The sequence below is a fragment of the Streptomyces sp. NPDC003032 genome, assembly GCF_053591415.1.
On sequence record NZ_JBSFTT010000002.1, the window covers coordinates 225,653 to 339,367 of the forward strand.

Consider the following 113,715-nt stretch of genomic DNA (forward strand, 5'->3'; position numbering starts at 1 on the left):
CCAGAGGAGTAACGAACCACCATGCCCGCACCACACCTCCCCCTGCCGCCCACCGACCGCGTCCTGTCCCCGCTGACCGGGTGGACCAGGGCGCACTGGGAAGCGCTCGCCGATCGGCAGTTGGAGGCGCTGGTCCCTTATGCGACGCCAGGCTTCGCGCAGTACCGCCTGCCGGGGCGCCAGAGTTGGTCGGGGGTGGTGTCGGACGGCCTTGAAGGGTACGCGCGGTCATTTCTGCTGGCCTCCTTCCGGATCGCGGGGGCGGGCGGTGAGGTGGATCCCCGCCTGACAGAACGCTACGCGCGGGGTCTGACAACGGGCACGGGCACCGACCGCGGAAGCGGCGAGGCCTGGCCCGAACTCACCGACTGCTCACAGCAGATGGTCGAGGCCGCCTCGATCGCGATCGGCCTGCACGAGACCCGCCCCTGGATCTGGGACAGGCTCGACACCCGGGTCCAGGAGCGGGTCGTCGACTGGTTCTCCGGGTTCGTCGGCGGAAAGACGTGGGACAACAACTGGCGCCTCTTCCAGGTGGTCGCCGAGCAGTTCCTCGCCTCGGTCGGCGCCCCGTACAGCCAGTCGGACATCGACGGCGGTCTGGACCGCATCGAGGACTGGTACCGCGGCGACGGCTGGTACAGCGACGGCGACGGACGCAACTTCGACTACTACATCGGCTGGGCGATGCACCTGTACCCGCTGCTGTGGGCGCGGATGGCGGGCCCCGACGGAGACGGCGGGCGCGGCAAGGTCTACCGCGAGCGCCTCACCCGGTTCCTCACCACCTACCCGCACTTCTTCGGCGGCGACGGCGCCCCCGTCCACCAGGGCCGCTCGCTCACCTACCGCTTCGCGGCCGCCGCGCCCGTGTGGATGGGCGCCCTCGCCGACTGCACGCCGCTGGCCCCCGGCCTGACCCGGCGGCTCGCCTCCGGCACGGCCAGGCACTTCGTGGAGCGCGGCGTGCCCGACGAGCGGGGGCTGCTGCCGCTCGGCTGGTACGAGACCTTCCTGCCCGCCACCCAGGCCTACTCGGGGCCCGCGTCGCCGTACTGGGCGAGCAAGGGCTTCCTCGGCCTGCTGCTGCCCGCCGACCACCCGGTGTGGACGGAACGCGAACTGCCGCTCCCCGTGGAGGAGGGCGACCAGTACACGGCGCTCCCCCAGCCGGGCTGGCTCCTGCACGGCACCCGGCACGACGGCATCGTGCGCCTGGTCAACCACGGCAGCGACCACAACCCCCTGGAAGGCGCCGCACAGGACGACCCGCACTACGCCAAGTTCGGCTACTCGACGGCGACGGCCCCCGAGACCGCCCCGCGCGCGTGGGAGCGCGCCGTCGACGGCCACCTGGCGCTGCTCGCCCCGGACGGCACGCCCTCGCGCCGCCTGCGCATCCACCCGCTGAGCTGCGAGGGCCGCGTGGCCTCCTCCCGCCATGACGCCCGACTGCCCGGCGTGGAGGGGCAGTTTCCCGTCGTGACGACGAGCGCTCTGCACGGCCCGTGGGAGATCCGTGTGCACCGGCTGCGGGCCCCGGCGGGCGCGACCGTCCGCGAGGGCGGTTACGCGGTGGCGGACCGGACGCGGCCGCACACCGAACGCGGCCCCGGCTGGGCGCTCGCCCGTACGCCATCGGGGCTGATCAGCGCCGTTGTCGCACTGCACGGCTGGGACGAGGAGACCGGCATCGCCCGTGAGGTCACGGCCAACGCGTACGGACCGCACTCCGCGACGCCGTTCCTGGTCTCCCCGCACCATCCGGGCGAGCACGGCGAGCACGGCGAGCACGGCGAGCACGGCGAGCACGGCAGAGACAGCGTGCACGTCACGCTGGTCGCCCTCGCGCGGGACACGATCCACCCCCGCGCGCTGCGGGAGTCCGTCACCTGCGCCGTGGACGACGACGGCGGCGTCCGCGTCCGCTTCCCCGACGGGACGGAGCTGAGCCTGTGACCCGGTCGGCCGGGTCAGATCCCGCTCTCCTCCCGCCGGTGGATCTGCTCGACCAGCTCCGCGGCCATCGTCTTGATCGTGTCGAGCCCCTCCCTCCCCCAGCGGCGCGGCTCGACGTCGACGACGCAGACCGTGCCGAGCACGGTCTCCGTACGGTCGACCAGGGGCGCGCCCAGATAGGAGCGGATGCCGATCTCGTCCACGACCGGGTTGCCGGCGAACCGCGGATAGTCACGCACGTCCTCCAGGACGAGAGCCTTGCGGCGCACGACGACATGCGGGCAGTAGCCGTGGTCGCGGGCCATGTAGCGGCTCATTCCGCTGCCCGCCTCCGTGTGCAGGCCGGCGAAGAACTGGCGGTCCTCGTCGATGAAGTTGACCATCGCGTACGGGGCGCCGGTCAGCTCCGCGAGGCGGTCCGCGAAGAGGTCGAAGGCCGGTTCGACGCGGTCCCCGATGCCCAGACTACGGAGCCGCCGCACGCGCGCGGGTGCCTCCTTGTCGACGGGGGTGAGCAGCAGGTGCCCGGCCGGGTCGTACCTCACGTGTGGGCTCCGTAGCTCGGCTCCGGGGCGTGGTTGAGGAGGTGTTTGACGAGGATGAGGAGTGTCTGGATGCCGGAGCTGGAGATCCGTGCGTCACAGCGCACGACGGGCACTTGAGGGTCGAGGTCGATGGCGGAACGCACCTCTTCGGGTTCGTAGCGGTGGGCGCCGTCGAATTCGTTGACCGCGACGATGAAGCCCATGCCGCGCTGTTCGAAGAAGTCCACGGCGGCGAAGCAGTCCTCCAGGCGGCGGGTGTCGGCGAGGACGACCGCGCCGAGCGCGCCTTCGGAAAGCTCGTCCCACATGAACCAGAACCGCTCCTGGCCCGGCGTGCCGAAGAGGTACAGCACGTGTTCGGGGTCGAGCGTGATGCGTCCGAAGTCCATCGCGACGGTCGTCGTGGTCTTGTTCTCCACGCCCGACAGGTCGTCGGTGGCCTCGCTGACCGTGGTGAGCAGTTCCTCCGTGCTCAGCGGCGCGATTTCGCTCACGGCGCCCACGAAGGTCGTCTTGCCGACCCCGAAACCACCGGCGACCAGGATCTTCAGGGCGGTGGGGAAGGGGTCAGAGCTGTCGTCGTAATCCATCGAGCACTGCCTCCAACAGGGACCGGTCAGTGGGGTTGTGGTAGAAGTCCGGGGCCTTCGTGGTGAGGGCCCCGGAGTCGAGGAGATCGCAGAGGATCACTTTGGCCACGACCGCGGGGAGCTTCAGCTGGGCCGCGATCTCGGCGACGGAGGTCGGGGCCCCGCACAGGCCGAGGGCCGTGGAGTGCTCGGGCCCGAGGTAGCCGAGTGGGGTCGCTCCGGTGGCCATCACCTGGGAGAGCAGGTTGAGTTGTGTGGTCGGTCTGGTCCGGCCGTTGCTGACGGTGTAAGGACGGACGAGCCGACCCGCGGCGTCGTCGAGCCAGGGCCCGTCGTGCGGGGCCGCCATGCTCAGCGCCTCATCGGCGCGGGTTCCCCGGCGGGCTGCCGGGGCGCGGTGATCAGGTACGGGCGCACGCTCTTGACCAGCATCGCCATCTCGTAGCCGAGGACGGCGGCGTCCGCGTCGCGGCCCGCGAGGACGGCCAGACAGGTGCCGGAGCCCGCGGTGGAGACGAACAGGAGGGTGGAGTCCAGTTCCACGACGACCTGCCGCACGTCTCCGCCGTCCCCGAAGCGGATGCCCGCGCTGCGCCCGAGCGAGTAGAGGCCCGAGGCGAGGGCCGCCATGTGGTCGGCGCTGTCCGGGTCGAGGCCGTGCACCGACTTCACGAGCCCGTCGGAGGAGAGCAGGACGGCACTGCGGGTGTGCGGCACGCGCTGCACGAGGCCGCTCATCAGCCAGTCGAGATCGGATACATGGCCGGTCGGCGCATCGCTCGCCATGGTGGATCGACTCCTTGAGGTACGACGTACGAGGGTCTGCGGACGCAGAGGTGGACGCAGAGGTGGTGGGGGGTGATCGGGCGTCATGGGTGCGGGTCGGGGTGGTCAGTCGCCTTGCTCGCTCCCGTCCCGGGGGGTGGGATCGCGTGCGTCCTGCGCCTGGGCCAGGTAGATGCCGCGCTGGAACGCGGCCATCAGACCCGGGTCGTGGCCGACGAGGTGCTCGCTGTCGGGGCGCGGTGCCGGGGCGTCCCGCAGCTGGGGGGCGATGTGTTCCTGCGCGCGCCGTTTGGGGAGGCGGGGCCTGCCGGCCCGGCCGCCCGCGACGGCGTCGCCCAGAGGGGTCAGCGGCGCGGCGGCGTGTTCGGCGGCGGCCTGCCTGTCCTCCGGGCGGATGCCGGGGACGGCGTCGGCGGGCGTCGGCCGGTCCTGGCGGGCGCCGCGCACGGGCAGGGGTTCCTGGCGGGGCACCGGTGGGGCGGCGGCGTTCGGGGACTTCACGTCCCGTACGGCTTGTGCGGCGCGTGCGTCTCGTACGGCTTGCACGTCCCGTACCTCCCGTACCTCGCGTACCTCCTGTGCGCCTTGTGCGCCTTGTGCGCCTTGTACGTCGTTGGAGGCGCCCAACAGCTCCTGCGGCAGGATCAGCACGGCCTGCACCCCGCCGTAGATGTTCGTGTGCAGCCGGACCGTGACCCCGTGTCTGCGGGCGAGGGCGGAGACGACGAAGAGGCCGATCCGCCCGTCCTGGAGGAGGCTTGCGACGTTCACCTGGTCGGGGTCGGCGAGCAGCCGGTTCATCTTGTTCTGCTCGGCGAGGGGCATGCCGAGGCCGCGGTCCTCGACCTCGACGGCGAGCCCGGCGGTCACGAGGTCGGCGCGGAGCAGGACGTGGGTGTGCGGGGCGGAGAACACGGTGGCGTTCTCGACGAGTTCGGCGAGCAGGTGGACGATGTCGGCCACGGCGTGCCCGCGCAGGGTGCCGTCGACGGGGGGCACCAGTTTGACGCGGGAGTACTGCTCGACCTCGGCGATGGCGGAGCGCATCACCTCGGTCATCGACACGGGGTTGCTCCACTGGCGGCGCGAGACGGCGCCGCCGAGGACGGCGAGGTTCTCGGCGTGCCTGCGGATGCGGGTCGCGAGGTGGTCGACGTGGAAGAGGCCCTTGAGCAGTTCGGGGTCCTCCACCTCGTTCTCCAACTCGTCGAGCAGGGAGATCTCGCGGTGCACCAGCGACTGCAGGCGCCGGGCGAGGTTGACGAAGACCTCGACCTTCTGTTCGCTGCCCGCGTGGCTGGAGAGCTGGGCGGCCTGTACGACGGCGCCGACGGCGACGTCCTGGGCGCGGGTCAGCTCGTCGGCGAGCTGATCGAACTCGTCGCCGCCCGGCCGGGCGTGGGGCGGCGTGCCGCGTGCGGGCGGCTGATCGCCCCGGCGCAACTGCTCCACGAGACCGCGCAGTTCGGCCTGGCCGCGCGCGGTGGCGCGGCGCAGGGCGCCGACCCGGTCGCGTACGGACCTGGCGGCGCGGTCGGCCGCCACGGCGGCGACCACGATGCCGGTGAGGCCGACGAGTGCCGCGGCGGCGAGGACGGCGAGCAGGACGGGTGCGGGCCGGACGCCGGTCGACCGCAGCGTGAACAGGACGGCCGCGCAGGCGCTGAGACCGACGGCGACGGCGGGCAGCACCGCGATGCGCAGGAGCTGGGACCGTATGTGGGTCTCGGGCAGAGCCGTGGCGGCCCGGCTCCCGGGCCTGCCGTGCCGTCCGCCCTCACGGCGGTCTGCGCGGGCGGCCGGTGCGCGTAGGTGCGACATCTGTGTCCTCGGTACGTTGCGACGGGGCTCCAGCGGGCGGCCCGACTCCTGTTGTGCGGCATGGTTTCGGCAGCGCCGTGCCGGCCGGCAGGTCGCGATGGCATGCCTGCGCCGTGATCGCTGCGTCGCCCGACGGCCACTCACGGTAGTCGGCAACGCCGCGCGCGCGGTGGGCAGTTGACAAAGTCGGCGGGGCTGCGTCCCGCTCCGGTATGACGCTTCGTACAGGGGTCCGATTCGGGTCGCACGCGGGTCCGGTCCACCCGAGACGTGAGACGGACGCCGGTCCACCCGAGACGTGAGACGGACGCCGGTGCGCCCCGGGGCCGCGTAACCGCGCGACGGGCCGCACAAGAAAACGCCCCGGCCGAAGACGGCCGGGGCGCGGATGCCGCCCGTGCGGGCGCGAGGGTCAGGCGACGGGCGCCGCTTCCGGCTCCCCGCTGCCCGTCGTCGTGGCCCGCGGCCTGTCCGCCGCGGCTGCCTCCGCCGCGTCCGCCGCCTGCTCGGGCCAGCCGCCGTCCGGCACGATGGCGACGCCGCGCCACCAGGGCGCGGTGGGCACGGTCGCCGCCGCCGGTTCGAAGGGCTCACCGGGACAGGGCAGCGCGATCGCGGCGCCCTCGCGGCGCGCCGCGGCCAGGGTGCCCTCGCCCGGCTCCGACCACGGATGCGGGGCGAGGTTGAACGTCCCCCAGTGGATCGGCAGCATCAGACCTCGCGGCCGCCCGCCCTGAAGGTCCAGGTGGGCCCGCATGCCCTCATCGGGCGTCATGTGGATGTCCGGCCAGAAGTGGCTGTACGCGCCGATCTGGACCATCGTGACGTCGAACGGGCCGTGCTCGGCGCCGATGTCGCGGAAACCGGGGAAGTAGCCGGTGTCGCCGCTGTGGTAGACGCGGTGTTCAGGACCCGCGACCACCCAGGAGGCCCAGAGCGTGTGCTGCTGGTTGCGCAGACCGCGGCCGCAGAAGTGCCGCGCGGGCGTCGCCGTCAGGGTCAGCCCCGCCACCTCCGCCGACTCGTGCCAGTCCAGCTCGCGGAGCCGGCCCGCGGGCACGCCCCAGCGCTCCAGGTGGGCGCCGACGCCGAGCGGCACCGCGAAAACGGCGTCCGTACCGGCCAGCGCCTTGATGGTGGGCATGTCCAGATGGTCGTAGTGGTCGTGTGAGATGACCACGGCGTCGACCGGGCCGAGGGCCTTCAGGGGCACCGGCACGGGATGCAGCCGCTTGGGCCCCGCGAAGGAGAACGGCGAGCACCGCTCGCCCCACACCGGGTCGAAGAGCACGCGCCGCCCGTCGATCTCGGCGAGGACACTGGAGTGGCCCATCCAGGTGACCCGCAGGCCGCCGGCCGGCGGCCTGGCGAGGTCGGCGAGGGTCGTGGCGTGCACCGGGACCGTACCGGCGGGGCCGCGCAGTACGCGCTCCTCCTTGCGGAAGTAGATCTTGGCGAGCTCCATGGTGGACCCCGCCGGCCTGATCCGCGCCCCCACGGGGTTCTGGAAGGACCCGTCGGCCACGGAGAAATTCGGCGACCTGCGGATCCGCGCCAGCCGCGGACCCACAGGATCCGCTCCGAAGGCGGGCGACCGCAGGGAGCGGAGCCCGGGAATCAGGGACCGGGACACGGGACCTCCTGAAGGGGGTGGACAGGCCTCCCATTATGTCCACCGTCCGTGATGCCACATTCCAGGGAGGCCCGATGTGACGTACCGGACGGCCTGATGTCACATTCCCGGTGCCCCGATCCGTCGCGTCAGTGATCCGGTGACCGCCACCGGAGACGACATCGGAGGTGGCCCCATGGCCCGCGTCTCGCTCGCCCCCCGCCGCACGCTCTTCTTCCGCGTAATGGAGTGGTACTCCAAGCGCACCTACGGCAAGGTCCTCGACCCCGGCAAGGCCATGGCCCACAACCCGCGCGCCCTCTGGTCCTACCTCCGCTTCGAGCAGGGCGTGGCGAAGTGGAACAAGCTGGACACCGATCTGAAGGAGCTGGCCGTGATGGCGTCGGCCGCCTCGATCGGCTGCTCCTGGTGCATGGACTTCGGGTACTGGGAGTCGCACAAGCGCGGTATGGACCCCCAGAAGCTGCGGGACGTCCCGGCCTGGCGGGAGAGCGACGCCTACAGCCCGCTGGAGCGCGACGTCATGGAGTACGCGGAGGCGATGACCGCGAACCCGCCCACCGTCGAGGACGATCTCGCCGACCGCCTGCGCACCCGCCTCGGCGAGCCCGCCTTCGTCGAGCTGACCGCGATGGTCGCCGTGGAGAACTACCGGTCCCGCTTCAACTCGGCGCTGGGCCTGACGAGTCAGGGCTTCAAGGACTCCTGTGACCTGCGCGGTCTGCCGCGTACGACCGCCGGGTGAGGCGGCGGCGGTTCGGGGGCGCGGCCGGGCGTGGGTAGGGTGCACGGCGTGACAGGGGTGCGGTTGAGCGTGGCGGAGCGGCGGGCGGAGATGCTCGTCGCCACCGTCGAACAGATCGAGGAGCGAGGCGTCGCCGCCGTGCGGATCGCCGATGTCGCGGCGGCCCTCGGGGTGAGCAACGCGCTGGTGCTCTACCACTTCTCGTCCAAGGAGAAGCTCGTCGCCGCGGCCTTCGAGCACGCCGCGCGGCGCGATCTGACCCGGCTCCGCAAACTTCTGGGCCGCCGCACGTCGGCGGTGCGCCGGCTGCGCGCGGCCGTGCGGTGGTACGCGCCGACCGGCCAGGCCAAGGGCTGGCGGCTGTGGATAGAGGGCTGGTCCGCGGCCCCGCGCGAGCCGACGCTACGCGCGGTGACCCGGGACCTCGACCAACAGTGGAAGGCGGCACTGGCCGAGGTCATAGCGGAGGGTTCCGCCGCGGGCGAGTTCCGCTGCGAGGACCCCATGGGCACGGCCCTGCGCCTCACCGCGCTCCTGGACGGCCTCGCCATCCAGATGACGGCCTACGAGGGATCGCTCCCCCGCGTCCGGGCCCGCAGATGGGCGGACGAGGCCCTGGCCCGCGAACTGGGCCTGGGGCACGGGGAGTTGACGGCGGCGTAGCGCGCCTGGACTCCGCCCGCCGCCCACCCCGCAGAGCGCCGGGTCGTGCCCTAGAGCGGAAGCAGGTCCGGCCGCTTCGCCTCCACATGGTCGCCCGAGCTCTCGCCCCGGATGCGCCGGCCGATCCACGGGACGAGGTACTCCCGCGCCCAGTGGATGTCGTCGCGCCGCAGGTCCAGCGTGCCGCGCGGCGGCAGTGGCGGCCAGGCCTGGTCGGGGTCCGCGGGCACCTCGAGACCGAGGACCTGGGCGGCGCGGAGCGCCACGCGGGTGTGCCCCTCGGCGGAGAGGTGCAGCCGGTCGCCGTCCCAGGCGCGGCGGTCCTGGACGGTCTTGAGGGACCACAGGTCGAGCACGGGGCAGCCGTAGCGGTCGGCGACGGCGCGGACATGCATGTTGTACGTGGCGATCTTGCCGCGCAGATGCTTGAGGACCGCGACGCCGCGGGTGTCGAACCCGGTGGTCACCATGACGGTGCCGACCGCCGACGTGAGGTCGGCGACGGCCCGTTCGAAGCGCTCGGCGACCTCGTCGGGGTCGGTGCCGGGGCGGATGATGTCGTTGCCGCCCGCGCAGAAGGTCACGAGGTCGGGGGCCAGCTCCTTGGCGCGCGGCACCTGGTCCGCGACTATCTGGTCGAGGAGCTTACCGCGCACGGCGAGGTTGGCGTACCGGAAGGTGTGCTCGGGCACCCGGTCGTCCAGCAGGACGGCGAGGCGATCGGCCCACCCGACGAACGTACCGTCAGGTCCCGGGTCACCCACGCCTTCGGTGAAGCTGTCGCCGACCGCTGCGTAGGAGTTGAATACGCCGTTGTTGATGGGGTACTTGCTGAAGGTTGTCGACTCTGCGCTCACGGAACCACATCTTTCACCTCCCTAAGTGACCTACGCCACCGTAGGGAGGGGTTGACGGTGGGTGAGATAAGCCACCGGTCAAGATTCACCCAAAGCCGGAATAAGCACCGCCCACCCGCCGCAGCCGGAACACCCCTGCGTCCAGATCCCCTTTGAGCCCGGTCCGCAGCCCGCGGCGCATGAGCACCGCGCCCCGGTACGTCTCCCCCGTGTCCCAGCACACGTACGACGCCGAGGGGTCGAGGGCGCGCAACCGTACCGGCGCCGGCTCCTCCCCGTACGCCTGTGCCTGGAGCCAGGCGAGGACGACCGCCTCGTCGCCGCGGACGTACTGGACGGCGCTGAGGCCGCCCTCCGGCGGGCGCAGCCGGTAGAGGTCGCCGAGCTGGACGACGGGCCTGATCTCCTTGTAGAGATCCACCCAGTCGCGCGCTTCGGCCAGCTCGCTCCCGCTCCACCGGCCGAGGTCGCCGCCGATGCCGAGAACCCCGGCCATGGCGCTCACGAACCGGAAGCGCAGCGAGCTGACGCGGCCGTTGAGCTGGGTGTTGGGGCTGTCGGTGACCCAGGCGGCCATCACGCGCGCGGGGTGCAGCTGGCTGAAGCCGTGCTGGATGGCGAGCCGGTCCAGCGGGTCGGTGTTGTCGGAGGTCCACACCTGGTCGGTGCGGGAGAGGATGCCGAGGTCGACCCGGCCGCCGCCGCCCGAGCAGGATTCGAAGGCCACGGCGGGGTGCGCCGCGCGCAGCCGGTCCAGCAGGTCGTACAGGTGCTGTCCGTGGGCCCACCACAGCTCGCCGCCGCCCGGCCCGCCCGGTCCGCCGGGTCGCCCGGCGTCGGTGAAGCTGCGGTTGAAGTCCCACTTGACGTAGTCGATGGGGGCGCTGGAGAGGAGTTCGTGGAGGCTGCGCCACAGGTACGCGCGCACCTCCGCGTTCGAGAGGTCGAGCACCAGTTGGTTGCGGAACTCCGTCCGCGTACGGCCCGGTTGGTGCTGCACCCAGTCGGGGTGGGCGCGGTAGAGGTCGCTGTCGGGGTTGACCATCTCCGGCTCCACCCAGATCCCGAACCGCATGCCGAGCCCGTGCACCTCGTCGGCGAGCGGTCCGAGGCCCCGCGGGAAGCGGTCCGGGTTGGGCGTCCAGTCGCCGAGTCCGGACCGGTCGCCGGTCCGGCCGCCGAACCACGCGTCGTCGACGACGAACAGCTCGACGCCGAGCCCCGCGGCCTTGTGGGCGAGCGCCCGCTGCTGCTCCTCGGAGATGTCGAAGCCGGTGGCCTCCCAGGAGTTGTAGAGCACGGGCCGCACCGTGTCCGCGTCGGGGATGACGTGCTCGCGCTGGTAGGCGTGCCAGGTCCGGCTCGCGCCGCCGAAGCCTTCCCCGCTCCACAGGCCGGCGAAGACGGGTGTGACGGTCGCCGTGCCGGGTGCGAGGACGGTGGCGCCGGAGTCGTCGTGGCCCAGCCCGCCGGTGATCTGCACCACGCCGTCGGGCAGTTGCTGCACGGCGATCCGCCACGATCCCGACCAGGCGAGCGCGCAGCTGTAGACCTCGCCGTGCTCCTCGTCCGCCCCTTCCGCGTCGAGCGCGACCCAGGGCAGATGCTGGTGCCCGGTGTGCCCGCGCCTGCTGCCGATGGTCTTCTCGCCATACGTGATGTCCGACCGCACCAGCCTCGACTCCGCCGCCCAGCGGCCGTGCAGCTGGGACAGACGCCAGCGCTCGCGCCGCGGCAGCGTCCAGGTGGCGGAGTCGGCGCGCAGCAGCTCCAACGGCCGGGTGCGGTAGTCGCCCTCGTGGGTGAGGACGGCGAACCGTTCGATCACATCGCCGCGCAGGCGGTAGATGAGGGTGACCCGGAGATGGTGCAGGGGGTCGCGGAAGTGCACCTGGAGTTCGTCGTCGTGCGCCGCCGAGCCGGTGTGGCGCCACTCGGTGCCCCGGACCGTGTCGTCGCGGACGGACAGCGCGGGCCGCACGAAGCGGGGGCCGCCCTCCACCGGGTACTCCTCGCGCCCGTCGAGCGGCGACTCGAAGCCCCGCTCCGGGGGCGGCGGCTCGGCCGCCAGGGCCTCGGCGTCGGGCAGGGCGATCCGCGCGCCCCAGTACAGGTGCAGCAGCTCGTCCCGCTCCGTGAGGCGGAGGGCGTAACTGCTGGTGGGGCCCGACAGGAGCCACGTACGACCGTCGGCACCGACCTCGATCATCAAACCCCCACAGAAGCTGTACCGGGACCCGCACAAGCACGCGCGTGTACGCACATCTTTGTCGGCAATTCGCCGCTCGGGCAACGTCTGCGAAGGGGTGATCGCACCGGGAACCGGTGTCGTATCGTCGAAGGCGCGTCCACCGGCGAGCCGCGCCGGCAGCAGAGCCTTGAGGAGAGCCCGTGACCCAGCAGGTCCCGCCGCCAGAGCTGTCAGAGCCTGAACTCGCCGGAGTGCGCAACTTCCGAGACGTGGGCGGACTGCCGACCGCGGACGGCCGCCGCGTCCGTCCCGGGCGGCTCTTCCGCAGCGGCCACCTGGCGCACGCCACCGAGGCCGACACGGCCTTTCTGACCTCGCTGGGCCTGCACACGATCTTCGACTTCCGCAACGCCGCCGACCAGCGCCTCGAAGGCCCGGACGTCGCGCTGCCGGGCGTGCGCAACATGAACCTGCCGCTGACCGACCCGGCGGACGGCGCGGAGTTCTGGAAGATGGTCCGCGACGGCGATCTCGACCAGCTGCGCACCATCCTGTCCGACGGCAAGGCCGCGGAGCGGATGTCGTCCTCGTACCGCACGATCATCAAGGAGCGCACGGCCGAGCACAGCCGGGTGCTGCACGCGCTCGCCGAGGACAGCGTGCCCGCGCTGATGCACTGCGCGGCGGGCAAGGACCGCGCGGGCCTGTCGATAGCGGTCACGCTGCTCGCCGTCGGCGTCGAGCGCGACGCCATCGAGGCGGACTACCTGGAGTCGAACGCGGCGCACCGCCGCTACAGGGTGCACCGCACCAGCGACTCGCCGAACGCGATGTCCCCCGAGGTGATGGAGCTTCTCAACCCGCTCTTCGACGCCCGCGCCGAGTATCTGGCGGCGGCCTTCGAGACGATCGAGCAGACGTGGGGCGACACGGACACGTACCTCTCGGAGGGTCTCAAGGTGGCCCCCGAGACCCGTGAGCGGCTCCGCGAGCGCCTCCTCGACTGAGGCGGCTCCCTACTTAGTCCCCACTCAGTCCCTACTTGTTCTGTGCGCCCAGTTCGAACAGCATGTAGATGAAGGCCGCGAAGACGTGGCCCACCGCCACATAGATGAACAGCCGGATCCAGAGCGTCCGCGGGAGCTTCTCCTCCATCGTGCTCTCGGCGGGCCGCTTCGGGGCCCGGGGTATCCGGGATTCCTGCGGGTCGGATTCCGTCATGTCGGTTCTCCCTGGGTGGGGCCGCCGAGGCACAGCCCGGTGGCGGGGCTCTGCAGCAAGGTGTGGACGAAGAGGAGATCGGCGCCGCCCCGGTCGGCGGCGGCGATCCGGTGCGGGGTCAGCGAGTCGAAGTGCGCGCTGTCGCCCGGCGCGAGGAGGTGCGCGGTGTCCCCGAGGCGCAGCCGCAGCCGCCCCGTGAGTACGTAGAGCCACTCCTCGCCCGGGTGGACGCGCACGATGTCGCCCTGCGCCCCGTACGGGACGCGCACGCGCAGCGCCTGCATGCCACGGCCCGGGGCGCCCGCCTGCCAGTAGGTCCAGCCGCCCGCCCGGGTCGGCTCCATGTCCGCGGCGCGGACGACCGAGTCCCGGTCGGCGACCGTCTCTCCGAGCAGCTCGGAGACCGTCGTACCGTAGACACGTGCGAGTGTGAGGAGCATCGGCAGCGAGGGCTGGCGCTGCCCGGTCTCCAGGCGGGACAGATGGGCGGGCGAGAGCCCCGCGGTGCGGGCGGCGGCTTCCAGCGTGAGGGAGGCGCGGCGGCGCAGCTCACGCAGCTGGGGCGCTACGGCGGGCAGCGCGTCGGCCGCTTGAGACGGCTCGTCGGGCTCGGCGGTGCTCATACGCCGATTGAGCCAGAGGCTTGCCTCCCGGGCAAACTTTTTGCCCGGGAGGCAAAAGCCGCGGTCGGCCGTTCAGCGGTTGGCGACCGCCTGCTTCACCAGCGTCCTGCCGAAGTCCCACATCAGCCCGCCCCCGCTGTGCGCCTCGTCCATGACGGCGGTGAAGGCCCCGACGAAGCGGTCGACCTCCCGCTCCCCCACAGTCAGCGGCGGGATCAGCTTGATGACCTCCAGATGGTCGCCGGAGACCTGGGTGAGGATGCGGTGCTTCTGCAGCAGCGGTACGACCACCATCTGGGCGAAGAGCCCCTTGCGGGCGGCTTGCAGCATCGTCCAGCGACCGCGCAGCTTCAGCGACCTGGGCCGCCCGAACTCGATACCGACCATGAGGCCGCGGCCGCGCACCTCGCTGAGCAGTTCATAGCGGTCGACGAGCGCGGCGAGCCTGGACTTGAGCAGCTCCCCGGTCACCCGGGCGTTGTCGACGACCTTCTCGTCCTCCATGACGGCGAGGACCGCGAGGCCCGCCGCCATGGCCTGCGCGTTGGACCCGAAGCTCGCCGAGTGGACGAGCACCCGGTCCATGGACGAGTAGACCTTCTTGAAGATCCAGTCCTTGCCGAGGGTGGCGCCGACGGGCACATAGCCGCCCGACAGTGCCTTGGCGACGCAGACCAGGTCCGGCTCGACGCCCTCCTCGTGCTGGTAGGCGTAGAAGTCACCGGTCCTGCCGAGGCCCGTCTGCACCTCGTCGGCGATCAGCAGTGCCTTGTGCCGGTGCAGCAGTTCCTGGGCGGCGCGCAGATATCCGGGCGGTGTCTCGTGCACGCCCTTGCCCTGGATGGGCTCGACGATCAGCCCGGCGACATCGCCCTTCCCCAGCTCCTCGCGCAGCGCGTCCAGATCGCCCAGCGGCACGGCGGTGTCGGGCAGCAGGGGCGCGAAGCCGTCCCGGAAGCCGCTCTCGCCGTTGACGGAGAGCGACCCGGTGGTCAGCCCGTGGAAGGCGTGCGCGCAGTACAGCACCCGTGGCTTGCCCGTCGCGTACCTGGCGAACTTGAGCGCGGTCTCGACGGCTTCCGTGCCGCTGTTGCCGAAGAACACCCGGTCCAGATGCGGGCTGTGCGTGAGCAGCCGCTCGGCGAGGAGACCGGGCAGCGGCTGGCAGTCGAAGCGGGTGAGGTCGGCGAGCGAGGCGTCCAGGACGTCGTGCAGCGCCTTGCGTACGACGGGGTGGTGCCGGCCGATGCCCATCACCCCGAAGCCCGCCAGCATGTCGAGGTAGTCGTTGCCCTCCGCGTCCCAGAAGTACGCTCCCTCGGCCCGCTCGTAGACCTTGTCGAAGCCGATGGTGTGCAGCATGCGCGGCAGCTGGTGGTTGAGGTGCCGCGCGTGCAGTTCGTACCGCTCGGCGCCCCGCTCGGCGAGGAGCCTGCCGAGGTCGAACTCCTGGGTCATACGGTGAACTCCTTGCCTGAGCCCTGCTGCCCCGCGCTGTCCTTGACCGCCAGGGTGGCGCTGATCCGTCCCGCGATCTCGACCGGCGTGAGCCCCAGGTCCGCGAGGACCTCGCCGCGCTTGGCGTGCGCGAGGAACTGCTCGGGGATGCCGAACCGGCGTACGGGTACGTCCACTTCGGCGTCCCCGAGGGCGAGCGCGACCGCGGCGCCGACGCCGGCCGCCCGGCTGTTGTCCTCGACGACCGCCACGACCCGGTGGAGCGCGGCGAGCGCGGGCAGCTCGGCGTCGACCGGCTTCACCCAGCGCGGATCGACGACGGTGCAGCGCAGGCCGCGCGCCTGGAGCAGCTCGGCGGCCCGCAGACACACCGGCGCCATCACCCCGACCGCGACGAGCAGCACCTGCGGGTCCGGCTCCTGGAGGAGCACGTCCATGCCGCCGATCCGGTCCACGGCGGGAAGCGCGGGCCCCACCGACTCCTTGGGGAAGCGGATGAGGGTCGGCGCGTCGTCCACCGCGACCGCCTCCCGGAGCTGCGCCCGCAGCTGGTCGGCGTCGCGCGGCGCGGCGATCCGCAGGCCGGGCACGACCTGGAGGATCGACAGGTCCCACATGCCGTTGTGCGAGGCGCCGTCCGCGCCGGTGACCCCGGCCCGGTCGAGCACGAACGTCACCCCGCAGCGGTGCAGCGCGACGTCCATCAGCAGCTGGTCGAAGGCGCGGTTGAGGAAGGTGGCGTAGACGGCGACGACCGGGTGGAGGCCGCCGGTGGCGAGCCCGGCGGCCGACACCGCCGCGTGCTGCTCGGCGATGCCGACGTCCCACACCCGGTCGGGATAGGCCTCGGCGAACCTCTTCAGGCCGACCGGTTCCAGCATGGCGGCGGTGATGGCGACGACGTCCTCGCGCTCGGCGCCGATGCGGACGATCTCGTCCCCGAACACGGAGGTCCAGGACGGCCCTCCGGGGGGCGCGAGGGGTTCGCAGGTGAGCGGGTCCATGACGCCGACGGTGTGGAAGCGGTCGGCGTCGTCGGCGAGCGCGGGTTCGTAGCCGCGCCCCTTCTCGGTGAGGCAGTGGATCAGGACGGGGCCGTGGAAGCGTTTCGCACGCCGCAGCACCGACTCGACGGCACCGATGTCGTGCCCGTCGATCGGCCCCACGTACTTCAGTCCCAGGTCCTCGAACATGCCCTGCGGCGCGAAAGCGTCCTTGAACCCCTTCTTGGCGCCGTGCAGGGACTCGTAGAGCGGCTGTCCGACGACGGGTGTGTGCTGGAGTATCTCCTTGCCCCAGGCGAGGACCCGCTCGTAGCCGTCGGTCGTGCGCAGCGTCGCGAGGTGGTTGGCGAGGCCGCCGATGGTCGGGGCGTAGGAGCGTTCGTTGTCGTTGACGACGATGATCAGCGGCCGGTCCTTCGCGGCGGCGATGTTGTTCAGCGCCTCCCACGCCATGCCTCCGGTGAGCGCGCCGTCCCCGATGACGGCGACCACATGGCCCCGCTCGCCTAGCACCTGACGCGCCTTGGCGAGGCCGTCCGCCCAGCCGAGCGCGGTGGAGGCGTGGCTGTTCTCGACGATGTCGTGCTCGGACTCGGCGCGTGAGGGATAGCCCGACAGGCCTCCCTTGCCGCGCAGCTTGGAAAAATCCTGACGCCCCGTCAGGAGCTTGTGTACGTAGCTCTGGTGGCCGGTGTCCCACACGATGCGGTCGACGGGCGACTCGAAGACGCGGTGGAGGGCGATGGAGAGTTCCACCACCCCCAGATTGGGCCCGAGGTGACCGCCCGTCCTGGCGACCGCGTGCACCAGGAACTCCCGGATGTCCTCGGACAGTTGGCCGAGCTGCGCCCCGGTCAGCGGCTTCAGGTCGCGCGGCCCTCGAATGGTGTCGAGAATGGTCATGCTCGGGCCCCTCTCTGGATCGTTCGTCAGCCGCGGCTTCCGGCGACGGTCTCGCGGGCGGCGCGGAGGGACTCCTTGAGGGAGCCCATGGTCGCGAGGACGGCGGTCGGTTCGTAGCCGCAGTGCGCCATGCAGTTGGCGCAGCGCGGGTCCTTGCCCCGGCCGTACTTGTTCCAGTCGGTCTCCTCGATGAGCTGCCGGTACGTGGGGACGTAACCGTCGCTCATCAGGTAGCAGGGGCGCTGCCAGCCGAAGAGCGAGTAGTTCGGGATCGCCCAGGCGGTGCACGGGAAGTCCGCCTTGCCCTCCAGGAAGTCCAGGAAGAGCGGCGAATGGTTCAGCCGCCAGCGCCGCCGGTTGCCGCCCGCGAAGGCCTTCTTGAAAAGCTCGCGGGTCTGCTCGACACCCAGGAAGTGTTCCTGGTCGGGCGCCTTCTCATAGGCATAGGCGGGCGAGAGCATCATTTCGTCGACCTGCAGCTCGTCATTGAGGAAATTCAGGACCTCGATGATGGTCTGCGGGGTGTCGGTGTTGAAGAACGTCGAATTGGTGGTGACCCGGAATCCGCGCTTCTTGGCCTCCTTGATGGCCTCCACCGCCTCGTCGAACACACCCTCCTTCGCGACGGACTCGTCGTGCCGCTCCCGCATTCCGTCGATGTGCACGGCGAACGCGAAGTACGGCGAGGGCTGGAACTTCTCCAGCTTCTTGCGCAGCAGCATGGCGTTGGTGCAGAGGAAGACGTACTTCTTCCTGGCCACCAACTGCCGTACGATCTCGTCGATCTGAGGGTGCATCAGCGGCTCACCGCCTGCGATGGACACCATCGGCGCACCGGACTCAAGAACGGCGCCCACGGCCTGGGCCACCGGCATGCGCTGCTTGAGGACACCCGCCGGGTGCTGGATCTTCCCGCATCCCTCGCATTTCAGATTGCACGCGAAGAGCGGTTCCAACTCGACGATCAGTGGGAACTTGTCACGCTTGCGGAGCTTCTGTTCAAAGAGATATGTAGCGACCTTGATGGTCTGGCGCAGCGGCATGGCCATCTGGCTCACCTCCAGGGGAGCAGAGAAGATCGGTGCCATTCGAAGAAAGCGGGAAGCACGGCACGGAGAACGCGGAAAGCTGATATTCCACCGCGCACCGTGCCGATGCGGACGAGTTCGTGCTGTGGGGCGTCCACGACCACCCGGACGGCCGCAACGGGCCGCCGCCCGGCGCGCGCGGCGCAGTGCAGCGTCGCGGCGGACTCCATGTCCGCGGCGATCGCGCCGGTGGCCAGCAGGGCGCCGCGCTCGGGGCCACGGATGACGTGGTCGGAGCCGGTGAGCGGGCCGGTGTGCACGGTGCGTCCGGGCAGGGCCCGCACCAGCTCCTTGACCAGCAGTTCCGTCCCCGTACAGGGGGTGGTGCCGCGCGCGTCCCTGGTCTCATCGGCGACGACGAGGTCGCCGGGGTGCATGCCGGGGGCGAGGCCCGCGCAGAAGCCGGTGGCCAGGACGGCCGCGTCCCGCATGCGCGCGGTGCCGAGCGCCCCGCTGACGGCGCGCTCGGCGTTGGCGCGACCCATGCCGGTGCGCAGCACGGTCATCGCCTCCGGGGCCCCGCCGCGGTCGCCGGTGCGCAGGGCGAGGCGCTCGATGCCGAGCGCGCAGGCGATCAGCAGCGGTGCGGGGCCCGGCCGCCGGGCCGGGACCTCGGCCATCAGCTGCCCTTGGCGGGGTGGCCGGGACCGCCCGCGAACGGCTCGCCGTTGACGTACCTGCCGAGGGCGGTGAGCGGGAACACCTGTCGGTAGAGGTGGTAGTTGATGGAGAAGTCCCAGGGGAACCCGGTGCCGGTGAAGTACGGCTCGTCCCAGGAGCCGTCCGCGCGCTGCGTCGCGGCGAGCCATGTGACGCCGCGCTCCACGGAGTTGGCCTCGCGCTCACCCGCCGAGAGCAGGGCGAGCAGCGCCCAGGCGGTCTGCGAGGCGGTCGATGTGCCGTGGCCGATCCAGCCCCGGTCGCGGTAGGAGCGCAGGTCCTCGCCCCAGCCGCCGTCGTCGTTCTGCACCGACTCCAGCCAGTGCACGGCGCGGCGGATCGCGGGGTGCGAGGCGGGCAGCCCGGCCGTGATCAGCGCGGGCACCACCGACCCCGTGCCGTACAGGTAGTTGACGCCCCAGCGCCCGAACCAGGCACCGCTCGGCTCCTGTTCGGCGAGGAGCCACTCGATGCCGCGCCGGGTGCGCGGGTCGTGGGACATGCCCTCGACGGCGAGCATCTCCACGACATGCCCGGTGACGTCGGCGGACGGCGGGTCGATGACCTCGCCGAAGTCGCAGAACGGCAGCCGGTTGGGGAAGGGGCTGGTGTTGTCGACGTCGAAGGCGGCCCAGGCGCCGTTCTTTGACTGCATGCCGAGGTTCCAGCGCACCCCGCGCCCGATGGCGTTCTCCAGGCGCTCCTTGTCCGGGTGCGCGACCCGGCGCAGCGCGAGGGCGACCTCGGCGGTGTCGTCGATGTCGGGGTAGTTGTCGTTGTGGAACTCGAACGCCCAGCCGCCGGGCGTCAGTCCGGGCCTGCGCACCGACCAGTCGCCGGGCCGCACGATCTGCTCGCCCAGCATCCAGTCCGCCGCCTTGATCAGCTGTGGGTGGTCGGAGGGCAGTCCGGCGTCGGCGAGCGCGATCGTCGCGAGGCAGGTGTCCCAGACGGGTGACTGGCAGGCCTCGATCATCCGGGCGCCGTCCTCGCGCCACACGGCGAACCGGTCGAGCGAGTCGAGCCCGGCCTTGAGGACCGGGTGGTCGAGGTCGTAGCCGAGCAGGTGCAGCGCGATGATCGAGTAGACGGCGGGCGGCTGGATCCCGCCCCAGCAGCCGTCGTTCTCCTGGCGCTCGATGATCCAGCGGGCGGCGCTGTTCATCGCGGCCTTGCGCAGCCGGCGCGGCGCGACCTTGCGGTAGACGTGCAGCGCCTTGTCGAGCCGCTGGAAGACGCCGTCCCAACTCGCCGCGCGGGCCGACGCCTTGGCCGGGTTCGGGTTGCTCGCGTCGGTGTGCAGCTCGTCCAGCGCGAAGGGCGCGGGGCGCACGGGCCGCTGGGCGGAGACGACGGTGAGCGGCACTATCGTCTGCCGCGCCCAGCAGCCGAAGTCGTAGATGTTGAGCGGGACCCACTTGGGGAAGTAGAGGAGTTCCGGCGGTAGTTCGGGCAGGTCGTCCCAGCTCCACCAGCCGAACAGGGCGAGCCAGATGCGGGTGAAGACCCGGCTCGCGGCGATGCCGCCCCGGGCCCGGATCCACGCGGCGGCCTTCGCCATGTGCGCGTCGTCGGGCCGGTCACCGGCCAGGCGCAGGGCGACGTACGCCTCGATGGTGGTGGAGAGTTCGCCGGGTCCGCCGAAGAAGGTGGCCCAAGTGCCGTCGTCGCGCTGTTCGCCGCGGATGAAGAGCGCGGCGGCGCGGGTGGTCCGCTCGTCCCTGATGCCGAGGAACTGCCGCAGGAGGAGGTCCTCGGCGTCCATGGTCACATTGGTTTCGAGGTCGCCCTTCCACCAGCCCTGGGCGTCCTGCCGGGAGAGCAGGAACTCTGTCGAGCGTTGTATGGCGCGCGCGGCGGCGTCCCGTGCGCCGGTTGTCGCGGCGATCGTGTCGATCGGCTGGCTGGCCGAGGCCGCGCGGGGCGTCACCGCTCCGGTGCTTCCGTCGGTCGTCGCTGTCATGGCTTCCCCTTCGTGCAGTCGGTTCCTCTGCTCTGGGTCCGCCGTCGGCTGGCGCGCTGGGCGCCGGCCGGCGACTGCCTGGTGGTCCGGGGGTCACTCCCCGCAGGGCCCGCGTATCCGGGCGGTAGTGATCATCTCTTCCGTACGACGACGAAGTCGGCGAGCGCGACGAGCTGCGCCCGCACCCGGTCCGGCATCCGGACGGTGTCCAGCGCCTCGATGGCGATGGTGTGCTGGCGCCGCGCCTCCTCGGCGGTCCACGCGCGCCCGCCGGCCTCTTCGATCAGGGCGGCGCGCGCGGCGAACTCCTCCTCGGAGAAGCTGTCGAAGTCGCTGCTCTTGGCGTCGGCGGCGAGCAGGTCGCCGAGGCGCTCGGAGGCGGGCCCGCCCGCGGCGAGCGCGGCGACGACCGGCAGGGACTTCTTGCGCTGACGCAGATCGCTCCACGTCTGCTTTCCGGTGGCCTCCGGGTCGCCCCAGATGCCGAGCAGGTCGTCCACGGCCTGGAAGGCGAGGCCGAGGTGGTAGCCGTACTTCTCCAGGATGTCGGCGGTGCGGTCGTCGGCGCCGCCGAGAACGGCGCCGATGGAGACGGCGCAGGCCAGCAGGGCGCCGGTCTTGTTGCCCTCCATCTCCAGGCACTCCTCGACGGTGACCCGCTCGCGGTGCTCGTAGGCGATGTCCTGCGCCTGGCCGTCGATCAGCGCGCGCGTGGCGGTGGTGAGGCGGCGCGTGGCGCGGCCCGCCTCGACGGTGCCGATCTCCAGGAGGATCTCGTTGGCGAGCGCGAAGAGGGCGTCGCCGACGAGGATGGCCTGCGCGGGGCCGTGGACCTTCCACACGGTGTCGCGGTGGCGGCGCTGCTCGTCGCCGTCCATCAGGTCGTCGTGGAGGAGCGAGAAGTTGTGCACGAGCTCGACGGCGACCGCTCCGGGGACGCCGACCTCGGGGGCCGCGCCCGCGGCCTCGGCGGAGAGCAGGGCGAGCGCGGGACGCACGGCCTTGCCGCCGTCGCCGTCGGACGGGTTGCCCGCGGCGTCGATCCACCCGAAGTGGTAGGCGGCGACGGTGTCCATGGGCGGCGCGAGGCGGTCCACGGCGGCCCGCAGCACCGGGGTGGCCAGCGTCCTTCCGCGCTCGAGCAGTGAGGTCACGTCCACCGTGTCGGCAGCCGTTTCGGCCGAGGGCACAGTCGGCACAGTTTCTCCTCTTGTTCCGGTGCTGGTTCCCTGGGGAGCTGACCCCAGGTGGTCGAGCTTCACGCCACCGCCTCCTCGTACGAGAAGAGGTGATCACGGGGGCGGTCGAGTGCGGAGAGGGCGGCGTTCGCCGCGCTGATGCCGCTGCGCACGGCGCTCTCCATGGTCGCGGGCCAGCCGGTGGCGGTCCACGCGCCGGCGAGATAGAGGCCGCGGGCCTTGGTGCGGGCGCCGGGCCTGAGCCTGCCGACGCCGGGGGTGGGGGCGAAGGTCGCCGTGCGCTCGCGGGTGACGAAGAAGTCGCGTACCTCGGCGCCGTGCGCGGCGGGCAGCAGCCGCTCCAGCTCGGGCAGATAGCGCTCGCGCAGCGCGGCGACGGGCGCGTCGATCTCGTCCTGCGCGGCGGACTGCGAGAGCGCGAGGTACTGCCCCTCCGTGAGGCCGGACGCCTCGGTCCGGTCGAAGACCCACTGGACGGGCGTGCCGAGGGCGGCGAAGAACGGCCGCTTCAGCACCTTCCTGTCGTACACGACGTGGACGTTGAGGATCGGCGCGTTGTCGATGTCGAGGAGCCGGTCGGGCCGCTCCAGCGCGCCGTCCGGGAGCAGGTCGTGCGCCTCGTGCTGCGGTACGGCGAGCACCACGGTGTCGGCCTCGATGGCCTCGCCGGGAACCTCCACGCGCCAACCGCCGTTGTCCGTACGGGAGATGGAGGTGACGCGTGCTCTCAGTTCGGTACGGACGCCCGCGGAGTCGAGCGCCTTGCGGGCCAGCTTGTCGTGCAGATCACCGAGGGGCACCCGGGACCAGCCGATGTCGGCGGCGCCCGGGTCGGAGAGCAGCCCGGTCTTGAACACCATCGCGGCGAGCCCGAGCGAGGCGTCGCCCGCGACGGCGTTGAGCGTGGCGACGCCCACGAGGTCCCACAGGGCCTCGATGGCGCGGGCCGACTGGCCGTGCTTGGCCAGCCAGCTGCCGAAGTCCTGGCCGTCGAGCACGGGATCGGTCGGGTCGAGCCCCTTGAGGGCGAGCGCCGCGCGCCCCACGTTGGCGCGCTCGGCGAGCGACAGATGCGGGTACGTGGCGAGGCTCGCCGCCAGATGCAGCGGCACGGGCAGCGCGGTGCGCCGCAGCCGTCCGAGCCGGTGGTGGTCGGCGTCGAGCACGGGCACGTCGAGACGTTCCTGCAGGGGTGCGAGGTGCGCTCCCTCGACGCGGTCGAGGAACCACCGGTAGGCGGTGCAGCAGCGCAGATAGACATGCTGGCCGTTGTCGACGGTCAGCTCGCCGCGCCGGAAGGAGAACGCCAGCCCGCCGAGGCGCGGGCGGCCTTCGAGCAGCGTCACGCGCAGGCCCGCGTCGGCCAGCGAGAGCGCGGCGGTGATGCCGGCGAGTCCGCCGCCGATCACCACGGCGGCCGCCCCACCAGGGCGGCCTTCGGCGTCCGCGGTCAGCCCTTCGGGCCGCACGTCGTGACTGTTCACGCACCCTCCTTTTCGGCCGTCGCAGTCTGGGACGCGACCATGGAGCGGAGGGTTGCCCGCCGCTTGGTGGGGGCCGCCCCAGCTGTCCCGGAGCCACCGCGGATGCGCTTCACGCGCGCCTCCTGACGGTCTGCCGTGACACGTTCCGCGCGTCGAGGCCGGACAGTCCGCGCACGGCGACATACGCCTTCTCGTGGCCCGGCAGCGAGACACGGCCGCGCAGGACGGCCTCCGGCTCCCGCTCGATGCGGTCGAGGAGGCGGCGGTAGATGCCCGCCATGGCGGCGACACAGGCGCCGCTGCGGCGGTCGAGCATGGGCAGCAGGCGGTAGCCCTCGGCGAACAGGGCGCGGGCGCGGCGCACCTCGAAGTGGACGAGGCCCGCGAAGTCGGATCCGGCGGGCGGCTCGGAGCCCGAGAACCCGGCGGAGCAGCCGAATTTGGCGAGGTCCTCGGCGGGCAGATAGGTCCGCCCTCCCATCGCGTCCTCGCGAACGTCCCGGAGAATGTTGGTGAGTTGGAGCGCGAGGCCGAGCGTGTCGGCATACTCAGGCGCGCGCTCGGCATGGAGCGCCCCCCGTTCCGTACCGAACACGCCCAGGGAGAGCCGTCCGATCGCCCCGGCGACACAGCGGCAGTAGGCAGCCAGGTCCTCCCAGGTCTCGTACGTCTCACCGCGTACGTCCATCAGGACGCCGTCGATGAGTTCGTCGAGGCCGCCCATCGGGATGGGGAAGTGCGCCGCGGCGTGCGCGAGGGCGACGGCCACCGGGTCGGTGTCGTCCTCCTCCACCGCGCCCTCGCGGATCCGGGCGAGGAGCAGCCGGGTGTCGTCGAGCCGCTCCGCCTTGACATCGGGGGCGAGCGCGCCGTCACCGATGTCGTCCACGCGCCGCGAGAGGGCGTAGAGCGCGGACATGGCGCGCCGCTTGGGCGCCGGCAGCAGCCTGATGCCGTAGGCGAAGTTCCGTGCCTGCTGCCCGGTGACGGTCTCGCAGTAGCTGTACGCGGCGAGCACCGGCGCGGACACATACGGATCTGACTCCACGGTCCGGCTCACCCCTCTCCTCGCAGAACCGCCCCCGCCTCGCGCAGCAGGCGGGGCTTGGTGGGCTTGGGTGGACCGGGAAGTACGTCGTATCCGGCGGCGACGATCGCCTGGACCGCCGCCTTCCCCCCGGCCACGAAGCCCGCCAGCAGCAGCTTCAGCCTGCCGTGGACGCTACCCACCAAGGGGGTGCCTTCATTCAGGAGGCCGCGGGCGCGTTCCGCCTCGTATGCGACCAGTGCGCGCACCGATGCGCCTGCTGTGGGTGCGGCGAGGTCGGCCTCGCTGACGTGGAAGCGCAACATGTCCTCGATGGGCAGGTAGATGCGGTCGCGCCGCAGGTCCTCGGCGACGTCCTGGATGTGCTCGACGATCTGCAGGCCGGTGCAGACGGCGTCCGACAGGCGCAGGCGTTCGGGTGTCGCGGTGCCGGTGATGGCAAGGACGAGGCGGCCGATGGGGTTGGCCGAGAGCGCGCAGTACGCCACGAGGTCGTCGTACGTCTCATAACGCGAGACGTGCTGATCCTGGCGGTTGGCCGCGATCAGGCCGAGGAAGGGGTCGACCGTCACGGCCCCGCGCTCGGCCGCCGGCCGCAGCGCCCGCACCAGCGGATGCCCGGGGCCGCCGCCGTCGAAGAGCGTGCCGAGGTCGGCCTCGACGGCGTCGAGCAGCCGCAGCGGGTCAGCGCCGTGCGCCGGGTCCACGCCGAGGTAGCGGGCGTGCCCGGCCTCGGGTACGAGGTCGCTGTCGCCGATGTCGTCGATGAGCCGGACGACGCCGTAGACGGCCATGAGGTCCTCGCGCCAGGCCTTGGGCAGGAAGAAAGGGGCCACGGGGAAGTTCTCCGCCGCGGCCTTGTCGAGGACGGCGGATGCATCGCGGAGCTGGAGATCGTCCGTAGCCATTGCCGTCACATCTCCCGTTCTACACTGCCGACCCAATACATCCTATTTCGGACACGCCGCCCGGCCCTCCCCGAGGCGGCCCGTGCCCCGGCCGGGACGCCGCGCGATATCGCCCCACTTGCCGCGAATCAGCACCGGTACAGCTTACGTTGTACAACCCATCCCGCATCGTCGGGGTGTTCGGCACATCACAACAACACACCGATTGGCGTCAACCTTCCCTGTACACGGGTGAGTTGAGAGACGGGTGGGGCGGGACGGGTCCGGGGACGCGGCAGGGCCCCGCCGGGATGATCCCTGCGGGGCCCTGCCGCCGAACGAGTGCGTCCGCGATGGCGCGATCGGGCTACTTGCCCGTGAACTTCTCGTACTCCTTGATGACCTCGTCGGTCGGCCCGTCCATGCGCAGCTCGCCGCGCTCCAGCCAGAGCACGCGGTCGCAGGTGTCGCGGATGGACTTGTTGTTGTGGCTGACCAGGAAGACCGTGCCGGCCTCCTTGCGGAGCTCACGGATACGGGCCTCGGAGCGCTTCTGGAACTTGCGGTCGCCGGTGGCCAGGGCCTCGTCGATCATCAAAACGTCGTGGTCCTTGGCGGCCGCGATGGAGAACCGCAGGCGGGCCGCCATGCCGGAGGAGTAGGTCCGCATCGGCAGGGTGATGAAGTCGCCCTTCTCATTGATGCCGGAGAAGTCGACGATCTCCTCGTAGCGCTCCTTGATCTGCTCGCGTGACATGCCCATCGCGAGCCCGCCGAGGATGACGTTGCGCTCGCCCGTCAGATCGTTCATCAGGGCCGCGTTGACGCCGAGCAGCGAGGGCTGGCCGTCGGTGTAGACCTTGCCCTGCTCGGCCGGGAGCAGGCCCGCGATGGCGCGGAGCAGGGTGGACTTGCCCGAGCCGTTCGAGCCGATCAGGCCGATGGCCTCGCCTCGGTAGGCGGTGAAGCTGACGCCGCGCACGGCGTGCACCTTGCGTACTCCGCGCTCCTCGCCGCCGCGCCTGAGGATGCGGCTCAGCGCGGAGGTGGCGCTGCCCTTGCCCGTCTTCGCGCCGTTCACGCGGTAGACGATGTGCAGCTCGTCGGCGATGACGGTCGGGATGTGGCCCTTGCCGATATTCTGGTCGATCTTGTCGTCAGCCACGGCCGTACCGCTCCTCAGCCTTCCAGAAATACACGAAGCCGCCGACGGCGAGCAGGACGGCCCAGCCGCCCGCGACCGCCCACACGTGCGGCGGCAGGTTCTTGCTGCCGTAGCCGTCGATGAGCGCGAAACGCATCAGGTCCATATAGATGGCGGCCGGGTTCCACTGCAGGATGTCCGCGATCCAGGCGGGCTTGTCCCTGAGCATGACGGGGATGGAGAACATCACGCCGGACGCGTACATCCACGTACGCATCACGAACGGCATCAGCTGCGCGAGGTCGGGGGTCTTGCTGCCCAGCCTTGCCATGATCATGGCGAGACCGGTGTTGAAGAGGAACTGCAGGACCAGGACCGGGACGATCAGCAGCCACGACAGCTTGGGGTAGCTGCCGAAGCCGATCATGATGACGAAGAGCACGATCATCGAGAACAGCAGCTGCTGGAGCTGCTGGAGCGAGAACGAGATCGGCAGCGAGGCGCGCGGGAAGTGCAGCGCGCGCACCAGACCGAGGTTGCCCGCGATCGCCCGGACGCCCGCCATCACCGAGCTCTGCGTAAAGGTGAAGACGAAGACACCGGTGACCAGGAACGGGACGTAGACCTCGCGGGGCATGCCCCGGTCGGCCCCCAGGATCAGACCGAAGATCAAGAAGTAGACGAGCGCGTTCAGGAGCGGCGTCGCCACCTGCCACAGCTGGCCGAGCTTGGCCTGGCTGTACTGGGCGGTGAGCTTGGCCTGGGAGAAGGCGAGGATGAAGTGGCGCCGTCCCCAGAGCTGGCGGACGTACTCGAAAAGTCCGGGCCGTGCGCCGCTGACGGTCAGACCGTACTTGGCGGCGAGATCGGCCCGGGAGAGCCCGTCATCGGGCGGCGGTGTCGACGGGGATGCTGTCACCGCGACTCCGCCGTCATGCGTTGTCTCACTCACGAGTGGAAACTTTCGTCTTCAGATGCGCAGCCGGTCGGGCGTAGGCGTGGGCCAGGGACCGGGGTATGGCCCAGATGCTCTCAGACCCGAGCTTGTCAGATGACAGGAGGTCGGCCCAGTCGCGTCAGCCGCCACACCGTACGCCACTTCATGGGCTTGCGCGGCCCGCAGGGCGTGGTCCAGCCCTCCTTGAAGCCGCCGAACCAGGCCTTCAGAGCCGGGCCCGAGGGGCGCCGGGCGAGGGTGAGGAGCATCCAGACGCCGAGGTAGACCGGGACGAGCGGCGCGGGGAGGTTGCGGCGGGCCAGCCAGACGCGGTTGCGGGCCACCATGCGGTGGTAGACCGCGTGCCGGGAGGGGGCGGTCGTCGGGTGCAGGAGCACCATGTCGGACCGGTAGTCGATCATCCAGCCCGCGTCGAGCGCGCGCCAGGCGAGGTCCGTCTCCTCATGGGCGTAGAAGAACTCGCCGGGAAGCGGGCCCGCCTCTTCGATGACCTTCGTACGGACGGCGTTGGCGCCGCCGAGGAACGTCGTCACGCGCGAGGAGCGCATCGGGTCGGAGGCCCGCAGGCGCGGCACGTGGCGACGCTGGGTCTCCCCCGTGTCCGGGTCCGCGATGCGGAAGCTGATGATGCCGAGCTCCGGGTCGGCGGCGAAGGCCTCACGGCAGAGCCGCGCCGTGTCCGTGTGGGCCAGCAGGCCGTCGTCGTCCAGGAAGAGCAGGATGTCGACGTCGGTGCCGCCGGGGCCGAAGGCCTCGATGCCGACGTTGCGGCCGCCGGGGATGCCGAGGTTCTCGGGCAGTTCGACGGTGCGTACGCCTTCGGGGACCTCGGGCACGGGGGCGCCGTTGCCGACCACGACCACCTCGACCGGGTCGCCGTCCTGCTTGGCGACCGAGTCGAGGAGGGCGCGCAGTTCCTGCGGCCGGTTGCCCATCGTGATGATGACGGCGCCGACCTTCAGCTTCTCTGCCGGAGTGCTCGGGCTGTTCACTTCAGCCTGCTCGATACGAGGATGGACACGAGGTGGAGCAGGGTCTGGAGCATCGCGATGCCCGCGAGGACCGCGACGCCGACGCGCGAGAAGAACAGGTCGCCCCGGGCCTGGTCCACGATCGCGAGGACCAGGATCAGCAAGGACGCCTCGACGCCGAGGATCAACCGGTGGAACTTCAGCGCGGCGGCGGCCCTGCGGGCCAGCGCCATCCCGGAGGAGCGCGGCTCGGACGCCGCTTCCTTGACCGGTTCCTTGCCCGTCTGGTGGCGGGCGACGCCGACGAGGTCGGTCTCGGCCTTGATCAGGATCGCGCCGAGGGCGGCCAGCGTGCCCAGGAAGGCCCACAGCCAGTCGACGCGCCCCGAGCCCCAGAGGTCGGCGGCGCGCAGACCGAAGCCGACCAGGACCGCGGCGTCGCACAGGTAGGCGGCGACCCGGTCCAGGTAGACACCGGCCATCGAGTACTGCTTCTTCCAGCGGGCGATCTCGCCGTCGACGCAGTCGAGCAGCAGGTAGAGCTGGACCGCGACCACGCCGAGCACGGCGCCCGTGATCCCCGGCACCAGCAGGGCCGGGGCGGCGAGGGCGCCGGCGACGGTCATCACGTAGGTCAGCTGGTTGGGCGTGACCCGCGTGTTCACCAGGTGCCGGTCGATGCGCAGGGAGACCTCACGCATGTAGAGCCGGCCGGCCCAGTGTTCGCCGCTGCGCCGGTCCTTCACCCCCGGGGGGTGAACAACCGGGCGGAGCTCAGCTACCGATGGCTTTTGCATAGTCGGCGTATGCGTCCCTGATCTGGTCGTTGGACAGGTCGAGGTGTTCGAGGATCGTGTAGCGGCCGGGGCGGGTCTGCGGAGCGAACTCCACGACCTTCACGAACTCCTCCACGGTGAAGCCGATCTCCTCCGGCAGCACGGGCAGGCCGTGGCGGCGCAGCACCGTGGCCATGTACGCCGACTCCTCGCGGGCACCGCGCAGGTGCATCGCGAAGGCCGCGCCGAGTCCGCACTGCTCGCCGTGGCTCGCGGCGCGCTTGGGGTAGAGGAGGTCGAAGGCGTGGTTGATCTCGTGGCAGGCGCCGGACGCCGGGCGGGAGTCGCCCGACACGGACATCGCGATACCGGTGAGGACCAGACCCTCGGCCAGGACCTGGAGGAAGGCGTCGTCGCCGACGCCGCCGGGGTGGCGGAGCACGGCCTCGCCGGCCTGGCGCGCCATGGCGGCCGCGAGGCCGTCGATGTCCTCACCGCGCTCGCGGGCGGCGAGCTCCCAGTCCCGGATCGCCGAGATGTTGGAGAGGGCGTCGCCGATGCCGGAGCGGACGAAACGGACAGGTGCCTCACGGATCACATCGAGGTCGATGACGACCGCGATGGGGTTGGGCACGCCGTACGAGCCGCGGCCCGCGTCGTTGTCGAGCGTCGCGACGGGCGAGCAGAGGCCGTCGTGCGACAGGTTCGTCGCGACGGCGACCAGCGGCAGGCCGACGCGCGCCGCGGCGAACTTGGCGCAGTCGATGATCTTGCCGCCGCCGAGGCCGACGACCGCGTCGTAGCGGCCCTTCTTCATGGCGTCGGCGAGCTTGATGGCGTCATCGAGGGTGCCGCCGCCCACCTCGAACCACTCGGCGCCGGGCAGCGACGGCATGAGGCGGTCCCGCAGGACCGCACCGGAGCCACCGCTGATGGCGATGGCGAGCTTGCCGGTCGACGAGCAGATCCGCTGGTCGGCGAGGACACCGGCCAGGTCGTTGAGCGCCCCCGGCCGGATGTCGACGACGACCGGCGAGGGGATGAGCCTCGTCAGTACTGGCACGCGATCTCCCGGCCCTTGGCGAGGTCGTCGTGGTTGTCGATCTCGACCCACGTGACGTCGCCGATCGGGGCCACGTCCACCTGGAAGCCGCGGTTGACGAGCTCCTGGTAGCCGTCCTCGTAGTAGAGGTCGGGGTCGCGCTCGAAGGTGGTCTTCAGGGCGTCGGCCAGCTCGTCGGCGGCGGAGCCCTCGATGAGGGTGACGCCGATGTACTCGCCGGTGGCCTCGGAGGGGTCCATCAGCTTGGTGATCCGCTGAACGCCCTTCTCGCCGTCGACGATGACCTTCATCTCCTCGTCGGCGAGCTGCTTCACCGTGTCGAGGGCGAGGATGATCTTCTTGCCGTCGCCACGGACGGCGAGCAGCGTCTTCTCGACGGAGACCGGGTGCACCGTGTCGCCGTTGGCGAGGATCACGTCGTGCTTGATCGCGTCACGGCCGCACCACAGGGAGTAGGCGTTGTTCCACTCCTCCGCCTTGTCGTTGTCGATCAGCGTCAGCTTGAGGCCGTACTTCGCCTCCAGGGCCGCCTTGCGCTCGTAGACGGCCTCCTTCTTGTAGCCGACGATGATCGCGACCTCGGTCAGACCGATCTCGGCGAAGTTGCCGAGCGTCAGGTCGAGGATGGTCGTGTCGCCGTCGACGGGCACCAGGGCCTTGGGCAGGGTGTCCGTGTAAGGGCGAAGACGCCGTCCGGCGCCGGCCGCCAGCACGAGGCCGATCATGCGGGTTCTCCTTCATCGTGTACGGCGGGTGCGCCCTTTTTCTCGGCGGCGACCCAGAAGCGGATGCTCTCGACGAGCACCACGAGTGCCACGGCCACGGCGAGTGCCGTGAGCGCGACGGTGAAATCTGTGGCTGGCAGCAGGGCTGCGGCCAGTGCGACCAGGAGGGTCCTGCCCTCTTGGCCGCCGATCGCGCGCACCAGCCAGGACGGCGGCGCGCCGGTGCCGCCCTTGATGCGGTACACCGTGTCGTAGTGATGGTAGGCGACCGCGGCCACCAGCCCGAAAGCCGCCGGAAGCGCCCCGTTCACATCGGCTTTGGCCGCCAGGACCAGGACCGTGCCGTACTCGGCGGCGCGGAAGAACGGCGGGACCAGCCAGTCGAGGGGGGCCTTGAGGGGCATGACCAGGGCGAGGCCCGACAGGGCGATGTACAGCGCGGCGGCGGCCACGACCACAGGGCTGCCGTAGGGGTTGCTCAGCGCCGTGCCGACGAGCGCGGCGGCGCCGGCGAAGGCGAGCACGGGGGCGGCGCGCAGCCAGGCCCCCGGCTTGAGCGCGGTGAAGGCCGAGGCCAGCGGGCCGTTGTCGGCGAGGTCCGCCAGGGCTCCGGCGGCACGGTCGGTGCGGGTGGCCTTGCGGGTCAGCGAGCGCAGGACACGGCCCGCGGTGGTGTAGCAGGCGGCGAGCGCGCAGCCGATGAGCAGCACGACGAGGGTGACGCGCGGGGTGGTGACCGCGGTGAGCACGGCGATCATGGCCCAGCGCTCGCCGATGGGCAGCACGATCATGCGGCGTACCCAGACCGTCCAGCCGACGCTGTCGAGCTTGTCGGAGAGGGCCGCGGTGGGGCTGGTGTTGGCCGTGGCGTCGTGGTTCGCCTCGTTGAAGGAGAAGTCCACGACGTGCCGGCAGGTCTGGAGGACCATCGCGCCGAGCGCCAGCGCCCATACGTCGTCGCCGCCGCGGGCCGCGCCGAGTGCGAGACCCGCGTAGTAGGCGTACTCCTTGGCGCGGTCGAACGTCGCGTCCAGCCAGGCGCCGAGCGTCGAGTACCGCAGGGAGTAGCGGGCGAGCTGCCCGTCCGTGCAGTCCAGGACGAAGGAGAAGATCAGCAGCAGACCCGCCGCGACGAAGCCGCCGCGGGTGCCGGTGGCCGCGCAGCCCGCCGCGATCAGGGCGGTGAGCAGGGAGGCGGTGGTGACCTGGTTCGGGGTCAGGCCCCGGCGGGCGCACCAGCGGGCGATGTAGCGGGAGTACGGGGAGACGCAGTACGTCGTGAAGAAGCCGTCCCGCGACTTGACCGCGGTGCGCAGGCGTACGGCCTCGTCGTCGACGGCGGCGACGGCCTGCCGCGCTTCGTTGCGCGTCTGGGGGTCGGTGGGGACGGTGGCGACGAGGGTGCCCAGCTCGGGGCGGTGCACGTCCGTGGTCCCGGACTCCGTGGCGTCGGCCTCCATGGCCGCGGCGATGGAGTCCGGGAGCGCGGCGGGGGCCGGTGCGCCGCCGGTGGTCGCGGCGCCGGTCCGCAGCGCGCGCGTCAGGGCCTTGCGGGCCTCCGGCTTGGCGGTGACGGCGCCGGGCACCGCCGAGACGGCGAAGCGGGGGTCGGTGAGGCCCAGGCGCAGCGCGTGGACGTGGCCGACGAAGCGCGCGTCGACGACGGCGACCCGCTGGTCGCCCGGTACGGCGGCGAGCAGCGTCTCGGCGTCCGCCGCGTCGGAGGCGACCCGCACGTCGAAGCCGAGGGACCGCAGATCGCCTTCGAGTGGCGACCCGGGGACCGGCTGACCGGTGAGGATGGCGGTCGACAGACGAACTCACTCCTTGATTCCCGGCGCGGCTCGCGCCGGGCACGTGCGTAAGAGGGGGCGCCCCTGGCCATGGCGGCCGGGCGGCACGTCGGCAGAGGCTATCGGATGATGAGAAGCGGGCGTTCACCACCCGTTCACGCCCCGATAGAGCCTGTGTCATACACCCCGGCCGGGGTGTATGACACAGGCTCTCAGGGCGGCCTGCGAGGGCCTCGGCCTTCGCGATCATCATGGTGGATGGAAGGCCGCCCCTCCAAACCGCGCCCGCGGGTGATCGTCGCGGGGCCCTGACCTGCGCCCCTTGACCCACCTCTCCCCTTGACGGCAATCGTTGCCATTTTCGCAGGTCAGGGAGATGACAACGGTGTTCAGTGCCGCGTTGCCAGATACCCCCCACCCGTAGTTCACTGTGGTCGCGCGACCACCGAACAGCAGACCGATGACCGACACGGGAGGCGGGCTCCATGGGGGCTGGGCACGATCATGGACACACGCACGGGGCACCGGCCACGGGGACGGCGGCCAACGCCTACAAGGGACGGCTCCGCATAGCGCTCGCCATCACGATCACGGTGATGTTCGCCCAGATCGTGGGCGGCGTCATGGCGGATTCGCTCGCGCTCATCGCGGACGCGACGCACATGGCGACGGACGCGCTGGGGCTCGGCATGGCCCTGCTCGCCATCCACTTCGCGAACAGACCGCCCACCGAGAGCCGCACCTTCGGTTACGCCCGCGCCGAGATACTCGCCGCGCTCGCCAACTGTCTGCTGCTGCTCGGTGTGGGCGGCTATGTGCTGTACGAGGCGGTCGAGCGGTTCATCACACCCGCCGAGACACAGGGCGGTCTCGCCGTCTTCTTCGGCGCCTTCGGCCTGGTCGCGAACATGGTCTCGCTGTCGCTGCTGATGCGCGGCCAGAAGGACAGCCTCAATGTGCGCGGCGCGTTTCTGGAGGTCGTGGCGGACACGCTCGGCTCCGTCACGGTCATCGTCTCGGCGACCGTGATCATGCTCACCGGCTGGCAGGCGGCGGACCCGATCGCCTCGCTCGTCATCGGCGTCATGATCGTCCCTCGTACGGTCAAGCTCCTGAAGGAGACCCTGAACGTCCTGCTGGAGTCGGCGCCCAAGGGCGTCGACATGGCGGAGGTGCGGGCCCACATACTCGGCCTGCCGGGCGTCGAGGAGGTCCATGACCTGCACGCCTGGACGATCACCTCGGGCATGCCCGTGCTCTCGGCGCACGTGGTCGTCAGCTCCGACGCCCTCGACTCGATCGGCCACGAGAAGATGCTGCACGAGCTCCAGGGCTGCCTGGGCGACCACTTCGACGTGGAGCACTGCACGTTCCAGCTGGAACCGAGCGGCCACGCGGAGCACGAGGCGAAGCTGTGTCACTGACAGTGCTGGATCACTGACAGTGCTGGATCACTGACAGTGCTGGATCACTGACAGTGCTACATTGGCCCGAGTTCTTGAGTTCCGTAGGAGGTGGGTTGATGACTGTCGCGGCCGACGCTGCTCTGCGCGGCGACACGTGCGTCCCCACTTCCCGGGCTCGCGCCTGACGTTTCTCGTACGTCCGCGGGCCCCTCACTCAAGGGTTTCCCACGTTGACCGACAACTCTTCCGTCACCGACGCCTTCTTCGCCCTGCACCACGGCCTTCCGCGGCAGGGTCCGGGCTCCGACGACACCACCCGCCGGCTGCTCTCCCTCGCGGGCGCGCTGCCCGAGCGGCCGCGCGTGCTCGACCTGGGCTGCGGGCCCGGCCGGGCCGCGCTCCTGCTCGCCGCCGAGGCCGGCGCCGAGGTGGCCGCCGTCGATCTGCACGAGCCGTTCCTGGACGAGCTGCGCGCTTCCGCGAAGGAGCGCGGGCTCACCGGATCGATCACCACAGTCAAGGCCGACATGGCCGAACTCCCCTACCCGGACGGTTCGTTCGACCTCGTCTGGGCCGAGAGTTCGGCCTACAGCATCGGCTTCGACACCGCCCTGCGCGCCTGGCGCCGGCTGCTCGCACCCGGCGGGGCGCTCGTCGTCACCGAGTGCGAGTGGACGACCGCCGAGCCGTCCACCGCGGCGCGCGCCTTCTGGGAGCAGCACTACTCGCTGCGTACGAGCGAGGAGAACGCGCGGGCCGCCACCGGCGCCGGCTACTCCGTGCTGGGCGTGCACCCGCAGCCCGAGTCCGACTGGGACGAGTACTACGGGCCGCTGGCCGCGCGCACGGACGCGGCGGACCCGGGCTCGCCCGGGATGGCCGAGGCGCTCGCCGCCACCCGCGCGGAGCTGGCGATGCGACGCGAGCACGGGGCGGAGTTCGGTTACACGGGCTACGTCCTGCGGCCCGCGGAGTCCTGGCCGACGCGGCCGGAGAGCGCCGTGGACATCGCCGCCGTGCACGCCGTGCACGCCGCCGCCTTCGAGACCGGGGCGGAGGCCGATCTGGTCGAGGCCCTGCGCGCGGACCCGGAGGCCTGGCTTCCCGGTCTGTCGTACGTCGCCGAGGCGCCGGACGGCTCGGTCGCGGCGCACGCGCTGATCACCCGCTGCCGGGTGGACGGGGCGCCCGCGCTGGCTCTCGCGCCCGTCGCCGTGCTGCCGCGCCACCAGCGGACGGGGGCCGGTTCGGCCGTCGTCCGCGCGGTGCTCGACGCGGCACGCGCGCGTGGGGAGCGGCTCGTCCTCGTGCTCGGGCATCCGGCGTACTACCCGAGGTTCGGTTTCCGGCCCGCTTCCGGATACGGGATCCGGCCAGGGTTCGACGTTCCGGACGAGGCCATGATGGCGCTGGTCCTGAACGAGCCGGACGATTCCGCGCCGCTGCCGCAGGGCACGATCAAGTATCCGGCCGCTTTCGGGGTCTGAGGCCCTCCGGACGCTTTCGTCGATGGCGTCCTTCGCGTGTCCCGGCGTGCCTTCCACGCGCCGGGACATGCGGGTCCCGGAGTGCCTGGAGTGTCCGGAACGTACGGCAGACTTGAGGCTCGAAGACCGAAGCGAAGGATGGGTATGCCGATCACACCTGCCACCGCGGCGAACAGTTCGTCGAACGGCACCGGAGAAGCGATCTTGCTGGAACTCGTCGACGAGGACGGCAGGACGATCGGCACAGCGGAGAAACTCTCCGCGCATCAGGCGCCCGGGCAGCTGCACCGGGCGTTCTCCGTTTTCCTCTTCGACGAGCAGGGCCGGCTGCTGCTCCAGCAGCGCGCGCTCGGCAAGTACCACTCCCCCGGCGTCTGGTCGAACACCTGCTGCGGCCACCCCTACCCGGACGAGGCGCCGTTCGCCGCCGCCGCCCGGCGCACCTACGAGGAGCTGGGGGTCTCGCCCTCGCTGCTCGCCGAGGCGGGCACCGTGCGCTACAACCACCCGGACCCGGACTCGGGCCTGGTGGAGCAGGAGTTCAACCACCTCTTCGTGGGGATGGTCCAGTCGCCGCCGCGCCCGGACCCCTCCGAGGTGGGCGAGACGGTGTTCGTGACGGCCGAGGAGCTGGCGGCGCGGCACGAGAAGGGGCCGTTCTCCGCGTGGTTCATGACCGTGCTGGACGCGGCGCGGCCCGCGATCAGGGAGCTGACCGGGCCCTCCGCGGGCTGGTAGCCACCAGGGCGTCAGGGCCGGTCCGTCCGGCCCTGGGTTCCGGCAGCGCCTAGCCTCCGTCGGCTTTCAGGGGCAGGGCCGCCCAGATGACCTTGCCCCCGCTCGCGGTGTGTTCGACGTCGCAGGTGCCGCCCGCCTCCAGCGTGATCTCGCGGACCAGGAGCAGTCCGCGGCCGCCCGTCTGCCCGTGGTCCGCCACCAGCGCCGTCGGACGGTACGGATGGTTGTCCTCGACGGAGACCCGCACCCACTCGGCGCCGACCGCGACCTCCACCGCGAGCATCGGCGAGAGGAGGGCGGCGTGGCGCACCGCGTTGGTGACCAGCTCGGAGACGATGAGCAGCAGGCCCTGGATGAGGTCGTCCGACGCCGGTACGCCCTGCCGGGCCAGCAGATCGCGTACCGCGTGCCGTGCCTGGGGGACGGAGGCGTCCACGGCCGGGGCGGTGAAGCGCCACACCCCTTCGTAGGGCACCCTTCCATCACCCCGGGGGAGTGGGCCGCAGCCCCTCCCGTCGTCCGCCATCGTCCGGTCGCCGCCCTCGCGCTCGATTGTCACCACACAACGAGTGTTGGGAACGTACTGGTCCGGACCGCGCTACTGACCAGAAGTCAGCGGTTATCGACGTGAATTGATCGCAGGCGCATGACGGCGTCAGCCGTACGACTGGTCCTGCCCTCCTTGTTCCCGCTTCACGGTTTCTTCAGGTTGTACGAGGCTGACGATGCGACGGCCGCCGACGCCGGTGGCGATCAGGCCGAGGCCGTCGAAGAGCAGCGCCAGGGAGAAGAAGGTGCCGATGACGTACTGGCTGCTGCTGGGCCACTCGGCGAGGACCAGGACGCCGATCAGCAGGCCGAAGGCGCCCTGCAGCAGCGTCAGGGCGAACGGCGGGCCGCGCACCACCAGGCTGCCGACCAGGCGGAACACCCCGCCGGTCAGGAAGAGGAGCGCCGCGAACATGGTCAGCGCCTCCGCCGCCACGTCGGGTCTGCGGATGATCACGACGCCCGCCGCGAGGTTCAGGGCCGCGACCACCACGCCCAGCCAGAAGAAGCTGCTGCCCCGCGACTGGACGGCGTGCAGCAGGCCGACGCTGCCGCCGATCAGCAGCAGCCAGCCGAACAGCAGCATGGAGGTCAGCGTGGCGACGCCGGTGTAGACGAGGCCGACGATCCCGGCGGCCGCCAGGATCGCGCCCAGCAGCGCCAGCCAGCCGAAACCGCGGTTGAGACGGGCGCCCTCGGCCCCGTCGGTCGCGCTCTGTCGCGTTGGGGGCTTGGCGTCCTTGCGTCGGGCCATCAGCGTCTCCGTATCGCTCGGCGGCCCCCTTCTTGATCGTACGTTCGAGGGGTGCGGATAGCATCCGGCGCATGGAGCCGCAGCTGAGGCACACCGTCACGGACGGCGTCGCCACCGTCGTCATCGATCATCCGGCCAAGCGCAACGCCATGACCGCCGGCATGTGGCGCCAGGTGCCGCCGCTGTTCGCGGGGCTCGCCGCCGACCCGGCCGTGCGCGCCGTCGTGCTCACCGGTGAGGGCTCCACCTTCTGCGCGGGCGCGGACATCTCCTCGCTGCGGGAGTCGGCCGGGACCGCGCAGGATCTGGCGGTGCGGGCGGAGGACGCGCTCGCGGCCTTTCCCAAGCCGACGCTCGCCGCGGTGCGGGGTTACTGCGTGGGCGGCGGCTGTCAGCTGGCGGGGGCGTGCGATCTGCGGTTCGCGGACGAGGACGCCTCGTTCGGGATCACGCCCGCGAAGCTCGGCATCGTCTACTCGGCGTCGTCCACCCGGCGCCTGGTCTCGCTGGTGGGGCCCGCCACCGCCAAGTACCTGCTCTTCTCGGGCGAGTTGATCGGCGCGGAGCGGGCGCTGCGCACCGGTCTGGTGGACGAGGTGCTGCCCGCGGGCGGCCTCGGCAAGCGTGTCGCGGAGTTCGCCCGCGTCCTCGCGTCGCGCTCGCAGCTGACGCAGGCGGCGGCCAAGGAGTTCACCGCGGGGCGCACCGACCGGGACGCGTACTGGGCGGAGCAGGCGCGCGGCAGCGGCGACACCGCCGAGGGTGTCGCCGCCTTCCTGGAGCGCAGGCAGCCGCGCTTCACGTGGAGCGTGCCCGCCGGATGAAACCCGCCGCGGCCGCTACTGATCGAAGCGGCTCTTGTCGCGGAACCTCGCCACGATGTGCGCGGGTGCCTTCTCCGGGGAACCTGCGTCGTAGGGCGGCCGCGGGTCGTACTCGGTCAGGAGCTGTACGGTCTGCGCGTGTTCGTCGCCCGCGATCTTGCCGGCCAGCGTGAGCCCCATGTCGATGCCCGCGGAGACACCGGCTCCGGTGACGTACTTGCCGTCGAAGACGACGCGCTCCCCCGTCGACTTGACGCCGAGCCGGTCGAGTTCGGGCAGGGCGAGCCAGTGCGAGGTGGCGCGGCGGCCCGTGAGGAGCCCGGCGGCGGCGAGGGCCAGCGAGCCGGTGCACACCGAGGTCGTCCAGGTGGTGGTGGCGTCGACGGCGCGGAGCCAGCCGAGGAGTGCCTCGTTCTCCATCTGGTCGCTCTGTCCGGGGCCGCCGGGGACGACCACGATGTCGGGGCGCCGGACCTCGTCGAAGGTCTTGTCGGCGACGAGCGCGAGGGTGCCGCTGTCGTCGCGCACCGGTCCCGCCTGTTCGGCCACGAAGAGGGTCTGGGCGCCGGGGAGGTCCTTCAGCGTCTGGTACGGCCCGATCGCGTCCAGGGCGGTGAAACGCTCGTACAGGGCGATGGCTATCTGCATGGTGTCCCTATCCGTGTCGGTGAGTGGTGGTCGTGCCGGTCTGTGTGGTGGGGGCCTGTGCGGTGGGTGTCGGGGCGGTGGGTGTCAGGGCGGTGGGTGTCAGGGCGGGGCGGAAGCGGCGGCGGTACTCCGCGGGCGCCGCGCCGAGCGTCTTGACGAAGGCGCGGCGCATCGCCTCCGGCGTGCCGTAGCCGCACGCGCGTGACACCTCCTCCACCCCGTCGGACGTGTCCTCAAGGAGCCTGCGGGCGTGTTCGACGCGGACACGCTCGACGTACTTGCCCGGTGTCAGACCGGTCTCGGCCTGGAAGGCGCGGGCGAAGTGGCGGGGCGAGAGGCGGGCGCGGGCGGCGAGCGCGTCGACCGACAGGTCGTCCGCCGGGTGCTCGGTGATCCACTGCTGGACCTCGCGCAGCGGCTCGCGCCGCGCGGTCTGTGCGGAGAGCTGGACGCTGAACTGCGCCTGGTTTCCCGGGCGCCGCAGAAACACGACCAGATAGCGGGCGACGGTCAGCGCCACCGCGCGGCCCAGGTCCTCCTCCACGAGCGCCAGGGCGAGGTCGATGCCGGCGGTTACCCCGGCGGACGTCGCGACATGGCCGTCGCGTACGTAGATCGGGTCCGGGTCGACCTCGATGCCCGGGTGCTCCTTGGCGAGCTTGGCGCAGTACGCCCAGTGCGTCGTCGCCCGGCGGCCCTCCAGGAGGCCCGCCTCGGCGAGGCGGAGGGCGCCGGTGCAGACGGACACCAGGCGCCGGGCACGGGGGCCGTGGGCACGCAGCCAGTCGATCAGCCCCGGGTCGGCGGGCTGCGTGCCCGCGCCGCCCGGGACGAGCAGCGTGTGTGGGTCGGGGGCGTCGGCCAGGGCGGAGTCGGGGACCAGGGTGAGGCCGCTGGACGTCCGTACGGGAGCGCCGTCGAGGGAGGCGGTGCGGATGCGGTACCCGCCGTCGGGGTCGCCGACGCAGTGTCCCGCGCCCGTGAAGACCTCCACGGGGCCGGTGACGTCGAGGCTCTGGACCCCTTCGAAGAGGACGACCAGAACGGTTCGCTGCTCCATGCCCCCGATTCTTGGCCTCGCGCGCGATGGCCGCAATGACGAGTACCCCACTTTTACTGCCATGGGCGGTGACCACTCGCGGCTCCGTACCGACCAGTAGGTACCGTTCCCCCATGACCTTTTCGACGACCTCGCCCTCGGCCGCCGCGCCGCACCCGCGCGCCGGGCGCCGCTGCCACAACGTGCTCAACTCGCTGCACTCGACGCACTACTTCTCGCCGGACGTGACACGGGAGATGGCCGGGCTCGGCGTCACCCATCCGAGCGCCGTGAACTTCGCGGTGCGCGCGGCGGCTCTCGGAGCCGTGAGCGCGGGCACCGTGACCGCCGCCTTCTACAACTACAAGCACGAGCTCGTCGCGGAGCACGTGCCCGCGGTGTGGAGCACCGCCGCGCCCAGGGAGGTGCTCGGGGCCCGCATGCGCGCCGTCGACTCGACGCTGCACAGGCTCCTCGGCGAGGAAGCCGTCGCCTCGCCGGAGATGGCGGAAGCCGCCGGGCTCGCGCTGCGCGCGACCGAGGCCTGTTCGCGCACCGCGCGTCCGCTGTACTCGGCGCACGCGGATCTGCCGGTCCCCGAGGAGCCGCACCTCGCGTACTGGTACGCGGCGACGCTGCTGCGCGAGCACCGCGGCGACGGGCACCTCACCGTGCTGCTCGGCGCCGAACTCGACGGCCTCGAAGCGATGGTGACCCACACCGCCACCGGCAAGGGCATCGCCCCGAAGTGGGTGCTCTCCACTCGCGGCTGGAGCCGGCAGGAGTGGGACGCCGCCGTGGAGCGGCTGCGCGGGCGCGGACTGCTCGACGGCGAGGGCGAGTTGACGGAGGCCGGTGTGGCGCTGCGCCGGGACATCGAGGCGGAGACGGACCGCCTGGACCGGGCGCCCTACGAGCACCTGGGCGCGGCGGGCGTCGAGCGCCTCACCGAGCTCGGCACCGTGTTCCTAGGGGCGGCGCTGGAGGCGGGGGCGTTCCCGGCGGATCTGGTCGCCAAGCGCTGAGGGCGGTTCCGGCATGGCATCGCCGCCGTGAGGTACCCGTTCGTCTCCTGGCCGCCACCCCGGCCGCGCCGGGAGACGAAAGGGGAATCCTTATGTTCCGTGCCATCGCGGACGTTCTGCGTCAGATCGCCGGCGCCATCGCCACCGTTGTCACGCTGCCGTTCCGGGCGCTGGCCCGGCTGTTCGGCGGAGCCTCCAGTTCCGCGGGGCGGGGCGGCCGGAGCACCGGCCGGCGTTCCGGCCGCATGGGCGGCGCCCGCCGGGTCTGATCACCCGCTGTCGGTGCCACCTGCCACAATTGCCCGGCAACCCCAGCGAGAAGGCGGTACCGGAACGTGGCAGCTTTGAAGACGTCCACACCCTCGTCCATCGAAGGCAGGATCGCCGAGGAACTCGGCGTACGGGAGCGGCAGGTGAAGGCCGCCGTCGACCTGCTCGACGGCGGTTCGACGGTGCCCTTCATCGCGCGCTACCGCAAGGAAGCGACCGAGATGCTCGACGACGCGCAGCTGCGCACGCTCGAGGAGCGGCTGCGCTATCTGCGCGAGCTGGAGGAGCGGCGCGCCGCGGTCCTCGACTCGGTCCGTGAGCAGGGCAAGCTCACCGACGATCTTGAGGCGCGGATCCGCGATGCGGACACCAAGGCGCGCTTGGAGGACATCTACCTGCCGTTCAAGCCGAAGCGGCGCACCAAGGCGCAGATCGCCCGCGAGGCAGGCCTGGAACCGCTGGCCGACGGGCTGCTCTCGGACCCGACCGTGGAGCCGCGGGCGGCCGCCGCCGCTTTCGTGGACGCCGACAGGGGCGTCGCGGACCCGCAGGCCGCCCTGGACGGGGCGCGGGCGATCCTCGCCGAGCGGTTCTCGGAGGACGCCGACCTCATCGGCGAGCTGCGCGAGCGCATGTGGGTGCGCGGGCGCCTCGTCGCGAAGGTCCGCGAGGGCAAGGAGGAGGCGGGCGCCAAGTTCGCCGACTACTTCGACTTCGCGGAGCCCTTCAAGGAGCTGCCCTCGCACCGCGTCCTCGCCATGCTGCGCGGCGAGAAGGAGGAGGTCCTCGACCTCGTCCTGGAGCCCGAGGAAGCCACGGAGGGCCCTTCTTCGTACGAGGGGATGGTCGCCCACCGCTTCGGGGTGGCCGATCGGGGGCGTCCCGGCGACAAGTGGCTCCAGGACACGGTGCGTTGGTCCTGGCGGACCCGCATCCTCGTCCATCTCGGCATCGACCTGCGGCTGCGGCTGCGCACGGCCGCCGAGGACGAGGCGGTGCGGGTCTTCGCGTCGAACCTGCGCGACCTGCTGCTCGCGGCGCCCGCGGGCACGCGCGCGACGCTCGGCCTCGACCCCGGTTTCCGTACGGGCGTGAAGGTCGCCGTCGTCGACGCCACGGGCAAGGTCGTCGCGACCGACACGGTCCACCCGCACGTCCCTGCCAACAAGTGGGACCAGTCCCTGGCCACGCTGGCTGCGCTGGCCAAGGAGCACGCGGTCGACCTGATCGCCATCGGGAACGGCACGGCGTCGCGCGAGACCGACAAGCTCGCCGCCGAACTCATCGCCAGGCACCCCGAGTTGAATCTCACCAAGGTGATGGTCTCCGAGGCGGGCGCCTCCGTGTACTCGGCGTCTGCCTTCGCCTCGCAGGAGCTGCCGGACCTCGACGTCTCGATCCGCGGCGCGGTCTCCATCGCGCGGCGCCTCCAGGACCCGCTCGCCGAACTCGTGAAGATCGACCCGAAGTCCATCGGCGTCGGCCAGTACCAGCACGACCTCTCCGAAGTGAAGCTGTCCCGCTCGCTCGACGCGGTCGTCGAGGACTGTGTGAACGGCGTCGGCGTGGACGTGAACACCGCGTCCGCCCCGCTGCTCGCCCGCGTCTCCGGCATCGGCGCGGGCCTCGCGGAGAACATCGTGGCGCACCGCGACGCGAACGGCCCGTTCAAGAGCCGCAAGGGCCTCAAGGACGTGGCCCGGCTCGGCCCGAAGGCGTACGAGCAGTGCGCGGGCTTCCTGCGCATCCGTGGCGACGACCCCCTGGACGCCTCCAGCGTGCACCCGGAGGCGTATCCGGTGGTGCGCAAGATGGTGAAGTCGGCGGGCGGCGCGGTCTCCTCGCTGATCGGCAACACGGCGGCGCTGCGCTCGCTGAAGCCGGAGGAGTTCGTGGACGAGGTCTTCGGGCTGCCCACGGTCACGGACATTCTCAAGGAGCTGGAGAAGCCCGGACGCGACCCGCGTCCCGCCTTCAAGACGGCGACCTTCAAGGACGGCGTCGAGAAACTCTCCGACCTGGCCGCCGGAATGGTGCTCGAAGGTGTCGTCACGAACGTGGCCGCGTTCGGGGCCTTCGTGGATGTCGGGGTTCACCAGGACGGTCTGGTGCACGTGTCCGCCATGTCCAAGACCTTCGTCAAGGACCCGCGGGACGTCGTCAAGCCCGGTGACATCGTCAAGGTGAAGGTCATGGACGTCGACATTCCGCGCAAGCGGGTCTCGCTGACGCTGCGCCTTGACGACGAGGCGAGCCCCTCGGGTGAGGAGCAGCCGAAGCGCGGCGGACGGCCGCCTCAGCAGCGTCGGCAGGGGCAGGGCGGCGGCCAGGGGCAGGGCGGTCAGGAGCAGGGCGCCGGTCAGGGGCAGCGCGGGGGCCAGCGCGGCGGCCAGAGTCAGCGTGGCGGTCAGAGTCAGCGTGGCGGTCAGCGTGGGCAGCAGCAGCGGCAGGGGCCGCCGCCCGCCAATGACGTGATGGCCGAGGCGCTGCGTCGGGCCGGTCTGCTCGACCCGAAGCGGCGCTGAGCCTGGAGCTTTGGAGCGGCGGGGGTCAGAGTGACAGTTCGGTCACTCTGCCCTCCGCCACCTCCAGGCGGCGCGTCACGCTCACCGCGTCCAGCATCCGGCGGTCGTGCGTGACCAGCAGCAGCGTGCCCTCGTAGGACTCCAGGGCCGACTCCAGCTGCTCGATCGCGGGCAGGTCGAGGTGGTTGGTCGGCTCGTCCAGGACGAGGAGGTTGACGCCCCTGCCCTGGAGCAGCGCGAGGGCCGCGCGGGTGCGTTCACCGGGCGAGAGCGTCGCCGCGGAGCGCAGGACGTGCTCGGCCTTGAGGCCGAACTTGGCCAGGAGCGTGCGGACCTCCGCCGGCTCGGTGTCAGGGACGGCCGCGCAGAACGCGTCGAGCAGGGACTCCTTGCCATGGAACAGCGCGCGGGCCTGGTCCACTTCGCCGACGAGGACGCCCGAGCCGAGGGCCGCGTGGCCCGCGTCCAGCGGTACGCGTCCCAGGAGGGCGCCGAGCAGCGTCGACTTGCCCGAGCCGTTCGCGCCGGTGATCGCCACGCGGTCCGCCCAGTCGATCTGGAGCGTGACGGGGCCCAGGGTGAAGGTCCCCCGGTGCACCTCCGCGTCGCGCAGGCTCGCGACGACCGCGCCCGAGCGGGGCGCCGCCGCGATCTCCATGCGCAGCTCCCACTCCTTGCGCGGTTCCTCGACGACGTCCAGGCGCTCGATCATGCGCTGCGTCTGGCGGGCCTTGGCGGCCTGCTTCTCGCTGGCGTCGCTGCGGAAGTTCCGGCCGATCTTGTCGTTGTCGCCGCCGCCTGCCTTGGCGGCCTTGCGGCGGGCGTTCTTGACGCCCTTGTCCGCCCAGGAGCGCTGCATCTGGGCGCGGCCCTGGAGCGCCGACTTCTTGTCCGCGTACTCCTCGTACTCGTCGCGGGCGTGGCGGCGGGCCACGTCCCGCTCCTCCAGATACGCGTCGTAGCCGCCGCCGTACAGGTTGATCTGCTGCTGCGCCACGTCGAGTTCGAGGACCTTGGTGACGGTGCGGCTGAGGAACTCGCGGTCGTGGCTGACCACGACCGTGCCGGCGCGCAGGCCCCGGACGAAGCTCTCCAGACGCTCCAGGCCCGCCAGGTCGAGGTCGTTGGTCGGCTCGTCCAGGAGGAACACGTCGTAGCGGGAGAGGAGGAGCGAGGCGAGGCCCGCGCGGGCCGCCTGGCCTCCGGAGAGCGACGTCATCGCCTGGTCGAGGCCGACGGTGAGGCCGAGGTCGGCCGTGACCTCCTCCGCGCGTTCGTCGAGGTCCGCGCCGCCGAGGGCCAGCCAGCGCTCCAGGCTGTCGGCGTAGGCGTCGTCGGCGCCGGGGGCCCCGTCGACCAGGCCCTGGGTGGCCTCGTCCATGATCCGCTGGGCCTCGGCGACGCCGGTGCGGCGGGCCAGGAACGCGCGGACCGTCTCGCCCGGGCGGCGGTCGGGCTCCTGCGGCAGGTGTCCCACGGAGGCGCTGGGCGGCGACAGCCTCAGCGCGCCTCCCTCGGGGGTGTCCACTCCCGCGAGCAGCCTCAGGAGGGTGGACTTGCCCGCTCCGTTGGCCCCGACCAGGCCGATGACGTCGCCGGGGGCGACGACCAGGTCCAGGGCGGAGAAGAGGGTGCGGTCGCCGTGGCCGGCGGCGAGGTCTTTGGCGACGAGAGTTGCGGTCATCAGGGGGGTCATTCTACGGGCGGGGGGTGGATGTACTGCCGGGGGCGCCTTGAGGTGCCGTCTGCGCCATTTCTCCGTCTGTGGGGCGGGGCCGCGGGGGTATGTGCGTCCTCGCCATCTTGGTGCGGGCGTTGATTCGCTGCTCGGCTAGTTGCTCTGCTGTGCTCCGCTCGCACATACCCCCACGTCCCTCACGCGCGCTCGCGGCCGCGGGTGGAGCCCGCCCCGTTCCGCTACGGCGACCCCGTGGAGGTGACGAGGACGCTCGTGGAGGTTCGGGCCACTACGTAGGAGTCGCCCTTTGTGGCCTTCGCCGCCAGAGGGACCCGATGCTCCCCCGGCTCCAGGACCTCGTCGAAGACCTCGTGGACGTGGGCGCGCGAGAGGCGGTCCACTCGGTATGCGATCAGCTGGACCCGGCACGTCGACGTGACCTGGAGCCGCGCCGCGTCACGGCATGCCGCGAGGCCGGTGAGGCGCCGCTGTTCCTGGGGGCTGCGGTCCAGGGCGTACTCGATCTGGGCGACCAGGAGCGGGACTATCGGCGCGAGGCCGTCGACGTAGGAGACCTCGGCCCCGGCCTGCTCGAAGGCGGAGCGGACGGACCGCCGGGTCTCGTCGGGGACCGCGCGGCCGAAGGCGACGGCTCCGTAGGTGCGTAGTTCGTCCGGTGGGACGCCCGCCGCGTCCGCGGCGATCTCCGCGCCGATGCCGATCGTGCGCAGGGCGGCCGCCAGCTTGGCGAGGAGCGCGACGCGGGCGCCGATGAGCAGGACCCGGCGGCGGGTCTGCGGCGCGTCGGAAGCGAGTAACCGGCCGAGGGCCGCGCGGTATTCGGCGCCCCGGAAGCGGAAGGGCCCTATGCCGTGGTAGCCGTTGAGTTCCAGGTCGGCGGGTTCCGCCGTCTGCCAGGCGAAGTCGCGCCAGATGAAGTCGTCGCTGCTGTCGGGGGCCTTCTCGATCACCGCGGTGACCGCGCCGCACTCCAGGACCTCGCACTCGGGACAGCCGTATATGACGTACCGGCCGTCGCGCAGCGGCGCCCGGGCCTCCAGGAGGAGCCTGCGGACGTGTGCCGTGAAGATGGCGGGCGGGATGTCGGCGGCCAGCGGCGACACCGCGTCGAGGTCGGAGAGCTGGAAGAGCAGGGGGCGCCCGTTCACGATGAAGTCGACGAAATCACGGTGCACTTGGTAGTCACCGTTGGCGAGAACTCCACCGGCTCGCATGGCCGGTGCCAGACCGAAGGTCGCGTACTCGGCAGACATGCTGTGAGTATCCCCATCCCGTGGGTGATGTGAGCACGGCAGGACACATTTCGCTCGGGTCGGCCACCGCCGTCGGCCCCGCGGCGGCCCCGGACGCGTGTCGCTGCGTACGCATGGTCGAGGGCGTACGCGTGCTGAGCCGCCTGGACGCGCGGCGGTGCCCGGAGGCGGCACGCGTGGTGCGCGCCGCCTCCTGGAGGCGGTCAGCGGGTCCGGGGAGTCGGGTCGTTGTCCGCTTCCGGGCCCTCGGCGTCGGCGTCGTCCTGAGGGGAGGGGCCGATGCGGAGTTCGAAGTCACCGTCGTACTGCGCGTGGCCCGCGATCACGGCCTTCTCGACGGCTTCCGTGCCGTGCTCGCCGCGCACGATCAGCGGGTCGTGGCGCAGGTCCCGCATCAGGGACACGCACATGCCGAGCATCACGATCGTGAAGGGTGCGGCGACCAGGATCGTGAGGTTGCGCAGGCCGGTGAGCGCGTCGTCCGAACCGTCGCCGATCAGCAGCATGATCGCCGCCACGGCGCCGGTCACGACGCCCCAGAAGATCACGACGAACCGGCCGGGTTCGAGTGCGCCCTTCTGGGAGAGCGCGCCCATGACGATCGACGCCGCGTCGGCGCCCGACACGAAGAAGATGGCCACGAGGATCATCACGAGGAGGCTGGTGACGGTGGCGATCGGGTACTCGTGCAGCAGGCCGAAGAGCTGCGCCTCCGGCGTCGTCTCGTCCTTGAGGCCGCCCCGGTCGGAGACCGTCATGGCGCTGCCGCCGAACACCGCGAACCAGATGAGGCTGACCGTGCTCGGCACCAGCATGACGCCGCCGACGAACTGACGGATCGTACGGCCGCGGCTGATCCGCGCGATGAACATGCCGACGAAGGGCGTCCAGGAGATCCACCAGGCCCAGTAGAAGACCGTCCAGCTGCTCAGCCAGTCCGCGACGCCCTTGCCGCTGGAGGCCTCGGTGCGGCCGATCAGCTGGGGCAGGTCGTTGAGGTAGGCGCCGATCGACGTCGGCAGCATGTCGAGCATGATGACGGTCGGGCCCGCGATGAAGACGAAGACGACGAGCAGCAGCGCGAGCACCATGTTGATGTTGGAGAGCCACTGGACGCCCTTCTCCACACCGGAGACGGCGGAGGCCACGAAGGCCAGGGTCAGCACGGCGATGATCACGACGAGCAGGCCGGTGCCGGCGTTGTTCATCCAGTCGAGCACCTCGATGCCGCTGCCGATCTGCAGGGCGCCGAGGCCGAGCGAGGCGGCCGAGCCGAAGAGGGTGGCGAAGATGGCGACGATGTCGATGACCCGGCCCCAGGCGCCGCGGGCGTGCCTCTTGCCGATGAGCGGTTCGAAGACGGCGCTGATGGTCTGGCGCCGGTTGCGCCGGAAGGTGCTGTACGCGATGGCGAGACCCACGACCGCGTAGATCGCCCACGGGTGGAGCGTCCAGTGGAAGAGGGTGGTGGCCATCGACGTCTCCATCGCCGCGGCCGAGTCGGCCGGGTCGGTGCCCGGCGGTGGCGCGGTGAAGTGGGCCAGCGGCTCGCTCACCCCGTAGAACATCAGGCCGATGCCCATACCGGCGCTGAACATCATGGCGACCCAGGAGATGGTGCGGAACTCCGGGTCCTCCCCCTCCTTGCCGAGGGTGATCTTTCCGTACCGGCTGACGGCGAGCCAGAGTGCGAAGACGACGAAGCCGGTGGCGGTCAGCATGAAGAACCAGCCGCCGTTGTGCATCAGGCCGTTGAGCATGTCCGTGGAGACGTTCTCCAGCGAGTCCGTCGCCACCGCGCCCCAGACCACGAACGCCAGGGTGAGCGCGGCGGTCACGCCGAACACCACCCGGTCCGTCTTCGGGGACCGGCCGGCGGGGGCGGGCGCCATGATCTCCTGCGACCCTCCCCCGTCGTCCGCTTGTCGCTGTTCCTGCGTCACAGGTGACACCTTTCAAGGGGTCGATTGAGTCGAGACTTTGTTCTCCGTTACCCCCTACCACATGTGACGCACATCTCACCCCTTCAACAGCTCATGTCGGGCCGAGCTGTGACCATGTGATATGGCGCACGCTCGTCGAGCAGCAGCGGCACGAGGGCCCGCGCGGACTGCCGCAGGGGGACGTACGCACCGGACTTCTCGCGCTTCACCGTGACGCCGTGCAGCGCCAGTTCGTCCTTGATGTCGGCGTACTGGTCGGCGTCGAGGCGGTAGCCGCAGGGCGGGTTCTGGATGATCTCCGTCGGCTCGGCGGGGTCGTTGTCCGCGCCGCCGAGGTAGACCGGGCCGCGGTCGCGGTGGCCCTCGGTGCGGGCCGCGTCGGTGGCGCGCTCCAGGCGGGCGCGCCGCTCGTCCGAGTAGTCGAAGAGGCCGTCGAGCGCCGAGACTTGGGACTTCACGCGGCGGCGGTTGTTCAGGGCCTCGTCGTTCTTCTCGGCGTCGGTGACGGGGTCGACGCGGCTCTCTATGAGCAGGCCCGCCGCGTGCTTGATGCCGGACATGTTGCGCAGGATGCGTTCCTGGCCGTCGCCCGCGGTCTGCTTGATGGGGTCGCCGGTGACGGGGTCGGTCCAGATGCCGTACGTGCCCGTCGTGTACCCGTCGGCCTCGGCGGCCGGTCGGACGTACGCCTTCGACAGGGTCCGGGCCTCCTTGTGCACCGCCTCGTCGGTGTTGAGGTTGCGCGGCCAGAGGTCGAAGAGGTCCTTGTCGTAGTACTTGGGCGTCGCGCCGTATTCGTGCAGGTCGTAGATGACGTCGGGCTCTCGGTCCCGGATCACGGCGGCCAGGGCGCGGCCCTCCGCGGTCCGCAGGGCGACGTGGTCGCGGTTGATGTCGACGCCGTCGGAGTTGCCGCGGGTGTCGGCGGCGCGGCCGTCCGGGTTGGCCGTGGGGACGACGAGGAGCGTGGTGCGCTTCAGGAAGTTCCGGGTCTTGCTGTCCTTCGCGTACGCCAGGTCGCGGATCGTCGACAGGCAGGCCTCGCGGCCCGAGGGTTCGTCGCCGTGCTGGCTGCAGATCAGCAACACGGTGCTTCTGGTGGGGCGTTCCGCGATGCGGACCAGTCGCAGGGGGCGGTCCTGCTTGGTAGTGCCGATGCGGGAGACGGAGACCCGGTCGCTCGCCTTGTCGACGGCGGCCAGGAGCCGCTGCTCCTCGGGCTGGGTGGTCCAGCGGGCGCCGGCGGTCTCCTCGAATCCGGTGCGTGGGAGCTTCGGGGCCGCCTGGGCGGGCGCCGTCAGGAGGGGCGCGGTGAGCGCGGCGGTGGCGCAGGCCAGCGCCAGGGTGCGTATGAGGGGTGTCATGAAGTGCTGCCTCCCGGGAGGGGGTTGAGCGGACGCGGCGGGGCCACGCCGTCGAGACGGGGTGCGCGGGGGGTGACGGTCGCGGAGGTGGTGAACGCCTTCGCCCCGCCGACCAGCGGCACCTTCGCGAAGGTGCGGGCCAGGTCGATGGTGAGCGTCGGGGTGTCGGCGGGGGGTTCGATGAGGTCCTTGTCGGTGCCCGCGACGATCAGCGCGAGGCGGTGGCCCTTGGGCACGACGTGGTCGCTCGCGGCGAGGTCGAGGGTGATGGTGTGGGGCCTGCCCGGGGTGAGCGGACGGCCGCGCTCGGCGTCGGCCCAGTTGCCGAGGTCGGCCCAGCCGCGGCTGAAGATCGTGTAGTCGACGGCGGCGGTCTTCGCCTTCGTCTCCTTGAAGCACGAGCTGTCGCCCGCGGTGCTCGCGCCCCAGCAGGTGCGTTCGGGGAGCGTGGTGATGCCCTCGCCCGCGGCGGCGTAGTCCCGGATGGTGTCGGGGCCCAGGTCGACGAGGACCGCGGAGAGGTGGGCGGTGCGGGTGGTCGGGGTCGCGGTGACCGTCACCGTGGAGGAGCCGGACAGACGCAGGTCGCGGGCGAGCGGCTTGCTGACGAAACCGGCCTTGGCGGGCGTGGCGGTGTGGATCCGCTCGGCCCAGTCCGTCTCGCTCAGCTTCGGGTCGTCGGTGAAGGTCTCGGTGCCCTTGCCGGGGCGCGGGCCGAGCGTGCCGACGCCCGGCGAAGTGCCCTTGGCGGGTCGGAGCTCGACGGTGTCGGTGGCGCGCGGGGGCCAGACGCGGTCGGTGGTCCAGCGGTCGGGGGCGCGCTCGATGTCGGCCATCGGCTCGCGGTCGACGCCGTTGTCGTGGCCGAGGAGTTCATGGTCGAACCAGCGGTGCAGGGTGCGCACCCAGTCGGCCCTGCGGAAGTCGAAGGGGTCGACGTGGCCGGCCTGGCTGAGCCAGATCTTGCGGTCGACGCCGTTCTCGGCGAGGGCGTCCCACCACTGGCCGAAGTGCTTGGTGCGGACGTTCAGGTCCTGCATGCCGTGTACGACGAAGACGCTGGCCCGCACCTTGTCGGCGTCCGGGACGTGGTCGCGCTCGCTCCACAGGCGGGTCCAGTCTCCGCTGCGGGGCGCCTCGTCGATCAGGCGCTGGCGCACGGCGCCGCAGCGGGCGCGGGCCTCGGGGCTCTGCACGTACTCCGCGAGGCCGTCGGGGCCGCTGCCGAAGAGCGGGGCGCCCTTGGCGAAGTAGTAGTCGTACCAGGAGGAGATGGCGCCGATCGGCACGATCGTCTTCAGGCCCTTCACACCGGTGGCGGCCACGCCGTTCGCGATGGTGCCGTCGTAACTCTTGCCGATCATCCCGGTTCTGCCGTTGCTCCAGGAGGCCCGTGCGCGTTCGTCGCCGGTGCGGCTGGTGTAGGCGCGGGCGCGGCCGTTCAGCCAGTCGACGACGGCCTTCGCCGACTGGACGTCGGAGCGGCCCCCGATGTCGACACAGCCGTCGGAGCGGCTCGTTCCGGTGAGGTCCACGGCGACGTAGCCGTAGCCGCGGGGCACGAAGTAGTTGTCGTAGTAGAGCGGGAGACGGACGGGGTCGCCGTTCTCGTCGTACGTCTTCTTCTGGCTCTCGTTGCCGCGTCCGCAGCAGGCGTAGTACGGGCTCGCGTCCATGATCACCGGAATGCGGCGGCCGGTGCGGTCGAGTTCGCGGGGCCGGACGATGTCGACGGCGACGCGGTCGGTCCTGCCGTCCGCGTCGCCGTCGATCCTGGTGTCGACCCATACGGATTCGCGGATCGCGTCCTCGTACGAGTACACGGGTCTGCTCTCGCCCGGGGTACGGGGCGCCTCGCCGGGCGCGCGCGGCGCCTTGGCGGCCGACTGCGCCGCGCCCGGGGACATGAGTGTGGCCATCAGGGCGGCCAGGGCCGCCGTCAGCAGCGTTCGCCAGAGGAGGCGGGTGCGTCGCGCGCGTATCGGCATGGCGCGGAAGGTACACCGGTGAACTCCCGTGCGACAGAGGGCGGGACGCACCGCGACAGGTCCGTGGGACATCAAGGCACATGTCGGCCGAATGGCGATCGTGTGACGTACGGGGCCATGGACATGACGTGTGGGGGAAGGGCTGAATAGGCTCTCGACCAAGACGAACCGGTCTTGTGCCCCAACGACTTGGAGCTTGACGTGCACCGCAGACTCATCGCCCCGGGCGCGCTCGCGGCCTCTCTCCTGCTGCTGGCGATCCCGGCATCGGCCGCGGACCACTCCCCCGGGGCGCCGGGCATCGGCGACCCCTACTACCCGGCCAGCGGCAACGGCGGCTACGACGTCTCACACTACGACCTGAGGCTGAAGTACCAGCCCGTGACCGACCTCATCGAAGGCACGGCCACGATCAACGCCCGTACCACGCAGGCGCTTTCGCGCTTCAACCTCGACTTCGGCCTCAAGGTCTCCGAGGTGCGGGTCAACGGCAAGAAGGCGAAGTTCGCGAAGACCGGCGACCAGGAGCTGGAGATCACCCCGCCCGCGGGCCTCGCCAAGGGCACGGCGATCACCGTGGTCGTCCGGTACGCGGGCAAGCCGTCCGAGCTGAAGATCAACGGTTACACGGCCTGGCACCGGACGCCGGACGGCGGCGTCGCGGCGCAGGAGCCGGAGGCCGCCGTGTGGTGGTTCCCCTCCAACGACCACCCGCTGGACAAGGCGACGTACGACGTGTCGGTGTCCGTGCCCGACGGCACCCAGGCGATCTCCAACGGCGTCCTCCAGTCGCAGAGTTCCAAGCTGGGCTGGACCCGCTTCAACTGGCGTTCCAACAAGCCGCAGGCGAGCTATCTCACCACGCTCGCGGTCGGCAAGTTCGACATCACGACCGACAGGACGGAGAGCGGTCTGCCGGTCCTCAACGCCTACAGCAAGGACCTCGGCGACAACGCGGGCGCGGCGCGGGCCAGCATCGAGCGGACGACCGAGGTCGCGGAGTGGCTGGAGACGGTCTTCGGCACGTACCCCTTCAACGCGCTCGGCGGCTACGTCCCGAACGTGAAGTCCAGCTACGCCCTGGAGACCCAGACGCGGCCCTTCTACAGCCCCGCCGCCTTCGCGAACGGCTCCAACGCGTCCCTCGTCGTCCATGAGCTGGCCCACCAGTGGTACGGCGACAGCGTCTCCGTACACGGCTGGAAGGACATCTGGGTCAACGAGGGCTTCGCCCGCTACAGCCAGTGGCTGTGGTCGGAGAAGGAGGGCGAGGGGACGGCGCAGGAGCTCGCGGACTACGTGTACGCGCAGCGGTCCGCCGACGACCCGTTCTGGACGGTGAAGCCGGGCGACCCGGGTCCCGACAACCAGTTCCACATCGCGGTGTACGACCGTGGCGCGCTGGCCCTGCAGGCGCTGCGGAACGAGATAGGCGACGACGCGTTCTTCGCCATACTCAAGGGCTGGCCGCAGCGGTACAAGTACGGCAACGCCAAGGTCGGCGACTTCGTCAAGTACGCCGAGAAGATCTCGGGCAAGCCGCTCGCGGAACTCTTCGACACCTGGCTGTTCCAGCCGTCGCGGCCGGACGCTCCCGCCGCGCGGGACGCCGGGCTCGCCCGGTCGGCCGCCGCGCCGGCCAAGCCGAAGTCGTGGAAGCAGATCGCCGACACGAACGGTGTGCACGACCACTGACACCGTGGGCGGGGCTCAGCCGCGCCGCCCGGCCTCAACGGCCGGCGGCGCGGTGGCGTGCGCGGGCGCGCCGCGCGATGGGCAGGTAGCGCAGCCGCTCCGGCAGCAGCGGGACCACTGTCCGCACCGCCTTGCCGAAGCGGCGCAGGGCGCGCTCCTGCCTCGGGGTCCACGGAAGGCCGAGCGCCTCCCGGGCGTCGGGGGGCATGAGGCCGATCGTGACGAAGCGGCGGAAGCGGGCGAGCGGGGGCAGCAGGACGGGCCACGCGGTCCGCAGCAGGACCCGTACGAGGCGCGGGCCGCGGTCCGGCGGAGGGACGGGCGCGTCGGCGGCGGTCAGCTCCGCCGCCACGGGCGTGAGTTCCAGCTCCTCGGCGAGGACCTCGCGGTAGTACGGCCAGAACTCCTCCAGCGTCTGGGGCATGTCCCGGTCGTGGATGCCGAGGATCCGTCCGACCTGGAGCCACTCCGCGTACAGCTGCCGTTCCTGTGCCTCGGTGAAGGGGCGGCCCAGGTACCGCTGGGCGTGCTGGTAGACGGGGAACCCGGTGGCGTGGACCCAGGCGTAGTTGGCGGGCGTCAGGGCGTGGTAGCGGCGGCCGCGCGTGTCCGTGCCCTGGATGGTGCGGTGCAGCGCGCGGAGCCTGCGGCCCTCCGCGGCGGCCTCGTCCCCGCCGTACACCCAGAGCAGCACCGACCGCACCGACCGCTCACCCCGGCCCCACGGGTCGGTCCGGAACACCGAGTGCTCGTCGACGCCCGCGCCGACCGCCGGGTGCGCGACCTGCATGGTGAGCGCGGGCGGCAGCATCAGGAACATACGGATGTCACCCGCGATGGTCCAGAGGATGCCGCCGGGTGGGGGTGGGGCGGGGTGGTCGTCGTGGTCCGGCTTCATGCGACGTGCTCCTGGGCCGTGCGGGTCCGGGCCTGGGGTGCCCGGGGGCTGCCGGCCCGCGGATCCGTACCCGGTTCATGCGTATTCCAGTATGCGACCGGGAGCGGCGCTGCCGGTCGCGGGGACGGTGGGGCGCCGGAGCCGGGCCGGGTTCCGCCGAGCGAACGGCTGCGGCGGGACGCTGCCCACCCTGCTCGGCGGCGTGGAGCGGCACCCGCCGTTCAAGGACCCGAAAGCAGACGTGGCGCCCCGCGCGGGTCACGCGCCGCCCGACCGTACCTGTCCGGTCACGGCACCCAGCGGGGCCGCGCGGCCCCGCCCCTTCACCGCGCCGCGGCATACGCCTCCAGGATGGCGTCCGCGACCGCGGAGGGTTCCCGTAGCGTCGGGAAGTGGTCGCTGTGGGCTAGGCGTACGAGGCGGCAGTCCGGGATGCGCTCGGCCATCGTCTCGTTCGTGCGGACCACCTCGGGCTGGTCGCGCTCGGCGAGGACGAGGACGCAGGGCACGTCGAGTTCACCGAGGCGGTCGTAGACGGGCGGGTCCGGCACGTGGTGCGGGTAGTTCGCGAACCAGGCCGGGATCACCGACCGGATGTGCGCCTCGACCTCGGAGTCGTCCCCGGTGCCCGCGGCAGCCGACGTGCGCATCACCAGCGCCGCGATCCCGTCCACGTCTCCCGCCTCGGCCAGCCGGCCGACCTCGGCGGTGAACTCCCGTGAGACGAGGTCTTCGGCGCCCGTGACGCCCGGGACCACCAGGGCGAGGCCCGCCACCCGCGCGGGATCGCGGAGCGCGAGGCTGAGGGCCGTCGCGCCGCCCATGCTCGACCCCGCCAGGACCGCCCGGGCGACACCGAAGTGGTCGAGGACCGCGATGAGGTCCTCCACCAGGGAGTACGGCGCGGTCGGCGCCGGCGACCTGCCGTACCCCCGCGCGTCGTAACGGATCACGCGGTGCCGCTCGGTCAGGCGCGGCAGAACAGGATCCCAGATGCGGGAGTCACCGACTCCCGGGTGGATCAGTACCAGGGGCGGGCCTTCGCCGCCCGCGCCGCTCGGCACTCCCGAGTCGTGCGCCCAGACTTCGCCGTCCTTGACCGACACCATGGCGTCCATGCTGCGAGTCTCCGGCGACGGATGCGAAGCCGCCAGAGGGACACCGGACGAGGGCCCAAACGCGTACATACGACGACCGGAACCCGTCGTACGGGCTCGCCCCGAAACCAGGCTCACCCCGAAACGCCGCGGTGGCGTCACCCCGGACATATGTGATCTCCGACATGACGCCACCGTAGGCGCTGCCACTGACAGTGGCGCTGGGCCCGCTCCCCGTGGGGGGGCTACTTCGTGAGGCCGCGGGCCTCGCGGTCGACCTTGCGGCGGATCGCGTACCAGCCGGCGACCAGCGCCGCGGCCACGATCGGGATGAGGTACAGCGTCTTTCGGCCGACCTCCGGGTCCTTCCACATCAGGCAGAGCACGGCCAGCAGGAAGACGATCGTGACGATCTCCGTGACCGGGTTGCCGGGCAGACGGAACTTGGGCCGTTCGAAGGCGCCCTCCTTGGAGCGGCGCACGAACGCCAGGTGGCAGATCATGATGATCACCCAGGTGCTGATGATGCCCAGGGACGCCACGTTGAGGACGATCTCGAAGGCCTTGCCCGGCACGATGCTGTTCAGGCCGACGCCGAGGACGCCCACGCCCGCGGTGAGCAGGATGCCTCCGTAGGGCACCTGGCTCTTGTTCATCTTCGCGGTGAACTTGGGCGCCGAGCCAGCCATGGCCATGGAGCGCAGAATGCGGCCGGTGGAGTAGAGGCCCGAGTTGAGCGACGACATGGCCGCGGTCAGGACGACCAGGTTCATCACGTCACCGGCCGCCGGGACGCCGATCTTGGAGAGCACCGTCACGAAGGGGCTCTCGTCCGCCGAGTACACCGCTCCGGGGAGCAGCAGCGCGAGGAGGACGACGGAACCGACGTAGAAGAGGCCGACGCGCCACATGATGGAGTTCACCGCGCGCGGGACGATCTTGTGCGGCTCGGCGGTCTCGCCCGCCGCGACACCGACCAGCTCCAGCGAGGCGTACGCGAAGACGACGCCCTGCATCACGATCACGACCGGCATGATGCCGTTCGGCAGGAAGCCGCCGTTGTCGGTGATCACGTTCAGACCGGGGGACTCGCCGCCGACCTCGTGCTGGGTCATCAGCAGGAAGACGCCGATGAGCATGAACGCGACCAGCGCCGCGACCTTGATGATCGCGAACCAGAACTCCATCTCGCCGAAGATCTTCACCGAGATCAGGTTGATCCCGAGGACCACCGCGAGGGCTATCAGCGCCAGCACCCACTGGGGGATGTCGGTGAAGAAGCTCCAGTAGTGCGTGTAGAGCGCGATCGCGGTGATGTCGGCGATGCCCGTGGTCGACCAGTTGAGGAAGTACATCCAACCGGCGACGTAGGCGCCCTTCTCGCCGAGGAACTCACGCGCGTAACTCACGAACGAACCGGACGACGGACGGTAGAGCACCATCTCGCCGAGGGCGCGGACGACGAAGAACGCGAAGATTCCGCACACGAGGTACGCGACGGCGAGCGCGGGGCCCGCCGAGTGGAGGCGGCCGCCCGCCCCGAGAAAGAGCCCTGTGCCGATCGCGCCACCAATCGCGATCATGTTGACGTGACGGGCCTTGAGGTCCTTGCTGTAACCGGCGTCGCCCGCGTCCGCGGGGGCCTTGGACGCATCTGTGCGGGATGCGTCCGGGGCGGCCGTGTCTACGGCTTCCTTGCTCACGTGGGGGATCTACTCTCTGGTGCCCGGAAGAGCTCCGGGGTCCGGATGTGCTCCGGCCCACGACACCCCTGACGCGCGCGGACCGACGGGACACCTTCCCCCAGAGATCGCCGCCCACGCGGTGGCACACGTCACATAGCGGGACTTCTCACATGCTGGTCAGGGGGTGTACAGGGCGTCGATGACCTGCTCGTACTTCTTCCGGATCACGCGGCGGCGCAGCTTCAGGGACGGGGTCAGCTCGCCGGTCTCGGGGCCCCACTCCTCGGCGAGGACGCGGTAGCGCTTGATCTGCTCGGTGCGGTTCAGGCGCGCGTTCGCGGCTTCGACGGCGCGAGCGATCTCGTCCCGTACGTCCGGGTGGGAGACCAGGTCGCCCTCGATGCCCCGCGCGGCGGCCCAGGCGGGGGCCACCTCCGCGTCCAGGACGAGCAGCGCCACCAGGTAGGAGCGGCCGTCGCCGTGCACGAGGGCCTGGCCGATCAGCGGGTGCTCCTTGAGCGCGTTCTCCACGAGCGCGGGCGAGACGTTCTTGCCCGTCGAGGTGACGATCATTTCCTTCTTGCGGTCGGTGAGCCAGAGGAAGCCGTCCTCGTCGATCCGCCCGATGTCGCCGGTGGCGAACCAGCCGTCCGCGTCGCAGGCGCTGTCGACACCGCCGTCGGGCCGCAGATAACCGTCGAAGACCGTCGCGCCACGGACCAGGATCTCGCCGTCGTCGGCGGTGCGGATCTCCAGGCCGTCGAGGGGGCGGCCCACCGAGCCGAGGCGGAACGCGTCGGGGCTGTTGGTAGTGACCACGCCGGACGTCTCGGTGAGACCCCACGCGTCCATGATCACCAGGCCGAAGCCGGCCCAGAAGCGGGTGACGTCCAGCGGCATCGGCGCCGACGCGCTCGCGGTCCACACCAGGCGGTCGAAGCCGGCGAGCGCGAGCAGCGGGTCGAGCACCTCCGCCTTGGCCCGCTCGTACGCGGCCCGCAGCTCGGCGGGCGGCTCCTCGCCGCGCTCCCGGCAGTCGACGTACGCGCGTGCCGTGTCGTTCGCCGCCTCGACGGCGCGCCGCCGCTCCTCGGGCAGTCCGGCGAGCGCGGCCTTCACGGACGCGGCGAGCTTCTCCCACACGCGCGGGACGCCGAAGAACTGGAAGGGGTGCAGCTCGCGCGCGGTGGCGGCCACTTGGGCGGGGTCGGCGCACAGGTGGACGTGCGCGGCGCGCTGCACGGGCAGATAGATGCCGAGCAGGCGCTCCGCGATGTGCGCGAAGGGCAGGTAGCAGATGTGCCCGACGTGCTCGGGAAGCTCGATGACGCCGTCCAGGGCGATGCCGCCCAGCATCACATTGCGGTGGGTGAGGCGTACGCCCTTGGGGTCGCCGGTGGTGCCGGAGGTGTAGACGACGGTGAGCGCGTCGGTGGGGCCGCTCTCGCGCCAGGCCTTCTCGAAGGCGTCGGGGTCGAAGAGGCGGCCGCCGGTGGCGTGCAGCGAGCCGTACGTACGGTGCTCCCCCGCCTCGGCGGCCTCCACCACGACGAGGCGCTCCAGCGGCGCCGTGGCGTCGGCCAGCAGGGGCTCCCAGCGCGGCAGTTCGCGGGCGCCCTCGACGATCGCGAGGCGGGCCCCGCTGTGCCGGACGATGTGCGCGACCTGCTCGGGGGCGGAGGTGCCGTACACGGTGACGGGGACGGCGCCGAGGTGCGTCAGGGCGAGGTCGCTCAGCCAGTGCTCGGGGCGGTTGCCCATCATCATCAGGACGTGCTCGCCGCGCTCGACGCCGAGCGCGGCGTAACCGGCGGCGAGGACTGCGATCTTGCGGCGCGCCTGGCGCCAGGTGAGCGTCGACCACTTCTCGCCCGTGCGCCAGGAGAGCGCGGGAAGGTCTCCGTAATCCTCCGCGTTGCGACGCAGCAGGGCGGGGAGCGTGAGGTCGGCTGGGTCTTCGTCTTCGGGGAGTCGCGGGGTCGTGGTCATGACCGCCTCCTGGTGCCGTCGGCTGGGCGTGAGCGGACGCGTGACTGGCCCGGAGGGTTTCACAACACTGGTGTGCCAGCAATACTGTTGCACCGGATTGGTGCAGGGGTCGCCGTACGGACCGAGGCACCCATGGGGAGGGAGGGGCGCTGCCATGACGACGGACACGGAGGGCGTGCGGACCGATGGCGAGGACGTGCGGGCCGATGCCGACGAGCCGACGTTCACGGTGGACGAGCTGGCCGCGCGCGCGGGCGTCACGGTCCGCACGATCCGCTTCTACAGCACCAAGGGTCTGCTGCCGCCGCCGGTGATAGGCCCGCGCCGCGTCGGGCACTACGGCCAGGACCACCTGTCCCGGCTCGCGCTCATCGAGGAGTTGCAGCACCAGGGCATGACGCTCGCCGCGATCGAGCGGTATCTGGAGCAGCTGCCCGCGGACTTGAGCGCGCACGATCTGGCCATCCACCGTGCGCTGGTGGCGAGCTGGGCCCCGGACACCGCGGAGGACGTGTCCCGTGCCGAGCTGGAGCGCAGGGCGGGGCAGCCCCTGTCGGGCGCGGATCTGGACCGGCTCGCCGCGATGAACGTCATCGCGTACGCGGAGGATTCCGACACCTACCGCGTGGACCCCGGTCTGCTGCGGCTCGGGGTGCAGCTGCTCGGCGTGCCGATCGCGCACGAGACGATCCTGGCCGCCCGTACGGTGCTCATGGAGCACACGCGCGAGGCGGCGCACGAGCTGACGCGGCTCTTCCGCGACGAGGTCTGGGGTCCCTACCGGGAGCGCGAGTCCGACCCCGAGCACGTGGCGGCGATGAAGTCCCTCTCCGCCCATATGCAGCCGATGGTCGTGCAGGCCCTCGTCACGGCGTTCCAGCGCTCGCTCAGGGAAGAGCTGGGGGAGGCGTTCCGCGCCGAGCGCTGAACGCCTCCCCCGGGTTCGCCGGGCGGCTCAGCCGTCGCTGAACTTCTCGCCCTTCTCCGCCTTCTCGACCAGCAGCGCGGGCGGCGCGAACCGCTCCCCGTAGCGCTCGGCCAGCTCACGCGCGCGTGCCACGAATCCGGGCAGGCCGCCTTCGTAGCCGTTGATGTACTGGAGCACGCCACCCGTCCAGCCGGGGAACCCGATGCCGAGGATGGAGCCGATGTTGGCGTCGGCGACCGACGTCAGGACGCCCTCCTCCACCAGGCGCACGGTGTCGAGCGCCTCGGAGAAGAGCATCCGCTCCTGCATGTCCTTGAACGGGATCTCGTGTCCGGGCCGGGTGAAGTGCTCGCGCAGGCCCGGCCAGAGACGGGCGCGCTTGCCGTCCACGTACTCGTAGAAGCCCGCTCCTCCGCTCCTGCCGGGCCGCTCGAACTCGTCGACCATGCGGTCGATGACGGTGTCCGACGGGTGACCCGCCCAGCTGCCGCCCGCCTCCTCGACGGCGCGCCTGGTCTCGTCGCGGATCTTGCGGGGCAGCGTCAGCGTCAGCTCGTCCATCAGGGACAGGACCTTCGCCGGGTAGCCCGCCTGCGCCGCCGCCTGCTCGACGGAGGCCGGCTCGATGCCCTCGCCGACCATCGCGACGCCTTCGTTGATGAAGTGCCCGATGACGCGGGAGGTGAAGAAGCCGCGCGAGTCGTTGACGACGATGGGCGTCTTGCTGATCTGGCGTACGAGGTCGAAGGCGCGGGCCAGCGCCTCGTCGCCGGTCCGCTCGCCCTTGATGATCTCGACGAGCGGCATCTTGTCGACGGGCGAGAAGAAGTGCAGGCCGATGAAGTCGACCGGCCTGGTGACACCCTCCGCGAGCGTGGTGATCGGCAGGGTGGAGGTGTTGGAGCAGAGCAGCGCGTCCGGCTCGACGACATCCTGGATCTCCTGGAACACCTTGTGCTTGAGCGCGGTGTCCTCGAAGACCGCCTCGATCACGGCGTCGCAGCCCGCGAGGGCCTGCGGGTCCGCGGTGGGCGTGATGCGGGCGAGCAGCGCGTCCGCCTTCTCCTGGGTCGTACGCCCCCGCTGGACCGCCTTGGCGCAGAGCTTCTCGGAGTAGCCCTTGCCCTTGGCGGCGGCCTCCGCCGAGACGTCCTTCAGGACGACCTCGATGCCCGCTCGGGCGCACGAGTAGGCGATGCCCGCGCCCATCATGCCGGCGCCGAGCACGGCGACCTTGCGGACGGTCTTCGGCTCGAAGCCCTTGGGGCGGTTCGCTCCGGAGTTGACCGCCTGGAGGTCGAAGAAGAACGCCTGGATCATGTTCTTGGCGACCTGGCCGGTGACCAGCTCGGTGAAGTACCGGGCCTCGATGGTCAGCGCGGTCTCGAAGTCGACCTGGGAGCCCTCGACGGCCGCGGCGAGGATGTTGCGCGGGGCGGGGTAGGGGGCGCCTGCCGTCTGCTTCTTGAGGTTGGCGGGGAACGCGGGCAGGTTCGCCGCGAACTTCGGGTTGGCGGGGGTGCCGCCCGGGATGCGGTAGCCCGGCTTGTCCCAGGGCTGCTGCGACTCGGGGTTGGCGTCGATGAAGGCGCGGGCCTTCTCGGTCATCTCCTCGTGGGTGGCGGCCACTTCGTGGACGAGGCCGTTCTCCAGGGCGCGCTTCGGGTTGTACTGGGTGCCCTGGAGGAGGACCTTCAGGAGCGCGTCCGTGATGCCCATGAGACGGACGGTGCGGGTGACGCCGCCGCCCGCGGGCAGCAGGCCGAGGGTGACCTCCGGCAGGCCGATCTTGGAGCCGGGGGCGTCCAGGGCGATGCGGTGGTGGGAGGCGAGGGCGATCTCGTAGCCGCCGCCGAGGGCCGCGCCGTTGATGGCGGCGACGACGGGCTTGCCGAGGGTCTCGATGCGGCGCAGCGAGTTCTTGATGGCGTTCCCCGTCTCGAACGCCTGCTGGGCGTTCTCGGGGCCGACCTTGATCATGTCCTTCAGGTCGCCGCCCGCGAAGAAGGTCTTCTTGGCGGAGGTGTAGACGAACCCGCGGATCGCGTCCTTGTCGGCCGCGACGGCGGCCTCGGCGCGGTCGGCGATCGCCGCGATGGAGTCCTTGAACGCCTGGTTCATGGTGTTCGCGGACTGGTTCGGGTCGTCGAGGACGAGCGTGACGACGCCGGTGTCGTCCTGTTCCCAGCGGATGGTCGTGCTTTCGGTCATGTCCGTGTCTCCGTGAGGTCTGCCGTTGGCGGGCGGGGGCGGAATCTGGGGAGGGTGGCTCATGAGGCGCGGCGGAGCCGCGTGCCTCAGGGGCGCGGGGAACTGCGCGGGCAACCACGACGCACGCGCGGTCGGCGACGCACCCCACACCCCTACGGCGCGGCCCCCTACAGCCGCTCGACGATCGTGGCGATGCCCATCCCCCCGCCCACACACAAGGTGGCCAGGCCGTACCGGAGGTCCTGCCGCTCCAACTCGTCGACAAGCGTGCCGAGGATCATCGCACCGGTCGCACCCAGCGGGTGCCCGAGCGCGATCGCCCCGCCGTTGACGTTGACCTTGTCCAGGGACAGGCCCATGTCCTTGACGAAGCGCAGCACGACGGCGGCGAACGCCTCGTTGATCTCGACGAGGTCGATGTCGTCGATGGTGAGCCCGGCCTTGGCGAGCGCCTTGCGGGTCGCGGGCGCCGGCCCGGTCAGCATGATCAGCGGTTCGGAGCCGGAGACGGCCGCGGAGACGATCCGCGCGCGCGGGGTGAGGCCGTAGCGCTCGCCGACCTCCTTGGTGCCGACGGCGACCAGCGAGGCGCCGTCGACGATGCCGGAGGAGTTGCCCGCGTGGTGGACGTGGTCGATCTGCTCGATCCAGTGGTACTTCTGCAGCGCGACCGCGTCGAAGCCGCCCAGGTCGCCGATGTCCTTGAAGGACGGCTTCAGCTTGGCGAGGGAGTCGGCGGTGGTGCCGGGGCGCATGTGCTCGTCGTGGTCGAGGACGACCAGGCCGTTGCGGTCCTTGACCGGTACGACGGACTTCCCGAAGCGGCCGTCCTTCCAGGCCGCGGCGGCGCGCTCCTGGGAGAGCGCCGCGTACTCGTCGACGTCGCGCCGCGAGAAGCCCTCGATGGTGGCGATCAGGTCGGCGCCGATGCCCTGCGGCGCGAAGCCGGTCTCGAAGTTGGTCATGGGGTCGGCGAACCATGCGCCGCCGTCGGAGGCCATCGGCACCCGCGACATCGACTCGACGCCGCCCGCGAGCACCAGGTCCTCCCAGCCCGAGCGGACCTTCATCGCCGCCAGGTTGACCGCTTCGAGACCCGAGGCGCAGAAGCGGTTCTCCTGGACACCGGCGACCGTGTCGGGCAGTCCCGCGGCGATGGCGGCGATCCGTGCGATGTCGGAACCCTGGTCTCCGACGGGGCCGACCACACCGAGGACGATGTCGTCGATGGCCGCCGGGTCCAGGCCGGGGAAGCGGGCCTGGATCTCGTGGATCAGGCCGACGACGAGGTCGATCGGCTTGGTGCCGTGCAGGGCGCCACTGGCCTTGCCGCGTCCGCGCGGGGTGCGGATCGCGTCGTATACGTACGCTTCGGTGGTCACGCGAGTGCCTTTCGGGGGTGTCCGGGATGGGGTGGGTCTACGGGCCTACGGGCCTACGGGCCTACGGGCCTACGAGGCCGCGGCCGCGGCTCAGCCGAGGACGGAACGGCCGATGATCTCCTTCATGATCTCGGTCGTGCCGCCGTAGATGGTCTGGATGCGTCCGTCGGTGAAGGCCTTCGCGACGCGGTACTCCGTCATGTAGCCGTAGCCGCCGTGCAGTTGCAGACAGCGGTCGGCGACGCGCTTCTGCAGTTCGGTGGCCCACCACTTCGCCATCGACGCGTGGACGGCGTCGAGTTCGCCGTCCGCGTGGTCGACGATGCACCGGTCGAGGAAGGCGCGGGTGACGGCGCACTCGGTGGCCATCTCCGCGATCTCGAAGCGGATGTGCTGGAGCTTGGCCAGGGGCCGCCCGAAGGCCTCGCGCTCCTTGACGTACGTCGTGGTGATGTCCAGGAGGTGCTCGGCGGCGGCGATCCCCGCGACGGCGATGCCCATGCGCTCCTGCGCGAGGTTCGTCATCAGGTGGACGAAGGCGCCGTTCAGCTCGCCGAGGAGGTTCTCCTTCGGGACGCGTACGTCGTTGAAGAACAGCTCGGCGGTGTCCTGGGCCTTCTGGCCGATCTTGTCGAGGTTGCGGCCTCGCTCGAAGCCCGCCATGCCGCGCTCGACGACCAGCAGGGACAGGCCGTGCGCGCCGCCCTCGGGGGACGTCTTGGCGACGACGATGACGAGGTCGGCGAGGATGCCGTTCGAGATGAACGTCTTGGAGCCGTTGAGGACCCAGTGGTCGCCCCGGTCCTCGGCGCCGGTGCGGACGCCCTGGAGGTCGGAGCCCGCGCCGGGCTCGGTCATCGCGATGGCCGTGATGGTCTCGCCGGTGCAGAAGCCGGGCAGCCACCGGCGCTTCTGCTCCTCGGTGGCGAGCGAGGTCAGGTAGGGGCCGATGATGTCGTTGTGCAGGCCGATCGCGAGTCCGGCGGCGCCCGCGCGCGTGAACTCCTCGGCGAGGACCGCGGAGTAGCGGAAGTCGGCGTTCCCGCCCCCGCCGTACTCCTCCGGGACGGCGAGCCCGAGCAGCCCCTGCCTCCCGGCCGCGAGCCAGGCCTCACGGGAGACGATGCCGTCCTTCTCCCACTGCTCGTAGTGCGGGAGCACCTCCTTGGCGAGGAAGGTGCGCACGGTCTCGCGGAACGCGTCGTGCTCGGCGGAGAAGAGATGCCGTTTCATCTGTACATGGCCTCCTGGAGCCCCTGGAGCCCCTGGAGGGGCCGGCCCGTGGCGGTTGCGGTCAACATGTCGCCGTCAACATGTCGTGGTCAGCATGGCTTCGGCTCTCGTGCGAGGGCCGGCACGTCCCAGTCCCGGGCCACCTCGGCGGTGTCGGCGCCGGGCCGCGCGGGGCCGGTGCGCACGCGCGTGGGCGTCGCGGAGAAGCGGGGCGCGGGGGCGGGCTGGGTGATGCCGCCGTGGTCGGTGAAGGTGCCGCGCGCGGCGAGGTGCGGGTGGGAGGGGGCCTCGCGCAGGGACAGCACCGGGGCCACGCAGGCGTCGGAGCCCTCGAAGACGGCCGTCCACTCCTCGCGCGTACGTTCCTTGAAGCGGGCGGCGACGGCCTCGCGCAGCTCGCCCCAGCGGGTCAGGTCCTTGCGGGCCGGGGCCACCTCGGCGAGGCCGAGCAGCGCGATGAACTCGTCGTAGAACTGCTGCTCCAGGGAGCCCACGGCCATGTAGCCGCCATCGGAGGTCTCGTAGGTGCCGTAGAAGGGGCAGCCGCCGTCGAGGAGGTTGGCGCCGCGGCGGTCCTGCCAGCCGCCGGCCGCGAGCATGCCGTGGATCATCGCGGAGAGGTGCGCCGCGCCGTCGACGATCGCGGCGTCCACGACCTGCCCCTCGCCGTGCACGCGCGCGTGGGTGAGCGCGGCGAGGATGCCGACGACGAGATAGAGCGAGCCGCCCGCGTAGTCGCCGACGAGGTTCGCGGGGATCGCGGGCGGCTCCCCGTCGTTGCCGATCATGCCGAGGGTGCCGGTGATCGCGATGTACGCGATGTCGTGCCCGGCGGTCTGCGCGAGCGGCCCCTCCTGGCCCCAGCCGGTCATCCGGCCGTAGACGAGCCGCGGATTGCGCGCGTGGCAGGTCTCGGGGCCGACGCCGAGGCGCTCGGCCACGCCGGGCCGGTAGCCCTCGATGAGGATGTCGGCGCGCTCGGCCAGGTCGAGGACGTGTGCCGCGCCGTCGGCGGCCTTCAGGTCGATGACCACGGAGCGCTTGTTGCGGTTGGTGACGTCGTACGCCGGGTCGACCGCGAGGCCGCCGCCGCCCGGGCGGTCCACGCGTACGACGTCGGCACCGAGATCCGCCAGGAGCATGGCCGCGAACGGGCCGGGCCCGATGCCCGCCAGCTCCACCACGCGCACCCCGGCGAGCGGGCCTTCAAAGCCCTTGCCTGGCACTGCCATTGAGCCCCCAGCGCTATGACACAATTGATGTAACACCAGTGATGCTAAGAACGTGTTCCACTGCGCACAAGCCCCTGGCGAGCAAGCGCTTAGCCAATCTTGGGCCCCCGGGGGCTCGCGGCCTCGCGGCACCTGGCCTGGACGCATGGATTCCGTACTGGTCAGCGCGTGTCTGCGGTGCGGTCCGCTCCGGGGGTGCGGGCGGCGTCGGGGTGTCGGCCCGGCTCCTGGCGGCGCACGCTAGCCTCGGCCACCCAACGACCGCACGGGGCGCACGGCGGAGAGGTGCCATGACCAGTCAGCACAGCGAGAGCGACGGCAACACCGACATCGGCGCGAAGAGGGATCGCGCGTACGACATCGTGCTCTTCGGAGCGACCGGCTTCGTGGGGGTGCTCACCGCGGAGTATCTCGCGGCGCACGCGCCCGAGGGGCTGCGGTGGGCCATCGCGGGGCGCGACACCGCAAAGCTGGAGCGGCTGCGCGAGCGCCTGGCCTCCCTCGACCCGGCCTGCGCCGAACTGCCGGTGGTGCGTGCCGATGTGGCGGACCCGGCCTCCCTGCGGGAGATGGCCGCCCACGCGCGCGTGGTCGCCACGACCGTCGGCCCCTACCTGACGTACGGGCAGGAGCTGGTCGGCGCGTGCGCGGAGGCGGGCACGGACTACGTGGACCTGACGGGTGAGCCGGAGTTCGTCGACCTCATGTATGTGCGGCACGACGCCCGCGCGCGGGAGACCGGTGCGCGGCTCGTGCACTCCTGCGGCTTCGACTCGATCCCGCACGACCTGGGGGCGTACTTCACGGTGGGCCAGCTGCCGGAAGGCGTGCCGCTGCGGGTCGACGGGTTCGTGCGGTCCAACGGGCAGTTCTCCGGCGGCACCTTCGCCTCCGCGCTCAACCAGCTGGGCCGGGGCCCGCAGATGCTGGCCGCCGCGAAGGAACGACGGCGCCACGAGCCCCGCCCGACGGGCCGCAAGGCGTACGCCCCGCCGAGTGCGCCGAGGTACGCGGGCGAGGTCGGCGCCTGGGCGCTGCCGCTGCCGACGATCGACCCGCAGGTGGTGCAGCGCTCGGCGCGGGCCCTTGAGCGGTACGGGCCGGACTTCCGCTACCGGCACTACGCGGCCGTGAAGACGCTGCCGATGGCCATCGGGGGCCCGGTCGCCCTGGGCGGTCTGGTGGCGGCGGCTCAACTGCCGCCCGTGCGCCGGTGGCTGTCCGGTCGGCTCAAGCCCGGTGAGGGGCCGAGCCAGGAGCGGCGGGCCGAGACGTGGTTCTCGGTGCGGTTCGTCGGCGAGGGCGGCGGCAAGCGCGTCTTCACCGAGGTCTCGGGCGGCGACCCCGGGTACGACGAGACGGCGAAGATGCTGGCCGAGTCGGCGCTGTGCCTCGCCCTGGACACCCTGCCGCCGTCCTCGGGGCAGGTCACCACGGCCGTGGCGATGGGCGACGCGCTGCTGGCACGGCTGAACGCCGCGGGGCTCACCTTCCGGGTCGCGGCGGTGCGCTAGGGCGAGCCCGTCGGGTGCCCAGCCCGCGTGGGGCGGGGCACCCGGCGTGGATCAGGCGACCGGTACGGGGTACGTCGGGTACTCGACCCCGGAGACGTACTGGACAACGCGGATGACCTGGCACGAGTAGCCGAACTCGTTGTCGTACCAGAGGTAGAGGATCGCGTTGTCGCCGTCGACCTTGGTCGCGCCGGCGTCGACGATCGAGGCGTGGCGCGAGCCGATGAAGTCGTTCGAGACCGCGTCGGGCGCGCTGGTGAAGTCGATCTGGCGCTTGAGCGGCGAGGTCAGCGACACATTGCGGAGGTAGTCGAGGACCTCCTCGCGGGTGGCCTCGCGGCCGAGCGTGAGGCTGAGGATCGCGATCGAGACATCCGGCACCGGGACACGGATCGAGCTGCCGGTGATGGGCGCCTTGAGGTCGGGCAGCGCCTTGGCGACGGCGGAGGCCGCACCGGTCTCGGTGATCACCATGTTGAGCGGCGCAGAGCGGCCGCGGCGGTCGGCCTTGTGGTAGTTGTCCAGGAGGTTCTGGTCGTTGGTGAACGAGTGGATGGTCTCCACGTGGCCGCGCAGCACGCCGTACTCGTCCGCCATCGCCTTCAGCGGCGGGACGATCGCGTTGGTGGTGCAGGAGGCGCAGGACAGGATCCGCTCGTCCGGCTTGATCATGTCGTGGTTGACGCCGTGCACGATGTTGGGCACGTCGCCCTTGCCCGGGGCGGTCAGGACGACCTTGTCGACGCCGGGGCGCAGGTGCTTGGAGAGGCCCTCGCGGTCGCGCCACTTGCCGGTGTTGTCGATGAGGATGGCGTCCTTGATGCCGTACGCGGTGTAGTCGACCTCCGAGGGGTCGTTCGCGTAGATCACCTTGATCTCGTTGCCGTTGGCGACGATCGTGCTGTTCGCCTCGTCGACGGTGATGGTGCCCTGAAACTGGCCGTGGATGGAGTCGCGGCGCAGCAGCGAGGCCCGCTTGACGATGTCCTCGACGGCCCGCTCCCCTCCCCCGCGTACGACGATGGCGCGCAGTCGCAGGCCGTTGCCGGAGCCTGCCTTCTCGATGAGCAGGCGGGCGACGAGGCGGCCTATGCGGCCGAAGCCGTAGAGGACGACGTCACGGCCGTCGCGGCGCTCGATCTTGTTGGCGCCGGTGGCGCCGGCGACGGCCTCGGCGGTGAACTCGGCCACCGACAGACCGCGGTCGTCGCTCTTGTACGTCGCGGCGAGCATGCCGAGGTCGATCTGCGACGGGCCGAGGTCGAGCGTGGTGAGAGCCTGCAGGAAGGGCAGCGTCTCGGTGACCGACAGCTCCTCGCCGGCGATCTGCCGGGCGAAGCGGTGGGTCTTGAGGATGCTGACCACCGACTTGTTCACCAGGGAGCGGCTGTGCAGCAGGACCGTCACGTCCCGCTCGCGGTGCAGCTTCCCGATGAGCGGGATCATCGACTCCGCGATCTCCTCGCGGTTCTTCCAGTTGGTGAACGAGTCGTCGTTGACAGTCACAGGTTTCTCTTTCGAGCTAGGCGGCGCTCATATGCTAACCCGCTCCTCTTCTGACCTTTCACCGGGCCGCTTCACGGACTTCACCCGGCCGCTGTACGCGCTTTATCCGCCTGCTTCACGCCCTGCATCCGGCCGCCTCCCGCAGGGCGGCCCGGCACAGCGCGTCCGCGCGCCGCGTGGATTCCGGGAGGCGGTAGCGGGGAGTGAGGCGCAGCGCGTGCTCGCACGCGTTGGGCAGCGTCACCCGGTGGCCCGCCGAGACGAAGACCGGTTTCACGCCCTCGCGGGTGCGCAGCGCCCTGCCCACCTCCTCCGCGCCGTCCAGCAGGGGCGACGCGCTCCCCCGCGGCGCGGCCGGAGCCTCGTACGCGAAGGTGAAGGGGTTCTTCGCGACGCCCATCGTCGCCAGTCCCGTCAGGACGCCAAGGTGGCTCGCGAGGCCGAAGCGGCGCGGGTGCGCGACGCCGTAGCCGTCGCAGACGACCAGGCCCGGGTCGGCCGTGAGGCGGGAGAGCGCGGTGAGCACGGTGGGGATCTCCCGGAAGGCCAGCAGGCCCGGCACGTAGGGGAACGCCACGGTGCCGACCGCCGTCGCCTCCTCGATCACGTCCAGCGTCGCCGCGTCCAGCACGACGACGGCCGCCGCGACGACGTCCCGCTCGTCGTCGTACGCGACGTCCACCCCCGTCACGTGTCCGGTGCCGGGCGGCGGGCCCGGTTCGTCGAGGACGACGCGGGCGCGCAGCCTGTCCTGGACGGCGCGCGCGGCCTTCTCGTCGGTGGGCCAGTCGGAGGGCAGTGGGTAGCTGATCATCGTGCGGGCCAGCCTAGTTGGGGGCGCGCGGAGCCGACCGGCATCAAGAACGCGTAAAGACTGCCGGAAGCAGGCAATGTGAGTACTCGTATCGGCATGTCATGATCTCTCCGTACCGAGGTGAACGGCATGACGGGGGAAGTGATCCGATGACGGTCTTTCTGGTTCTCGGCATCGCGGGGATCGTGCTGCTGGTGCTCTCGCTCGTCCTCGACGGAGTGCTCGAAGGGCTCTTCGGGGGAGCGGGCGTGCTGGACGGGCTCTTCGACGGGCTCCTTTCACTGCCGGTCGTCGCCGGGTTCGTGTCGATGCTCGGCTTCGGCGGAGCGATCGTGCTCGGCACGACTGGTCTCGGCGCGGGCCCCGCCACTGTCGCGGGCGCCTGCGCCGGGGCCGGAGCGGGCTGGCTCACCTTGAAGCTGACCCGCGCCCTGATGCGCGACCAGAGCGCGCCCACGCCGCGCGGCGACGACCTCGTCGGTACGGCGGGCTCCGTCGTGACCGCGATCCCGGCCGACGGCTACGGCGAGGTGCTGCTGCGCCTCGCGGGCCAGCCCGTGAAGTTCGCGGCGCGCAGCTCCGCCGCCGTGGCGCGGGGCACCGAGATCTGGGTCGACGCGGCCCTTACGCCGACCTCGGTCGCGGTACGGCCCGTGGAGCGCTGACCCGCGCGGCTCCGCGACCGACCACCATCCTGTAACCGATCTGCCGTCCCCGGGTGGCAGGGGGGAAAGCACTATGAGTCCAGTCCTGACCGCCGTCATCGGAGTCGTCGTACTCCTCGTCCTGTTGGCGCTCGTCGTCATCACCCGCTACAAGGTCGCCGGGCCCAGCGAGGCGTTCATCGTGACCGGGCGGCGCGGCAAGAGGTCCACCGATCCGGACACGGGCCGCGTCATGACCGACAACAGCGGCCAGAAGGTCGTGGTCGGCGGCGGCGTGTTCGTCGTGCCGTTCGTGCAGCAGAAGTTCACCCTCGACCTGTCCTCGCGGCACATCCCGATCGCGGTGCGCGGCGCCGTCACGCTGCGCGGTGTGAAGGCCAACCTCGAAGGCGTCGCCATCGTGAAGGTGGGCGGCACCGAGGACTCCATCCGTGCCGCCGCGCAGCGCTTCCTCATGCAGCAGGACGGCATCGTCGGCTTCACCCAGGAGGTGCTCTCCGGAGCGCTGCGCTCCATCGTGGGGCGGATGTCGGTGGAGGACATCATCCGGGACCGCGCCGCGTTCGCCGGGCAGGTCGCCGAGGAGGCCGAGGCCAGCCTCTCCGGGCAGGGCCTGGTCCTGGACGCCTTCCAGATCCAGGACATCACCACCGAGGGCTCCTACCTGGAGGACCTCGGGCGCCCCGAGGCCGCCCGCGCCAAGCAGGAGGCGGACATCGCCGAGGCCGTGGCGCGCCGCGCCGCCGAGCAGGCCCGTCTGAAGGCCGAGGAGGAGATCGCGATCGCCCAGCGGACGTTCGCGCTCAAGCAGGCCGAGATCAAGGCCGAGACGGACGAGGCCGCGGCGCGCGCCGCCGCCGCGGGTCCGCTCGCCGAGGCCGCACGGCAGCAGGACGTCCTGTCCGAGCAGGAGAAGGTCGCCCAGCACCAGGCCGCCCTGACCGACCGCGAGTTGGACACCAAGGTCCGCAAGCCCGCCGACGCCGCCCGCTACCAGGCCGAGCAGGAGGCGGAGGCCCGCAGGATCGGCCTGGTCAAGCAGGCCGAGGCCGACGCCGAGCGGGCCCGCCTCACCGGTGAGGGCGAGAAGGCGCACCGTGCCGCGCTCGCCGACGCCGTACGTCTGGAGGGCGAGGCCGAGGCCGCCGCGATCGGCGCGAAGGGCGCCGCCGAGGCTCAGGCCATGCACAAGAAGGCCGAGGCGTTCGCGCGGTACGGCGACGCGGCGGTCCTTCAGATGGTCGTCGAGGTCCTGCCGAGCGTGGTCGCCAAGGCGTCCGAGCCGCTCAGCGCGGTGGACAAGATGACGGTCATCTCCACGGACGGGGCGAGCCAGCTGTCCCGCACGGTCGCCGACAACGTCGCCCAGGGCGTCGAACTCCTCAGCTCCACCACGGGAGTCGACCTCGCCGAGCTGCTCAAGGGCCTCACCGGCGGCAAGACGTCGGCCCCCGCCCCGGCCGCGGCTCCCGCCCCTGTGAACGGCCGGATCGACGTGACGGACTAGCGTCGCGCGCACGTAGCGTCGCGCGAACGACAGTGTCAGGCCACGAGCGATACTTCGATCATGAGTCGGACGATCATGAGCTGGACACTGCGTTCCGCGACGACCGCGGACATGGAGCCCATCGCCGAGCTGCGGGCGACGGTGATGCGACCGGATCTGGAGCGGCTCGGCCGGTTCGATCCGCACCGGGTGCGGCAGCGGCTGCGGGACTCCTTCTCCGCCGAGCACACCTCGGTGATCGAGACGGGCGACGCCTTCATCGGATGCGTCACCCTGCGGCCCGCCGAGGGCGGGCGGTGGCTCGAACACTTCTATCTGGCGCCGGGGTCCCAGGGGCGGGGCCTCGGTTCCGCGGTCCTGCGCTCGCTGCTGGAGCGGACCGACGCCGAGGGCGTGACCGTCCGTCTGGACGTGCTGCGGGGCAGCGCCGCCCGGCGTCTTTACGAGCGGCACGGGTTCACGGTGGAGGACGAGGACCCGGTGGACGTGTTCATGGTGCGGACGCCGGGCGCCACCGCCGGACGCCCCGGGTAGCCTCACGATCATGTTCATCCTCGAATTGACCTATACCGCACCCCTCTCCGCCGTCGACGAGCAACTGGCGGCGCACGTGGCCTGGCTCGACGAGCAGTACGAGGCCGGGGTGTTCATCGCCTCCGGGCGCAAGAACCCGCGTGACGGCGGCGTGATCCTCGCGGTCGCGGACGACCGCGCGCGGATCGAGGAGATCACCGCCGCGGACCCGTTCGTGCTGGCCGGGGTCTGCGCGTACCGCGTCACCGAGTTCATCGCGACGAAGACGGCGCCGGCGCTCGCCCCGTACCGCGAGCAGCTGCCCGCCTAGCGGAGGCCCGGCCGACCGAGGCCCGGCCGACCGGGGTCAGCCTCCAGGCGGGCGATCCGCCCCTTCTCACCGGACGCCCAGCAGCCCCGGTCCTCGGCGCAGTCCACGGTGTCGTACGACCCCGGGTCGACCGTCCGCCAGCTCCGGCCGCCGTCCGACGTGACGTCGGTGCCCGTCGGGCCGACCGCGAGGGCCGTGGCGCGGCTGTGCGGCAACCACGTGACGCCCGAGCGGTAGGCGGGCGGCGGCTGCCCGGCCGTCGTCCACGTGCGCCCGCCGTTCCGGGTGAGAGCCGCCGCCTTCGGTGAGGTCTGGTCGGGGCGGTAGTCGCCGCCGACCGCGATGCCGTGCGTACGGTCGCGGAAGGCGAGGCCGAAGACCCCGCGCGCCGGGTCGCCCGCCGGGATCGGCGCGTCGGTGGCCGTCCAGGTCAGGCCCCGGTCGGCGGAGTGCAGGACACGCGCGCGGGAAGCCCCGCCGGTGGCCAGCCACACGTCGCGCGGCCCCGAGGCCACCAGACACTGGCCGCTCGCCGCGAAGGCGGCCTCGCCCTCCTGCGCGGCCGGCATGCCGGTGCTCGGCAGGACCTTCCAGGAGCGGCCCCCGTCGGCGGTGGACAGGATGCGGTACCTGCCGTCGACCGGATCGCTCACCGCCAGGCCGTGGCGGCGGTCGAAGAAGGTCATGCAGTCGTAGAACGCCTTCGCGTCGGTGTTACGGAAGGACTCCGTCCAGGTCGCGCCGCCGTCGTCGGTGCGCAGGACCCGCGACGCCTCGCCCTCGCCGATGGCGAGGACCACCGCGCGCCGGCCGTCAAAGGACTCCACGTCGCGCAGTTCGAGAGCGGCGCCGCCCGGTGGGACCGGTGGGGACACATCGCGCCAGGTACTGCCTCCGTCCGACGTACGCAGCACCGTTCCCTTGGACCCGGCCACCCAGGCCGTGCGCCGGCTGACGGCGGCGAGGCCGCGGAAGCGCGCGTCGGTGCCGCTGTCCTTGAGCTGCCAGCCCGGACCCCTGCCGGGGGTGCGGTCCTGCCCGTCCGGCCGTGCGGTCGCGTGCGCCGCGCTCACGGTCGCGGGCGCCGCGAGAACGGCCCCGGCGAGCGCCGCCCCGCAGAGTCCCGCCAGCATCGCGCGCCTCATCGACTTCGACTTCCCCATGGCCCTCATGGCGGGCGAAGCTAGCCGACGCGCCGGGCCCCGTCCAGATGGCCTGAAGGCGCCCCCCACACGACGGGGGCCGGGAACCGCGGGCGCCTCCACGGTGTCGCGGTGACAGAGGTCACTCGGTCTCACCCACCCGGCGTGTGCACGGATTCCGTCATTCCGTCGTCTATTCAAGTGCCGACCCCAGTCGTCCAGCAGTCAGTGAGGGAGCAGGCGTTGTCCACCGTCATCGAGCAAGCCGTAGAGGCCCGCCTGGTCGCCGCCGCGCCGCGGATGCCGACCATCCCCGCAACACTCCACTACGACCGGCGGGACCCCTTCGCCGTGCGGATGAGCTTCCCCGCCCCCGCGACCCTGGAGGGCGTCGAGGTCTGCTGGACCTTCGCCCGCGAGCTGCTCACCGTCGGCGTGGAGCGCGCGGTGGGCGACGGCGACGTGCGCGTGCGACCGTACGGCTTCGACCGCACGGTCGTGGAGTTCCACGCGCCCGAGGGGACGGCGATCGTCCACATCCGCACCGGGGAGCTGCGCGGCTTCCTGCACCGCACGACGGCGCTGGTGCCGGTCGGCCAGGAGCACCGCCACGTCGACCTGGACCAGGACCTGGTGGAGCTGATGCGGGACGCGTGCTGAGGCGCTGACATACGTCGGTGAGCGCCCGCCCCACCGGGCCTCCCTCAGCCGCCGACCACCTTGAACAGCAGCCCTCGTTCCCCACCGCCTCAGTCCCCGCCGCCTCCGTCGCCGCCGCCCGACGAGCGCGCCATCTCGGCGGAGGCGACCGCCGAGGCATGTGCCTTGCGGAGGTTGCGCATCAGCGTCCGCAGCTCCGGCGAGGCGCTGCCGCCGCGGTCGGTCAGCTCCGCGAGCCGGTCCTTGTGCCGCCTGCGGTCCTTGCCGCTGACGAGCGTGCGCGTCTTGCCGGTGGCCGCGCATACGACCAGCGCCGCGTCGCTCGGCGCCACCTCCGTGACCGGCCGGTCGCCGCGCAGCGCGGCCAGCGCCTCCGCGTGGAGCGTCTCGGCGTATCCGACGCGTTCCAGTTCCCAGGTCCGGGACGGGAAGAGACCAAGGATGCGTCTGCGCTCCATGCGCAGATAGCCGTGGGCGGTCAGCTGGTCGCGGACCGCGGCGAGCGTGTCCCGGGAGCGGTACGTCATCCAGCCGCGCCACTTGCGCGGCTTCGACCGCTCGACCAGGTCGACGAGGGCGTCCAGCACGGTGTCCCCGGTGCGGGCGCCGACGACGGGCATGACGACACCGCCGCCCGTCTCGACGAGCAGGCCGCGCTGGGCGAGTTCGGCCAGGGCCCCGGCGCGGATCGCGAGGTGGAGGTCGGGGCCCCCGGTGAACTTGCCCCGGTCCGTGTTCCACGCCAGCAGGAAGAGCCTCGCGGGCAGGGACAGCGTGCTGTGGTGCACGGCGCCTCCTCTCATGCCCTTCAGGGAGCGATAGGCGGTCGCCTCCGGTGAGCGGTGAGCCGGTACCACTGAACGATAGCGGCGCGGGCCGCCTCATCGACCGGCTCGGTGCCCGCGCGTCAGCGCCGCACCCGCGGCAGCCCGGTGACCGCCATGACCACCGAGTAGAGCGAGGTCGACGCGGTGATGAACAGGCGGTTGTTCTTGGGGCCGCCGAAGGCGATGTTCGAGACCGGCTCCGGGATGTTGAGGCGGCCGATGAGCGTCCCGTCCGGGTCGTAGCAGTGCACCCCGCCCTGGATGGCCGCCGCCCACAGCCGGCCCCCGTCGTCGAAGCGGAGGTTGTCGAAGTGGCTGACGCCGTCCGTGGTCCTGGCGAAGACCTCCCCGTCGGAGAGCGTCCCGTCGTCGCGGACGTCGAAGACGCGGATGACGCCGTCCCGCGTGTCCGAGACGTACAACTGCCGCTCGTCGGGCGAGAAGACGAGCCCGTTCGGGGCCCCGAAACAGTCCGCGACCAGGCGCACCTGACCCGTGTCCGGGTCGATCCGGTAGACGTTGAGGCCGTCGATCTCGGGCTCGGCGCGGAAGCCCTCGTAGTCGCTGGTGATCCCGAAGTCGGGGTCGGAGAACCACACCGAGCCGTCGGAGCGTACGACCGCGTCGTTCGGGCTGTTGAGCCGCTTGCCGTCGTAGCGGTCGGCCAGCACGGTGATCCTGCCGTCGGGCTCGGTGCGGGTGACCCGGCGGTTGCCCTGCTCGCAGCTGATCAGCCGGCCCTCGCGGTCGAGCGTGTTGCCGTTGATGTGCCCGGCCGGGGAGCGGAAGACGGAGACCGCTCCGGTCGTCTCGTCCCAGCGCAGCAGCCGGTCGTTGGGGATGTCGCTCCAGATCAGCTGGCGCCAGGCGGGGAGGTAGAGGGGTCCCTCGGCCCAGCGGCAGCCGCCGTACAGCTTCTCCAGGCGGTCGTCGCCGTTGGCGCACCGACCGGTGCGGAACCGGTCGTCCAGAATCTCATACAGCGTGGTGTCGTCGGTGCCGGACATGCCTACCCCCAGGCGCTCGCTGACTGAATCTCATACAGTCACGGTGGACTATGTCAGAACCGTATATGGTCATGCCATGGGGATGGTGCATGACGTGGACGACATCGACCGCAAGTTGATCGCGGTCCTCCAGCAGGACGCGACCACCGCGTATGCCGCGCTCGGCAAGGAGGTCGGTCTCTCCGCGGGCGCCGCCCACGAACGGGTGCGCAAGCTGCGCGAGCGGGGCGTCATCCGGCGCACCACCGTCGACGTGGACCCGGCGGCGCTCGGCCGCGGCGTACTGGCCTTCGTGATGGTCGAATCGACGGCCTGGATGGGAGATTCGGCCGAGGCCTTCGCGGCGATCCCGGAGATCCAGGAGGCGCATGTCATCGCGGGCAGCGCCGCGGTGCTGGTGAAAGTGCGCGCCGCGACGACGGAGCAGCTGCAGGACGTGCTGCGCAGGCTGTACGCGATCGACGGCGTGAGCGGCACGCAGGCGACGGTGGCCCTGGAGACCTTCTTCGAGCGGCCGGTCCCGCCCGCCGCGCCGAGCGGCGGCGCCGCGATAAAACGTTGACAGAGGATTCGGGGCTTCCTACCGTGTACAACGGTTCTGTTGCCGTCGACAGGAGAAGGACGTTGCTCGTCTGAGGTCATGAGACACCGCGTCACGCAGCTTTCGCTGCCGTGTACGCCGCGTGCGACCTCGGCATACGAGCCGTCCCGTCCCCCGGCACAGGCCTTCTCTCATTACCGGCCTCGCCCCGCCGCGGTGTCTCGAACGCGTTGCCCCTGACCGCGCTCCACACCACGCGACCGCGAGGCCCGTATGTCTACTTTCCCCACCTCCATCACCTGCACGTCGCTCGCCTTCGCCTGGCCCGACGGAACGGGCGTCTTCGACGGCCTCCAGGTGGCCTTCGGACCCGGCAGGACCGGACTCATCGGCGTCAACGGCTCAGGGAAGTCAACGCTGTTGAAGCTGATCGCCGGTGAGCTGACACCCACCGAGGGCGCCGTCAAGGTCACCGGCGAGGTCGGCCATCTGCCGCAGAACGTCACCCTCGACACCGGGCTGCGCGTCGACGAGGTGCTCGGCATCGCCGCGACCCGCGCCGCGCTGCACGCCATCGAGGCGGGCGACGTGCGCGAGGAGCACTTCGCGGCCGTCGGCGACGACTGGGACGTCGAGGAACGCGCCCGCGCCACCCTCGACCAGCTCGGGCTCGGCCACATCGGCCTCGATCGCACCACGGGCGAGGTCTCGGGCGGCGAGTCGGTGCTGCTGCGCCTGGCCGCGCTGCTTCTGCGCCGGCCCGACGTCCTGCTGCTCGACGAACCGACCAACAACCTCGATCTGTACGCCCGTCGGCGCCTGTACGCGGCCGTCGAGGCGTGGACCGGAGTTCTCGTCGTGGTCAGCCACGACCGCGAACTCCTCGACCTCGTCGACCAGATCGCCGATCTGCGCGAGGGCGGGGTCAGTTGGTACGGCGGCAACTTCAGCGCGTACGAGGAAGCCCTCGCCACCGAGCAGGAGGCGGCGGAGCGCATGGTGCGCGTCGCCGAGTCCGACCTGAAGAGGCAGAAGCGCGACCTGGCCGACGCGCAGGTCAAGTTGGCCCGCCGCAAGCGGTACGGCCAGAAGATCCAGGACAGCAGGAGCCAGCCGAAGATCTTGACGGGCGCCCGCAAGCGCGCCGCCCAGGAGTCGGCGGGCAAGCACCGCATCCTGCACGAGGAGAAGCTCGCCGAGGCCAAGGAGCGCCTCGACGACGCCGTGGAGGCGGTGCGGGACGACGACGAGATCCGCGTCGACCTGCCGCACACCCTGGTCCACCCGGGGCTCACCGTCCTCACTCTGAGCGGTCTCGAACTGCGCTACGGCGCCCGTGTGCGGGGCGAGTTCGAGCTGCGCGGCCCCGAGCGGATCGCGCTGATCGGACGCAACGGCGCGGGCAAGACGACGCTGCTGCGCACCATCGCCGGGGAGCTGGACGCGGTCTTCGGCGAGGCGCGGGCGCACGTACCGCTGCGCTTTCTGCCGCAGCGCCTCGACGTGCTCGACGACGAGCTGACCGTCGCCGAGAACGTGGCGTCGTACGCCCCTGACGCGACCAACAACCGCGTCCGGGCGCGCCTGGCCCGCTTCCTGTTCAAGGGGGCCAAGGCCGATCAGCGAGCGGCGACCCTCTCGGGCGGCGAGCGGTTCCGGGCGGCGCTCGCGGCGCTGCTCCTGGCCGAGCCCGCGCCGCGGCTGCTCATGCTCGACGAGCCGACGAACAACCTCGACATGGCGAGCGTGAAGCAGCTGTCGACGGCCCTGGAGTCGTACGAGGGCGCGCTGATCGTGGCCAGTCACGACCTGCCGTTCCTGGAGTCCATCGGCATCACGCGGTGGCTGCTCCTGGACGGCGAACTGAAGGAGATCACCCAGGAAAAGAAGACAGAGGCTGTCGGGTATTCCGATTAGCTTCGCGTGTATGCACCAGGACACGCGACAGCACACCCGACAGGACGCACGACAGGACGCACGACAGGACGCACGACAGAGCACGCACCAGCACATCGCCATCGTCGGAGCCCGTGAGAACAACCTCAAGGAAGTGGACCTGCGCATCCCAAAAGGCCGCCTCACGGTCTTCACCGGGGTGTCGGGGTCCGGGAAGTCGTCGGTCGTCTTCGACACGATCGCGGTCGAGTCCCAGCGTCAGCTGAACGAGACCTTCACCTGGTTCGTGCGCAACCGGCTGCCGAAGTACGAGCGGCCGCACGCGGACGCCATCGAGGACCTCTCGCCCGCGATCGTCGTCGACCAGAAGCCGATCGGCGGCCACTCCCGCTCCACCGTGGGCACGATGACGGACGTCTACTCCGTGATCAGGGTGCTCTTCTCCCGGCACGGCACGCCGAGTGCGGGCCCGGCGACGGCGTATTCGTTCAACGACCCGTCGGGCATGTGCCCCGAGTGCGACGGCCTCGGCCGCACCGTGCGGCCCGACTACGACCGCATCCTCGACCCGGCCAAGTCCCTGGCGGACGGCGCGATCCTCTTCCCGCCGTTCGCCGCGGGGACCTGGCAGGGCCAGACGTACACCAACACGACCGGCCTCGACACGCACAAGCCGGTCGGCCGTTTCTCCGACGCGGAGCGGCAGTTCCTGCTGCGCGGTGGCCGCGGAAAGGTGAAGGTCAACGTCGACAACACCGGCGGCGCCCGGGACATCGACTACGAAGGGCTCGCCGACCGCTTCGAGCGGCTCTACCTCAACCGCGACCTGTCCGCGCTCTCCCAGAAGACCCGCGACCTGGTGCGGGGTTTCCTCGTCGAAGGCGCCTGCCCGTCCTGCCGCGGGGCGCGGCTCAACCCGGCGGCGCTCGCCACACGCGTCAACGGCCTCGGCATCGCCGACTGCACCGGGATGGAAGTCACCGACCTCATCAAGGAGTTGGGCCGTATCCACGATCCGGTGGCGGGCCCGATCGCCGGGGCCGCCGTCGCCGCACTGGAGCGGATCGAGGCGATCGGGCTCGGCTATCTCAGCCTGGACCGCGAGACGTCCACGCTCTCCGGCGGCGAGGGGCAGCGCCTGAAGATGGTGCGCCATCTCGGCTCCAGCCTCACCGGCATGACGTACATCTTCGACGAGCCGAGCGTCGGCCTGCACCCGCGTGACGTGGGGCGCCTGAACGACCTGCTGCTGCGGCTGCGCGACAAGGGCAACACCGTCCTGGTCGTCGAGCACGACCCGGACGTGATCGCGGTCGCCGACCACGTCGTCGACATGGGACCGGCGGCCGGCACCGACGGCGGCCTGGTCGTCTTCGAGGGGACGCCGGAGGAGCTGCGGCAGGCGGACACCCTCACCGGACGCCACCTGCGCCGCGTCAGGACCATCAAGGAGAGGCCGCGCGAGGCGACCGGCGGACACTGGATCAAGGGCGCCGATCTGCACAACCTCAAGAACGTCAGCGTGCGCGTGCCGACCGGGGTGCTCACCGCGGTCACCGGCGTCGCCGGATCCGGCAAGAGCACGCTGGTGTCGAAGGCGTTCACCGCGGCGCACCCGGACGCCGTGGTCGTCGACCAGTCGTCCATCGGCATCTCGGGCCGCTCGACCCCGGCGACCTACCTCGGGATCATGGACACGGTGCGCAAGCTCTTCGCGCGGGAGACGGGCGCGAAGGCGAGCCTGTTCAGCTTCAACTCCCATGGCGCGTGCGAGCGTTGCCAGGGGCGCGGGATCATCTACAGCGACCTGGCGTTCATGGACCCGGTGACCACGACGTGCGAGGCGTGCGAGGGGCGGCGCTTCAAGGACGAGGTGCTGCGCCTCACCGTCGACGGCCGGTCCGTCGTCGACGTGCTGGAGATGACCGCCGGGCGGGCGCTTGACTTCCTCGGCCGCTTCGACGACCCGGCGGTACGCCGACGCCTCGGCGCCCTGCGGGACGTCGGGCTCACCTATCTCACGCTCGGCCAGCCGCTCAGCACCCTGTCCGGCGGCGAGCGCCAGCGCATCAAGCTGGCCACGCGGCTGCACCGCACCGGCACGACGTACGTCCTGGACGAACCGACGACCGGCCTGCACATGGCGGACGTCGACGGGCTCCTCGCGATGCTCGACCGGCTCGTCGACGCCGGGAACACGGTGCTCGTCGTCGAGCACAACCTCGACGTCGTCAAGCACGCGGACTGGGTCATCGACCTCGGCCCGGACGGCGGCAAGCACGGCGGGCGGATCGTCTTCGAGGGCACTCCGGCGCGGCTCCTCCAGGCACGGGGGTCGTTCACGGCGGATCACCTCCGGGGCGCTCTGGGCCTGGAAGGGGACCGCGCCGCATGATGTGCGGCACTGCCCCGCCCCCCTGAGGAGTACACGTGCCCAGCAAGAAGGCCCTGATCCGCCGTCCCGGCCCGCGTCTCGCCGAAGGCCTGCTCACCCACCTGGAACGCACCCCGGTCGACGTGGGGCTCGCGCTGCGGCAGTGGGAGGCGTACGTCGCCGCGCTGGACGCGCACGGCTGGCAGACGGTGGAGGTGGAGCCCGCGGACGACTGCCCGGACTCGGTGTTCGTGGAGGACACGGTCGTCGTCTTCCGGAACGTGGCGCTGATCGCCCGGCCGGGAGCCGAGGCCCGGCGCGGCGAGACGCCGGCCGTCGAGGAGGCGGTGGCCCGGCTCGGCTGCTCGGTGAACCGGATCCGGGAGCCCGGCACGCTCGACGGCGGCGACATCCTCAAGATCGGCGAAACGGTGTACGTGGGGCGGGGCGGCAGGACCGACGCCCAGGGGGTGCGGCAGCTGCGGGCCGCCTTCGAACCGCTCGGCGCGCGCGTGGTCGCCGTCCCCGTCGCCAGGGTCCTGCATCTGAAGTCGGCGGTGACGGCGCTGCCCGACGGGACGGTCATCGGGTACGAGCCGCTGGTCGACAGCCCCTCGCTCTTCCCGCGCTTTCTGCCCGTGCCGGAGGAGCCGGGCGCGCACGTGGTGCTCCTGGGCGGCGCGAGGCTGCTGATGGCGGCGAGTGCGCCGAAGAGCGCGGAGCTTTTCGCCGATCTCGGTTTCGACCCGGTTTTGGTGGACATCAGCGAGTTCGAGAAGCTCGAAGGCTGTGTGACGTGCCTCTCAGTCCGGTTCCGGGAACTGTACGCCTGACCAGTAATGAGGCCTTTGTTGCTGGGGAGACGTACGGGGGCCGGGCTCACAACCCCTTTACGGTGGGTTTAACCTACGGCAACGTAACCTACGAGACCGTAGGTAGTGCACCGCTCGCACTGCTCGTAAGTATCCCCGTCCCCGTATGGAGCCCACGTGACGATCACCTCTCCCCACCTCGGCAGCACGGACAGCTGGACCGATGCCCGGCTGCTCTACGCGCTGGAGGAAGTGGTCGAGCAGGAACTCAATCGCCACCTGAAGGTGGCCAAGGACTGGATGCCCCACGAGTACGTCCCGTTCTCCGACGCCCGCAACTTCCCCGGCTTCTTCGAGGACGGCGAGGCGTGGGAGAAGGGCCAGTCCCCGGTCACCGACATCGGGCGCATCGCCCTGGTGGTCAACCTGCTCACCGAGGACAACCTCCCCAGCTACCACCACGAGATCGCCTCCCTCTTCGGCCGCGACGGCGCCTGGGGCACCTGGGTGCACCGCTGGACGGCCGAGGAGGGCCGGCACGGCATCGTGATGCGTGACTATCTCCTGGCCTCGCGCGCCGTCGACCCGGACGAGCTGGAACGTTTCCGGATGATGCACATGAGCGAGGGCTTCGAGTCGGACAACCGCCACTCGATGCTCCACTCGGTCGCGTACGTGGCCTTCCAGGAGCTGGCGACCCGCATCTCGCACCGCAACACCGGACACCAGTCCGGCGACCCGGTCTGCGACCGCATGCTGGCCCGCATCGCCACCGACGAGAACCTCCACATGGTCTTCTACCGGAACCTCCTGAAGGCCGCCTTCGAGCTCGCGCCCGACCTGACCATGCAGGCCGTCCGTGACGTGGTGGTCAACTTCCGCATGCCGGGCCACGGCATGCCGGGCTTCGAGCGGGCCGCCGCGCAGATGGCCATCGGCGAGGTCTACAACATGCGCATCCACCACGACGACGTGCTCCAGCCCGTGCTGCGCCACCTGAAGGTCCTTGAGATCGACGGCCTCGGCCCCGAGGGTCTGAAGGCGCAGGAGGAGCTGGGCTTCTTCATGGGCGGGCTCGACGCGGAGGCGTCCAAGTTCGACGAGAAGCTGGCCGCCCGCAAGGCGCGGCTGGCGGCGCGCGGAGCCTGACGCCCGCGCAGCGGAGCCTGACCGCCGTACACCAACCAGTGGCGCCACATCGATTTACGGACGTCCTCCCCGGTGCGACTGTGGCATGGGGGTGGAACCCATGGCACAGACCCATGAGTGGATGTTCTACGAGGTCATGTGGCGCAGCTGGACGGGCAGGGCGCAAGTGCCCTCTCCCGTGCCGTGGTGGGCGCAGCAGGCCTTCCGGCGCTGGAGCGACGACTTCGACGCCGGGACGTACGAATCGAAGGAGGCCGCCCTGGCCTCCAACGCCCTGTACCGCTACTGGCACATGGTGGGCGTGAAGGATCACCGTCAGGAGTCCCTGATCGGTCAGGCCGGTGAGATCGAGCCGGTCTACGACAAGTACTGCCTGTCCTTCTTCCTGTACGACCCGGCGTCGGGCGCCCTGCACCTGCCGCAGCTCACCGACGGCGGTACGGTCGGCCAGCGCGTGGAGGCGCCGCATCTGCCCGTCGTCCTGACCGACTTCCGTACGCCGGACGGCGTCGCGTTCGTGCAGCGCACGTTCGCGACGACCGTCGGCGCCCGGCAGCGGGACCTCGTGGTGACGCGGCTGACCGTGGGCACCGCGACCGGGCGGCCGCGCGAGGGGTGGCTGTGCGCGGCGGTCATGCCGGCGGGGCCGAGCGGCTTCCAGCGGCACGACCGCAACGGCCGGCAGATCACCGACCGGAGGCTGACGTTCCTGCGGTATCTGCCGGAGGAGAGCCGGGCGGAGACGAACAGCGGGTGGGGCCCGGTGTTCGACACGGCGCCCGAGCAGTACGGCGTGTACGGCAACCCCGACTTCTCCTACGACCCGAACGCGTATCTGACGCACAGCCCCTTCCACGACCTGGTCATGGGCGGCAAGCTGAACGGGGCGCGGCAGGCGCAGGACCAGATCGCGGGGATGTGCAGCGCGGCGTTCGCGTGGCCGTTCCGGGTCGTCGACGACGAGACGTTCGAGCTCGATGTGCGGCTGCCCGTCGATCTGTACAGCGGGGCCGCCGACCTCACCGAGATCACGGCGACACCGGCCGCCGAACTGGAGGCGGCCAACCGGACCTTCTGGACGTCCAAACTGCTCGACCAGGGACTTCAGCCCCGGCTGCCGCGCCCCGTCTCCCATCTGACGGATCTGTTCCGCCAGTCGCGCTCGCAGCTGCTCATCCTCTCCGACGGCGGTGAGATCCATCCGGGCCCGACGGTCTACGACTCGTTCTGGATCCGTGACTCGTCCGTGGAGGCGACCGCCTGCTCGCTGGTGGGCGACGCGGCGCTCGCCGAGCACCAGCTGGGCACGCACTACCCGCTGAAGTTCAACCGCGGCACGGGCCGGATCGGGCCGTGCGCCGAGTACGGCTTCTACGGCGGCCCGCACGAGCGCGACGACCGCGAGTGGGACAGCAACGGCCAGGCGCTGTGGGCGATCGGCCGCTTCGACCGCACGAAGGGGCCCGCCGGAGCGTTCGGCGCGAAGCTCTACACGCCGTACGTGATCGACGGCGCCCGGTGGCTGCGCGACAACCGCGACCAGTACGGGCTGCTGCACAGCGGCTGGAGCGCCGAGCATGTGGGCGAGCGCGACAAGCCGCACTACTGGGACGACCTGTGGGCGCTGGCCGGTCTCTACGAGGCGGCGCGGCTCGCGGAGCGCATCGGCTCGCCGGACGTGTCCGAACTCTGGGCCGTGTTCGACGACATGAAGCGTGCGACGGCGGCCTCGATCCACTGGGTCCTGGAGGAGCAGCGCAGGCGCGGGGCGTGGGAGACGTACATCCCGACCGGGCCCGGCGACGTCGGGCGCCTCGACTCGACGATGATCGGCACCGCGGCGTTCTTCCATCCGCTGCGCCTGCACATGGGCAGCAAGCTGGGCCCGGACATCGACCGGGCGGCCCGCTTCACACTCGACACCATGTACGCCCACTTCGTGTCGGGCGGCTACCGCCACGAGGCGGCCTGGAACGCGTACGGGCCCTACCTCACGACGCAGTTGGCGCACGCGTACCTGCTCGCGGGCGATCCGGTGCGGACGGACGCGCTGCTCGGCTGGATCGTCGGCGCCTCCTTCCCGCGCGCGGAGGGCCGTGCGGTGGCCCTCGGCGCGTGGAACGAGCAGCACGCGTTCACCATCGCGTCGGACTTCCACGAAGTGCCGTCGCGGCACTGGTACATGGGCGACATCCCGCACGGCTGGGCCGCCGCCGAGTATCTGCTCCTGATCCGCGACATTCTGCTCTTCGAGGCGGACGAGGACCGCGACCCGCATGTGTACATCGCGCCCGGCGTACGGCCGCACTGGGTGCCGGACGGCGACACGGTGGCCGTGGAGTCCGCGCCGACGCTCTTCGGTGAGCCCTTCGGCTACCGGCTCACCCATGACGCTGACGAGCGGACGGTCGCGGTGGAGGTCACCGAGGCCCCGGAGCGGGTGCGGTACGTCTATCCCTGCCGGTTCGGTCAGGTGCGGGCGGCGACGGCGGACGGGCACGACCTGCCCGTCTCCGGTGACGATGTCCAGGTCCCCGCGGGGACGCGGCGGTTCACGGTGACGTACGCCTGAAGGCGCACGCACGTCACCGTGTGCCGCGCGGTACGCGTCTGAGGGCGTACCGCTCCTTCTCGGAGAGGCCGCCCCAGACGCCGAACCGCTCGTCGTTGGCGAGTGCGTACTCCAGGCAGGCCGGGCGCATCTGGCACATCCGGCAGATGTACTTCGCCTCGCGCACCGAGCTTCCGGGCTCGGGGAAGAAGAAGTCCGCTCCGGTCTGCGCGCACAGCGCCTGCTCCTGCCAGGCGAGTTCGGGCTGGGCCGTCATGTCGATCTGCATGGCACCGATACTGCCCCGGCGCGCGAAACAAGCGATCAACGAACGATCAACGACCGTCCGCCCGCGGGTCAGGACTCCATCTGCTCACCGGGAGGAGACGGCTGCAGCACCGCGAACCGGGCGCCCGCCGGGTCGGCGAGCTTGGCGAAGCGGCCGACGCCCGCCATCTCCACCGTCCGCATCCGCACCGCGCCGCCGGCCCGCTCGGCCTTGGCGACCGTGTCGTCGCAGTCGTCCACCTGGAAGTACGGCAGCCAGTACGCCCCCTCTTCGGTGGGGTCGCTGTCGAGCGGCACGATGCCGCCGAACATGTCGTCCTCGGTGCCGTCGGCGGGATGCACCATCGTGTACGAGCCGCCGGGGAAGGTCATCTCGGTGGTCCGCCAGCCGCACACCGAGCCGTAGAACGACGTGGCCGCGGCGACGTCCGGGGTGTACAGCTCGGTCCAGACCAGGCCGCCCGGTTCGTTCAGGACATCGAGGCCCTTGAGCTGTCCCTGCTGCCACACGGAGAACGGCACGCCCGCCGGGTCGGTGAAGCCCGCCATGCGGCCGAGGTCGCGGATGTCCATGGCTTCGACGAGCGTGCTGCCGCCGAGCTGCTCGACGGATTTCGCCGTGGCGTCGACGTCCGTCGCGCGGAAGTAGAGCGTCCAGGCCGGCGGGGCCTCGTCGGCCGCCATGGCCATCGCGCCCGCCGCGGTCCTGCCGGAGATCTGGAACTGGCTGTAGCCCCCCACCTCGGGGCCGCCCTGCTGGAGCTCCCAGCCGAACAGCTCGCGGTAGAAGGGGACGACGCTGCCGAGATCCGGGGCGCACATGTCCACCCAGACCGGAGCGCCTGTGACAAAACGGGTACCGACCATGATCGACTCCTCTGTCGCGTCTCGCCGCGTCTCGCTGCCGTCTCTTCGAGTCTGGCACCCGCCACTGACAATCCGTCCTGTCGTCACTTCGTGAAGGAAACACATTTCTGAGAGCGCTCTCAGTCACATCTCTTGACGCCTCGATCGCCTGCCGAGACAGTGGTGCACCACCCCCCACGACCGTGCAGGAGACCTTCCGTGATATCGCGTCGAATGTTTCTGACCACCGCCGCCGGCGCCGCGGGCGCCCTCACCCACCCCCTCTGGGCGAGCGCTCTCAGCCCCAGTGCCCGGGCGGGCACCAAGGCCGCTCCCGCCACCTGTGAGCTGGCCCTGCGGAACAAGTCGCTTCCGGGCCAGGTGCGCGCCTACGTCACCGGTCACGAGCAGGGCACCGGCCGCCGGCTGCTGCTCAAGCCGGACGGCGGCGTCTACCGCCCCGAGTCGCCCTCGGCGCCGCAGACCCCGCTGGCGGTCGACTGCGCCATCCCGCTCGGCGCGGCCGGTTCGCCGCCCCGGATATTGACGCTCCCTCAGATGTACGGCGCGCGCGTCTACTTCGTACGCGACGACAAGCTGGACTTCTTCCTCAACCCCGGCCCCGCCCTGGTCGAGCCCGCCTTCGCGACCCGCGCGGACCCCAACTACGGCCGCACGTGGTCGTTCTGCGAGTTCACCTTCAACCCCCAGCAGCTCTTCGCCAACATCAGCTACGTCGACCTCGTCACCGCGCTCCCCATCGGGCTGACCCTGGAGGGCGACGCCACGCACACCGTCGCCCCGCTCCCCGACGGCGCCGTCGGCAGAATCGCCTCGGACCTCGTGGCACAGGCGGCGTGGGACGGGCAGCCCTGGGACGACCTGGTCATCCGGAGCGACGGCGGGGGCGTGCTGCGCGTGATCTCGCCGCAGAACCTCATGGCGCCCTACTTCGACAGGCCCGACCAGATGCCCTTCCGTGACGTATGGAAGGGCTACATCGACCAGGTGTGGGACAAGTACCGCTCCACCGACCTGAAGATCGACCTCCAGGGCGGGCGCGGCGTGTTCACCGGGCGCGTCAGCGGCGACGTACTGACGTTCAACGGCGGCCACTCCTTCACCAAGCCGACGTCGAAAGACATCTTCACCTGCAACCACGGCCCCTTCGCCAACAACCCCGGCGACCCGGACGACAAGAAGGGCCTCCTCGCGCGGCTCGCGGCCGGTTTCAACCGCAGCATCATGCTCACGCACCCCTCGCAGCCGAACGGCCCGACGGCCGCCGACTACTACCGGGGCCCGGTGACCAACCACTGGTCACGGGTGGTGCACGCCAACTCCCCCATCGGCTACGCCTTCCCGTACGACGACGTACGTCCCGACGGGCAACCGGACGTGTCGGGCGCCGCGCACGACGGGAACCCGCGGCGGTTCACGGTGAGCGTGGGTTCGTAGCCGGTTCGTGCGAGACGGCCGTCCGACGACGGCAGTAGTGCACCGTGACCGCGCCCAGCAGCGGGCCCCACAGGAGCAGCGGGGCGTAGACGATGTTGAGCAGCCAGGTGCCCCAGGGGGATGCGTCCATGTCCGCGTTGACCGACGTGTACACGAACATCACTCCGAAGGCCGTCGTGGTCAGCGCGCCCAGGTCTCGCCCATGGCGGCACGTTCGGCAGCGTATTCACTTTCAGCATGTGGTCCACACTTGCGTGCGGGCCGTGCGCGTACCGCGCCTGTTACGCCGACGCCCTGCGCACCAGGGCCGTCGGCAGCACCACGCTCGTCGGTCCGGAGGTGGACTCCTCCCCGTCCCTGCCGCGCAGGAGCGTCCGGGCCATCAAGCGGCCCATCTCCTCGATGTCCTGACGGACCGTCGTCAGCGGCGGTTCGGTCTGCTCCGCCACCGGCAGCATGTCGTCGAAGCCGACCACCGCCACGTCGTCCGGCACCCTCCTGCCGCGCTCCCGCAGCACCCGGAGGGCGCCGGACGCCGACAGGTCGTTGGCCGCGAAGACGGCGTCCAACTCCGGCGCGCCGCCGAGGAGTTCCCGCATCGCCCGCTCCCCGCCCGCGGGCGTGAAGTCGCCCTCGGCGATCAGCCGCGGGTCCACGTCGACGAGGACGTCACGGAAGCCGTCGAGCCGGTCGACCGCGGAGGTCTGGTCGAGGGGGCCGGTGATGTGCGCGACGTGGCGGCGGCCGAGGCCGACCAGGTGGCGCACCGCGTCGCGCGCACCGCCGCGGTTGTCGCAGTCGACGTAGGGCACGTCCCGCTCGCCTGACGCGGCGTCCGGCCAGCCGGGGCGGCCGCCGAACACGGTGGGCACCCCGGCGCGCCGGATGATGCCGGGCAGCGGATCGTCGAGGTGCAGCGAGAAGACGAGGGCGCCGTCGACGTGGCCGCCCGCGAGATAGCGTCCGACCCGCTCATGGTCGTCCCGCCCCTCGGTGAGCAGCAGCACGAGCTGTACGTCACGGGCGGTCAGCTCCTTGCTGATGCCGCGCAGTTGCAGGGCGAAGAAGGGGTCGGCGAAGACCCGGGTCTCCGGCTCGGCGATCACCACGGCGACCGCGTCGTGGCGCCGGGTGACGAGGCTGCGGGCGGCGCGGTTGGGAACGTAGCCCAGCTCGTCGACCGCGGCCCTGACCTTCTCCGCGAGCCCCTCGCGCACCCCCGGGCCGCCGTTGACGACGCGGGAGACGGTGGCGCGCGAGACCCCGGCGCGGGCGGCCACGGCCTCCAGCGTGGGGCGCGGTTCCTCGGTCACCTGCGGTCACTCCTCCCTGACGGTGTCAGGGGGCATCCTCCCGCATCGGCTCGGCCGCCTTCTCGGCGCATACGGTACGCCCATGTTCAAGACGCGAAGAGATCGCAGGCAGGCCGAGCTGGCCGAGCTGCTGCGGGACCCGGACGCGGCGGTGCGCGCCGGGGCCGCGGCCGAGGCGGCCGAGACGGCCGACGTGGAGTGGGCCCTGCGGGAGCTGGCGCAAGCGGTGGCCCGCGAGCCGTACACGGAGTCCTTCCACGAGTCCGTGGCGGACGGTTTCGCCGCCGCGCTGCGCCGCGAGGCGGCGGTCCGCGACCGGACGGAGCGGACCTTCGCGGAGCACCTGGACGACCCCGAAGGCCTGGTGCGGGCCTGGACCGGGCTCGTGGCGGAGCTCGGCGGGCCCCCGGCCGTGCGGGACGTGGGCGAGGATCTGCGCGACGACATGCGGGAGCGGCTGACGTATCTGCGCGGCGAGGGCTGGACGGCGGAGGGGATCGCGGGGCTCGGGCGGCCGGGCGGCTTCGCTCGCGACCTGGCGTTCGACCTCGCGGTCATCGTGGCGTCCCTGGTGGTGCGCAGGAACGAGCCGCTGCCGGTGGAAGAGGCCGAGCGGATACGGACCGGGACCCGCGCGGCCCTCGCCGAGGCCCTTCTGCGCCCGCCGGGCGACAAGGAACGCAGCGACATCCTGGTGGACCTCACCCAGCATCCGGAGGACGAGGCCTGGACGGACCGCGCGCGGCTCGGCCTGCTGTTCGACGAGGCGCTGGCCCTGTGCGCCGACGAGGACCCGGACCGCAGGAAGCTCGGCGTCGAGACGCTCTCCGATCTCCTGCTGTTCAACGGCGTGTTCCGCCCGGCCCGGGTCGGCGAGACCCTCGCCGAGCTGGCCGCGGAGCCGCTGGACGCCGCCTCCCTGAGCGAGCTGCTGCACTGCTACGACGTCCTGCACGTCGGCGACCCGCTGGAGGACCCGCCGCTGCGGCTGTTCCTCGACGGGCTGCGGCACAGCGACGCCCGGGTGCGCGCGGCCGCCGCCGAGGGCCTCAACCCGATGGTGGAGGGCACCGCGCTGGAGGGCGAGGCCGTGTCCGCCCTCGTCGGCCTCCTTGAGCACGACACCGACGACAAGGTCCGGGTGACCGCCGCGAGGACGCTGTCCGGTCTCGACTACGCCGGGAAGAGCGAGGCTCGGGCCGCCGCCGACGCCCTGGAACGCGCCGCCGACTCGCCCGTCCCCGAAGTCCGCGCGTTCAGCCTCCGCGACGCCCTGGAGTACGGCGCCCCGGACGCGTTCGACCGGCTGCTCAGGGAACTGGAGTCCCCCGATGTCCATTGGGCCTTCCTGACCCACTGCACCGCCGTCTCGCTCTACGACGGCTTCCGCCTCCCGGACGGCATCCGGCCCCGCCTCGTGGAGCGTCTGCGGCGCCTTGAGGCGTCCGGCTGGGCCGACCGCTGCGAGGACGCGGAGGACTACCCCGACCCGGAGGACAGGGCCGAGATGCTCTCGACTCTCCTGGAGCGCCTGCGCGACTCCTGAACCGGACATGGCTCAGGGCGGGCTAACTGTGGCCGTGCCCTCCGGACTCCCCCGCGCCCTTGGCGCGATGGTGCGGCTCGTAGTCCGGGATGGTCCCGTCCGCCTTCCTCACCAGGAACAGGCCCGCCATCCCCATGTCCGAGTGGCTCTGCACATGGCAGTGGTACATCCAGGCCCCGGCGCCCACTCCCTCGCCCGCGACGACCTGGAAGCCGAAGGAGTCGCCGGGGCCCGTGATCTTGTCGTCCAGGATCTGGCTCGGGTCGTCGGGGCCGGTCAGCATGCCGGTGCGGTTGTCCGCCCAGCGGTGACCGTGGACATGGAACGTGTGGTAGTACTCGCCGTGGGTGATCGACACGAACTCGACCCGGTCGCCCACGGTGGCCTCGAAGGTGGGGCTGTCGTGGCCGGACCTGTTGTTGATCGTCATGTCGTTGAAGACGATCGTGAAGGTCTTGTCCGGCAGCAGGTCACCCTTGCGCCGCACGATCAGCGGACCGTACAGCCCCTTCCGCACGCCGCCGGTGCCGTGGTCCGTGCCGACCACGTGGTCGTGGTAGTGCCAGTAGCCCGCGGTGCCGGGGCGCCAGGTGCCGTCCTTGCGGCGGCCCGGGGCGTGCGTGCGCCACGTGTAGGTGCGCCTGCCGCCCGGCTCGACGTCGCTCCTGGTGTGCTTGGTGCCGTCGCTGGAGATCTCGTAGTCCATGCCGTGGACGTGCAGGCTGGCGGCCACGTCCATCGTGTTCTCGAACTCGATGTGCAGGGTGTCGCCCTCATTCAGTTCGATGAGCGGGCCCGGTATCGACGCCTTGCCCTTCTCCAGGCCGTACCCCATCTGCCCGTCGGGGAGCTTCTCCGCGTACATCTTGACGCGTCTGACCTCGCCGCCCGCGGGCGCCGTCCTCGGCGGCCCCTCGGCCGTGCTCGCCTCCGGCGCATGGGTGAGGGACAACGATGTCACGCCCGCCGCGGCCGCCGCGCCGCCCGCGAGCATCCTCCGGCTGAAGCTCCGCCGGTCCATGTTCCGTCGGTCCATGCCGAACTCCCCACTGCGGTACGGAGACTGGCGGGGCGCGGGAGGCCCCGGGGACGGCCATACGGTATCGACGGGATCTCCGTTCATCCACACTCAGGACAAAGTTCGCGCTATCGCGGTGATACCTATTGGCGAGGTGCGAAAAGAGGTCTAGCTTCGTCGGCGCTGTTGCTGTGACCGACGAGGGGTGGGTGTACTCATGCGGCGCACACCGCATCAAGAGCCCTTGACCGTACGAGGGTTGAGCAGAGCACGACGCAGACCGAACCGCTCGCGCCGGGCCTGGACGGCCGCGCTGCTGTCCGGAGCCATGGTCACCGGGGCGCTCTCCGCGCAGGCCGCGTCCGCGCGGCCGTATCCGGAACCGCCTATGACAACGATGTCCCTCCCGTCGCCGCCCGGTGGCGCCAACGTCAAGGTACTGGTCTTCCACGGCTCCGCGGCCGGCGGCGACGAGTCCCCCGTCGTCGACGCCGGCATCGAGGCCATCGAGAAGATCGGCCAGTCGGGTCCGACGGCCCAGCGGTTCAAGATCGTGGCGACGGACGACCCGACCGTCTTCACGGACGGGAGAAGGCTCGGCACGTTCAACGCCGTGGCGTTCCTGACCGGTGGCGGCGATGTCCTCGACCCCGAGCAGGAAGCGGGCCTTGAGGCGTACATGGAGGCCGGTGGCGGCTTCCTCGGCGTCCATGACGCTGCGCGCGCCGAGCCGTACTCGACCTGGTTCACCGGACTCATCGGCGCCCGCCCGGCGGACTCCGGTCCGACGGACGTCCAGCGCGCGACCGTCGAGGTCGGCGACCGCGAGCATCCGGCGGCCAAGGGCCTGCCCCTCCAGTGGAAGCGCCCCGACCGCTGGCTGAACTGGACGAAGAACCCCTCGGGCGAGGTGCACACGGTCGCCCGCGTACGGGAGTCGACCTACCGGCCGGGCACCGGCAAGAACGGCTGGGACCACCCCGTCTCCTGGTGCCGCGACTACGACGGCGGGCGCTCCTTCTACACCGGCATGGGCGGCACGGCATCGTCGTACGACGAAGTGGACTTCCGCGGCCATCTGCGGGGCGCCCTGCTGTGGACGACCCGCATCGCGCGCGCCGACTGCGAGGCGACGATCAACGCCAACTACCGGGCGGAACGCCTCACCCAGCCCAATCGGCCGGGCGCGAACGACCAGATAGGCGAACCGCACGGCCTGGTCACCGCGCCCGACGGCAGGGTCCTCTACATCGGCCGCGGCGGAGCCGACTCCTCCCGGCCGGTGATCACCGACTGGAACAACCCGGACATCGGCAAGGGCACCGGTGAGATCCACGTCTACGACCCGAAGACCAAGAAGGTCACGCTCGCGGGCACCCTCCCGGTCTTCGGCAACAAGGGCGGCGGCGACGAGCTGATCAAGGTCGAAGAGGGCCTGCTCGGGATCGAACTCGACCCGCGGTTCGAACAGAACGGGTGGGTGTACCTGCACTACACACCGCACGCGAGGATCAACCGCGAGACGCACATGGCGGAGCGGTACGTCTCCCGCTTCACGCTCGACCGGACCACGGACAAGCTCGACATGGGCAGCGAGAAGGTGCTGCTCAAGTGGCCGGTGCAGATCCACAGCTGCTGCCACTCGGGCGGCGGGATGGCCTGGGACTCCAAGGACAACCTCTACATCGCGACCGGTGACAACAACTCCTCGCGGTTCACGGACGGTTACTCGGGCAACAACCCCGAGCCGAACTTCAAGGGCGTCTCGTTCGCCGACGCGCGCCGCACCGCGGGCAACACCAACAACCTCAACGGCAAGATCCTGCGCATCCACCCGGAGCCCGACGGGACGTACACGCTCCCCGAAGGGAACCTCTTCACCGGCAAGGAGCAGGACGAGGGCGGCGGCAGGACGCGCGGCGAGATCTATGTGATGGGCGTCAGGAACCCGGCGCGCATCTCCATCGACGAGAAGACCGACACGCTGTACGCGGGCTGGGTCGGCCCGGACGCCGGCGTGCCGTCGACGACGTGGGGACCGGCGAAGTACGACACGTTCGCCGCGATCACCCACGCCTCCAACCGCGGCTGGCCGTACTGCATGGGCAACAACCAGCCCTACCGCGACCGCAACCTACCGGACCCGTCGAAGCCGCTGGGCTGGTACGACTGCGAGAACCTCAAGAACGAGTCGCCGAACAACGACGGCCTGGTGAACATCCCGCCGGCCGAACCCAACAACATCTGGTACTCGCCGCAGGGCGGCGGCATCGACTACCCGCGCGACGCGAACGGCGTGCCGAGCTACCGGACGGAGGAGCAGAAGCAGCTCCTGCCATGGCTCAAGGGCGGTGGCCAGGCCACGATGAACGGACCCGTCTACCGCTACGACGCGGCCGACGCGGGCGCCGACAAGTGGCCCTCCTACTGGGACGGCAAGTGGTTCGTCGGCGACTTCTACGACGGCGACCAGCCGCGGCACGCGGTGCTGACCGACCCGAAGACGGTCGGGAGCGGCGGCCTTCCGGTGCACGCCGAGTCACTGAAGAAGATCATTCCGATCGGCAACGACGGCATCAAGAACCTCATGGACTGGAAGTTCGCGCCGGACGGCTCCCTGTACGTCCTCGACTACGGCCGCGGCTTCTTCACCTCGGACTCCAAGTCGGCGCTGTGGCGCGTGACGTACAAGGGCGGCGCGCCGACCCCGGCCGCCGACGACCTGGCGAGGAGGGCGCAATGACGCGTTCCCCCACCGCACGGACCGTGCGGAGGCGAAGACTGTATACGGCGCTGCTCGCGTCGCTGCTCATGGTGCTCGGCCTGACATCGACGGCGGCCACGGCACGCCCCGACAACACCGGGCTCGCGGCGGCACAGACCCTGACCTGGACGGCCGACAACGACATCGACAAGTACAAGTCGGCTCCCACCACGGCGGTGGCGGGTCCGACGACGATCGTCTTCGAGAACAGCGAGGCGACCGGCAACACGACGGGCATGCCGCACACGCTGACGTTCGACGTCTCCGACCCGGAGTACAACAACGACGTCCCGCTGAACATCCTGGCCAACCCCGACGACGACCAGGGCGGCAAGCACACCGCCGAGGTCACGCTCACCCCGGGCCGCTACCGCTACCACTGCACGATCCCCGGCCACGGGGCGATGCAGGGCATCCTGGTGGTGACCGAGGGCGGCGGCGAGGACACCACGGCCCCGGAGACCTCCGCGAAGGTGGAGGGGCAGACCGACGCCGATGGCGCGTACGTCGGTTCGGCGTCGGTGGTGGTGAGCGCGACGGACGTGGGCTCGGGCGTCGAGAGGATCGAGTACGCGGCCGGGGCGGACGGCGCGTGGCAGCCCTACACCGCGCCCGTGGTCGTCGACACGGTCGGCACCCACACGATCCGCTACCGGGCCGTCGACAGGGCGGGCAATCTGGCGGCGGAGAAGTCCGTCGACTTCACCGTGGTGGCGCCGTCGACGGACGACAGGACGCCTCCGGAGACGTCGGCCATGGTGACCGGCGAGAAAAACGAGCAGGGGCAGTACGTCGCGATGGCGACGGTCACGGTGACGGCGTCCGACACCGGCTCCGGCGTCAACAGGATCGAGTACGCGATCGGTGACGGCGCCTGGACGGCGTACACGGCCCCGGTCATGGTCCACGAGACGGGCACCCACAAGGTGCGCTACCGCGCCTCCGACAAGGCGGGGAACCAGGCGGCCGAGAAGGCGGTCGAGTTCACCGTGGTCGCGCCGCCGGTCCAGGACAGGACGCCGCCGCAGACCTCGGCGAAGGTCGAGGGCGACAAGGACTCCGACGGCGCCTATCTCGGCAGGGCGAGGGTGACGGTCACCGCGACCGACGCCGATTCGGGTGTCGCCAAGGTCGAGTACTCCTTGGACGGCGGTCCCTATCTCGCCTACGAGGCACCGGTCGTCGTCGACCGCGTGGGGCGGCACACCGTGGCGTACCGGGCGAGCGACAAGGCGGGCAACACGGCCGAGGCCAAGTCCGTCTCCTTCACGGTCTCCCGGGGCGGCGGGGTCCCGGCGCCCGGCTGCCCCGAGTTCGACGAGCGGCTGACGGTGATCGTCGGCACGGTCGACACGGGCATCCCGAACCGCGTCACGAACAACCGCTGCCGCATCAACGAGATGATCGAGGACGAGAAGGAGTGGACCTCGCACGCGCTCTTCCTGAAGCACGTCAAGGCCGTCACCGACAGACTTCTTAAAGAAGGCGTCATCGTTCAGCGCGAGTACAACAAGATCAACCGTGCCGCGAAACAGTCCGGCATCGGCAGGCCCGGCCAGACGGACGGCTACCGCAAGCTCTTCGACGGCACCGAGGAGTCCTTCGGCGAGTGGGAGCAGGTGGGCGGCGGCAAGTTCGGTCTCAACGACGACGGGACGATCACCAGCAGCACCACGGTCCAGGGCATGGGCATGCTGTGGTTCCCGCAGCGCAAGTACGGCGACTTCTCGCTGAAGCTCCAGTGGCGGGACGACGCGCCGGGCGACGGCAACACCAACTCCGGTGTGTTCGTGCGCTTCCCGCAGGTCCACGACCACCCGGAGGAGTCGCGCCCGGAGTGGGTCGCCATCAAGTACGGGCATGAGGTGCAGGTCCACGACCGTCCCGACGGCGACATGTACAAGACGGCGTCGGTCTACGGCTTCGACCGGGTCGGGCTCGCCGGTGCCGGAGTGACCCCGAAGGGCACGTGGAACGACTACGAGATCCGCGTGGTCGACCAGCACTACTCGGTCTACCGCAACGGCGTCCTGCTCAACGAGTTCGACAACGTCGGCGGCCAGGACTTCACGCCCCCGCGCGCCGACGACCCGGGCACTGACGGACGCCGCTACGCGTCCGGCTATCTCGGGCTCCAGGTCCACGGTGTGACAGATGTGGTGTCGTACCGGGACATCAGGATCAAGGAGCTGTAACCGGGCTTCTCGTCGCGCGTCACGGAGCCGGGAGGGCGGTCGTCAACGCCCTCCCGGCTTCCGCGTCACCGCGCCCGCGTCACCGCACCCGCGTGACCTCGACCGCCACCGAGTCCGCGCCTCCGTACGTCAGTACCGGGTTGCCCCGGACCGACACCAGGTCGCCGGGCGCGATCTCGCCGGAGCCGTCGACGTCGGCGTGCACGCGGACCGTGTACCGCGCCCGGGGGTCGGGCGTCTCCACGGCGAGGGTGAGCCGGTGCGGTGCGGCGAGGTCCACACCGCGCTCGGCGGTCCGGCTCACCACCCGGGCCGGCGCGTCCGCCGCCCTGATCTCCTCGACCTGCGCGCGCAGGGTCACGGTTCCCCGCGGCGGTGCCGTACCCGCCGCGAGACAGACAGCGATTTCTACGTTTCGCATACGCTCGCCCAGCCCTTGTTGGTCGTGCCGTATCCCATTATTTTCCGCAAAATAGCGCCCGTGACGGCAGGGCGGGAAGCCGGATCAGAGGGAGACACGAGATGGCTGCTTCCGAGTCACGAGTTTCTGGTGAGGGACACGGGGAGTTCCGCTCCTCCCGGGACGTGAAAACCGGCCTGATCGACGGCACCAGCTTCCAGATAAAGCCGGTGCAGTACGTGGACATCGACGGGCTCGCGGTCTTCGAGGGCGACATCGTGCTCGGGACGGTCGCGGAAGTCGAGCGCCGCACCTCGGAATTGAGGGCGGAGTCGGAGGGCAAAGTACCGGAGTCGGCGGTCATCATCTCCGGAAAGCAGTTCCGCTGGCCCAACGCGCTGGTGCCCTTCGAGATCGACGCGAACCTGCCGAACCAGCAGCGGGTGACCGACGCCATCGCGCACTGGCAGACCCGCACCCGGATGCGCTTCGTGCGACGGACCCCCGCCAACCAGGCGCAGTTCCCCGACTTCGTGCGCTTCGTGCCGGGCGGCGGCTGCTCGTCGTTCGTGGGCCGGCGAGGCGGTTCGCAGACCATCACGCTCGCCGCCGGCTGCACGACGGGGAACTGCGTGCACGAGATCGGGCACGCGATCGGCCTGTGGCACGAGCAGAGCCGTGAGGACCGCGACCAGTTCGTGACGATCATCTGGGCCAACATCACCCAGGGCTTCGAGCACAACTTCGACCAGCACATCACCGACGGCGACGACGTGGGCCCGTACGACTACGGCTCGATCATGCACTACCCGCGCAACGCGTTCTCCAGCAACGGCCAGGACACGATCGTGCCGACCGTGCAGGGCGCCGTCATCGGCCAGCGCACCGGCCTCAGCACGGACGACATCGCCGCCGTGCACGCGATGTACGGCCCTTCGCCCGCCTCGGGACCCGTGGTGTCGTGGGAGTCGGACCGCCTCGACGTCTTCGGTATCGGCACCGACTCCGCGCTCTACCACAAGTGGTGGAACGGCAGGGCCTGGGGCCCGGACATCAAGGGCTGGGAGTCGCTCGGCGGAGTCTGCACGAGTCCGCCGACGGCGCTCGCGTGGGCGCACGACCGGCTCGACGTCTTCGTCATCGGGACGGACTCGGCGCTGTTCCACAAGTGGTGGAACGGAAACGCGTGGGGCCCGAGCGTCAAGGACTGGGAATCCCTCGGCGGAATCTGCACCAGCGCGCCCGAGGCCATTTCCTGGGGCCCCGACCGGCTCGACCTCTTTGTCACCGGTACCGACTCGGCGACGCACCACAAGTGGTGGGACGGAAACGCGTGGGGCCCGAGCGTCAAGGGCTGGGAATCGCTCGGCGGGATCTGTATGACCAAGCCGAAAGCGGTGTCCTGGGGGGCGAACCGGCTGGATCTCTTTGTGATCGGGACGGATTCGGCGCTGTACCACAAGTGGTGGGACGGAAACGCGTGGGGCCCGGGCATCAAGGACTGGGAATCGCTCGGCGGAACCTGCATGGGAGAACCCGTCGCTGTTTCGTGGGGGCAGAACAGGCTGGATGTGTTCGTGATCGGGACGGACTCCGCGCTCTACCACAAGTGGTGGGACGGCAACGCCTGGGGCCCGAGCATCAAGGGCTGGGAATCCCTCGGCGGAATCTGTGAGGGGACGCCCGCCGCCGTCTCGTGGGGAGCCAACCGCCTCGACCTGTTCGTGATCGGGACGGACTCCGCGCTCTACCACAAGTGGTGGGACGGGAACGCCTGGGGCCCGAGCATCAAGGGCTGGGAATCCCTCGGCGGGATCTGCACGAGTTCGCCGACCGCGGTCGCCTGGGAGGCGAACCGGCTCGACGTGTTCGTCCGGGGCACCGACTCCGCGCTGCACCACAAGTGGTGGGACGGCAAGGCGTGGGGGCCGAGCGTCCAGGGCTTCGAGTCCCTCGGCGGCATCCTGACCCGCTTCACGGACTGACGGTCCACCGGCTGTCGGCCGGGTCGATCCTCGTACGTGCCGGGTCAGTCCTCGTGTCTGGCCCGGCTCGGCTGTACCCGCTTGGGCTCGCCCGGCATCTTCGGGTACTCCGGCGGGTACGGCAGATCGCCGAGACCGTGGTCCCTCTCGTCCTTGTCGGCGAGTTCCAGGAGCGCTTCGAGGGAGTGGGTGCGGTCCTCCATGCGCGCGTGGACGTCGCCGAGCTTCGCGAAGCGCTCCGGCATGGTGGCGAGGTCGAAGTCCTCGGGCGCCGCGTCGTCGACCTCGTCCCACCGCAGCGGGGCCGACACCGGGGCGTGCGGGCGGGCCCGCAGCGAGTAGGCGGAGGCGATCGTGCGGTCCCTGGCCGTCTGGTTGTAGTCCACGAAGATCCGTGCGCCCCGCTCCTCCTTCCACCACGCCGTCGTGACCCGCTCCGGCATCCGGCGCTCCAGCTCCCGGCCGCAGGCGATCGCGGCCCGCCGCACCTGGGTGAAGGTCCAGCGCGCTTCGATGGGCACGAACACGTGCAGGCCGCGGCCGCCGGACGTCTTGGGCCAGCCGACCAGAGCTCCGAACTCGTCCAGGACGGCGCGGAGTTCGTGCGCGGCCCGTACCGCGTCGGCGTAGTCCGTGCCGGGCTGCGGGTCGAGGTCGATGCGGAGTTCGTCGGGGTGGTCGAGGTCGTCGCGCCGTACCGGCCAGGGGTGGAAGGTGAGCGCGTTGTACTGGGCCGCCCAGACGACGGCGGCCACCTCGGTGGGGCACATCTCGTCCGCGGTGCGTCCGCTGGGGAAGGCGATGGTGGCGGTGGGGATCCAGTCGGGCAGGTTCTTCGGGACCCGCTTCTGGTAGAAGAACTCCCCGGCCGCCCCGTCCGGGTAGCGCTGCAGGGTGGTGGGCCGGTTCCTGAGCGCGCGCAGGATGCCCGGTCCGACGGCCACGAGGTACTGGGCGACGTCCAGCTTGGTGAAACCCCGCTCGGGGAAGACCACCCGGTCGGGGCTGGACAGACGTACCGTTCGCTCCCCCGTGTCGATCTCCACGGCCGCGCTCCTGCCCTTGGCGCTCTTGCCCTCGGCTTCACCCATGGAGCCACGCTAAGCGGGCGGGACATGCGGCGCACACCGGGCGGTATGGAGCGAATCCCCGCAGAATCGGAGTATGGATCTGCCGGTGATGCCGCCCGTGAAGCCCATGCTCGCCAAGCCCGTGGCGAAGATCCCGCCGGGCATGCAGTACGAGGCCAAGTGGGACGGCTTCCGCGCGATCGTCTTCCGCGACGGCGACGACATCGAGATCGGCAGCCGTACCGGCAAGCCCCTCACCCGCTACTTCCCCGAACTCGTGGAGGCGCTGCGGGAGCGGCTGCCGGCGCGCTGTGTGCTGGACGGCGAGATCGTGATCGCCAGGGACGGGCACCTGGACTTCGACGCGCTCACCGAGCGCATCCACCCGGCGGCCTCGCGCGTCGCGCTGCTGGCCGAGCGCACCCCCGCCTCGTTCGTCGCCTTCGACCTGCTCGCCCTCGCGGACGAGTCCCTGCTCACCACCCCCATGGGCGAACGCCGCGAGCGCCTGGTGGCGGCCCTGTCCGGGGTGACGCCACCCGTCCACGTCGCGCCGGCGACCACCGACACGGAGGTGGCGCGGCGCTGGTTCGAGGAGTTCGAGGGCGCGGGCCTCGACGGTGTCATCGCCAAACCGCTCGATCTGCTCTACCGCCAGGACGAGCGCGTCATGTTCAAGGTCAAGCACGAGCGCACGGCGGACTGCGTGGTCGCGGGGTACCGCTTCCACAAGAGCGGCCCCGTTGTCGGCTCGCTCCTCCTCGGTCTGTACGACAGTGAGGGTGCCCTGCAGCATGTGGGCGTCGCCGCGGCGTTCTCCATGAAGCGGCGGGCGGAGCTGATCGAGGAGCTGGAGCCGCTGCGGATGGGATCGGCGGAGGGGCACCCGTGGGCGGCCTGGGGGGACGAGGCGGCGCACGAGTCGGCGCGGCTGCCGGGGGCGCCGAGCCGCTGGTCGGGGAAGAAGGACCTGTCGTGGGTGCCGGTGCGCCCCGAACGGGTCTGCGAAGTGGCGTACGACCACATGGAGGGCGGGCGGCGCTTCCGCCACACTGCGCGGTTCCGCACATGGCGCCCCGACCGGGACCCGGAGAGCTGCACCTACGCCCAGTTGGAGGAGCCGGTGCGGTACTCCCTCACGGACGTACTGGGGACGGGCGCACGGGGACCACGGAACTGACGCGCCCTCGTCCGGCTCCCCCGCACCGCAATCACGCCAAAGTGTGAAGCTGCACCGTCGCATCTTCCGCCTCACCGACCGCGACCGTATGCTCCTGCGCCTGACACGTCAGTTACTGGGAGTAAGGGGGACGGGGCATGGGGCGCAGTGGTGGAGAGGGAAGCACGCGGCGGGGGTTCGTCGCGGGGGCGGCGGCGGTCGGCGGGGCCGCCGCGCTGGGTGTGGCGGCGGGCACGCTGCCCGCGGCGGCCGCCACGCCGGGCGCGCCGCGGGCGAAGCAGTCCGTGGCCGTACTCGGCGGCGGTGTCGCGGGGCTGACGGCCGCCCATGAGCTGGCCGAGCGCGGCTTCGCCGTGACGGTCTACGAGCGCAGGGCGCTCGGCGGCAAGGCCCGCAGCATGGACGTACCGAACAGCGCGAAGGGCAACCGCAGGCCACTGCCCGGTGAGCACGGCTTCCGCTTCATCCCGGGGATCTACCACAACCTCCCCGACACGATGCGCCGCATCCCCTTCCCGGGGAACGCCAACGGCGTGTGGGACAACCTCGTCGCGCCCCGCGAGATGTCGTTCGCGCGCACCGGCCGCGAGGACCTCCGCATGCCGATCCCGTGGCCGGGCAGCGAGCCGGAGAAGCTCACCCCGGACGACATCGCCCGCGCGCTCACCGCGCTGCTGGACACCGCGTTCAACCTGCCGGCGCATGAGGTCGCGTACTTCGTGAACCGCGCCCTGGTCTTCCTCACCAGCTGCGACGAGCGCCGCGACGACGACTGGGAGTCGACGCCCTGGTGGGACTTCGTGCGTGCCGAGAGGATGTCGAAGGACTACCAGCGCATCCTGGCGATCGGCATCACCCGCAACATCGTCGCGACGAAGGCCGAGGAGGCGAGCACCCGCACGGTGGGCAGCCTCGGCGAGGCCTTCGTCTTCAACGCGCTGGGCCAGGGCGCCGACGGCCCGCCCGACCGGATCCTGAACGCGCCCACGAACGAGGCCTGGATCGACCCGTGGGTGACGCATCTGAAGTCGCTCGGCGTCGAGTTCCGCATCGGCTGGACGGTGCGCGAACTGGCGTTCGGCGGCGGCCGGATCACCAAGACGGTGTTCGAGGACCCCGATGGCGTACGGCGTGACATCACCGCCGACCACTACGTGCAGGCCATGCCGGTGGAGCACGCGCGCCGGACGTGGAGCGCCGCGATGAAGGCGGCGGACCCGCAGCTGGCGCGCTGCGACAAGCTCCAGACGGACTGGATGACGGGCATCCAGTTCTATCTGACCGAGCGCCCGCCGCTCGTGAAGGGCCACTTCAACTGCATCGACTCGCCCTGGTCGCTGACCGGCATCGCGCAGGCGGGCCACTGGCCGGAGCGCGACTTCCCCGCCGACTACGGCGACGGCGTCGCGGTCGACTGTCTGTCGGTGGACATCTCCGAGTGGGACAAGCCGGGCATCCTGTACGGCAAGACGGCCAAGCAGTGCACCCGCGACGAGGTCGCCAAGGAGGTGTGGGCGCAGCTCAAGGCCGCGCTGAACGACACCGGCAAGACGGTCCTGAGCGACGGCAAGCTGCACTCGTGGTTCCTCGACCCGGGCGTCGACGGCCTCGGCACACCGAGCCCCACCAACGAGGACGAACTCCTCATCCACCCCGTCGGCACCCTGCACAACCGCCCCTCGGCCGCGACGAAGATCCCGAACCTCTTCCTCTCCGGAGACTATGTGTCCGTGGACATCGACCTGGCGACGATGGAGGGCGCCAACGCGTCGGCCCGCCAGGCCGTCAACGCGCTGCTGAAGCAGACGGGTTCGGACCAGAAGCCGTGCACGGTGACGCCGATGTACCGCGCCCCGGCGGTCGAGCTCGCCAAGCGCCACGACCGCACCCGCTACCGACTCGGTCTGCGCAACGCCCTCGACCTCGGCTGAGAACGGGGGCGTACGGGGTATGACGTACGCATGAGACGGTGGACGCGGACGCGCAGACGGGCCGGGGCGGTGCTGCTCGCCGCCCTGGCGGCCGCCTGCACAGTGCAACCCGACGGGAGGGGACCGTCCGCGGGCGGCGCCCCTGGCGACGGTGGCACCGTCCTCGCCGTCAAGATCGACAACGTCCCTCAGGCCCGCCCGCAGAGCGGTCTGGACGCCGCGGACGTCGTGTACGTCGAGCAGGTGGAGGCGGGATTGAGCCGTCTGATGGCCGTGTACGCTTCGCGGCTGCCGCCCGCGATCGGGCCGGTGCGCAGCGCGCGCGAGACGGATCTGGAACTCCTGCGGCAGTTCGACCGGCCCGTGTTCGCCTTCTCCGGGGCTCAGTCGAAGCTTCTCCCGTCGATCGCCGGCGCCCCCGTGCGCGCGCTGCCGCCGGACAAGGCTCCCGAGGACGCCTACTACCGGGACAGTGACAAGGCCGCGCCGCACAACCTCTTCGTACGCCCCGAGGCGCTGAAGGCCGACCCGCGCGCGGGCGCCCTGGAGAGCACCGGGTTCCGGTTCGGGCCGCGCCCGGCGGGCGGCACGCGCGAGACGCACCGGACGGTCAGCTTCCCGGCGGCCCGCTTCACCTTCGACTGGGTGGAGTACGAGGGCCGCTGGCGCATCGCCATGGACGGCGAGCGTGCCCGCACCTCCGACGGCAAGGAATTGGGCGCCTCCACGGTCGTCGTGCAGTACGTGAAGGTGCGGTCCTCCCACTTCCACGACCGCTCGGGGAGTGTCTCGCCCTTCACCGAGACGGTCGGCGGGGGGACGGCGCGCGTCCTGCGGGACGGGCGGGCCTACGAGGCGCGCTGGAAGCGGCCGTCCGCCGGGGACGGCACGGAGTTCACGGCGCCCGACGGCAAGCCGCTGCCGTTCGCCGAGGGGCAGGTGTGGGTGGTGTACGCGAAGGTGTGAGCGGGCTCAGGCCTTGGGGGCCGTCAGCGGCTCGGCGGGGTTGCGCAGGCCCTCTGCCGCGTCCGCGACGCGCTGGATCAGGTCGAAGAACACGGTCTGCTCGTCGGTGGAGAGCGGCGCGAGGAACACCTGGTTCATGCGGGCGGTGCGCACGGTCAGCTTGCGGTGCGTGCGTCTGCCGTCGTCGGTGAGGCGCAGCAGATAGCGGCGGCCGTCCTGCGGGTCGCGGACCTTGTCGAGCAGCTCGCGGCGGATGAGCCGGCTGATGACCTCGGCGACGGTGGAGCGGTCGAGGCCGACCCGCTCCCCCACGGTGCGCTGGTCGAGGCCGGGCTCGGCGACGAGGGCGTTGAGGACGGCGAACTGCGGTGAGGTGATCTCTTCGGAGACCATCGTGTTCCACAGGAGGTAGTGCGCCTGCTGCAGGCGCCGGGCCAGGTGCCCGGGGTGGGTGGCAAGGTCCACCGCGGCCATGGGGTCCTCCGCTTCCTCGACGGTTCTCGTCAGTTCGTCCGTCCGCTTTCGTCGGTGCACTGAACGATACCTGCTCGACAGCCTCACTACTGCCTGCTCTTGCCATGGACTTCGCACACTCCTATCCTCGCAGAAATAGTCAGTGCCCTGATTAATTGATTGATGTTGATCGGGCCGGAGGAGAGGGGGCTGGGCGGATGGACAAGGTGATGGCCACGGCCGCGGAGGCGGTGGCCGACATCCGGGACGGGGCGTCGCTCGCGGTCGGCGGCTTCGGCCTGAGCGGCGTGCCGAACGAGCTGATACGCGCGCTGCACGGATCCGGGGCCTCGAACCTGCGGGTGGTGTCCAACAACTGCGGCGCGCTGGACTCGGGCCTCGCGACGCTCCTGTCGGCGGGCCGCATCGCCCGCGTGACCGGTTCCTACATCGGCGCCAACAAGGAGTTCGCCCGGCAGTACCTGGCCGGTGAGCTGGAGGTCGAGATGATCCCGCAGGGCACGCTGGCCGAGCGGCTGCGGGCGGGCGGCGCGGGCATCCCGGCGTTCTACACCCCGGCCGGGGTGGGCACGCAGGTCGCCGACGGCGGCCTGCCGTGGCGCTACGACGGCTCGGGCGGGGTCGCGCTCGCGTCCCCGGCCAAGGAGGTGCGGGAGTTCGACGGCACCCCGTACGTCCTCGAGCACGGCATCCGCACCGACTTCGCGCTGGTACGGGCGGCCAGGGGCGACCGGCACGGCAACCTCGTCTTCAACAAGTCCGCCCGCAATTTCAACCCCCTGGCGGCCATGGCGGGACGCGTCACCGTCGCCGAGGTGGAGGAGCTGGTGGAGCCGGGCGAGATCGACCCGGACGCGGTGCATCTGCCGGGGATCTACGTACGGCGCGTGGTCGCGCTCACCCCGGAGCAGGCGGCGGACAAGCGGATCGAGAAGCGGACGGTGAACGGCTGATGCCCTGGACCCGCGAGCAGATGGCCGCCCGCGCCGCGCGCGAACTCCGCGACGGCCAGTACGTGAACCTGGGCATCGGCCTGCCCACGCTGATCCCCAACCACCTGCCGCCGGGCGTCGAGGTGGTCCTGGAGTCCGAGAACGGCATCCTCGGAGTGGGGCCCTACCCGACCGAGGCCGAGGTCGACCCGGACCTGATCAACGCGGGCAAGGAGACCGTGACCGTCCTGCCGGGCGCCGCCTACTTCGACTCCGCGCTCTCCTTCGGGATGATCCGCGGCGGCCACATCGATGCCGCCGTGCTCGGCGCGATGCAGGTCTCCGCGCGCGGGGACCTCGCCAACTGGGCGGTCCCCGGGAAGATGATCACCGGGATCGGCGGCGCGATGGACCTGGTGCACGGCGCGCGCACCGTCATCGTCGTCATGACGCACACCGCGAAGGACGGCTCCGCGAAGATCGTCGAGGAGTGCGGGCTGCCGCTGACCGGCAAGGCGTGCGTGGACCGGATCATCACCGATCTGTGCGTTCTCGATGTGACGGAGGACGGTCTGGCGCTGGTCGAGTTGGCCCCGGGGTGCACGGTCGAGGAGGTCGTCGCGAAGACGGCGGCCGAGGTCCGGCTGCCGGGGAGCACGCCATAAGCCCTCTTCCGGTCCCGGCACCCGCCTTCCGTCACGTCCTCATGGAGCCACCAGCATGGCCGCACACCAGGAGCCGCAAGAGATGACCCTGACCACTTCCTCCGCCCCCTCCACCGAGCCGCCGTCCACCGAGCCCTCGTCCACCGAGCCCTCGTCCACCGGGCCCTCGTCCACCGGGCCGCTGCCCGACGGGCTCACCCAGGACGCGATAGACGCCGAGGTCGCCAAGGCGCAGGCCGCGTCGGCCGCCCACGGGCACCATCCGCCGCGCGACTACCCGCCTTACCGCAGCAGCCACTACCGCCACCCGAAGCAGCCGCTGATACCGCTGCGCGACCCCGAGGCGGTGGAGCTGAGCGGCCCCGCGTTCGGCGTCAGCGACGTGACCGCTCTGGACCGTGATCTGACACGGCAGCACCAGGGAGAGCCGCTCGGCGAGCGGATCACCGTGAGCGGCCGGGTCCTGGACCGCGGCGGGCGGCCCGTGCGCGGCCAGCTGGTCGAGCTGTGGCAGGCCAACGCCTCCGGGCGCTACGCCCACCAGCTGGACCAGCACCCGGCGCCCCTCGACCCGAACTTCACGGGCTTCGGCCGCTGTCTGACCGACGACGAAGGGACGTACTCCTTCACGACCATCAAGCCGGGCGCCTACCCGTGGCGCAACCACGTCAACGCCTGGCGTCCCGCGCACATCCACTTCTCGCTCTTCGGCACGGCGTTCACCCAGCGCCTCGTCACGCAGATGTACTTTCCCGGGGACTCGCTCTTCCCGTACGACCCGGTGCTGCGCTCGGTGACCGACGAGTCGGCGCGGGAGCGCCTCGTCTGCGCCTACGACCACGACCTGTCCGTCCCCGAGTGGTCACTGGGCTACCGCTGGGACATCGTCCTGGACGGCCCGTCCGCGACCCTCTTCGAGGAAGGCGACCACCACTGATGCCCACGTCCGCTTCCACCTCCGCTTCCACGCCGCTCCCCACGCCCTCCCAGACCGTCGGGCCCTTCTACGGCTACGCGCTGCCCTTCCCGCGCGGCGGCGAGGTGGCGCCCGTCGGCGACCCGGACACCATCACGCTGCACGGGTACGTGTACGACGGCGCGGGGCAGCCCGTCCCCGACGCCCTCGTCGAGACCTGGCAGCCCGCTCCGGACGGCTCGCGGGAGGGCGTCCCCGGGTCGCTGCGGCGCGACCCCGTGACGGGGCGGGTCATCGGGCGTGACGGTGTCGCGTTCACCGGGTTCGGCCGGGTGCCGACGGACGCGGACGGACACTGGGCTGTACGGACGCTGCCGCCGGGCGGCGTCTCGTACATCTCGCTGGCCGTCTTCGCGCGCGGGCTGCTGCATCACCTCTACACGCGCGCGTACGTGGTGGACGAACCCGGCGACGCGCTGCTCGGCTCTCTGGACGCGGACCGGCGTGCCACGCTGATCGCGCGGGGCGAGGCCGCGCGTACGTACCGGTTCGACATCCGTCTCCAGGGCGCGGGCGAAACGGTCTTCCTGGAGTTCCTGTGACCGGCCTGTTCTCCCCCGGCTCGGTGGGCTCCGGCGCCGAGGAGGCGACCGGTGACGTCGCCTTCCTCCAGGCCCTGTTGGACGCCGAGGCGGCGCTGACCCGCGCGCAGGCGGCGGTGGGCCTCGCCCCTCCGGAGGCGGCCGCCGCGGTCACGGAAGCGGCCTCGGACGCGGCCCGCTTCGACGCCCGCTCTCTCGCACTCCGCGCGCGGGAGGGCGGCAACCCGGTGATCCCCCTGGTGGCGGACCTGACGGCGGCGGTACCGGCCGACGCGGCGCCCTACGTCCACCGGGGCGCGACGAGCCAGGACATCCTCGACACGGCCCTGATGCTGCTCTCCGCACGGACACTGGACCTGCTCCTCACGGACCTGACCCGCACGGAACACGCCCTGGCCCGCCTCGCGTCGCGACACCGGGACACGACGATGCCGGGCCGCACCCTGACGCAGCACGCGGTACCGACGACATTCGGCCTGAAGGCCGCGGGCTGGCGCTCACTGGTGCTCGACGCACGGGACCGGGTCGCGAGGGTGCGGGGTGCGCTGCCTGTGCAACTGGGGGGCGCGGCGGGGACGTTGGCCGTGTTCGGGGTGTATGGCGTGTATGGGGGCGAGGGGCGGCTCCACCCGGACGTGGAGGCGGGGCTGCCCCCGGCCGGGCGACGGAGGGAGGGCCAGCTTCCGGGCGAGGCTTCGGGGGCGGTGGCCGAGGGCCGCGGTGACGGCCCGGCTTCGGAGGCGACCGCCGAAGGTCGCGGTGACGGCCCGGCTTCGGGGGCGGCCGGGGGGCCGGATGCAGGACGGGGGCCGAGCGGGAGTCCGAGTGACGGCCCGGCTTCGGAGGCGACCGCCGAAGGTCGCGGTGACGGCCCGGCTTCCGGGGCGGCCGGGGGTCCGGATGCAGGACGGGGGCCGAGCGGGAGTCCGAGTGACGGCCCGGCTTCGGGGGCGGCCGGGGGTCCGGATGCAGGACGGGGGGCGGGCGGGAGTCCGCGTGGTGGTGCTTCTGGTTCAGGTCGGGTGTCCGCTTCGCGGGGTGGCGGGCTTGTCGAGGGGCTTTCGGGGGTCTTCGCGTGCGAGCTGGGGCTGGCCGAGCCGTTGATCCCCTGGCACAGCCTCCGCACCCCCGTGGCCGACCTGGCGTCCGCCCTCGCCTTCACCGCCGGGGCCCTCGGCAAGGCGGCGGCGGACGTTCTCACGCTCTCCCGCACCGAGATCGCCGAGCTCTCCGAAGGCTCCGGTGGCGGTTCGTCCGCGATGCCGCACAAGGCGAACCCGGTCCGCGCCACGCTCATCGCCGCCGCCGCGCGCCGCGCGCCCGCCCTGGCGGCCACCCTGTACGGCTCGCTGGTCGCCGAGGACGAGCGGTCCGCGGGCGCCTGGCACGCCGAGTGGGAGCCCCTGCGCGACCTGCTCCGCCTGGCGGGAGGCGCCGCCCGTGACGCGGCCGAGATGGCCGAGGGGCTGCGCGTCCACACGGAGGCCATGCGGGAACACCTGGACCTCACCGGCGGGTTGATCGTGTCCGAGCGGCTCGCCGCCGAGCTGACGCCGCTGCTCGGGCGGGCCCGCGCGAAGCAGCTCCTGACCGACGCGGCGCGGCGTACCCGTACCGAGGGACGCCCGCTGACGGAGGTCCTGGCTGAAAGCCTGCTGGTGGAGCCCGCCCTGAAGGGCGTCGATCTCACCGAACTCACCGACCCCACCCATTACACCGGCTCCGCCGGCACCCTCACCGACCGCGCCTTGGAGCGACGTTGACCATCGACACCACCGGCAGGCTGCCGCACCACACCACCGAGGGGCCGGACACCGCTCCCCCGCTCCTCCTCGGCCCGTCCCTCGGCACCTCGACCGCCCTGTGGGACGCCGTCGCGCCCGAACTCGCCACCGCCCACCGCGTCGTCCGCTGGGACCTGCCCGGCCACGGCGGCTCCCCCGCGGATCTGATCGGGCCCGGCGCCACGGTCGCCGACCTCGCCGGGCTCGTCCTCGCGCTCGCCGACGCGCTCGGCGTCGACCGCTTCGCGTACGCGGGTGTCTCCATCGGCGGGGCCGTCGGACTGCATCTCGCGGCCCACCACCCGAAGCGCGTGACGGGCCTCGCCGCGATCTGTACCTCCGCGCACTTCGGCGGCGCCGAGCCGTGGCGCCAACGGGCCGCCACGGTACGCCGCGAGGGCCTGGCCGCACTCGCGGAGTCGGCGCCGCAGCGCTGGTTCACGCCCGGTTTCACGGTGCCCGCCCTGGTGGCGGACCATCGGGCCGCCGACCCGGACGCGTACGCCGCGTGCTGCGACGCCCTGGCCGCGTACGACCTGCGGGACGCCATGCCGACCATCACCGCGCCCACGCTGGTCATCGCCGGGCGCGAGGATCCGGCGACACCGCCCGCCCACGCCCGGGAGATCGCCGACACGGTGCCGGGCGCGTCCCTCATGGAACTCGCGGGCGCCTCGCATCTGGCGCCCGCGGAGCGCCCCGCCGCCGTGACGGCGGCCCTGCGCGCGCACTTCAGCGACTCGACCGACTCGACCGGCCCTGCGGGCAACGGCATGGCCGTGCGGCGCGCCGTGCTCGGCGACGCGCACGTCGACCGCGCCCAGGCCAACACCACGCCCTTCACGGCCCGCTTCCAGGACTTCATCTCCCGCTACGCGTGGGGCGAGATCTGGACCGACCCCACACTGCCGCGCCGCGAACGCAGCATGATCACGCTGACCGCGCTCGTCGCCCACGGCCACCTCGACGAACTCGCCCTGCACGTCCGCGCTGCCCGCCGCAACGGCCTCACTCCGGAGGACATCGGCGCCGTCCTGCTGCAGACGGCGGTCTACTGCGGAGTCCCGGCGGCCAACGCGGCGTTCGCGGTGGCACAGCGCGTACTCGCCGAGGAGGGTTAAGGGGCCGCGGGGGCAAGGGGCAGCACGGCACGCGCGCGTGCCCTTCACCGCGCCCCGTACACCGGCTGCGGCGTCTCCGCGCCGGTGAGGAGTTCGCGGGCCGCCTCGCCCGCCTCCGTCGGGGACCAGCGCGCGCCCTTGTCCGCGGTGGGGCCGGGGCGCCAGCCCTCCATGACCGTGATGCGGCCCGCTTCCGCCTCGAAGACGCGGCCGGTGACCCCGGCCGACGCGGTGGAGCCCAGCCAGACGACCAGCGGGGAGACGTTCTCCGGGGCCATCGCGTCGAAGCCGCCGTCCCCGGGGGCGGCCATGGTGTCGGCGAAGGTCTGTTCCGTCATGCGGGTGCGGGCGGCGGGGGCGATGGCGTTGACGCGGACTCCATAGGCGGCCAGTTCGGCGGAGGCGACCAGGGTGAGGCCGAGGATGCCGGCCTTGGCGGCGCTGTAGTTGCCCTGTCCCACGCTGCCCAGCAGGCCCGCCCCGGAGCTGGTGTTGACCACGCACGCGTGCGGCGCGCGGCCGGCCTTCGCCTCGGCCCGCCAGTGCGCTCCCGCGTGCTTCAAGGGCAGGAAGTGCCCCTTGAGGTGGACCCGCATCACGGCGTCCCAGTCGTCCTCGTCGAGGTTGACGAGCATCCGGTCGCGCAGGAAGCCCGCGTTGTTGACGAGGGTGTCGAGGCGGCCGTACGTGTCCAGGGCGGCCCGCACCAGTGAGGCGGCGCCCTCGGACGTCGCGATGTCACCGCCGTGCGCGACGGCCTCGCCGCCCGCCGCGCGGATCTCCTCGACCACGGCGTGCGCGGGTCCGCCGGACTGCCCGGAACCGTCGGGTCCCACGCCGAGGTCGTTGACGACGACCTTGGCGCCCTCGGCCGCGAACGCGCGCGCGTGGGCACGTCCGAGGCCGCGGCCCGCGCCCGTGACGATCACGACGCGGCCCGCGCAGATTCCGGACGTGGCGGCTGAAGCGGCGGCTGACGTGGCGGCTGCTGACGTGGCGGCCGAAGACATGCGGCAACTCCCTTGGTGGCTCACTGACTGACGGAGGCGGCGTCCAGGAAGGCGGGGCGTTCGCCGCCGCCGTGCAGATGGAGTGCGGCGCCGCTGATGTACCGGGCGCGGTCGGAGGCGAGGAAGACGCAGGCGTCGCCAACGTCGGACGGGTCGGCGAGGCGGCCCAGCGGAACGGTGCGGGCGACCCGCGCGATGCCCTCTTCGTCGCCGTAGTGGAGGTGGGCGCTCTCGGTGCGGGCGAGGCCGAGGACGACCGTGTTGACCCGCACGGTCGGCGCCCATTCGACCGCCATGGTCCGGGCGAGGTTCTCCAGGCCCGCCTTCGCGGCGCCGTACGCCCCGCTGCCCGGCGAGGGCCGCGTGCCGCTGACGCTGCCGATCATCGTGATGCTGCCGCCCGTCTCCTGGGCGCGCATCACCTCGTACGCGGCGAGCGAGGCGTACAGCGGGGCCAGCAGGTTCAGTTCGACGATCTTGGCCTGGCGGGCCGGGGCGGAGTCGGCGAGGAGGCCGAACGGCGTGCCGCCCGCGTTGTTCACGAGCGCGTCCACCGCGCCGTGGTCGGCGGCCACCGCGCCGAAGAAGGCATGGGCCGCCTCGGCGTCGCGCAGGTCCAGCGGGCGGAACTCGGCGGTGGCGCCCGCCGCTTGGACCGGCTTGTCGGGTGGCCTGCGGGCGCAGACGACGACGCGCGCCCCGGCGGCGAGGAAACCGCGGGCGATCCCGGCGCCGACGCCGCGGGTGCCGCCGGTGACGACGACCACCTGTCGGGTGTCAGTCATCGCTGCTACCTTTCCAACTAACAAATGTTTGGTTGAA

General features: G+C 71.4%; 96 protein-coding genes and 1 pseudogene. 39 read left to right on the forward strand and 58 right to left on the reverse strand.

Annotated elements, in window-relative coordinates:
* Positions 1 to 21 precede the first annotated feature (21 nt).
* Entirely contained in the window at positions 22 to 1,959 is a 1,938-nt protein-coding gene (locus ACWDZ7_RS03555) for a DUF2264 domain-containing protein (RefSeq protein ID WP_451794465.1), read from the forward strand.
* A gap of 14 nt (positions 1,960 to 1,973) precedes the next feature.
* On the opposite strand, the gene ACWDZ7_RS03560 is transcribed toward ACWDZ7_RS03555, so the two are convergent.
* The 6 genes from ACWDZ7_RS03560 to ACWDZ7_RS03585 all read right to left on the reverse strand — a co-directional run bounded on the left by ACWDZ7_RS03560 (position 1,974) and on the right by ACWDZ7_RS03585 (position 7,334).
* Positions 1,974 to 2,504: a GAF domain-containing protein gene (locus ACWDZ7_RS03560; RefSeq protein ID WP_451794467.1), complete on the reverse strand. Its 531-nt coding sequence runs from the start codon at positions 2,502 to 2,504 to the stop codon at positions 1,974 to 1,976.
* Complete coding sequence (locus tag ACWDZ7_RS03565) at positions 2,501 to 3,094, reverse strand: GTP-binding protein (protein WP_451794469.1); 594 nt, start codon at positions 3,092 to 3,094, stop codon at positions 2,501 to 2,503. The genes ACWDZ7_RS03560 and ACWDZ7_RS03565 overlap by 4 nt, the downstream gene beginning before the upstream one ends.
* Positions 3,072 to 3,443, reverse strand: a complete 372-nt coding sequence (locus ACWDZ7_RS03570; protein WP_451794471.1) for a DUF742 domain-containing protein — start codon at positions 3,441 to 3,443, stop codon at positions 3,072 to 3,074. The genes ACWDZ7_RS03565 and ACWDZ7_RS03570 overlap by 23 nt, the downstream gene beginning before the upstream one ends.
* A 2-nt stretch (positions 3,444 to 3,445) precedes the next feature.
* On the reverse strand, positions 3,446 to 3,880 hold the full coding sequence (locus ACWDZ7_RS03575) for a roadblock/LC7 domain-containing protein (RefSeq protein WP_223778127.1): 435 nt from the start codon (positions 3,878 to 3,880) through the stop codon (positions 3,446 to 3,448).
* 105 nt (positions 3,881 to 3,985) lie between these two features.
* Positions 3,986 to 5,701: a sensor histidine kinase gene (locus ACWDZ7_RS03580; protein WP_451794473.1), complete on the reverse strand. Its 1,716-nt coding sequence runs from the start codon at positions 5,699 to 5,701 to the stop codon at positions 3,986 to 3,988.
* 412 nt (positions 5,702 to 6,113) lie between these two features.
* Positions 6,114 to 7,334: an MBL fold metallo-hydrolase gene (locus ACWDZ7_RS03585; protein ID WP_451794475.1), complete on the reverse strand. Its 1,221-nt coding sequence runs from the start codon at positions 7,332 to 7,334 to the stop codon at positions 6,114 to 6,116.
* Between the two features lie 139 nt (positions 7,335 to 7,473).
* Here ACWDZ7_RS03585 and ACWDZ7_RS03590 point away from each other — a divergent pair, with 139 nt between their 5' ends.
* Together ACWDZ7_RS03590 and ACWDZ7_RS03595 are read left to right on the forward strand one after the other, a co-directional pair.
* Complete coding sequence (locus ACWDZ7_RS03590; RefSeq protein WP_451794477.1) at positions 7,474 to 8,079, forward strand: carboxymuconolactone decarboxylase family protein; 606 nt, start codon at positions 7,474 to 7,476, stop codon at positions 8,077 to 8,079.
* A gap of 48 nt (positions 8,080 to 8,127) precedes the next feature.
* Positions 8,128 to 8,742, forward strand: a complete 615-nt coding sequence (locus tag ACWDZ7_RS03595; RefSeq protein WP_451794479.1) for a TetR/AcrR family transcriptional regulator — start codon at positions 8,128 to 8,130, stop codon at positions 8,740 to 8,742.
* Between the two features lie 50 nt (positions 8,743 to 8,792).
* Here the strand turns inward: ACWDZ7_RS03595 and ACWDZ7_RS03600 are convergent, their stop codons facing one another.
* The gene (locus ACWDZ7_RS03600) at positions 8,793 to 9,599 is read right to left on the reverse strand and encodes an SGNH/GDSL hydrolase family protein (protein WP_451518229.1); all 807 of its coding nucleotides are present in this window, start codon (positions 9,597 to 9,599) and stop codon (positions 8,793 to 8,795) included.
* Positions 9,600 to 9,684: 85 nt separating this feature from the next.
* Complete coding sequence (locus tag ACWDZ7_RS03605; protein ID WP_451794481.1) at positions 9,685 to 11,808, reverse strand: alpha-galactosidase; 2,124 nt, start codon at positions 11,806 to 11,808, stop codon at positions 9,685 to 9,687.
* Positions 11,809 to 11,990: 182 nt separating this feature from the next.
* Here ACWDZ7_RS03605 and ACWDZ7_RS03610 point away from each other — a divergent pair, with 182 nt between their 5' ends.
* Positions 11,991 to 12,797, forward strand: a complete 807-nt coding sequence (locus ACWDZ7_RS03610; protein ID WP_451794483.1) for a tyrosine-protein phosphatase — start codon at positions 11,991 to 11,993, stop codon at positions 12,795 to 12,797.
* 31 nt (positions 12,798 to 12,828) lie between these two features.
* Here the strand turns inward: ACWDZ7_RS03610 and ACWDZ7_RS03615 are convergent, their stop codons facing one another.
* The 18 genes from ACWDZ7_RS03615 to ACWDZ7_RS03700 form a co-directional block, all read right to left on the reverse strand.
* Positions 12,829 to 12,945, reverse strand: a complete 117-nt coding sequence (locus ACWDZ7_RS03615; RefSeq protein ID WP_451794762.1) for a DUF6126 family protein — start codon at positions 12,943 to 12,945, stop codon at positions 12,829 to 12,831.
* A 62-nt stretch (positions 12,946 to 13,007) separates the two neighbouring features.
* Positions 13,008 to 13,634, reverse strand: coding sequence for a helix-turn-helix domain-containing protein (locus tag ACWDZ7_RS03620; protein WP_451794485.1), 627 nt, complete (start codon positions 13,632 to 13,634; stop codon positions 13,008 to 13,010).
* 72 nt (positions 13,635 to 13,706) lie between these two features.
* On the reverse strand, positions 13,707 to 15,092 hold the full coding sequence (locus tag ACWDZ7_RS03625; RefSeq protein ID WP_451794487.1) for an aspartate aminotransferase family protein: 1,386 nt from the start codon (positions 15,090 to 15,092) through the stop codon (positions 13,707 to 13,709).
* On the reverse strand, positions 15,089 to 16,999 hold the full coding sequence (dxs, locus tag ACWDZ7_RS03630; RefSeq protein WP_451794489.1) for a 1-deoxy-D-xylulose-5-phosphate synthase: 1,911 nt from the start codon (positions 16,997 to 16,999) through the stop codon (positions 15,089 to 15,091). The genes ACWDZ7_RS03625 and dxs overlap by 4 nt, the downstream gene beginning before the upstream one ends.
* A 26-nt stretch (positions 17,000 to 17,025) precedes the next feature.
* A complete protein-coding gene (gene hpnH / locus ACWDZ7_RS03635; protein ID WP_451794491.1) occupies positions 17,026 to 18,048 on the reverse strand; it encodes an adenosyl-hopene transferase HpnH in 1,023 nt (340 codons plus the stop codon).
* A 5-nt stretch (positions 18,049 to 18,053) separates the two neighbouring features.
* Positions 18,054 to 18,707 (reverse strand): phosphorylase family protein, encoded by a 654-nt coding sequence (locus ACWDZ7_RS03640; protein WP_451794493.1) that lies wholly within the window; start codon positions 18,705 to 18,707, stop codon positions 18,054 to 18,056.
* A complete protein-coding gene (shc, locus tag ACWDZ7_RS03645; RefSeq protein ID WP_451794495.1) occupies positions 18,707 to 20,710 on the reverse strand; it encodes a squalene--hopene cyclase in 2,004 nt (667 codons plus the stop codon). The genes ACWDZ7_RS03640 and shc overlap by 1 nt, the downstream gene beginning before the upstream one ends.
* A gap of 131 nt (positions 20,711 to 20,841) precedes the next feature.
* Positions 20,842 to 21,972, reverse strand: a complete 1,131-nt coding sequence (locus ACWDZ7_RS03650) for a polyprenyl synthetase family protein (RefSeq protein WP_451794497.1) — start codon at positions 21,970 to 21,972, stop codon at positions 20,842 to 20,844.
* The gene (gene hpnE, locus ACWDZ7_RS03655; RefSeq protein ID WP_451794764.1) at positions 21,969 to 23,378 is read right to left on the reverse strand and encodes a hydroxysqualene dehydroxylase HpnE; all 1,410 of its coding nucleotides are present in this window, start codon (positions 23,376 to 23,378) and stop codon (positions 21,969 to 21,971) included. The genes ACWDZ7_RS03650 and hpnE overlap by 4 nt, the downstream gene beginning before the upstream one ends.
* A gap of 124 nt (positions 23,379 to 23,502) precedes the next feature.
* Positions 23,503 to 24,453: a presqualene diphosphate synthase HpnD gene (gene hpnD / locus ACWDZ7_RS03660; RefSeq protein ID WP_451794499.1), complete on the reverse strand. Its 951-nt coding sequence runs from the start codon at positions 24,451 to 24,453 to the stop codon at positions 23,503 to 23,505.
* Positions 24,450 to 25,349, reverse strand: a complete 900-nt coding sequence (gene hpnC, locus ACWDZ7_RS03665; protein WP_451794501.1) for a squalene synthase HpnC — start codon at positions 25,347 to 25,349, stop codon at positions 24,450 to 24,452. The genes hpnD and hpnC overlap by 4 nt, the downstream gene beginning before the upstream one ends.
* Before the next feature lie 346 nt (positions 25,350 to 25,695).
* The gene (locus tag ACWDZ7_RS03670; protein WP_451518241.1) at positions 25,696 to 26,493 is read right to left on the reverse strand and encodes an ABC transporter ATP-binding protein; all 798 of its coding nucleotides are present in this window, start codon (positions 26,491 to 26,493) and stop codon (positions 25,696 to 25,698) included.
* A complete protein-coding gene (locus ACWDZ7_RS03675) occupies positions 26,486 to 27,424 on the reverse strand; it encodes an ABC transporter permease (protein WP_451794503.1) in 939 nt (312 codons plus the stop codon). The genes ACWDZ7_RS03670 and ACWDZ7_RS03675 overlap by 8 nt, the downstream gene beginning before the upstream one ends.
* 95 nt (positions 27,425 to 27,519) lie before the next feature.
* Positions 27,520 to 28,392 carry a glycosyltransferase family 2 protein gene (locus ACWDZ7_RS03680; RefSeq protein ID WP_451794766.1) on the reverse strand — a complete coding sequence of 291 codons (873 nt, stop codon included), beginning with the start codon at positions 28,390 to 28,392 and terminating at the stop codon, positions 27,520 to 27,522.
* Positions 28,393 to 28,418: 26 nt separating this feature from the next.
* Positions 28,419 to 29,198 (reverse strand): CDP-alcohol phosphatidyltransferase family protein, encoded by a 780-nt coding sequence (locus ACWDZ7_RS03685; RefSeq protein WP_451794505.1) that lies wholly within the window; start codon positions 29,196 to 29,198, stop codon positions 28,419 to 28,421.
* A complete protein-coding gene (locus ACWDZ7_RS03690) occupies positions 29,176 to 30,240 on the reverse strand; it encodes an iron-containing alcohol dehydrogenase family protein (RefSeq protein WP_451794507.1) in 1,065 nt (354 codons plus the stop codon). Before ACWDZ7_RS03690 ends, ACWDZ7_RS03685 begins: the two co-directional genes overlap by 23 nt.
* Positions 30,228 to 30,965 carry a phosphocholine cytidylyltransferase family protein gene (locus tag ACWDZ7_RS03695; protein WP_451794509.1) on the reverse strand — a complete coding sequence of 246 codons (738 nt, stop codon included), beginning with the start codon at positions 30,963 to 30,965 and terminating at the stop codon, positions 30,228 to 30,230. Before ACWDZ7_RS03695 ends, ACWDZ7_RS03690 begins: the two co-directional genes overlap by 13 nt.
* Positions 30,962 to 32,779 carry a DUF5941 domain-containing protein gene (locus ACWDZ7_RS03700; protein WP_451794768.1) on the reverse strand — a complete coding sequence of 606 codons (1,818 nt, stop codon included), beginning with the start codon at positions 32,777 to 32,779 and terminating at the stop codon, positions 30,962 to 30,964. Before ACWDZ7_RS03700 ends, ACWDZ7_RS03695 begins: the two co-directional genes overlap by 4 nt.
* Before the next feature lie 464 nt (positions 32,780 to 33,243).
* Here ACWDZ7_RS03700 and ACWDZ7_RS03705 point away from each other — a divergent pair, with 464 nt between their 5' ends.
* From ACWDZ7_RS03705 to idi, 3 genes are all read left to right on the forward strand, one after another.
* Positions 33,244 to 34,182 (forward strand): cation diffusion facilitator family transporter, encoded by a 939-nt coding sequence (locus ACWDZ7_RS03705; RefSeq protein WP_451794511.1) that lies wholly within the window; start codon positions 33,244 to 33,246, stop codon positions 34,180 to 34,182.
* 212 nt (positions 34,183 to 34,394) lie between these two features.
* Positions 34,395 to 35,651 (forward strand): GNAT family N-acetyltransferase, encoded by a 1,257-nt coding sequence (locus ACWDZ7_RS03710; RefSeq protein ID WP_451794513.1) that lies wholly within the window; start codon positions 34,395 to 34,397, stop codon positions 35,649 to 35,651.
* A gap of 144 nt (positions 35,652 to 35,795) precedes the next feature.
* Positions 35,796 to 36,389: an isopentenyl-diphosphate Delta-isomerase gene (idi, locus tag ACWDZ7_RS03715; RefSeq protein ID WP_451794515.1), complete on the forward strand. Its 594-nt coding sequence runs from the start codon at positions 35,796 to 35,798 to the stop codon at positions 36,387 to 36,389.
* A gap of 49 nt (positions 36,390 to 36,438) precedes the next feature.
* Here the strand turns inward: idi and ACWDZ7_RS03720 are convergent, their stop codons facing one another.
* Together ACWDZ7_RS03720 and ACWDZ7_RS03725 are read right to left on the reverse strand one after the other, a co-directional pair.
* Positions 36,439 to 36,915 carry an ATP-binding protein gene (locus ACWDZ7_RS03720; protein ID WP_451794770.1) on the reverse strand — a complete coding sequence of 159 codons (477 nt, stop codon included), beginning with the start codon at positions 36,913 to 36,915 and terminating at the stop codon, positions 36,439 to 36,441.
* Positions 36,916 to 37,044: 129 nt separating this feature from the next.
* The gene (locus ACWDZ7_RS03725) at positions 37,045 to 37,692 is read right to left on the reverse strand and encodes an HdeD family acid-resistance protein (protein ID WP_451794517.1); all 648 of its coding nucleotides are present in this window, start codon (positions 37,690 to 37,692) and stop codon (positions 37,045 to 37,047) included.
* Between the two features lie 71 nt (positions 37,693 to 37,763).
* Here ACWDZ7_RS03725 and ACWDZ7_RS03730 point away from each other — a divergent pair, with 71 nt between their 5' ends.
* Positions 37,764 to 38,516, forward strand: a complete 753-nt coding sequence (locus ACWDZ7_RS03730) for an enoyl-CoA hydratase/isomerase family protein (RefSeq protein ID WP_451794519.1) — start codon at positions 37,764 to 37,766, stop codon at positions 38,514 to 38,516.
* Positions 38,517 to 38,531: 15 nt separating this feature from the next.
* On the opposite strand, the gene ACWDZ7_RS03735 is transcribed toward ACWDZ7_RS03730, so the two are convergent.
* Together ACWDZ7_RS03735 and ACWDZ7_RS03740 are read right to left on the reverse strand one after the other, a co-directional pair.
* A complete protein-coding gene (locus ACWDZ7_RS03735) occupies positions 38,532 to 39,164 on the reverse strand; it encodes a DJ-1/PfpI family protein (RefSeq protein WP_451794521.1) in 633 nt (210 codons plus the stop codon).
* 7 nt (positions 39,165 to 39,171) lie between these two features.
* Entirely contained in the window at positions 39,172 to 40,224 is a 1,053-nt protein-coding gene (locus ACWDZ7_RS03740; RefSeq protein WP_451794523.1) for a GlxA family transcriptional regulator, read from the reverse strand.
* Between the two features lie 113 nt (positions 40,225 to 40,337).
* Between ACWDZ7_RS03740 and ACWDZ7_RS03745 the strand changes: the two genes are divergently transcribed.
* From ACWDZ7_RS03745 to ACWDZ7_RS03755, 3 genes and pseudogenes are all read left to right on the forward strand, one after another.
* Positions 40,338 to 41,228, forward strand: a complete 891-nt coding sequence (locus tag ACWDZ7_RS03745; protein WP_451794525.1) for an SCO6745 family protein — start codon at positions 40,338 to 40,340, stop codon at positions 41,226 to 41,228.
* A 92-nt stretch (positions 41,229 to 41,320) separates the two neighbouring features.
* Positions 41,321 to 41,452 (forward strand): annotated as a pseudogene (locus tag ACWDZ7_RS03750) (LPFR motif small protein); the annotation flags it as partial.
* Between the two features lie 120 nt (positions 41,453 to 41,572).
* A complete protein-coding gene (locus tag ACWDZ7_RS03755) occupies positions 41,573 to 44,023 on the forward strand; it encodes a Tex family protein (protein WP_451794527.1) in 2,451 nt (816 codons plus the stop codon).
* Positions 44,024 to 44,048: 25 nt separating this feature from the next.
* Here ACWDZ7_RS03755 and ACWDZ7_RS03760 read toward each other — a convergent pair whose 3' ends face one another.
* The 5 genes from ACWDZ7_RS03760 to ACWDZ7_RS03780 form a co-directional block, all read right to left on the reverse strand.
* Positions 44,049 to 45,707: an ABC-F family ATP-binding cassette domain-containing protein gene (locus tag ACWDZ7_RS03760; protein WP_451794529.1), complete on the reverse strand. Its 1,659-nt coding sequence runs from the start codon at positions 45,705 to 45,707 to the stop codon at positions 44,049 to 44,051.
* 233 nt (positions 45,708 to 45,940) lie between these two features.
* On the reverse strand, positions 45,941 to 46,975 hold the full coding sequence (locus ACWDZ7_RS03765) for an oxidoreductase (RefSeq protein WP_451794531.1): 1,035 nt from the start codon (positions 46,973 to 46,975) through the stop codon (positions 45,941 to 45,943).
* A 203-nt stretch (positions 46,976 to 47,178) separates the two neighbouring features.
* On the reverse strand, positions 47,179 to 48,867 hold the full coding sequence (locus ACWDZ7_RS03770; protein ID WP_451794772.1) for a BCCT family transporter: 1,689 nt from the start codon (positions 48,865 to 48,867) through the stop codon (positions 47,179 to 47,181).
* A 134-nt stretch (positions 48,868 to 49,001) separates the two neighbouring features.
* On the reverse strand, positions 49,002 to 50,282 hold the full coding sequence (locus ACWDZ7_RS03775; protein ID WP_451794533.1) for a M14 family metallopeptidase: 1,281 nt from the start codon (positions 50,280 to 50,282) through the stop codon (positions 49,002 to 49,004).
* Entirely contained in the window at positions 50,279 to 52,270 is a 1,992-nt protein-coding gene (locus ACWDZ7_RS03780) for a Xaa-Pro dipeptidyl-peptidase (RefSeq protein ID WP_451794535.1), read from the reverse strand. The genes ACWDZ7_RS03775 and ACWDZ7_RS03780 overlap by 4 nt, the downstream gene beginning before the upstream one ends.
* Positions 52,271 to 52,471: 201 nt before the next feature.
* On the opposite strand from ACWDZ7_RS03780, the gene ACWDZ7_RS03785 reads away from it, so the two are divergent.
* The gene (locus tag ACWDZ7_RS03785) at positions 52,472 to 53,965 is read left to right on the forward strand and encodes a M1 family metallopeptidase (RefSeq protein ID WP_451794537.1); all 1,494 of its coding nucleotides are present in this window, start codon (positions 52,472 to 52,474) and stop codon (positions 53,963 to 53,965) included.
* A 34-nt stretch (positions 53,966 to 53,999) separates the two neighbouring features.
* Here ACWDZ7_RS03785 and ACWDZ7_RS03790 read toward each other — a convergent pair whose 3' ends face one another.
* The 4 genes from ACWDZ7_RS03790 to ACWDZ7_RS03805 all read right to left on the reverse strand — a co-directional run bounded on the left by ACWDZ7_RS03790 (position 54,000) and on the right by ACWDZ7_RS03805 (position 59,634).
* On the reverse strand, positions 54,000 to 54,863 hold the full coding sequence (locus tag ACWDZ7_RS03790; protein WP_451794539.1) for an oxygenase MpaB family protein: 864 nt from the start codon (positions 54,861 to 54,863) through the stop codon (positions 54,000 to 54,002).
* 323 nt (positions 54,864 to 55,186) lie between these two features.
* Entirely contained in the window at positions 55,187 to 55,981 is a 795-nt protein-coding gene (locus ACWDZ7_RS03795; RefSeq protein WP_451794541.1) for an alpha/beta fold hydrolase, read from the reverse strand.
* Between the two features lie 224 nt (positions 55,982 to 56,205).
* The gene (locus ACWDZ7_RS03800) at positions 56,206 to 57,663 is read right to left on the reverse strand and encodes an amino acid permease (RefSeq protein WP_451794543.1); all 1,458 of its coding nucleotides are present in this window, start codon (positions 57,661 to 57,663) and stop codon (positions 56,206 to 56,208) included.
* Positions 57,664 to 57,822: 159 nt separating this feature from the next.
* Positions 57,823 to 59,634: an AMP-dependent synthetase/ligase gene (locus tag ACWDZ7_RS03805; RefSeq protein ID WP_451794545.1), complete on the reverse strand. Its 1,812-nt coding sequence runs from the start codon at positions 59,632 to 59,634 to the stop codon at positions 57,823 to 57,825.
* Positions 59,635 to 59,788: 154 nt separating this feature from the next.
* Here ACWDZ7_RS03805 and ACWDZ7_RS03810 point away from each other — a divergent pair, with 154 nt between their 5' ends.
* Positions 59,789 to 60,562, forward strand: coding sequence for a MerR family transcriptional regulator (locus ACWDZ7_RS03810; RefSeq protein WP_451794547.1), 774 nt, complete (start codon positions 59,789 to 59,791; stop codon positions 60,560 to 60,562).
* A gap of 27 nt (positions 60,563 to 60,589) precedes the next feature.
* Here the strand turns inward: ACWDZ7_RS03810 and ACWDZ7_RS03815 are convergent, their stop codons facing one another.
* The 4 genes from ACWDZ7_RS03815 to ACWDZ7_RS03830 all read right to left on the reverse strand — a co-directional run bounded on the left by ACWDZ7_RS03815 (position 60,590) and on the right by ACWDZ7_RS03830 (position 66,620).
* On the reverse strand, positions 60,590 to 62,773 hold the full coding sequence (locus ACWDZ7_RS03815) for a 3-hydroxyacyl-CoA dehydrogenase NAD-binding domain-containing protein (RefSeq protein WP_451794549.1): 2,184 nt from the start codon (positions 62,771 to 62,773) through the stop codon (positions 60,590 to 60,592).
* Positions 62,774 to 62,940: 167 nt separating this feature from the next.
* A complete protein-coding gene (locus tag ACWDZ7_RS03820) occupies positions 62,941 to 64,155 on the reverse strand; it encodes an acetyl-CoA C-acetyltransferase (protein WP_451794551.1) in 1,215 nt (404 codons plus the stop codon).
* 90 nt (positions 64,156 to 64,245) lie between these two features.
* On the reverse strand, positions 64,246 to 65,388 hold the full coding sequence (locus ACWDZ7_RS03825) for an acyl-CoA dehydrogenase family protein (protein WP_451794553.1): 1,143 nt from the start codon (positions 65,386 to 65,388) through the stop codon (positions 64,246 to 64,248).
* Positions 65,389 to 65,477: 89 nt separating this feature from the next.
* The gene (locus ACWDZ7_RS03830; RefSeq protein WP_451794555.1) at positions 65,478 to 66,620 is read right to left on the reverse strand and encodes a CaiB/BaiF CoA transferase family protein; all 1,143 of its coding nucleotides are present in this window, start codon (positions 66,618 to 66,620) and stop codon (positions 65,478 to 65,480) included.
* A 290-nt stretch (positions 66,621 to 66,910) separates the two neighbouring features.
* On the opposite strand from ACWDZ7_RS03830, the gene ACWDZ7_RS03835 reads away from it, so the two are divergent.
* The gene (locus ACWDZ7_RS03835; RefSeq protein ID WP_451794557.1) at positions 66,911 to 68,134 is read left to right on the forward strand and encodes a saccharopine dehydrogenase family protein; all 1,224 of its coding nucleotides are present in this window, start codon (positions 66,911 to 66,913) and stop codon (positions 68,132 to 68,134) included.
* 51 nt (positions 68,135 to 68,185) lie between these two features.
* Here ACWDZ7_RS03835 and ACWDZ7_RS03840 read toward each other — a convergent pair whose 3' ends face one another.
* The gene (locus tag ACWDZ7_RS03840; protein WP_451794558.1) at positions 68,186 to 69,640 is read right to left on the reverse strand and encodes a glyceraldehyde-3-phosphate dehydrogenase; all 1,455 of its coding nucleotides are present in this window, start codon (positions 69,638 to 69,640) and stop codon (positions 68,186 to 68,188) included.
* A 115-nt stretch (positions 69,641 to 69,755) separates the two neighbouring features.
* Positions 69,756 to 70,454, reverse strand: a complete 699-nt coding sequence (locus ACWDZ7_RS03845; protein ID WP_451794559.1) for an endonuclease V — start codon at positions 70,452 to 70,454, stop codon at positions 69,756 to 69,758.
* Positions 70,455 to 70,603: 149 nt separating this feature from the next.
* Here ACWDZ7_RS03845 and ACWDZ7_RS03850 point away from each other — a divergent pair, with 149 nt between their 5' ends.
* The 4 genes from ACWDZ7_RS03850 (at position 70,604) to ACWDZ7_RS03865 (ending at position 73,470) form a co-directional block, all read left to right on the forward strand.
* On the forward strand, positions 70,604 to 71,119 hold the full coding sequence (locus tag ACWDZ7_RS03850) for a hypothetical protein (RefSeq protein WP_451794560.1): 516 nt from the start codon (positions 70,604 to 70,606) through the stop codon (positions 71,117 to 71,119).
* A 73-nt stretch (positions 71,120 to 71,192) separates the two neighbouring features.
* Positions 71,193 to 72,626 carry a flotillin family protein gene (locus ACWDZ7_RS03855; RefSeq protein ID WP_451794561.1) on the forward strand — a complete coding sequence of 478 codons (1,434 nt, stop codon included), beginning with the start codon at positions 71,193 to 71,195 and terminating at the stop codon, positions 72,624 to 72,626.
* A 60-nt stretch (positions 72,627 to 72,686) separates the two neighbouring features.
* Entirely contained in the window at positions 72,687 to 73,160 is a 474-nt protein-coding gene (locus ACWDZ7_RS03860; RefSeq protein ID WP_451794562.1) for an N-acetyltransferase family protein, read from the forward strand.
* A 10-nt stretch (positions 73,161 to 73,170) separates the two neighbouring features.
* Complete coding sequence (locus tag ACWDZ7_RS03865; RefSeq protein ID WP_451516032.1) at positions 73,171 to 73,470, forward strand: YciI family protein; 300 nt, start codon at positions 73,171 to 73,173, stop codon at positions 73,468 to 73,470.
* Here the strand turns inward: ACWDZ7_RS03865 and ACWDZ7_RS03870 are convergent.
* Entirely contained in the window at positions 73,467 to 74,603 is a 1,137-nt protein-coding gene (locus ACWDZ7_RS03870; protein WP_451794774.1) for a WD40/YVTN/BNR-like repeat-containing protein, read from the reverse strand. The two genes, ACWDZ7_RS03865 and ACWDZ7_RS03870, sit on opposite strands and share 4 nt — an antisense overlap.
* A 252-nt stretch (positions 74,604 to 74,855) precedes the next feature.
* Here ACWDZ7_RS03870 and ACWDZ7_RS03875 point away from each other — a divergent pair, with 252 nt between their 5' ends.
* A complete protein-coding gene (locus tag ACWDZ7_RS03875) occupies positions 74,856 to 75,272 on the forward strand; it encodes an SsgA family sporulation/cell division regulator (RefSeq protein ID WP_451794563.1) in 417 nt (138 codons plus the stop codon).
* Positions 75,273 to 75,361: 89 nt separating this feature from the next.
* Here the strand turns inward: ACWDZ7_RS03875 and ACWDZ7_RS03880 are convergent, their stop codons facing one another.
* Both ACWDZ7_RS03880 and ACWDZ7_RS03885 read right to left on the reverse strand, forming a co-directional pair.
* On the reverse strand, positions 75,362 to 76,060 hold the full coding sequence (locus ACWDZ7_RS03880) for a GOLPH3/VPS74 family protein (protein ID WP_451794565.1): 699 nt from the start codon (positions 76,058 to 76,060) through the stop codon (positions 75,362 to 75,364).
* Positions 76,061 to 76,179: 119 nt separating this feature from the next.
* Positions 76,180 to 77,106, reverse strand: a complete 927-nt coding sequence (locus ACWDZ7_RS03885) for an SMP-30/gluconolactonase/LRE family protein (protein WP_451794566.1) — start codon at positions 77,104 to 77,106, stop codon at positions 76,180 to 76,182.
* A gap of 94 nt (positions 77,107 to 77,200) precedes the next feature.
* Here ACWDZ7_RS03885 and ACWDZ7_RS03890 point away from each other — a divergent pair, with 94 nt between their 5' ends.
* The 6 genes from ACWDZ7_RS03890 to ACWDZ7_RS03915 all read left to right on the forward strand — a co-directional run bounded on the left by ACWDZ7_RS03890 (position 77,201) and on the right by ACWDZ7_RS03915 (position 86,450).
* Positions 77,201 to 77,668, forward strand: coding sequence for an Lrp/AsnC family transcriptional regulator (locus ACWDZ7_RS03890; RefSeq protein ID WP_451794776.1), 468 nt, complete (start codon positions 77,201 to 77,203; stop codon positions 77,666 to 77,668).
* A 252-nt stretch (positions 77,669 to 77,920) separates the two neighbouring features.
* Complete coding sequence (locus ACWDZ7_RS03895) at positions 77,921 to 79,564, forward strand: ABC-F family ATP-binding cassette domain-containing protein (RefSeq protein ID WP_451794567.1); 1,644 nt, start codon at positions 77,921 to 77,923, stop codon at positions 79,562 to 79,564.
* A 10-nt stretch (positions 79,565 to 79,574) separates the two neighbouring features.
* Positions 79,575 to 81,938: an ATP-binding cassette domain-containing protein gene (locus ACWDZ7_RS03900; RefSeq protein WP_451794568.1), complete on the forward strand. Its 2,364-nt coding sequence runs from the start codon at positions 79,575 to 79,577 to the stop codon at positions 81,936 to 81,938.
* Positions 81,939 to 81,973: 35 nt separating this feature from the next.
* Positions 81,974 to 82,750, forward strand: coding sequence for a dimethylargininase (gene ddaH, locus ACWDZ7_RS03905; RefSeq protein ID WP_451794569.1), 777 nt, complete (start codon positions 81,974 to 81,976; stop codon positions 82,748 to 82,750).
* Positions 82,751 to 82,906: 156 nt separating this feature from the next.
* Positions 82,907 to 83,878, forward strand: coding sequence for an acyl-ACP desaturase (locus ACWDZ7_RS03910; protein WP_451516040.1), 972 nt, complete (start codon positions 82,907 to 82,909; stop codon positions 83,876 to 83,878).
* A 100-nt stretch (positions 83,879 to 83,978) separates the two neighbouring features.
* Complete coding sequence (locus ACWDZ7_RS03915; protein ID WP_451794571.1) at positions 83,979 to 86,450, forward strand: hypothetical protein; 2,472 nt, start codon at positions 83,979 to 83,981, stop codon at positions 86,448 to 86,450.
* Positions 86,451 to 86,463: 13 nt separating this feature from the next.
* Here the strand turns inward: ACWDZ7_RS03915 and ACWDZ7_RS03920 are convergent, their stop codons facing one another.
* The gene (locus ACWDZ7_RS03920; protein ID WP_451516042.1) at positions 86,464 to 86,718 is read right to left on the reverse strand and encodes a WhiB family transcriptional regulator; all 255 of its coding nucleotides are present in this window, start codon (positions 86,716 to 86,718) and stop codon (positions 86,464 to 86,466) included.
* A 68-nt stretch (positions 86,719 to 86,786) separates the two neighbouring features.
* Positions 86,787 to 87,584, reverse strand: a complete 798-nt coding sequence (locus tag ACWDZ7_RS03925) for a VOC family protein (protein WP_451794572.1) — start codon at positions 87,582 to 87,584, stop codon at positions 86,787 to 86,789.
* Positions 87,585 to 87,782: 198 nt separating this feature from the next.
* On the opposite strand from ACWDZ7_RS03925, the gene ACWDZ7_RS03930 reads away from it, so the two are divergent.
* Positions 87,783 to 89,021 carry a glycoside hydrolase family 64 protein gene (locus ACWDZ7_RS03930; RefSeq protein ID WP_451794573.1) on the forward strand — a complete coding sequence of 413 codons (1,239 nt, stop codon included), beginning with the start codon at positions 87,783 to 87,785 and terminating at the stop codon, positions 89,019 to 89,021.
* Here ACWDZ7_RS03930 and ACWDZ7_RS03935 read toward each other — a convergent pair.
* Positions 88,999 to 89,181 (reverse strand): hypothetical protein, encoded by a 183-nt coding sequence (locus tag ACWDZ7_RS03935; protein WP_451794575.1) that lies wholly within the window; start codon positions 89,179 to 89,181, stop codon positions 88,999 to 89,001. The genes ACWDZ7_RS03930 and ACWDZ7_RS03935 overlap by 23 nt on opposite strands.
* 121 nt (positions 89,182 to 89,302) lie before the next feature.
* On the reverse strand, positions 89,303 to 90,334 hold the full coding sequence (locus ACWDZ7_RS03940; RefSeq protein ID WP_451794576.1) for a LacI family DNA-binding transcriptional regulator: 1,032 nt from the start codon (positions 90,332 to 90,334) through the stop codon (positions 89,303 to 89,305).
* Between the two features lie 82 nt (positions 90,335 to 90,416).
* On the opposite strand from ACWDZ7_RS03940, the gene ACWDZ7_RS03945 reads away from it, so the two are divergent.
* Positions 90,417 to 91,880 carry a HEAT repeat domain-containing protein gene (locus ACWDZ7_RS03945; RefSeq protein WP_451794577.1) on the forward strand — a complete coding sequence of 488 codons (1,464 nt, stop codon included), beginning with the start codon at positions 90,417 to 90,419 and terminating at the stop codon, positions 91,878 to 91,880.
* A 22-nt stretch (positions 91,881 to 91,902) separates the two neighbouring features.
* Here the strand turns inward: ACWDZ7_RS03945 and ACWDZ7_RS03950 are convergent, their stop codons facing one another.
* Complete coding sequence (locus ACWDZ7_RS03950) at positions 91,903 to 92,901, reverse strand: multicopper oxidase domain-containing protein (RefSeq protein WP_451794778.1); 999 nt, start codon at positions 92,899 to 92,901, stop codon at positions 91,903 to 91,905.
* Between the two features lie 214 nt (positions 92,902 to 93,115).
* Here ACWDZ7_RS03950 and ACWDZ7_RS03955 point away from each other — a divergent pair, with 214 nt between their 5' ends.
* Positions 93,116 to 95,641 carry a ThuA domain-containing protein gene (locus tag ACWDZ7_RS03955; RefSeq protein WP_451794579.1) on the forward strand — a complete coding sequence of 842 codons (2,526 nt, stop codon included), beginning with the start codon at positions 93,116 to 93,118 and terminating at the stop codon, positions 95,639 to 95,641.
* The gene (locus ACWDZ7_RS03960) at positions 95,638 to 97,857 is read left to right on the forward strand and encodes an OmpL47-type beta-barrel domain-containing protein (protein ID WP_451794580.1); all 2,220 of its coding nucleotides are present in this window, start codon (positions 95,638 to 95,640) and stop codon (positions 97,855 to 97,857) included. Before ACWDZ7_RS03955 ends, ACWDZ7_RS03960 begins: the two co-directional genes overlap by 4 nt.
* Before the next feature lie 79 nt (positions 97,858 to 97,936).
* Here ACWDZ7_RS03960 and ACWDZ7_RS03965 read toward each other — a convergent pair whose 3' ends face one another.
* Positions 97,937 to 98,218: a hypothetical protein gene (locus tag ACWDZ7_RS03965; protein WP_451794581.1), complete on the reverse strand. Its 282-nt coding sequence runs from the start codon at positions 98,216 to 98,218 to the stop codon at positions 97,937 to 97,939.
* A 161-nt stretch (positions 98,219 to 98,379) separates the two neighbouring features.
* Here ACWDZ7_RS03965 and legP point away from each other — a divergent pair, with 161 nt between their 5' ends.
* Positions 98,380 to 100,242 carry a Dot/Icm T4SS effector Zinc-dependent metalloprotease LegP gene (legP, locus tag ACWDZ7_RS03970; RefSeq protein WP_451794583.1) on the forward strand — a complete coding sequence of 621 codons (1,863 nt, stop codon included), beginning with the start codon at positions 98,380 to 98,382 and terminating at the stop codon, positions 100,240 to 100,242.
* A gap of 44 nt (positions 100,243 to 100,286) precedes the next feature.
* On the opposite strand, the gene ligD is transcribed toward legP, so the two are convergent.
* The gene (gene ligD, locus ACWDZ7_RS03975; protein ID WP_451794585.1) at positions 100,287 to 101,333 is read right to left on the reverse strand and encodes a non-homologous end-joining DNA ligase; all 1,047 of its coding nucleotides are present in this window, start codon (positions 101,331 to 101,333) and stop codon (positions 100,287 to 100,289) included.
* A gap of 73 nt (positions 101,334 to 101,406) precedes the next feature.
* Between ligD and ACWDZ7_RS03980 the strand changes: the two genes are divergently transcribed.
* From ACWDZ7_RS03980 to ACWDZ7_RS03990, 3 genes are all read left to right on the forward strand, one after another.
* Complete coding sequence (locus tag ACWDZ7_RS03980) at positions 101,407 to 102,492, forward strand: ATP-dependent DNA ligase (RefSeq protein WP_451794587.1); 1,086 nt, start codon at positions 101,407 to 101,409, stop codon at positions 102,490 to 102,492.
* 137 nt (positions 102,493 to 102,629) lie between these two features.
* Positions 102,630 to 104,423, forward strand: a complete 1,794-nt coding sequence (locus ACWDZ7_RS03985) for a hydroxysqualene dehydroxylase (RefSeq protein ID WP_451794588.1) — start codon at positions 102,630 to 102,632, stop codon at positions 104,421 to 104,423.
* Between the two features lie 30 nt (positions 104,424 to 104,453).
* Positions 104,454 to 105,389, forward strand: coding sequence for a DUF3048 domain-containing protein (locus ACWDZ7_RS03990; protein WP_451794589.1), 936 nt, complete (start codon positions 104,454 to 104,456; stop codon positions 105,387 to 105,389).
* Positions 105,390 to 105,395: 6 nt separating this feature from the next.
* On the opposite strand, the gene ACWDZ7_RS03995 is transcribed toward ACWDZ7_RS03990, so the two are convergent.
* Entirely contained in the window at positions 105,396 to 105,863 is a 468-nt protein-coding gene (locus ACWDZ7_RS03995; RefSeq protein ID WP_451794590.1) for a MarR family winged helix-turn-helix transcriptional regulator, read from the reverse strand.
* 197 nt (positions 105,864 to 106,060) lie between these two features.
* On the opposite strand from ACWDZ7_RS03995, the gene ACWDZ7_RS04000 reads away from it, so the two are divergent.
* From ACWDZ7_RS04000 to pcaDC, 6 genes are read left to right on the forward strand one after another with little or no spacing between them, the layout of a single operon-like run.
* Positions 106,061 to 106,816 (forward strand): CoA transferase subunit A, encoded by a 756-nt coding sequence (locus ACWDZ7_RS04000; RefSeq protein ID WP_451794591.1) that lies wholly within the window; start codon positions 106,061 to 106,063, stop codon positions 106,814 to 106,816.
* On the forward strand, positions 106,816 to 107,460 hold the full coding sequence (locus ACWDZ7_RS04005; RefSeq protein ID WP_451794592.1) for a CoA transferase subunit B: 645 nt from the start codon (positions 106,816 to 106,818) through the stop codon (positions 107,458 to 107,460). Before ACWDZ7_RS04000 ends, ACWDZ7_RS04005 begins: the two co-directional genes overlap by 1 nt.
* A 55-nt stretch (positions 107,461 to 107,515) precedes the next feature.
* Positions 107,516 to 108,397 carry a protocatechuate 3,4-dioxygenase subunit beta gene (gene pcaH, locus ACWDZ7_RS04010; protein WP_451794593.1) on the forward strand — a complete coding sequence of 294 codons (882 nt, stop codon included), beginning with the start codon at positions 107,516 to 107,518 and terminating at the stop codon, positions 108,395 to 108,397.
* Positions 108,397 to 108,978 (forward strand): protocatechuate 3,4-dioxygenase subunit alpha, encoded by a 582-nt coding sequence (gene pcaG / locus ACWDZ7_RS04015; protein WP_451794594.1) that lies wholly within the window; start codon positions 108,397 to 108,399, stop codon positions 108,976 to 108,978. Before pcaH ends, pcaG begins: the two co-directional genes overlap by 1 nt.
* The gene (locus tag ACWDZ7_RS04020; protein WP_451794595.1) at positions 108,975 to 110,741 is read left to right on the forward strand and encodes a lyase family protein; all 1,767 of its coding nucleotides are present in this window, start codon (positions 108,975 to 108,977) and stop codon (positions 110,739 to 110,741) included. Before pcaG ends, ACWDZ7_RS04020 begins: the two co-directional genes overlap by 4 nt.
* Positions 110,738 to 111,883 carry a bifunctional 3-oxoadipate enol-lactonase/4-carboxymuconolactone decarboxylase PcaDC gene (gene pcaDC, locus ACWDZ7_RS04025; protein ID WP_451794596.1) on the forward strand — a complete coding sequence of 382 codons (1,146 nt, stop codon included), beginning with the start codon at positions 110,738 to 110,740 and terminating at the stop codon, positions 111,881 to 111,883. The genes ACWDZ7_RS04020 and pcaDC overlap by 4 nt, the downstream gene beginning before the upstream one ends.
* Positions 111,884 to 111,927: 44 nt before the next feature.
* Here the strand turns inward: pcaDC and ACWDZ7_RS04030 are convergent, their stop codons facing one another.
* Positions 111,928 to 112,893 carry an SDR family oxidoreductase gene (locus tag ACWDZ7_RS04030; protein WP_451794597.1) on the reverse strand — a complete coding sequence of 322 codons (966 nt, stop codon included), beginning with the start codon at positions 112,891 to 112,893 and terminating at the stop codon, positions 111,928 to 111,930.
* A 20-nt stretch (positions 112,894 to 112,913) separates the two neighbouring features.
* Entirely contained in the window at positions 112,914 to 113,678 is a 765-nt protein-coding gene (locus ACWDZ7_RS04035) for an SDR family oxidoreductase (protein ID WP_451794598.1), read from the reverse strand.
* Positions 113,679 to 113,715: the final 37 nt, after the last annotated feature.

Bases quoted from the DNA above. Each gene is read 5' to 3' on its own strand.
- ACWDZ7_RS03555 (WP_451794465.1), top strand. From the start codon at position 22: ATGCCCGCACCACACCTCCCCCTGCCGCCCACCGACCGCGTCCTGTCC.
- ACWDZ7_RS03565 (WP_451794469.1), bottom strand. From the start codon at position 3,094: ATGGATTACGACGACAGCTCTGACCCCTTCCCCACCGCCCTGAAGATC.
- ACWDZ7_RS03570 (WP_451794471.1), bottom strand. From the start codon at position 3,443: ATGGCGGCCCCGCACGACGGGCCCTGGCTCGACGACGCCGCGGGTCGG.
- ACWDZ7_RS03575 (WP_223778127.1), bottom strand. From the start codon at position 3,880: ATGGCGAGCGATGCGCCGACCGGCCATGTATCCGATCTCGACTGGCTG.
- ACWDZ7_RS03580 (WP_451794473.1), bottom strand. From the start codon at position 5,701: ATGTCGCACCTACGCGCACCGGCCGCCCGCGCAGACCGCCGTGAGGGC.
- ACWDZ7_RS03605 (WP_451794481.1), bottom strand. From the start codon at position 11,808: ATGATCGAGGTCGGTGCCGACGGTCGTACGTGGCTCCTGTCGGGCCCC.
- ACWDZ7_RS03615 (WP_451794762.1), bottom strand. From the start codon at position 12,945: ATGGAGGAGAAGCTCCCGCGGACGCTCTGGATCCGGCTGTTCATCTAT.
- ACWDZ7_RS03620 (WP_451794485.1), bottom strand. From the start codon at position 13,634: ATGAGCACCGCCGAGCCCGACGAGCCGTCTCAAGCGGCCGACGCGCTG.
- ACWDZ7_RS03625 (WP_451794487.1), bottom strand. From the start codon at position 15,092: ATGACCCAGGAGTTCGACCTCGGCAGGCTCCTCGCCGAGCGGGGCGCC.
- dxs (WP_451794489.1), bottom strand. From the start codon at position 16,999: ATGACCATTCTCGACACCATTCGAGGGCCGCGCGACCTGAAGCCGCTG.
- hpnH (WP_451794491.1), bottom strand. From the start codon at position 18,048: ATGGCCATGCCGCTGCGCCAGACCATCAAGGTCGCTACATATCTCTTT.
- ACWDZ7_RS03640 (WP_451794493.1), bottom strand. From the start codon at position 18,707: ATGGCCGAGGTCCCGGCCCGGCGGCCGGGCCCCGCACCGCTGCTGATC.
- shc (WP_451794495.1), bottom strand. From the start codon at position 20,710: ATGACAGCGACGACCGACGGAAGCACCGGAGCGGTGACGCCCCGCGCG.
- hpnC (WP_451794501.1), bottom strand. From the start codon at position 25,349: ATGGCTACGGACGATCTCCAGCTCCGCGATGCATCCGCCGTCCTCGAC.
- ACWDZ7_RS03685 (WP_451794505.1), bottom strand. From the start codon at position 29,198: ATGCAAAAGCCATCGGTAGCTGAGCTCCGCCCGGTTGTTCACCCCCCG.
- ACWDZ7_RS03695 (WP_451794509.1), bottom strand. From the start codon at position 30,965: ATGATCGGCCTCGTGCTGGCGGCCGGCGCCGGACGGCGTCTTCGCCCT.
- ACWDZ7_RS03705 (WP_451794511.1), top strand. From the start codon at position 33,244: ATGGGGGCTGGGCACGATCATGGACACACGCACGGGGCACCGGCCACG.
- idi (WP_451794515.1), top strand. From the start codon at position 35,796: ATGCCGATCACACCTGCCACCGCGGCGAACAGTTCGTCGAACGGCACC.
- ACWDZ7_RS03720 (WP_451794770.1), bottom strand. From the start codon at position 36,915: ATGGCGGACGACGGGAGGGGCTGCGGCCCACTCCCCCGGGGTGATGGA.
- ACWDZ7_RS03725 (WP_451794517.1), bottom strand. From the start codon at position 37,692: ATGGCCCGACGCAAGGACGCCAAGCCCCCAACGCGACAGAGCGCGACC.
- ACWDZ7_RS03730 (WP_451794519.1), top strand. From the start codon at position 37,764: ATGGAGCCGCAGCTGAGGCACACCGTCACGGACGGCGTCGCCACCGTC.
- ACWDZ7_RS03735 (WP_451794521.1), bottom strand. From the start codon at position 39,164: ATGCAGATAGCCATCGCCCTGTACGAGCGTTTCACCGCCCTGGACGCG.
- ACWDZ7_RS03740 (WP_451794523.1), bottom strand. From the start codon at position 40,224: ATGGAGCAGCGAACCGTTCTGGTCGTCCTCTTCGAAGGGGTCCAGAGC.
- ACWDZ7_RS03745 (WP_451794525.1), top strand. From the start codon at position 40,338: ATGACCTTTTCGACGACCTCGCCCTCGGCCGCCGCGCCGCACCCGCGC.
- ACWDZ7_RS03760 (WP_451794529.1), bottom strand. From the start codon at position 45,707: ATGACCGCAACTCTCGTCGCCAAAGACCTCGCCGCCGGCCACGGCGAC.
- ACWDZ7_RS03765 (WP_451794531.1), bottom strand. From the start codon at position 46,975: ATGTCTGCCGAGTACGCGACCTTCGGTCTGGCACCGGCCATGCGAGCC.
- ACWDZ7_RS03770 (WP_451794772.1), bottom strand. From the start codon at position 48,867: ATGGCGCCCGCCCCCGCCGGCCGGTCCCCGAAGACGGACCGGGTGGTG.
- ACWDZ7_RS03775 (WP_451794533.1), bottom strand. From the start codon at position 50,282: ATGACACCCCTCATACGCACCCTGGCGCTGGCCTGCGCCACCGCCGCG.
- ACWDZ7_RS03780 (WP_451794535.1), bottom strand. From the start codon at position 52,270: ATGCCGATACGCGCGCGACGCACCCGCCTCCTCTGGCGAACGCTGCTG.
- ACWDZ7_RS03790 (WP_451794539.1), bottom strand. From the start codon at position 54,863: ATGAAGCCGGACCACGACGACCACCCCGCCCCACCCCCACCCGGCGGC.
- ACWDZ7_RS03795 (WP_451794541.1), bottom strand. From the start codon at position 55,981: ATGGACGCCATGGTGTCGGTCAAGGACGGCGAAGTCTGGGCGCACGAC.
- ACWDZ7_RS03805 (WP_451794545.1), bottom strand. From the start codon at position 59,634: ATGACCACGACCCCGCGACTCCCCGAAGACGAAGACCCAGCCGACCTC.
- ACWDZ7_RS03810 (WP_451794547.1), top strand. From the start codon at position 59,789: ATGACGACGGACACGGAGGGCGTGCGGACCGATGGCGAGGACGTGCGG.
- ACWDZ7_RS03815 (WP_451794549.1), bottom strand. From the start codon at position 62,773: ATGACCGAAAGCACGACCATCCGCTGGGAACAGGACGACACCGGCGTC.
- ACWDZ7_RS03825 (WP_451794553.1), bottom strand. From the start codon at position 65,388: ATGAAACGGCATCTCTTCTCCGCCGAGCACGACGCGTTCCGCGAGACC.
- ACWDZ7_RS03830 (WP_451794555.1), bottom strand. From the start codon at position 66,620: ATGGCAGTGCCAGGCAAGGGCTTTGAAGGCCCGCTCGCCGGGGTGCGC.
- ACWDZ7_RS03835 (WP_451794557.1), top strand. From the start codon at position 66,911: ATGACCAGTCAGCACAGCGAGAGCGACGGCAACACCGACATCGGCGCG.
- ACWDZ7_RS03845 (WP_451794559.1), bottom strand. From the start codon at position 70,454: ATGATCAGCTACCCACTGCCCTCCGACTGGCCCACCGACGAGAAGGCC.
- ACWDZ7_RS03850 (WP_451794560.1), top strand. From the start codon at position 70,604: ATGACGGTCTTTCTGGTTCTCGGCATCGCGGGGATCGTGCTGCTGGTG.
- ACWDZ7_RS03855 (WP_451794561.1), top strand. From the start codon at position 71,193: ATGAGTCCAGTCCTGACCGCCGTCATCGGAGTCGTCGTACTCCTCGTC.
- ACWDZ7_RS03860 (WP_451794562.1), top strand. From the start codon at position 72,687: ATGAGTCGGACGATCATGAGCTGGACACTGCGTTCCGCGACGACCGCG.
- ACWDZ7_RS03865 (WP_451516032.1), top strand. From the start codon at position 73,171: ATGTTCATCCTCGAATTGACCTATACCGCACCCCTCTCCGCCGTCGAC.
- ACWDZ7_RS03870 (WP_451794774.1), bottom strand. From the start codon at position 74,603: ATGCTGGCGGGACTCTGCGGGGCGGCGCTCGCCGGGGCCGTTCTCGCG.
- ACWDZ7_RS03885 (WP_451794566.1), bottom strand. From the start codon at position 77,106: ATGTCCGGCACCGACGACACCACGCTGTATGAGATTCTGGACGACCGG.
- ACWDZ7_RS03895 (WP_451794567.1), top strand. From the start codon at position 77,921: ATGTCTACTTTCCCCACCTCCATCACCTGCACGTCGCTCGCCTTCGCC.
- ACWDZ7_RS03900 (WP_451794568.1), top strand. From the start codon at position 79,575: ATGCACCAGGACACGCGACAGCACACCCGACAGGACGCACGACAGGAC.
- ACWDZ7_RS03915 (WP_451794571.1), top strand. From the start codon at position 83,979: ATGGCACAGACCCATGAGTGGATGTTCTACGAGGTCATGTGGCGCAGC.
- ACWDZ7_RS03920 (WP_451516042.1), bottom strand. From the start codon at position 86,718: ATGCAGATCGACATGACGGCCCAGCCCGAACTCGCCTGGCAGGAGCAG.
- ACWDZ7_RS03925 (WP_451794572.1), bottom strand. From the start codon at position 87,584: ATGGTCGGTACCCGTTTTGTCACAGGCGCTCCGGTCTGGGTGGACATG.
- ACWDZ7_RS03935 (WP_451794575.1), bottom strand. From the start codon at position 89,181: ATGTTCGTGTACACGTCGGTCAACGCGGACATGGACGCATCCCCCTGG.
- ACWDZ7_RS03945 (WP_451794577.1), top strand. From the start codon at position 90,417: ATGTTCAAGACGCGAAGAGATCGCAGGCAGGCCGAGCTGGCCGAGCTG.
- ACWDZ7_RS03950 (WP_451794778.1), bottom strand. From the start codon at position 92,901: ATGGACCGGCGGAGCTTCAGCCGGAGGATGCTCGCGGGCGGCGCGGCG.
- ACWDZ7_RS03955 (WP_451794579.1), top strand. From the start codon at position 93,116: ATGCGGCGCACACCGCATCAAGAGCCCTTGACCGTACGAGGGTTGAGC.
- ACWDZ7_RS03960 (WP_451794580.1), top strand. From the start codon at position 95,638: ATGACGCGTTCCCCCACCGCACGGACCGTGCGGAGGCGAAGACTGTAT.
- legP (WP_451794583.1), top strand. From the start codon at position 98,380: ATGGCTGCTTCCGAGTCACGAGTTTCTGGTGAGGGACACGGGGAGTTC.
- ligD (WP_451794585.1), bottom strand. From the start codon at position 101,333: ATGGGTGAAGCCGAGGGCAAGAGCGCCAAGGGCAGGAGCGCGGCCGTG.
- ACWDZ7_RS03980 (WP_451794587.1), top strand. From the start codon at position 101,407: ATGGATCTGCCGGTGATGCCGCCCGTGAAGCCCATGCTCGCCAAGCCC.
- ACWDZ7_RS03985 (WP_451794588.1), top strand. From the start codon at position 102,630: ATGGGGCGCAGTGGTGGAGAGGGAAGCACGCGGCGGGGGTTCGTCGCG.
- ACWDZ7_RS03990 (WP_451794589.1), top strand. From the start codon at position 104,454: ATGAGACGGTGGACGCGGACGCGCAGACGGGCCGGGGCGGTGCTGCTC.
- ACWDZ7_RS03995 (WP_451794590.1), bottom strand. From the start codon at position 105,863: ATGGCCGCGGTGGACCTTGCCACCCACCCCGGGCACCTGGCCCGGCGC.
- ACWDZ7_RS04000 (WP_451794591.1), top strand. From the start codon at position 106,061: ATGGACAAGGTGATGGCCACGGCCGCGGAGGCGGTGGCCGACATCCGG.
- ACWDZ7_RS04005 (WP_451794592.1), top strand. From the start codon at position 106,816: ATGCCCTGGACCCGCGAGCAGATGGCCGCCCGCGCCGCGCGCGAACTC.
- pcaH (WP_451794593.1), top strand. From the start codon at position 107,516: ATGGCCGCACACCAGGAGCCGCAAGAGATGACCCTGACCACTTCCTCC.
- pcaG (WP_451794594.1), top strand. From the start codon at position 108,397: ATGCCCACGTCCGCTTCCACCTCCGCTTCCACGCCGCTCCCCACGCCC.
- ACWDZ7_RS04030 (WP_451794597.1), bottom strand. From the start codon at position 112,893: ATGTCTTCGGCCGCCACGTCAGCAGCCGCCACGTCAGCCGCCGCTTCA.
- ACWDZ7_RS04035 (WP_451794598.1), bottom strand. From the start codon at position 113,678: ATGACTGACACCCGACAGGTGGTCGTCGTCACCGGCGGCACCCGCGGC.